This window comes from Neisseria dentiae, assembly GCF_014055005.1.
Lineage (GTDB): Bacteria > Pseudomonadota > Gammaproteobacteria > Burkholderiales > Neisseriaceae > Neisseria > Neisseria dentiae.
Genome location: NZ_CP059570.1, coordinates 2,589,829 through 2,701,418, shown reverse-complemented (window position 1 = coordinate 2,701,418; position 111,590 = coordinate 2,589,829). Strand labels below are relative to the sequence as shown.

Annotated in this window: 117 protein-coding genes and 1 pseudogene (2 of these 118 only partly in view); 36 read left to right on the top strand and 82 right to left on the bottom strand. The window is 54.8% G+C overall.

The annotated features are described in order from the left end of the window. The 9 genes from rpsC to H3L92_RS12615 form a co-directional block, all read right to left on the bottom strand. Window positions 1–662, bottom strand: the 5' portion of a protein-coding gene (gene rpsC, locus H3L92_RS12650) for a 30S ribosomal protein S3 (RefSeq protein ID WP_085365355.1). 40 nt of this gene lie to the left of the window's left edge; 662 of the gene's 702 nt are visible here — the first part of the coding sequence; it begins with the start codon at window positions 660–662; its stop codon lies off the left edge, out of view. A gap of 9 nt (window positions 663–671) precedes the next feature. Beyond that, the gene (rplV, locus tag H3L92_RS12645; protein WP_054599879.1) at window positions 672–1,001 is read right to left on the bottom strand and encodes a 50S ribosomal protein L22; all 330 of its coding nucleotides are present in this window, start codon (window positions 999–1,001) and stop codon (window positions 672–674) included. Between the two features lie 8 nt (window positions 1,002–1,009). Beyond that, a complete protein-coding gene (gene rpsS / locus H3L92_RS12640; RefSeq protein WP_009119027.1) occupies window positions 1,010–1,288 on the bottom strand; it encodes a 30S ribosomal protein S19 in 279 nt (92 codons plus the stop codon). Window positions 1,289–1,293: 5 nt separating this feature from the next. Next, window positions 1,294–2,127, bottom strand: a complete 834-nt coding sequence (gene rplB / locus H3L92_RS12635) for a 50S ribosomal protein L2 (RefSeq protein ID WP_085365354.1) — start codon at window positions 2,125–2,127, stop codon at window positions 1,294–1,296. Between the two features lie 5 nt (window positions 2,128–2,132). Next, window positions 2,133–2,447 carry a 50S ribosomal protein L23 gene (gene rplW, locus H3L92_RS12630; RefSeq protein WP_174222532.1) on the bottom strand — a complete coding sequence of 105 codons (315 nt, stop codon included), beginning with the start codon at window positions 2,445–2,447 and terminating at the stop codon, window positions 2,133–2,135. Continuing rightward, entirely contained in the window at window positions 2,444–3,064 is a 621-nt protein-coding gene (gene rplD, locus H3L92_RS12625; RefSeq protein ID WP_085365352.1) for a 50S ribosomal protein L4, read from the bottom strand. The genes rplW and rplD overlap by 4 nt, the downstream gene beginning before the upstream one ends. Continuing rightward, window positions 3,064–3,708, bottom strand: a complete 645-nt coding sequence (gene rplC / locus H3L92_RS12620) for a 50S ribosomal protein L3 (RefSeq protein ID WP_085365351.1) — start codon at window positions 3,706–3,708, stop codon at window positions 3,064–3,066. The genes rplD and rplC overlap by 1 nt, the downstream gene beginning before the upstream one ends. Before the next feature lie 264 nt (window positions 3,709–3,972). Beyond that, on the bottom strand, window positions 3,973–4,107 hold the full coding sequence (locus H3L92_RS13485) for a hypothetical protein (protein ID WP_259345787.1): 135 nt from the start codon (window positions 4,105–4,107) through the stop codon (window positions 3,973–3,975). 50 nt (window positions 4,108–4,157) lie between these two features. Further along, on the bottom strand, window positions 4,158–5,003 hold the full coding sequence (locus tag H3L92_RS12615) for a GNAT family N-acetyltransferase (protein WP_085365349.1): 846 nt from the start codon (window positions 5,001–5,003) through the stop codon (window positions 4,158–4,160). Between the two features lie 359 nt (window positions 5,004–5,362). Here H3L92_RS12615 and H3L92_RS12610 point away from each other — a divergent pair, with 359 nt between their 5' ends. After that, complete coding sequence (locus H3L92_RS12610; protein WP_085365348.1) at window positions 5,363–5,701, top strand: P-II family nitrogen regulator; 339 nt, start codon at window positions 5,363–5,365, stop codon at window positions 5,699–5,701. Window positions 5,702–5,753: 52 nt separating this feature from the next. Next, the gene (locus tag H3L92_RS12605) at window positions 5,754–7,067 is read left to right on the top strand and encodes an ammonium transporter (RefSeq protein ID WP_085365347.1); all 1,314 of its coding nucleotides are present in this window, start codon (window positions 5,754–5,756) and stop codon (window positions 7,065–7,067) included. Window positions 7,068–7,124: 57 nt separating this feature from the next. Here H3L92_RS12605 and H3L92_RS12600 read toward each other — a convergent pair whose 3' ends face one another. The 5 genes from H3L92_RS12600 to polA all read right to left on the bottom strand — a co-directional run bounded on the left by H3L92_RS12600 (window position 7,125) and on the right by polA (window position 14,145). Beyond that, complete coding sequence (locus H3L92_RS12600) at window positions 7,125–7,457, bottom strand: hypothetical protein (protein WP_143824314.1); 333 nt, start codon at window positions 7,455–7,457, stop codon at window positions 7,125–7,127. Between the two features lie 28 nt (window positions 7,458–7,485). Then, window positions 7,486–7,926, bottom strand: a complete 441-nt coding sequence (locus H3L92_RS12595) for a c-type cytochrome (RefSeq protein ID WP_245945443.1) — start codon at window positions 7,924–7,926, stop codon at window positions 7,486–7,488. 135 nt (window positions 7,927–8,061) lie between these two features. Beyond that, window positions 8,062–8,919, bottom strand: coding sequence for a bile acid:sodium symporter family protein (locus tag H3L92_RS12590; protein WP_085365345.1), 858 nt, complete (start codon window positions 8,917–8,919; stop codon window positions 8,062–8,064). Between the two features lie 450 nt (window positions 8,920–9,369). Then, window positions 9,370–11,253: a tetratricopeptide repeat protein gene (locus H3L92_RS12585; RefSeq protein WP_085365344.1), complete on the bottom strand. Its 1,884-nt coding sequence runs from the start codon at window positions 11,251–11,253 to the stop codon at window positions 9,370–9,372. Between the two features lie 93 nt (window positions 11,254–11,346). Further along, window positions 11,347–14,145 carry a DNA polymerase I gene (gene polA / locus H3L92_RS12580; RefSeq protein WP_085365343.1) on the bottom strand — a complete coding sequence of 933 codons (2,799 nt, stop codon included), beginning with the start codon at window positions 14,143–14,145 and terminating at the stop codon, window positions 11,347–11,349. A 222-nt stretch (window positions 14,146–14,367) separates the two neighbouring features. On the opposite strand from polA, the gene H3L92_RS12575 reads away from it, so the two are divergent. The 3 genes from H3L92_RS12575 to H3L92_RS12565 all read left to right on the top strand — a co-directional run bounded on the left by H3L92_RS12575 (window position 14,368) and on the right by H3L92_RS12565 (window position 16,520). Beyond that, complete coding sequence (locus tag H3L92_RS12575; RefSeq protein ID WP_085365342.1) at window positions 14,368–14,526, top strand: DUF1328 domain-containing protein; 159 nt, start codon at window positions 14,368–14,370, stop codon at window positions 14,524–14,526. Window positions 14,527–15,180: 654 nt separating this feature from the next. Continuing rightward, complete coding sequence (locus tag H3L92_RS12570; RefSeq protein ID WP_085365341.1) at window positions 15,181–15,768, top strand: TMEM165/GDT1 family protein; 588 nt, start codon at window positions 15,181–15,183, stop codon at window positions 15,766–15,768. Window positions 15,769–15,872: 104 nt separating this feature from the next. Next, a complete protein-coding gene (locus tag H3L92_RS12565; protein WP_085365340.1) occupies window positions 15,873–16,520 on the top strand; it encodes a TIGR01621 family pseudouridine synthase in 648 nt (215 codons plus the stop codon). A gap of 180 nt (window positions 16,521–16,700) precedes the next feature. Here H3L92_RS12565 and secB read toward each other — a convergent pair whose 3' ends face one another. The 5 genes from secB to pyrB all read right to left on the bottom strand — a co-directional run bounded on the left by secB (window position 16,701) and on the right by pyrB (window position 20,044). After that, window positions 16,701–17,135, bottom strand: a complete 435-nt coding sequence (secB, locus tag H3L92_RS12560; protein ID WP_085365339.1) for a protein-export chaperone SecB — start codon at window positions 17,133–17,135, stop codon at window positions 16,701–16,703. A 54-nt stretch (window positions 17,136–17,189) separates the two neighbouring features. After that, complete coding sequence (gene grxC / locus H3L92_RS12555) at window positions 17,190–17,450, bottom strand: glutaredoxin 3 (RefSeq protein WP_085365338.1); 261 nt, start codon at window positions 17,448–17,450, stop codon at window positions 17,190–17,192. 170 nt (window positions 17,451–17,620) lie between these two features. Continuing rightward, window positions 17,621–18,424, bottom strand: coding sequence for a serine O-acetyltransferase (gene cysE, locus H3L92_RS12550; protein WP_085365337.1), 804 nt, complete (start codon window positions 18,422–18,424; stop codon window positions 17,621–17,623). A 230-nt stretch (window positions 18,425–18,654) separates the two neighbouring features. Further along, entirely contained in the window at window positions 18,655–19,113 is a 459-nt protein-coding gene (gene pyrI / locus H3L92_RS12545) for an aspartate carbamoyltransferase regulatory subunit (RefSeq protein WP_085365336.1), read from the bottom strand. A gap of 10 nt (window positions 19,114–19,123) precedes the next feature. Next, window positions 19,124–20,044 (bottom strand): aspartate carbamoyltransferase, encoded by a 921-nt coding sequence (gene pyrB / locus H3L92_RS12540; protein WP_085365335.1) that lies wholly within the window; start codon window positions 20,042–20,044, stop codon window positions 19,124–19,126. A gap of 41 nt (window positions 20,045–20,085) precedes the next feature. Here pyrB and H3L92_RS12535 point away from each other — a divergent pair, with 41 nt between their 5' ends. Then, a complete protein-coding gene (locus H3L92_RS12535) occupies window positions 20,086–20,397 on the top strand; it encodes a hypothetical protein (protein ID WP_085365334.1) in 312 nt (103 codons plus the stop codon). 131 nt (window positions 20,398–20,528) lie between these two features. Here the strand turns inward: H3L92_RS12535 and rpsJ are convergent, their stop codons facing one another. The 7 genes from rpsJ to nrdG form a co-directional block, all read right to left on the bottom strand. Continuing rightward, window positions 20,529–20,840 (bottom strand): 30S ribosomal protein S10, encoded by a 312-nt coding sequence (gene rpsJ, locus H3L92_RS12530; protein WP_002642322.1) that lies wholly within the window; start codon window positions 20,838–20,840, stop codon window positions 20,529–20,531. A gap of 17 nt (window positions 20,841–20,857) precedes the next feature. After that, window positions 20,858–22,042, bottom strand: a complete 1,185-nt coding sequence (gene tuf, locus H3L92_RS12525) for an elongation factor Tu (RefSeq protein ID WP_115336235.1) — start codon at window positions 22,040–22,042, stop codon at window positions 20,858–20,860. Window positions 22,043–22,122: 80 nt separating this feature from the next. Next, on the bottom strand, window positions 22,123–24,228 hold the full coding sequence (gene fusA / locus H3L92_RS12520; protein WP_085367119.1) for an elongation factor G: 2,106 nt from the start codon (window positions 24,226–24,228) through the stop codon (window positions 22,123–22,125). Window positions 24,229–24,246: 18 nt separating this feature from the next. After that, window positions 24,247–24,717, bottom strand: coding sequence for a 30S ribosomal protein S7 (gene rpsG / locus H3L92_RS12515; RefSeq protein ID WP_085367118.1), 471 nt, complete (start codon window positions 24,715–24,717; stop codon window positions 24,247–24,249). A gap of 124 nt (window positions 24,718–24,841) precedes the next feature. Continuing rightward, window positions 24,842–25,213, bottom strand: a complete 372-nt coding sequence (rpsL, locus tag H3L92_RS12510; RefSeq protein WP_002218431.1) for a 30S ribosomal protein S12 — start codon at window positions 25,211–25,213, stop codon at window positions 24,842–24,844. A 349-nt stretch (window positions 25,214–25,562) separates the two neighbouring features. Further along, the gene (gene nrdD, locus H3L92_RS12505; protein ID WP_085367117.1) at window positions 25,563–27,344 is read right to left on the bottom strand and encodes an anaerobic ribonucleoside-triphosphate reductase; all 1,782 of its coding nucleotides are present in this window, start codon (window positions 27,342–27,344) and stop codon (window positions 25,563–25,565) included. Then, complete coding sequence (nrdG, locus tag H3L92_RS12500) at window positions 27,341–27,817, bottom strand: anaerobic ribonucleoside-triphosphate reductase activating protein (RefSeq protein ID WP_085367116.1); 477 nt, start codon at window positions 27,815–27,817, stop codon at window positions 27,341–27,343. The genes nrdD and nrdG overlap by 4 nt, the downstream gene beginning before the upstream one ends. Before the next feature lie 362 nt (window positions 27,818–28,179). Here nrdG and H3L92_RS12495 point away from each other — a divergent pair, with 362 nt between their 5' ends. Both H3L92_RS12495 and H3L92_RS12490 read left to right on the top strand, forming a co-directional pair. Further along, window positions 28,180–29,982, top strand: coding sequence for a DUF294 nucleotidyltransferase-like domain-containing protein (locus H3L92_RS12495; RefSeq protein WP_085367115.1), 1,803 nt, complete (start codon window positions 28,180–28,182; stop codon window positions 29,980–29,982). Between the two features lie 14 nt (window positions 29,983–29,996). Then, entirely contained in the window at window positions 29,997–30,605 is a 609-nt protein-coding gene (locus H3L92_RS12490; RefSeq protein ID WP_085367114.1) for a 3'-5' exonuclease, read from the top strand. A gap of 262 nt (window positions 30,606–30,867) precedes the next feature. Here H3L92_RS12490 and gluQRS read toward each other — a convergent pair whose 3' ends face one another. Both gluQRS and dxs read right to left on the bottom strand, forming a co-directional pair. Continuing rightward, on the bottom strand, window positions 30,868–31,785 hold the full coding sequence (gluQRS, locus tag H3L92_RS12485; RefSeq protein WP_115336257.1) for a tRNA glutamyl-Q(34) synthetase GluQRS: 918 nt from the start codon (window positions 31,783–31,785) through the stop codon (window positions 30,868–30,870). A gap of 232 nt (window positions 31,786–32,017) precedes the next feature. Next, window positions 32,018–33,919, bottom strand: a complete 1,902-nt coding sequence (dxs, locus tag H3L92_RS12480) for a 1-deoxy-D-xylulose-5-phosphate synthase (protein ID WP_085365872.1) — start codon at window positions 33,917–33,919, stop codon at window positions 32,018–32,020. 210 nt (window positions 33,920–34,129) lie between these two features. Between dxs and H3L92_RS12475 the strand changes: the two genes are divergently transcribed. Then, entirely contained in the window at window positions 34,130–34,648 is a 519-nt protein-coding gene (locus H3L92_RS12475) for an ACP-like domain-containing protein (protein WP_085365871.1), read from the top strand. 202 nt (window positions 34,649–34,850) lie between these two features. Here the strand turns inward: H3L92_RS12475 and rpmE are convergent, their stop codons facing one another. Further along, window positions 34,851–35,066: a 50S ribosomal protein L31 gene (gene rpmE / locus H3L92_RS12470; RefSeq protein ID WP_085365870.1), complete on the bottom strand. Its 216-nt coding sequence runs from the start codon at window positions 35,064–35,066 to the stop codon at window positions 34,851–34,853. A gap of 176 nt (window positions 35,067–35,242) precedes the next feature. On the opposite strand from rpmE, the gene prmA reads away from it, so the two are divergent. Together prmA and H3L92_RS12460 are read left to right on the top strand one after the other, a co-directional pair. Next, a complete protein-coding gene (gene prmA / locus H3L92_RS12465) occupies window positions 35,243–36,130 on the top strand; it encodes a 50S ribosomal protein L11 methyltransferase (protein ID WP_085365869.1) in 888 nt (295 codons plus the stop codon). Between the two features lie 228 nt (window positions 36,131–36,358). Further along, a complete protein-coding gene (locus tag H3L92_RS12460) occupies window positions 36,359–37,771 on the top strand; it encodes a tetratricopeptide repeat protein (protein WP_085365875.1) in 1,413 nt (470 codons plus the stop codon). Window positions 37,772–38,244: 473 nt separating this feature from the next. Here the strand turns inward: H3L92_RS12460 and nfsA are convergent, their stop codons facing one another. Next, window positions 38,245–38,976 carry an oxygen-insensitive NADPH nitroreductase gene (nfsA, locus tag H3L92_RS12455; RefSeq protein WP_085365868.1) on the bottom strand — a complete coding sequence of 244 codons (732 nt, stop codon included), beginning with the start codon at window positions 38,974–38,976 and terminating at the stop codon, window positions 38,245–38,247. Window positions 38,977–39,020: 44 nt separating this feature from the next. Next, window positions 39,021–39,626 carry an NAD(P)H:quinone oxidoreductase gene (gene wrbA / locus H3L92_RS12450; RefSeq protein WP_085365867.1) on the bottom strand — a complete coding sequence of 202 codons (606 nt, stop codon included), beginning with the start codon at window positions 39,624–39,626 and terminating at the stop codon, window positions 39,021–39,023. 331 nt (window positions 39,627–39,957) lie between these two features. Between wrbA and H3L92_RS12445 the strand changes: the two genes are divergently transcribed. From H3L92_RS12445 to H3L92_RS13480, 3 genes are all read left to right on the top strand, one after another. Continuing rightward, window positions 39,958–41,184 (top strand): YihY family inner membrane protein, encoded by a 1,227-nt coding sequence (locus tag H3L92_RS12445; RefSeq protein ID WP_085365866.1) that lies wholly within the window; start codon window positions 39,958–39,960, stop codon window positions 41,182–41,184. Window positions 41,185–41,467: 283 nt separating this feature from the next. Continuing rightward, window positions 41,468–43,330, top strand: a complete 1,863-nt coding sequence (locus tag H3L92_RS12440; protein ID WP_085365865.1) for a ribonuclease catalytic domain-containing protein — start codon at window positions 41,468–41,470, stop codon at window positions 43,328–43,330. A gap of 223 nt (window positions 43,331–43,553) precedes the next feature. After that, window positions 43,554–43,685 carry a hypothetical protein gene (locus H3L92_RS13480; RefSeq protein WP_259345786.1) on the top strand — a complete coding sequence of 44 codons (132 nt, stop codon included), beginning with the start codon at window positions 43,554–43,556 and terminating at the stop codon, window positions 43,683–43,685. A gap of 134 nt (window positions 43,686–43,819) precedes the next feature. Here H3L92_RS13480 and bioB read toward each other — a convergent pair whose 3' ends face one another. After that, entirely contained in the window at window positions 43,820–44,827 is a 1,008-nt protein-coding gene (gene bioB / locus H3L92_RS12435; protein WP_085365864.1) for a biotin synthase BioB, read from the bottom strand. Between the two features lie 294 nt (window positions 44,828–45,121). Between bioB and H3L92_RS12430 the strand changes: the two genes are divergently transcribed. From H3L92_RS12430 to H3L92_RS12410, 5 genes are all read left to right on the top strand, one after another. Further along, window positions 45,122–45,754, top strand: a complete 633-nt coding sequence (locus H3L92_RS12430) for a TetR/AcrR family transcriptional regulator (protein ID WP_085365863.1) — start codon at window positions 45,122–45,124, stop codon at window positions 45,752–45,754. Continuing rightward, window positions 45,751–46,725 carry an HlyD family secretion protein gene (locus H3L92_RS12425; protein ID WP_085365862.1) on the top strand — a complete coding sequence of 325 codons (975 nt, stop codon included), beginning with the start codon at window positions 45,751–45,753 and terminating at the stop codon, window positions 46,723–46,725. Before H3L92_RS12430 ends, H3L92_RS12425 begins: the two co-directional genes overlap by 4 nt. Window positions 46,726–46,747: 22 nt before the next feature. Beyond that, complete coding sequence (locus H3L92_RS12420) at window positions 46,748–46,984, top strand: hypothetical protein (protein WP_085365861.1); 237 nt, start codon at window positions 46,748–46,750, stop codon at window positions 46,982–46,984. 14 nt (window positions 46,985–46,998) lie between these two features. Beyond that, on the top strand, window positions 46,999–47,349 hold the full coding sequence (locus H3L92_RS12415) for a DUF4298 domain-containing protein (RefSeq protein ID WP_085365860.1): 351 nt from the start codon (window positions 46,999–47,001) through the stop codon (window positions 47,347–47,349). 68 nt (window positions 47,350–47,417) lie between these two features. Further along, window positions 47,418–47,993: an NAD(P)H-dependent oxidoreductase gene (locus tag H3L92_RS12410; RefSeq protein ID WP_085365859.1), complete on the top strand. Its 576-nt coding sequence runs from the start codon at window positions 47,418–47,420 to the stop codon at window positions 47,991–47,993. A 24-nt stretch (window positions 47,994–48,017) separates the two neighbouring features. Here H3L92_RS12410 and H3L92_RS12405 read toward each other — a convergent pair whose 3' ends face one another. Further along, window positions 48,018–48,272, bottom strand: a complete 255-nt coding sequence (locus H3L92_RS12405) for a hypothetical protein (RefSeq protein WP_085365858.1) — start codon at window positions 48,270–48,272, stop codon at window positions 48,018–48,020. A 148-nt stretch (window positions 48,273–48,420) separates the two neighbouring features. Between H3L92_RS12405 and H3L92_RS12400 the strand changes: the two genes are divergently transcribed. From H3L92_RS12400 to H3L92_RS12380, 5 genes are all read left to right on the top strand, one after another. Next, the gene (locus H3L92_RS12400; RefSeq protein WP_085365874.1) at window positions 48,421–48,927 is read left to right on the top strand and encodes a GNAT family N-acetyltransferase; all 507 of its coding nucleotides are present in this window, start codon (window positions 48,421–48,423) and stop codon (window positions 48,925–48,927) included. Window positions 48,928–49,010: 83 nt separating this feature from the next. Continuing rightward, entirely contained in the window at window positions 49,011–49,457 is a 447-nt protein-coding gene (locus H3L92_RS12395; protein ID WP_085365857.1) for a methyltransferase family protein, read from the top strand. 101 nt (window positions 49,458–49,558) lie between these two features. Further along, window positions 49,559–52,570 carry an ATP-binding cassette domain-containing protein gene (locus tag H3L92_RS12390; RefSeq protein ID WP_085365856.1) on the top strand — a complete coding sequence of 1,004 codons (3,012 nt, stop codon included), beginning with the start codon at window positions 49,559–49,561 and terminating at the stop codon, window positions 52,568–52,570. Between the two features lie 92 nt (window positions 52,571–52,662). Next, window positions 52,663–53,790 carry an ABC transporter permease gene (locus tag H3L92_RS12385; protein WP_085365855.1) on the top strand — a complete coding sequence of 376 codons (1,128 nt, stop codon included), beginning with the start codon at window positions 52,663–52,665 and terminating at the stop codon, window positions 53,788–53,790. Window positions 53,791–53,897: 107 nt separating this feature from the next. Then, complete coding sequence (locus H3L92_RS12380; protein WP_115336256.1) at window positions 53,898–55,349, top strand: efflux transporter outer membrane subunit; 1,452 nt, start codon at window positions 53,898–53,900, stop codon at window positions 55,347–55,349. A gap of 110 nt (window positions 55,350–55,459) precedes the next feature. Here H3L92_RS12380 and leuS read toward each other — a convergent pair whose 3' ends face one another. The 13 genes from leuS to H3L92_RS12315 all read right to left on the bottom strand — a co-directional run bounded on the left by leuS (window position 55,460) and on the right by H3L92_RS12315 (window position 68,345). Beyond that, window positions 55,460–58,090 (bottom strand): leucine--tRNA ligase, encoded by a 2,631-nt coding sequence (gene leuS, locus H3L92_RS12375; RefSeq protein WP_115336255.1) that lies wholly within the window; start codon window positions 58,088–58,090, stop codon window positions 55,460–55,462. A gap of 249 nt (window positions 58,091–58,339) precedes the next feature. Then, complete coding sequence (locus tag H3L92_RS12370; protein WP_085365852.1) at window positions 58,340–58,828, bottom strand: dihydrofolate reductase; 489 nt, start codon at window positions 58,826–58,828, stop codon at window positions 58,340–58,342. Between the two features lie 134 nt (window positions 58,829–58,962). After that, on the bottom strand, window positions 58,963–60,093 hold the full coding sequence (dnaJ, locus tag H3L92_RS12365; RefSeq protein WP_085365851.1) for a molecular chaperone DnaJ: 1,131 nt from the start codon (window positions 60,091–60,093) through the stop codon (window positions 58,963–58,965). Between the two features lie 144 nt (window positions 60,094–60,237). After that, window positions 60,238–60,663, bottom strand: a complete 426-nt coding sequence (locus H3L92_RS12360; protein ID WP_085365850.1) for a F0F1 ATP synthase subunit epsilon — start codon at window positions 60,661–60,663, stop codon at window positions 60,238–60,240. A gap of 10 nt (window positions 60,664–60,673) precedes the next feature. Further along, window positions 60,674–62,071, bottom strand: a complete 1,398-nt coding sequence (gene atpD, locus H3L92_RS12355; RefSeq protein WP_085365849.1) for a F0F1 ATP synthase subunit beta — start codon at window positions 62,069–62,071, stop codon at window positions 60,674–60,676. Window positions 62,072–62,107: 36 nt separating this feature from the next. After that, entirely contained in the window at window positions 62,108–62,983 is an 876-nt protein-coding gene (atpG, locus tag H3L92_RS12350) for a F0F1 ATP synthase subunit gamma (RefSeq protein ID WP_085365848.1), read from the bottom strand. A 32-nt stretch (window positions 62,984–63,015) separates the two neighbouring features. Then, window positions 63,016–64,560, bottom strand: coding sequence for a F0F1 ATP synthase subunit alpha (gene atpA, locus H3L92_RS12345; RefSeq protein WP_085365847.1), 1,545 nt, complete (start codon window positions 64,558–64,560; stop codon window positions 63,016–63,018). A 10-nt stretch (window positions 64,561–64,570) separates the two neighbouring features. Beyond that, window positions 64,571–65,104, bottom strand: a complete 534-nt coding sequence (locus tag H3L92_RS12340; RefSeq protein WP_085365846.1) for a F0F1 ATP synthase subunit delta — start codon at window positions 65,102–65,104, stop codon at window positions 64,571–64,573. A gap of 4 nt (window positions 65,105–65,108) precedes the next feature. Further along, window positions 65,109–65,579 (bottom strand): F0F1 ATP synthase subunit B, encoded by a 471-nt coding sequence (locus H3L92_RS12335; RefSeq protein WP_085365845.1) that lies wholly within the window; start codon window positions 65,577–65,579, stop codon window positions 65,109–65,111. 74 nt (window positions 65,580–65,653) lie between these two features. After that, window positions 65,654–65,887: a F0F1 ATP synthase subunit C gene (gene atpE, locus H3L92_RS12330; RefSeq protein ID WP_004284425.1), complete on the bottom strand. Its 234-nt coding sequence runs from the start codon at window positions 65,885–65,887 to the stop codon at window positions 65,654–65,656. 89 nt (window positions 65,888–65,976) lie between these two features. After that, the gene (gene atpB / locus H3L92_RS12325; protein ID WP_085365844.1) at window positions 65,977–66,843 is read right to left on the bottom strand and encodes a F0F1 ATP synthase subunit A; all 867 of its coding nucleotides are present in this window, start codon (window positions 66,841–66,843) and stop codon (window positions 65,977–65,979) included. Next, window positions 66,833–67,186 carry an ATP synthase subunit I gene (locus H3L92_RS12320; protein ID WP_085365843.1) on the bottom strand — a complete coding sequence of 118 codons (354 nt, stop codon included), beginning with the start codon at window positions 67,184–67,186 and terminating at the stop codon, window positions 66,833–66,835. Before H3L92_RS12320 ends, atpB begins: the two co-directional genes overlap by 11 nt. Before the next feature lie 298 nt (window positions 67,187–67,484). Next, window positions 67,485–68,345, bottom strand: coding sequence for a ParB/RepB/Spo0J family partition protein (locus H3L92_RS12315; RefSeq protein WP_085365842.1), 861 nt, complete (start codon window positions 68,343–68,345; stop codon window positions 67,485–67,487). A gap of 137 nt (window positions 68,346–68,482) precedes the next feature. Here H3L92_RS12315 and udk point away from each other — a divergent pair, with 137 nt between their 5' ends. Then, complete coding sequence (udk, locus tag H3L92_RS12310; RefSeq protein WP_085365841.1) at window positions 68,483–69,112, top strand: uridine kinase; 630 nt, start codon at window positions 68,483–68,485, stop codon at window positions 69,110–69,112. 211 nt (window positions 69,113–69,323) lie between these two features. Here udk and H3L92_RS12305 read toward each other — a convergent pair whose 3' ends face one another. Both H3L92_RS12305 and proB read right to left on the bottom strand, forming a co-directional pair. Beyond that, complete coding sequence (locus tag H3L92_RS12305) at window positions 69,324–69,752, bottom strand: hypothetical protein (RefSeq protein ID WP_245945442.1); 429 nt, start codon at window positions 69,750–69,752, stop codon at window positions 69,324–69,326. A gap of 679 nt (window positions 69,753–70,431) precedes the next feature. Continuing rightward, window positions 70,432–71,556 (bottom strand): glutamate 5-kinase, encoded by a 1,125-nt coding sequence (proB, locus tag H3L92_RS12300; protein ID WP_085365840.1) that lies wholly within the window; start codon window positions 71,554–71,556, stop codon window positions 70,432–70,434. A 252-nt stretch (window positions 71,557–71,808) separates the two neighbouring features. Here proB and H3L92_RS12295 point away from each other — a divergent pair, with 252 nt between their 5' ends. Continuing rightward, complete coding sequence (locus H3L92_RS12295; protein ID WP_085365839.1) at window positions 71,809–72,528, top strand: SDR family oxidoreductase; 720 nt, start codon at window positions 71,809–71,811, stop codon at window positions 72,526–72,528. 149 nt (window positions 72,529–72,677) lie between these two features. Further along, window positions 72,678–73,253, top strand: a complete 576-nt coding sequence (locus H3L92_RS12290; protein WP_085365838.1) for an NAD(P)H-dependent oxidoreductase — start codon at window positions 72,678–72,680, stop codon at window positions 73,251–73,253. A 139-nt stretch (window positions 73,254–73,392) separates the two neighbouring features. On the opposite strand, the gene H3L92_RS12285 is transcribed toward H3L92_RS12290, so the two are convergent. From H3L92_RS12285 to H3L92_RS12145, 29 genes are all read right to left on the bottom strand, one after another. Continuing rightward, window positions 73,393–73,692, bottom strand: coding sequence for a DUF2818 family protein (locus H3L92_RS12285; protein ID WP_085365837.1), 300 nt, complete (start codon window positions 73,690–73,692; stop codon window positions 73,393–73,395). A gap of 219 nt (window positions 73,693–73,911) precedes the next feature. Beyond that, on the bottom strand, window positions 73,912–75,357 hold the full coding sequence (gene nuoN / locus H3L92_RS12280) for an NADH-quinone oxidoreductase subunit NuoN (RefSeq protein WP_085365836.1): 1,446 nt from the start codon (window positions 75,355–75,357) through the stop codon (window positions 73,912–73,914). A gap of 9 nt (window positions 75,358–75,366) precedes the next feature. Further along, window positions 75,367–76,866, bottom strand: a complete 1,500-nt coding sequence (locus tag H3L92_RS12275; protein ID WP_085365835.1) for an NADH-quinone oxidoreductase subunit M — start codon at window positions 76,864–76,866, stop codon at window positions 75,367–75,369. Window positions 76,867–77,050: 184 nt separating this feature from the next. Further along, complete coding sequence (locus H3L92_RS12270; protein ID WP_085365834.1) at window positions 77,051–77,455, bottom strand: type II toxin-antitoxin system VapC family toxin; 405 nt, start codon at window positions 77,453–77,455, stop codon at window positions 77,051–77,053. After that, a complete protein-coding gene (locus tag H3L92_RS12265) occupies window positions 77,452–77,733 on the bottom strand; it encodes an AbrB/MazE/SpoVT family DNA-binding domain-containing protein (RefSeq protein WP_085365833.1) in 282 nt (93 codons plus the stop codon). Before H3L92_RS12265 ends, H3L92_RS12270 begins: the two co-directional genes overlap by 4 nt. A gap of 136 nt (window positions 77,734–77,869) precedes the next feature. After that, window positions 77,870–79,900: an NADH-quinone oxidoreductase subunit L gene (gene nuoL / locus H3L92_RS12260; protein ID WP_085365832.1), complete on the bottom strand. Its 2,031-nt coding sequence runs from the start codon at window positions 79,898–79,900 to the stop codon at window positions 77,870–77,872. A gap of 93 nt (window positions 79,901–79,993) precedes the next feature. Beyond that, window positions 79,994–80,539: a protein adenylyltransferase Fic gene (gene fic / locus H3L92_RS12255; RefSeq protein ID WP_085365831.1), complete on the bottom strand. Its 546-nt coding sequence runs from the start codon at window positions 80,537–80,539 to the stop codon at window positions 79,994–79,996. A gap of 52 nt (window positions 80,540–80,591) precedes the next feature. Beyond that, window positions 80,592–80,897: an NADH-quinone oxidoreductase subunit NuoK gene (gene nuoK, locus H3L92_RS12250; protein ID WP_085365830.1), complete on the bottom strand. Its 306-nt coding sequence runs from the start codon at window positions 80,895–80,897 to the stop codon at window positions 80,592–80,594. Then, entirely contained in the window at window positions 80,894–81,550 is a 657-nt protein-coding gene (locus H3L92_RS12245; protein WP_085365829.1) for an NADH-quinone oxidoreductase subunit J, read from the bottom strand. Before H3L92_RS12245 ends, nuoK begins: the two co-directional genes overlap by 4 nt. A gap of 79 nt (window positions 81,551–81,629) precedes the next feature. Continuing rightward, the gene (locus tag H3L92_RS12240; RefSeq protein ID WP_085365828.1) at window positions 81,630–81,974 is read right to left on the bottom strand and encodes a VOC family protein; all 345 of its coding nucleotides are present in this window, start codon (window positions 81,972–81,974) and stop codon (window positions 81,630–81,632) included. A 79-nt stretch (window positions 81,975–82,053) separates the two neighbouring features. Further along, window positions 82,054–82,533 (bottom strand): NADH-quinone oxidoreductase subunit NuoI, encoded by a 480-nt coding sequence (gene nuoI, locus H3L92_RS12235; RefSeq protein WP_085365827.1) that lies wholly within the window; start codon window positions 82,531–82,533, stop codon window positions 82,054–82,056. A 66-nt stretch (window positions 82,534–82,599) separates the two neighbouring features. After that, window positions 82,600–83,676, bottom strand: coding sequence for an NADH-quinone oxidoreductase subunit NuoH (nuoH, locus tag H3L92_RS12230; protein WP_085365826.1), 1,077 nt, complete (start codon window positions 83,674–83,676; stop codon window positions 82,600–82,602). Between the two features lie 2 nt (window positions 83,677–83,678). Next, window positions 83,679–85,937: an NADH-quinone oxidoreductase subunit NuoG gene (gene nuoG / locus H3L92_RS12225; protein ID WP_085365825.1), complete on the bottom strand. Its 2,259-nt coding sequence runs from the start codon at window positions 85,935–85,937 to the stop codon at window positions 83,679–83,681. A gap of 199 nt (window positions 85,938–86,136) precedes the next feature. Next, complete coding sequence (gene nuoF, locus H3L92_RS12220) at window positions 86,137–87,432, bottom strand: NADH-quinone oxidoreductase subunit NuoF (RefSeq protein WP_085365824.1); 1,296 nt, start codon at window positions 87,430–87,432, stop codon at window positions 86,137–86,139. A 159-nt stretch (window positions 87,433–87,591) separates the two neighbouring features. Further along, the gene (locus H3L92_RS12215; protein WP_085365823.1) at window positions 87,592–87,909 is read right to left on the bottom strand and encodes a cupin domain-containing protein; all 318 of its coding nucleotides are present in this window, start codon (window positions 87,907–87,909) and stop codon (window positions 87,592–87,594) included. A 123-nt stretch (window positions 87,910–88,032) separates the two neighbouring features. Next, window positions 88,033–88,428 carry a GFA family protein gene (locus tag H3L92_RS12210; RefSeq protein WP_085365822.1) on the bottom strand — a complete coding sequence of 132 codons (396 nt, stop codon included), beginning with the start codon at window positions 88,426–88,428 and terminating at the stop codon, window positions 88,033–88,035. A gap of 76 nt (window positions 88,429–88,504) precedes the next feature. After that, on the bottom strand, window positions 88,505–88,855 hold the full coding sequence (locus tag H3L92_RS12205; RefSeq protein ID WP_085365821.1) for a DUF1801 domain-containing protein: 351 nt from the start codon (window positions 88,853–88,855) through the stop codon (window positions 88,505–88,507). A 59-nt stretch (window positions 88,856–88,914) separates the two neighbouring features. Continuing rightward, the gene (locus H3L92_RS12200) at window positions 88,915–89,355 is read right to left on the bottom strand and encodes a VOC family protein (protein WP_085365820.1); all 441 of its coding nucleotides are present in this window, start codon (window positions 89,353–89,355) and stop codon (window positions 88,915–88,917) included. A 106-nt stretch (window positions 89,356–89,461) separates the two neighbouring features. Continuing rightward, window positions 89,462–89,935 carry an NADH-quinone oxidoreductase subunit NuoE gene (nuoE, locus tag H3L92_RS12195; RefSeq protein WP_085365819.1) on the bottom strand — a complete coding sequence of 158 codons (474 nt, stop codon included), beginning with the start codon at window positions 89,933–89,935 and terminating at the stop codon, window positions 89,462–89,464. Next, the gene (gene nuoD, locus H3L92_RS12190; protein ID WP_085365818.1) at window positions 89,935–91,191 is read right to left on the bottom strand and encodes an NADH dehydrogenase (quinone) subunit D; all 1,257 of its coding nucleotides are present in this window, start codon (window positions 91,189–91,191) and stop codon (window positions 89,935–89,937) included. The genes nuoE and nuoD overlap by 1 nt, the downstream gene beginning before the upstream one ends. Continuing rightward, a complete protein-coding gene (locus tag H3L92_RS12185; protein ID WP_085365817.1) occupies window positions 91,184–91,774 on the bottom strand; it encodes an NADH-quinone oxidoreductase subunit C in 591 nt (196 codons plus the stop codon). Before H3L92_RS12185 ends, nuoD begins: the two co-directional genes overlap by 8 nt. Before the next feature lie 9 nt (window positions 91,775–91,783). Beyond that, entirely contained in the window at window positions 91,784–92,263 is a 480-nt protein-coding gene (locus tag H3L92_RS12180; protein WP_085365816.1) for a NuoB/complex I 20 kDa subunit family protein, read from the bottom strand. Continuing rightward, the gene (ndhC, locus tag H3L92_RS12175) at window positions 92,254–92,622 is read right to left on the bottom strand and encodes an NADH-quinone oxidoreductase subunit A (RefSeq protein WP_085365815.1); all 369 of its coding nucleotides are present in this window, start codon (window positions 92,620–92,622) and stop codon (window positions 92,254–92,256) included. The genes H3L92_RS12180 and ndhC overlap by 10 nt, the downstream gene beginning before the upstream one ends. A gap of 389 nt (window positions 92,623–93,011) precedes the next feature. Further along, a protein-coding gene (locus H3L92_RS12170; protein WP_115336254.1) for an IS630 family transposase occupies window positions 93,012–93,865 on the bottom strand; the annotation gives its coding sequence in 2 pieces (ribosomal slippage) (window positions 93,012–93,550 and window positions 93,550–93,865; 855 coding nt in all). 284 nt (window positions 93,866–94,149) lie between these two features. Continuing rightward, complete coding sequence (locus tag H3L92_RS12165; protein WP_085367177.1) at window positions 94,150–95,991, bottom strand: ABC transporter ATP-binding protein; 1,842 nt, start codon at window positions 95,989–95,991, stop codon at window positions 94,150–94,152. A 95-nt stretch (window positions 95,992–96,086) separates the two neighbouring features. Beyond that, the gene (gene ruvA / locus H3L92_RS12160; protein WP_085367178.1) at window positions 96,087–96,671 is read right to left on the bottom strand and encodes a Holliday junction branch migration protein RuvA; all 585 of its coding nucleotides are present in this window, start codon (window positions 96,669–96,671) and stop codon (window positions 96,087–96,089) included. Between the two features lie 117 nt (window positions 96,672–96,788). After that, a complete protein-coding gene (locus H3L92_RS12155; RefSeq protein WP_085367179.1) occupies window positions 96,789–97,505 on the bottom strand; it encodes a septal ring lytic transglycosylase RlpA family protein in 717 nt (238 codons plus the stop codon). 103 nt (window positions 97,506–97,608) lie between these two features. Next, complete coding sequence (trmL, locus tag H3L92_RS12150; protein WP_085367182.1) at window positions 97,609–98,073, bottom strand: tRNA (uridine(34)/cytosine(34)/5-carboxymethylaminomethyluridine(34)-2'-O)-methyltransferase TrmL; 465 nt, start codon at window positions 98,071–98,073, stop codon at window positions 97,609–97,611. Between the two features lie 64 nt (window positions 98,074–98,137). Beyond that, window positions 98,138–98,851, bottom strand: a complete 714-nt coding sequence (locus H3L92_RS12145) for a ComFC family protein (RefSeq protein WP_085367180.1) — start codon at window positions 98,849–98,851, stop codon at window positions 98,138–98,140. Here H3L92_RS12145 and bioH point away from each other — a divergent pair. From bioH to H3L92_RS12135, 3 genes are all read left to right on the top strand, one after another. After that, window positions 98,850–99,593 carry a pimeloyl-ACP methyl ester esterase BioH gene (gene bioH, locus H3L92_RS12140; RefSeq protein WP_085367181.1) on the top strand — a complete coding sequence of 248 codons (744 nt, stop codon included), beginning with the start codon at window positions 98,850–98,852 and terminating at the stop codon, window positions 99,591–99,593. The two genes, H3L92_RS12145 and bioH, sit on opposite strands and share 2 nt — an antisense overlap. 235 nt (window positions 99,594–99,828) lie before the next feature. After that, window positions 99,829–100,023, top strand: a complete 195-nt coding sequence (locus H3L92_RS13730; RefSeq protein ID WP_425451623.1) for a transposase-like zinc-binding domain-containing protein — start codon at window positions 99,829–99,831, stop codon at window positions 100,021–100,023. 252 nt (window positions 100,024–100,275) lie between these two features. Continuing rightward, on the top strand, window positions 100,276–100,431 hold the full coding sequence (locus tag H3L92_RS12135; protein ID WP_158088185.1) for a hypothetical protein: 156 nt from the start codon (window positions 100,276–100,278) through the stop codon (window positions 100,429–100,431). Window positions 100,432–100,547: 116 nt separating this feature from the next. On the opposite strand, the pseudogene H3L92_RS12130 reads toward H3L92_RS12135, so the two are convergent. The 3 genes and pseudogenes from H3L92_RS12130 to H3L92_RS12120 all read right to left on the bottom strand — a co-directional run bounded on the left by H3L92_RS12130 (window position 100,548) and on the right by H3L92_RS12120 (window position 103,303). Next, window positions 100,548–101,377 (bottom strand): annotated as a pseudogene (locus tag H3L92_RS12130) (integrase core domain-containing protein). A gap of 248 nt (window positions 101,378–101,625) precedes the next feature. Beyond that, window positions 101,626–101,847: a hypothetical protein gene (locus H3L92_RS13725; RefSeq protein WP_211276404.1), complete on the bottom strand. Its 222-nt coding sequence runs from the start codon at window positions 101,845–101,847 to the stop codon at window positions 101,626–101,628. Between the two features lie 445 nt (window positions 101,848–102,292). Next, window positions 102,293–103,303, bottom strand: a complete 1,011-nt coding sequence (locus H3L92_RS12120; RefSeq protein ID WP_085365494.1) for a thiamine ABC transporter substrate-binding protein — start codon at window positions 103,301–103,303, stop codon at window positions 102,293–102,295. A 51-nt stretch (window positions 103,304–103,354) separates the two neighbouring features. Between H3L92_RS12120 and H3L92_RS12115 the strand changes: the two genes are divergently transcribed. From H3L92_RS12115 to glmS, 4 genes are all read left to right on the top strand, one after another. Next, the gene (locus H3L92_RS12115) at window positions 103,355–104,035 is read left to right on the top strand and encodes a pyrimidine 5'-nucleotidase (protein ID WP_115336252.1); all 681 of its coding nucleotides are present in this window, start codon (window positions 103,355–103,357) and stop codon (window positions 104,033–104,035) included. A 56-nt stretch (window positions 104,036–104,091) separates the two neighbouring features. Next, window positions 104,092–104,391 (top strand): spore cortex protein, encoded by a 300-nt coding sequence (locus H3L92_RS12110; protein WP_085365493.1) that lies wholly within the window; start codon window positions 104,092–104,094, stop codon window positions 104,389–104,391. 121 nt (window positions 104,392–104,512) lie between these two features. Next, entirely contained in the window at window positions 104,513–105,883 is a 1,371-nt protein-coding gene (glmU, locus tag H3L92_RS12105) for a bifunctional UDP-N-acetylglucosamine diphosphorylase/glucosamine-1-phosphate N-acetyltransferase GlmU (RefSeq protein WP_085365492.1), read from the top strand. A 194-nt stretch (window positions 105,884–106,077) separates the two neighbouring features. Then, window positions 106,078–107,916 carry a glutamine--fructose-6-phosphate transaminase (isomerizing) gene (glmS, locus tag H3L92_RS12100; RefSeq protein WP_085365491.1) on the top strand — a complete coding sequence of 613 codons (1,839 nt, stop codon included), beginning with the start codon at window positions 106,078–106,080 and terminating at the stop codon, window positions 107,914–107,916. Window positions 107,917–108,015: 99 nt separating this feature from the next. On the opposite strand, the gene purB is transcribed toward glmS, so the two are convergent. Continuing rightward, a complete protein-coding gene (gene purB, locus H3L92_RS12095) occupies window positions 108,016–109,386 on the bottom strand; it encodes an adenylosuccinate lyase (RefSeq protein ID WP_085365490.1) in 1,371 nt (456 codons plus the stop codon). A 341-nt stretch (window positions 109,387–109,727) separates the two neighbouring features. Here purB and H3L92_RS12090 point away from each other — a divergent pair, with 341 nt between their 5' ends. Next, complete coding sequence (locus tag H3L92_RS12090; RefSeq protein ID WP_085365488.1) at window positions 109,728–110,612, top strand: patatin-like phospholipase family protein; 885 nt, start codon at window positions 109,728–109,730, stop codon at window positions 110,610–110,612. A 108-nt stretch (window positions 110,613–110,720) separates the two neighbouring features. Here the strand turns inward: H3L92_RS12090 and pncC are convergent, their stop codons facing one another. Further along, complete coding sequence (pncC, locus tag H3L92_RS12085; RefSeq protein WP_085365487.1) at window positions 110,721–111,209, bottom strand: nicotinamide-nucleotide amidase; 489 nt, start codon at window positions 111,207–111,209, stop codon at window positions 110,721–110,723. A 366-nt stretch (window positions 111,210–111,575) separates the two neighbouring features. Here pncC and H3L92_RS12080 point away from each other — a divergent pair, with 366 nt between their 5' ends. Beyond that, window positions 111,576–111,590 carry the 5' end (the start) of a YdcF family protein gene (locus tag H3L92_RS12080; RefSeq protein WP_245945440.1) on the top strand. 591 nt of this gene lie beyond the right edge of the window, so only the first 15 of its 606 coding nucleotides appear in the window; the start codon lies at window positions 111,576–111,578; its stop codon lies off the right edge, out of view.

Below are 111,590 nucleotides of genomic sequence, written 5' to 3'. Positions count from 1 at the left end.
CTCTTCTCTTGTTCGGGTTTCGCTTGAGCCACTTTCTCGTTGCCCTCACCGGTATAAACCCAAACTTTCAAACCCAAAACGCCATAAGTGGTATGCGCTTCACTGGTTGCGTAGTCAACATTGGCACGCAGCGTATGCAGGGGAACACGCCCCTCGCGATACCATTCGCTACGGGCAATATCGGCACCGTTCAGACGGCCTGAAGTCATGATTTTGATACCTTTGGCACCGACGCGCATGGCATTTTGCATAGCGCGTTTCATGGCGCGGCGGAACTGAACGCGTTTTTCAAGTTGTTGAGCGATACCATCGGCGATGATTTGCGCATCCAACTCAGGCTTGCGAATCTCCTCGATGTTGACATGAACCGGCACACCCATCAGGTTTTGCAGGTCACGCTTCAACACCTCGATATCTTCGCCTTTTTTACCAATTACCACACCAGGGCGGGCCGAGTGGATGGTAATGCGGGCTGATTTTGCCGGGCGTTCAATTACAACGCGGCCGACAGAGGCATTCGCCAAGCGTTTGCGCAAATAATTGCGAACATCGATATCTTGTTTCAAAACAGTCGGGAAATCGCTGCTTTTTGCAAACCATTTGGAAGACCAGTCTTTGGTTACCGCCAAGCGAAAGCCGGTAGGATTAATCTTTTGTCCCATAGCTTTTCCTTAATTACCTACTGTCACATTGATATGACAGGTTTGTTTTTCAATGCGGTTACCACGACCTTTGGCACGCGCCTGAAAACGTTTCAGGCTCGGCCCTTTGTCAACAAAAATGGTGACCACTTTCAGCTCGTCGATATCGGCGCCTTCGTTATGCTCCGCATTGGCGATAGCAGACTCCAGCACTTTTTTCACGAGTTCAGCACCTTTTTTCGGGCTAAATGCCAAGATATTCAAAGCTTGGGCAACGTCTTTGCCGCGAATCAGATCTGCTACCAAACGGGCTTTTTGCGCAGAAATACGGGCGTTTTTATGTTGTGCACTTACTCTCATGATTCACCTTATTTCTTTTTAGCCTTTTTATCGGCCAAGTGGCCTTTAAAGGTACGGGTCAATGAGAACTCGCCCAGTTTATGGCCGACCATATTGTCGCTGATAAATACCGGCACATGGGTACGGCCGTTGTGTACAGCGATGGTCAAACCGATAAAGTCGGGCAGAATGGTAGAACGACGCGACCAGGTTTTAATAGGACGTTTGTCGTTATTTGCACGAGCCGCATCTACTTTTTTCAGCAAATGCAGGTCTACATATGGGCCTTTTTTCAATGAACGAGCCATATCAATTAACCTTTATTTGAGTAACGGCGGCGAACAATCATATTGTCCGTGCGTTTGTTGTTACGAGTACGGTAACCTTTAGAAGGCGTACCCCACGGGCTAACCGGCTCGCGTGCTTCACCGGTACGGCCTTCACCACCACCATGCGGGTGGTCAACCGGGTTCATTACCACACCGCGCACAGTCGGGCGGATACCGCGCCAGCGATTGGCACCGGCTTTACCGATTTTCTTCAGGCTTTGCTCTTCATTACCCACTTCACCGATGGTGGCGCGGCAATCGACATGGATTTTACGCACTTCGCCGGAACGCAGGCGAACTTGGGCGTAAATGCCTTCTTTAGCCAGCAATACCGCAGAAGCACCGGCAGAACGTGCAATTTGCGCACCTTTTCCCGGCTTCATCTCGATACAGTGAATGGTTGTACCCACGGGAATATTGCGGATAGGCAGGGTGTTGCCCACTTTAATCGCAGACTCGGCACCCGAAACCAACACCGCACCCGCTTTAATACCGCGCGGGGCGATAATGTAGCGGCGCTCGCCGTCTGCATAGCATAACAGGGCGATATGAGCGGTACGGTTCGGATCGTATTCGATACGTTCTACTTTCGCAGGGATACCGTCTTTATTGCGCTTGAAGTCCACTACACGGTAGTGGTGCTTATGACCGCCGCCTTTGTGGCGGGTGGTGATATGGCCGTTATTATTGCGGCCGGCGGTAGAGTTTTTCTTCTCAACCAAGGCGGCATACGGCGCACCTTTATACAAACCTTCTGTGGTTACGCGAACCATGCCGCGACGGCCAGCAGAGGTAGGCTTCATTTTTACAATAGCCATGTTACTTATTCCTTATCTGCAGTTGCCGCAGCAGCTTCCAAATCCAACTCCTGACCGGCAGCCAAGCTAACATAAGCTTTTTTCACATCGCTGCGACGGCCGATGGTGCGGCCAAAACGTTTGGTTTTGCCTTTGGTGGTAGTGGTGGTTACAGAAGCCACTTCCACACCAAACAGCAACTCGACGGCAGCTTTGATTTCCTGCTTGGTTGCATTCGGCAATACTTTGAAAGTCATCTGATTGCGTTTTTCGGCTAACAAATTGCTTTTTTCAGAAACAACAGGTGCCAAAATCACTTGAGTCAAACGTTGCTGATTCATACCCATTGCTCCTCTAACTGTGCAACCGCATCTTTGGTCATCACTACTTTTTTGTAACGCAGCAAGCTGTAAGGATCAATTTGCTGTGCTTCCAAAACCAGTACGTTAGGCAAATTGCGCGAAGCCAGATAAACATTTTCATCCAACTGCTTGGTAACAAACAAAACCTGTTCCAAACCCAGATTTTTCACCTGTTCCGCAAACACTTTGGTTTTCGGTGTTTCGGCGGTTAACGCATCAATAGCGAAAAGACGCTCGTCACGGGCCAGTTGCGACAGAATAGTCGCCATACCGGCGCGGTACATTTTGCGGTTAACTTTTTGGGTGAAGTTTTCGTCGGGTTTGTTCGGAAACGCACGGCCACCTTTACGCCACAGCGGAGAAGAAGTCATACCGGAACGAGCACGGCCGGTACCTTTCTGACGCCACGGTTTTTTAGTGGAGTGATTCACTTCCGCACGGGTTTTCTGGGCACGGTTGCCTGAACGGGCGTTTGCCAAGAAAGCAGTAACCAGCTGATGAACCAACGCTTCATTGTATTCACGGGCGAACAAAGCATCAGAAACAGCCAAGCTGCCTGAAACCTGCCCTTTAGCATCAATTACTTTTAATTCCATTACGCACCTACTTTCACGCTGGGACGTACCACAACATCGCTGTTTACCGCACCGGGAACAGCACCCTTAACCAGCAGCAGCTGGCGCTCGGCATCCACGCGCACAACTTCCAGATTTTGAACGGTTGCCTTGGTGTTGCCGTATTGGCCGGCCATACGCTTGCCCGGGAATACACGGCCGGGGTCTTGCGCCATACCGATAGAACCGGGAACGCGGTGTGAACGCGAGTTACCATGGGAGGTACGTTGCGCGCCGAAGTTGTGGCGCTTGATGGTGCCTGAGAAACCTTTACCTTTGGAGGTACCGGTTACATCGACCAATTGGCCGGCTTCAAACATGGCAACGGTAATTTCGTCACCCGCCTTCAGCTCGCCCAATTTTTCCGCAGAAACAGCAAATTCAACCAATCCGCGACCTGCTTCCACACCTGCTTTGGCAAAGTGGCCGGCTTCGGCTTTGTTGACGCGGTTTGCTTTTTTCTGACCGAAGGTAACCTGAACGGCAGTATAACCGTCGGCATCTTCGGATTTCACTTGAGTGACGCGGTTGGCAGACATATCCAACACGGTTACCGGAACAGAAGCACCCTGTTCGTTAAACACGCGGGTCATGCCCACTTTGCGCCCAACCAGACCTAAAGTCATGATTATTTTCCTTTTTAATTAAAGGGGCCGATTACGATTGATCGGCCATTGCACAAAAAACATACTTGGCACAATGCCAAGCAGCGCACTATAACACAGCTCGGAAACACCTTACAAGAAAAACTTTGTTTTCAAAGCCGAATTTCAGGCTTTATTTATTTTCGGGCCGGCTTGGTTTATTCGCTCCGAGGCCGTCTGAAAATGCGGTTCATACAACCCGGGTTTTTCAGACGGCCTCCAAGCTTAATATAACTTCCGGCAGTTTTACCTGCTGATACGGGTATGCGAGGTTTCCACACCGCCTTTTATTTCGCCGTAAATTTCGTTTTGGCCGCCGGTGCCGGGCTGCGCGCAGGCTGCCAGCAATAAAACGATAAGGGCGGAACACAGGGCTTTCATAATGTTTCCTTTATATATAAAGTTCGGCCAACCCCACCTTGGCACAGAATTCAGCCGTTGATTTTACAGGAAAAGTGAAACGCATCAATTTCAAAACCGTTTTCAAAATACAGACGGTGCGCCGGTGTACGCTCGCTGCCCACATCCGACCAAACCTGGATTTTATCTATTCCTTCTTCTGCGGCGATACGGCGCACTTCTGCCAGCAGGCGGGCGGCATAGCCTTTGCTGCGGCCGTGGGGAATGGTTACGATGTCGTCGATATGGATGTGGCGGCCGCCGGCAAGGTTGGTTTGCTCGCGGAAGCCGCAAACGGCCACGGCATTGGCCTTCCCTTCTTCAAAAATACCGAACAGGCGGTAGCCTTGCGGCCGCTGTTGCGTGTTGACCTGCTCCACGAAGCGTGCCACATCGGTGATACCCGAGCGCAATATGCTCAGGGCAGCGAAAGCAACTGCGGTGTCGTCTGCACCGATTTCTCGCAACACGCTCTCCACCGGTGCGGCCTCGACCGCTGCAGCCTGTTGTTCGGCTGCTTGTTTTTCTTGGATAGCCTGCGACAGCGACACGCGCTCCTGCACTGCGCCGGCTTCTTCTTGCGCCTGCTCGTCTATCAAGGTTTTACAGTCCATCACGCGCAAATCGTTATCGGCGGCAAAGTCCATCAGAAAACGGAACATCGGCGGGTTGATTTCTTCCAGTTTTTTATCCACCGCCACGCAGCGGACCTTATCAACCAGAATCGGACGCACCCATTCGTGGTAAGACAGGCGGTTGCCTTTATCGAACGACGACAGAATGCCGCACAAACGCTCCGCCCAGTCGCTGGGGCGGAAAACCTTGCCGTTGCCGGTGGTGCCGTGAATCACGATTTCATAGGGATTGCAAACTAACATGAACGGTTCTCCGAAGGGAGTTGTCGGACGGAAAAATGCGGATTATACCCGACAGCCGTGCCGCCCTAAAGGTTTAGAGGCCGCTCGCGCCGCCTGTGTTGCGGTATTTCAAAAACTTTCTGTAAAACGCTGCAAACATAAATTTATTTTGCTACTAACGATATACCAGGAGAGTAAAAAGCAAGAAACAAATCTACGCCCATTACACCGAGAAAAATCAATACATGTGCGAGCCAATCAAGGCCGTCTGAAAAATTTTTTGTAAAATTGTTGACAATCTATTGCACGCCGACCTTTTTTCGGTATGGTTTGGTTTGTGAGTTTTTGTTAAATTGTCAACAATGTCTCAGGGGTGTACCATGAAAAAAATTACGGCCATGATCAAACCGTTTAAATTGGACGACGTGCGCGAAGCCTTAAGCGACATAGGCATTCAGGGCATTACCGTTACCGAAGTGAAAGGCTTCGGCCGCCAAAAAGGCCATACCGAAATTTACCGCGGCGCAGAATATGCGGTGGATTTCCTTCCGAAAGTGCAATTGGATATCGTGGTGGCCGACGATGAAGTGGAACGGGTAACCGAAGCCATCATCACCACAGCCCGCACCGGCAAAGTGGGCGACGGCAAAATTTTCGTCAGCCCGGTCGAACAGGTTATCCGTATCCGCACCGGCGAAACCGGTAACGAAGCCGTGTAGTTTTATTACCCCTAACTTACGGCAACAAATATTTTGATATAGGAACTGCAAAATGAATGCGTTGAAAATCCTTCCCCTTGTCTTGCTTTACCCCGCCGCCGCCTCGGCCGCCGAAACCGACGGTTGGTGGCAGCCTTTTTCCGCAATCAACTCGGGCGACACCGCATGGGTGATGACTTCGGCCGTGTTGGTTCTGTTTATGACGCTGCCCGGCCTGGCATTGTTTTACGGCGGCATGGTGCGCAAGAAAAACCTGCTCTCCACCATGATGCACAGTTTTTCCGTCGGCGCATTGGTGAGCGTGTTGTGGATGTTAATCGGCTATTCGCTGGCCTTTACGCCCGGCAACGCCTTTATCGGCGGCTTGGAGCGCGTGCTGCTCAACGGCATGAGTTTGGATGTGGCCAAAGAAATGGTTACCGTGTCGCCCAATGCCGGCAGCGTACCCGAAGCGGTGTTTATGTTTTTTCAAATGACTTTCGCCGTGATTTCCACCGCCATTATCGCGGGCGCATTTGCCGAACGCATGAAATATTCGGCCATGATGCTGTTTTCTGGCCTGTGGATGCTGCTCGTTTATGTACCGACGGCACACTGGGTGTGGGGCGGCGGCTTTATGAGTACGGGCGGCGTGTTTGACTACGCAGGCGGCACAGTAGTGCACATCAATGCCGGCGTGGCCGGTTTGGTAGCCGCGCTGGTTTTAGGCAAACGCGTGGGTTACGGCAAAGAATCCATGCCGCCGCACAATATGGCCTTCACGCTGGTTGGCGCCGCCATGCTGTGGGTTGGCTGGTTCGGTTTCAACGCCGGCTCGGCCGTGGCCGCCAACGCTTCCGCAGGCATGGCGATGGCCGTTACCCAAATCGCCGCCGCCACCGGCGCACTGGTTTGGCTGCTGTGTGAAAAACTGGTCGGCCACAAACCCTCTGCCTTAGGCTTGGCTTCGGGCGCGGTGGCAGGCTTGGTGGGCATCACCCCCGCCGCAGGTTTTGTCGATCCAAAAGGCGCGCTGGTTATCGGCATCGTTACTGCCGCCGGCTGTTACTGGGCTTCCGTGATTCTGAAACGCAAACTCGGCTACGACGATTCGCTCGACGCCTTCGGCATCCACGGTTTCGGCGGCCTGATCGGTGCCGTGCTGACCGGCTTGGTGTTCAACAACCAGATTTTCGGCGGCGATGCGGTTATCGGCAAACAAGTGCTGATTCAACTGAAAGACGCCCTCACCACCATCGTTTACAGCGGCGTGATGAGCTTTGTGATTCTGAAAGTGGTCAGCATCGTTTGCGGCGGCCTGCGCGTGGAACGCGATATAGAACGCGAAGGCTTGGATTTGAACATCCACGGCGAACGTGTGGAATAAACAACCAAAATAATAACTCGTTGTTTTGTAGTGGGATAGGCCGTCTGAAAAGGGGTTTCAGACGGCCTCTTTTTCTTTGGTGCGAAAACCGTGGGCAAAATCCCCAAAAGTTTTTTCACCATCAATTTTGCCGGCCCCAGCGCCCTTCCCCGCAAGCCGAAACCTTAGCCAAAGCCATATGGGCAGAGACCTTTGCAAAAGCCGGTTTGCTCCTGAAAATGTTTTTATTCCGCCATGCCCGGACTTGACCCGAGTGTCTGTTATTCCTTTTGAAGCAAGAAGATGCCCGGGCCAAGCCCGAGCATGACGCAGAGGTTTTAAGATGCGGAAAGAAATTTTGCACAGGCCGCAGGCCTGTGCAAACTCCTTAAGACCGTCTGAAATGCTCAAATCTCCGGCCTGAAACTTCCGCAACACCTCAATCTTTAAAATCCTTATGGCAGGCCTTGCAGCTTTGCCCCACTTGGCCGAACGAAGCCTTAACCGCAGCATAATCCCCGCGTTGCGCCGCCTGATTCAGCGCCGCCGCCGCATCATTAAACCGCTTGATGGCCGCCTGAAACGCCTGCGGGTTTTCCCACACCGCAGCTTTCGCATCCGAACCGCTGCCGTTGCTGCCTGCGCCATAATGCTTCCACGGCTCGCCCGCCGTTTCGTTCAACTGCGCCGCCAGCGCGGCAAACTCCCTGGCCGGAAACGACTGCGCATCGCTCTTCTTAAGCATATCGCCCATTTTCTTATTCAAACCGCGCCACTCTTTCATATATTGCCGGCGCGCCTTAATATCGCCCGCATCGGCATGAACCCAGCCCGCAGCCAAAGCCATACACAACAGTGCCAAAAAACGTTTTTTCATCATTTGTGCTCCTTTAAAAAATACAGCCTCCCAACCCGAAACAAAACATCGCGCAGCCAAACCAAACCGCACCAAACCGTTTCAAAACCAACCGGCCATAATATTTATCATCGTTGTAAAACCAAGCATACCGCGCCCTTACGGCTTTGCCAACCGACACCAACCGATATAGGCCAGCAGAATCACATTCATCATCAGTGCATAAATCACCGCCGGTAGCGCAAACGCCTCATTATTTAACACAAACGGGCTGCCCGCCACCGCAATCGCCTGCGCCGAATTCTGCATACTCACCTCAATCACAATCGTACGCCGCTGCCTGTCCGGCAGCCCGAACACCGCCGCCAGCAGCGCCCCCAAAGCCATCACCGACAAAATCAGCGCCGACACCATCCACACCAAAGACATAAAATGCTGCACGATAATCTGCCGGTTAGCCGCAAAAAACACCACCACCAACACCACCAGCGCCGGAAACGCCGCCTTATCCAACCCCTTTTTCACCTTTTGCGCCCCATCGGGCCAAAAACGGCGCACCGCCATGCCCAGCAACACCGGCAGCAGCACCAGCACTACATTCTGCACCAGCAGCTGCCCCGCCGGCAGCTTCACCGCCCCCGCGCCGCCCAAACCCGCCGCATCAAACGCATACAGCAGCACCGGCGGAATGGTAAACACCGTAATGATGCTGCTCAACACCGTAAGCGTTACCGACAGCGGCACATCGCCCCGGGCAACCGAAGTAAAAATATTCGACGACGTGCCGCCCGGCGAACAGGCAATCAGCATCAGCCCCACCAACAAATAAGGCTCCGGCCCGAACAAGCCAACCAACCCCGCCGCCAGCAGCGGCAGCAGCACAACCTGCGCCGCTGTGCCCACCAACACCGCCTTCGGCTGCCGCAGCAAAACGGCAAAATCAGCCGGCTTAAACGTCAAGCCCAAACCGAACATCAACAGCAGCAAAATCGGGAGAACGATAAAAATAGGGTTCATAACATTCCGTTTAAATTAAAAACACAGCTTTTCAGGCTGTGCAGCTTGCAGAGCGGCAATTGTAACATTGCCCGAAACCGCAAAACGGCTGTTGAAACCCCGATAAAAAACCGAGACCTTGCAAAACTGCCTTCAGGCCGTCTGAAATGTTTGATTTCGTCATTCCCCCGCAGCGGACCTGCGAAGCTAATGACGGTAACTGGTAATTGGATGTTTCAGACGGCCTAAGCGACTTAAAAAGGTCTCAGGCCGTCTGAAAAATAGCTTTCAGACGGCCTGTAAGATTTAAAAAAACCGATTGAGTTTAAAAAGGTTGGTATTTGGTTATACCCGTGTTTCGCTTTGTAGGGTGCGAGCCAACGGCACGCACGCGTTGTGTTTTCTTAATTACAGCCCATCGTTACACATTCATGCCATTGGCACATACCCTACGCAGACAGGCTACGCTTGCTAGCGCCCAGCCGGATTAATCGGCAGGGATGAATGCGATACTTTGATATTCGGCTTTTTCCGTTTGAGCAAATGGCGGAACACTTCCACTTTCAGCCCATCGGGCGTGCGTTCGTAGTTGGTGCCCAAAATCACTTCGTCCAGCTTGCCGCAAATATCGCCGTATTCCAAAAAAGCGGTGTTGGTGATGTGGCAGTATTGCACTTTATCCGAGCCGGATTCTTCGATTTTCAGCAGGCGGAATTCTTCTTCATCGCGGAAGGCATAGTCTTTAAACAGATAGCGGATGTATTCCAAAACCGCTTTGTTTTCTTGCGATTTTTCTTTTTTTTGAACAGCATCTTGGAAATATTCGCGTAAATGGTTTAAGGCCGTCTGAAGCCGTTTTGCTCTGACTTTATGCCATTTTTTGTTATCACTAATCGGTTTCAAACGGATACCGAAATTTTCATCGCTGTCCATCACATCATATTCATCATGCTGCGTATATTCTTCGCTATAAAAAATATAGGCGATTTGGTATAGCGGCAGGTTTTCAGACGGCATCTGAATGTCTGCTGCTTCTTTAATATTATCGACACCCAATCCGCCAGAGTTTAATTGTCGGTAAGAAGCGGCAATATCGGGTTCCTGTATCCAGTCGCCGTTTTTATTGAATACCAAGCAGCAGCCCGATGCTTCGGTGTTGCTGACTTTTCCATACAGGCGGAACTGGTTCAAATCGTTGATGCGGGCGGAAAAGCAGGCGAAAAAGGCATTGTGGGGGCTGCATTCGGTCAGGTTTTCCAAGGCCGCTTCATGAATGCCCAGAAAATCCGACAGGCTTCGGCCTTCATACGGGTCGTTCATATAGGTGGAACTGTTCATCCGCATTTTGCTGACGGCAATCTTTGCCTGATTTTCCTGTTTCTGGCCGATACCCAATAATTTTTCGCATACCGTCGGGCTGGTGTAATGCGCCAACGGCTTGTCGAATTCAATCGGGGAAATACTTAATACCGCCAAAACAGCAGCAAGGTTTTCTTTCAGACGGCCGTCTAAATAGCGAGGCAGTTGCTCTTGGATATATTGTTGTTTGCTGTTGAAATAGTCTGCGTACTTTTCAGCTATAAAATCAAGTTCTCTAAGACGGCGTTTAATGACCGGTTCTAATTCCCTATCGAGAACTGAACTTTCTATTTTGCCTAATAATTGTAATGCTTGGTCAAAATGTTTTTTGCTTTGTGCTATTTTTTCTTTATCGGGTGAAGTTTCAAGTTTGGTTTGTTTCAAATAACAGTGTCCCAGCAAAGCTTGGACATAAACCTGCTCTTGAATGCTGTTGTTTCCGTCCAGTTGTTCAGCCAATGCCAATCGTTTTTGGAAATGTTCGCGTGCTTGGTCAAATAAGGCTGCGTCTTTGGTTTGCAGAGCCTGTTCCAAATAACAGCGTCCCAGCCAAGATTGGGCATTAATTTGCTGTTGAATGCCGTTGTTTCCAGCCAGTTGTTCGGCCAATGCCAATTGTTTTTGGAAATGTTCGCGTGCTTGGTCAAATAATGCTGCGTCTTTGGTTTGCAGAGCCTGTTCCAAAGAACAGCGTCCCAGCCCGTGTTGGGCATAAGTCTGCTCTTGAATGTTGTTGTCTCCGTCCAGTTGTTCGGCCAATGCCAATTGTTTTTGGAAATGTTCGCGTGCTTGGCCAAATAAAGTTATCTCTTTGGTTTGCAGAGCCTGTTCCAAATAACAGTGTCCCAGCCAAAATTGGACATCATTTTGTTGCTGGAGATGAGTGGCCTTATCTGAAATCGAATGCCAAGCCTTATTCAGCTTTTGAATGGCTTCGGTATATTTTTGTGCATCAAACAGCTCTGCGCCTTCTTTAATCAAATCATCTGTTGTCATGATTTATCCCTTGTAATGTCGCACGAATCAGCTTTTTCAACCCAATCTGTTTTGTCTGAAAAAGCGGTTTGCAATTTTAAAGCCAAATTTGCATTAGTGAGCGGCTTCCCAATTCTCCCCTTGCCCCACTTCGGCCACCAGCGGCACATCCAGCTGTCCTTCGGCCACGCCGGCCATAATCTCGGGCAGTTTCTGTTTCACCAAATCCAATTCGCTTTCGGCCACTTCCAACACCAATTCATCGTGCACCTGCATGACCAGCTTGCTTTGCAGGCCGTCTGAAATTAACCAATTGCGCACGGCGATCATGGCGCGTTTGATTAAATCCGAGGCCGTGCCCTGCATGGGCGCGTTGATGGCGGCGCGTTCGGCACCGGCGCGGGCGTTGCCGTTTTTGCTGTGGATGTCGGGCAGGTAGAGGCGGCGGCCGAACAGGGTTTCCACATAGCCCTGCGCGGCGGCTTGTTCTTTGGTGCGCTGCATGTAGTCGGCCACGCCGGGGTAGCGGGCGAAGTAGCGGTCGATGAAGTTTTTCGCTGACACGTTGTCGATGCCCAGCGATTTGGCCAAGCCGTATTGGCCCATGCCGTAAATCAGGCCGAAGTTGATGGTTTTGGCGTAGCGGCGCTGGTCGGCATTCACGTTTTCGGGCGGCACGCCGAACACTTCGGCGGCGGTGCGGCGGTGTACGTCTTCGCCGTTTTTAAACGCTTCGAGCAGGGTTTTGTCGCCGCTCAAGTGCGCCATAATCCGCAATTCGATTTGCGAATAGTCGGCCGATACGATGAGGCTGCCTGAAGGTGCGGTAAAGGCGCGGCGCACTTTGCGGCCTTCGGGCGTGCGGATGGGGATGTTTTGCAGGTTGGGGTTGCTGCTGGCCAAGCGGCCGGTGATGGCCACGGCCTGCGCGTAGGTGGTGTGTACGCGGCCGGTGCGTGCGTTAATCATTTCGGGCAGCTTGTCGGTGTAGGTGGACTTGAGCTTGGCCAGGCTGCGGTTTTGCAGAATGATGTTGGGCAGCGGATAGTCGGGCGCGAGCTGTTCGAGCACGGCTTCGTTGGTGGACACGCCGCCGGAGGCGGTTTTTTTCAGGCCTTTGGTGGGAATGCCCATTTTGTCGAACAGGATTTCTTGCAATTGTTTGGGCGAGTTGAGGTTGAAGGGCTGGCCGGCGATTTGGTAGGCCTGCTGCTCGAGCTGCAACAGTTCGCTGCCCAGCTCGTGGCTTTGGCGGGCGAGTTCGTTTTTGTCGATTAATACACCGTTGCGTTCCATTTCAAACAGCACTTGGGCCACGGGCAGCTCCATGTTTTGATACATTTCCAGCTGTTTGGCATCCATGCGCGCTTTGAGCCAGCTTTCGATGCGCAGGGCGAAATCGGCGTCTTGCGCGGCATATTCGGTGGCCTGCTCCAGCGCCACGTCGGCAAAGCTGATTTGTTTGGCACCTTTGCCGCACAGAGATTCGTAGGTGATGGTTGGCAGGCCGAGCCAGCGTTCGGCCAATTCGTCCAGCCCGTGCCCCAAGTGGCTTTCGAGAATATACGAGGCGAGCATGGCGTCGCCGGCAATGCCGTTTAAGGCAATATCATAATTGGCGAAAATGTGTTGGTCGTATTTGAGGTTTTGGCCGATTTTTTTGAGTTCCGCATTCTCCAAATGCGGTTTCAGACGGCCTAATACCTCGTTTAAATCAAGCTGTTCGGGCGCGGCGGTGGGGGTGTGGCCGAGCGGGATATATACGGCGTCGCCCGCGGCAAAAGCCATGCTGATGCCCACCAGCCGCGCTTCCATCGGGTTGAGCGAGGTGGTTTCGGTGTCGATGCCGATGGCTTCGGCTTGGGATAATCTGTCCAGCAGGGCGGAAAACTTCGCTTCGGTGGTAACCGCTTGGTAGTTCAATACGGCGGGCGCGGGGGCGGTTTGCGGCAGGCCGTCTGAAACATTTTCAGACAGGCTTTGTTCGGCGGCCAGCGCGGCCTGTTCGCCGATATGCGCGGCGCCGAACAAATCGCCGTTGCCTTCATTTATGCGCTCTTCGGCTTCTTTCAGCCAAGTGCGGAAATTCAGCCGTTTGAATTCCACCGCCAGTTGCGACCATTTCGGCGTGCTGCGGCGCAGGCTTTCGAGGCCGTCTGAAAGTTCTGTATGCAAATCAACATCGGTTTTGATGGTAACCAGTTGATAAGACAAGGGTAGTTGCTCCAGTGCGGCTTGCAGGTTTTCGCCCACCTTGCCTTTGATTTCGCCCGCGTGTTCCATCACCCCCTGCAAGGTGCCGTATTGTTCCAGCCATTTCACCGCGGTTTTCGGGCCGCATTTTTCCACACCGGGCACGTTGTCCACTTTGTCGCCCATCAGCGCAAGGTAGTCGATGATTTGGTCGGGGCGCACGCCGAATTTGGCTTTCACGCCTTCAATATCAAGCTTTTCGTTGCTCATGGTGTTCACGAGGGTTACGTGTTCGCTCACCAATTGCGCCATGTCTTTGTCGCCGGTGGACACCACCACGTTCCAGCCCGCCGCTTCGCCCTGTTTGGCGAGCGTGCCGATTACGTCGTCCGCCTCCACATCGGGCACCACCAACACCGGCCAGCCCATCAGTCGCACCATTTCCGGCAGCATTTCCGCCTGCGGGCGCAATTCGTCGGGCATCGGCGGGCGGGTGGCTTTATAGTCGGGAAACATTTGGTGGCGGAAGTTTTTGCCTTTGGCATCGAACACCACCGCGCAATAGTCGTGCACATAATCGGCGCGCAGGCGGCGCAGCATATTCAATACACCGTACATCGCCCCCGTGGGCGTGCCGTCGGGCGCGGTTAAGGGCGCCATGGCGTGAAAAGCGCGGTAGAGATAGGAAGAGCCGTCAACAAGGAGCAGGGTTTGGGACATAATCAGGCCGTCTGAAAAAATAATCGAAAATAAAAGGGATTATAAAGGATATGCAGCATTAGCCGAACCGCAAAACAGCAGGCGGTTACTTGAGCGATAGTTTTGAAATATATCTTATATATCAAACAACTTTGCATAATAAGTAATTTTTATGATAAGGTGAACCAAGCCCTGTTCCCGCAGCGGGCTTAACCCCACACATTAGAAGAAAAGGAGACTGTTATGTTGCGCTATTCCGTTATATTTTTTGTTATCGCCATTATTGCCGCCGTGTTGGGCTTCGGCGGAATCGCCGGCAGCGCCGCAAGCATTGCCAAAATTCTGTTTATCGCGTTTTTGATTTTGGCCGTGTTGTCGCTGATTTTCGGCCGCAAACGTTAACCGCTTCCGCATCAAAAAGCAGCCCGACGGTGTTTGCCGCCGGGCTTTTTGCTGCGCCGGCAGAACCGGTTCCGCGCTGCCGATAGTTAAACCGAGACCTTTGCAAAAAAGTCGTTTTAATCCTGAATGTATGATATTTCGTCATACTCGGGTCAAGCCCGAGCATGACGCAAGTGTTTTAGGTGCCTAAAAGAATTTTGCAAAGGTCTCAAACCGATTATTTGAGGCCTTTGCAAGTCGTTTAGGCCGTCTGAAACATCAAATCACCGCTATTCCCGCGCAGGCAGGAATGACGAAACACAAACGTTTTCAGATTTGAATTTGTTTTTTTTTGCAAAGATCTCAAGTTAATTGACTATACCCTACACAGCCTGCTGTTTCGCCGCCTTGTCTCGTTTTGCCTTGCTGCACGATAAAGCACCGTTTTCGTTGTTTTATCGAAACTGCCACTCTATAATACGCCCGTTCCCTTAAGGGAGTAGCCATCCGGCCCGTTCAAGCGGCCGGAACCGTTGTCAACACAATTGCCTTGTAGGCATGGCAGCGGTATCTCCGCCCGAAACCGGAGACAGGCAAGACTTAAGGCACGCAAACCCCCTCGCGGGCGGTGTTTGTTGTGCTTTCGGTTTGCCCGCAACGGTTTTGAGTGTCTCGATGGAAGCCTTTTTCTCTTCAACCCTCGGTGTGGCCATTGCCGAAATCGGCGATAAAACCCAATTGCTGGCCTTATTTCTCGCCGCCCGTTTCGCCCAAAAAAACGCGATTGTGGCGGGTATGTTTGCGGCAACCCTGCTCAACCACGCCGTTTCTGCCGTGTTCGGCGTGTGGCTGGCGCAGACCGTGTCGCCCGATATGATGAAATGGATTGTCGGCCTGAGCTTTATCGCCGTCGGTCTGTGGCTCCTCCTGCCCGACAAAGCCGACGGCCCCGACAGCCGCTGGCTGAAATACGGCGCGTTCGGTGCTACCGCAGTGCTGTTTTTTCTGGCCGAAATCGGCGATAAAACGCAGATTGCCACCGTGCTTTTGGCCGCCAAATACCAAGAAATGTTTTGGGTGGTGGCCGGCAGCATACTCGGCCTGATGCTTGCCAATGCGCCGGTGGTGTATCTGGGCGAAGCGCTGATAAAAAAAATCCCCGCTAAAGCCGTGCGCCTCGCCGCCTGCGCCCTCTTCTGCATTTTGGGTGCGGCAACACTGGCCGGCAACGGCATTTCCCTGCAACATAGCGGATTAACTTAACGTTCGCTACGGCGTTGCTGCGCCTTGCCGTACTACTTGTATTGTCTGCGGCTTGCTGCCTTGTATCGAAGTAATTGAATCCGCTATAAAAGGCCGTCTGAAAAATGTTTTCCGTATTATTGCGCCATCACGACTTCGCAGCCATTAACAAACCGCACGGTGTTGCCGTGCACCGCAACGGCGGTTCAGACGGCCTCACCCGCGCCCTAGCCGCCCAACTCGGCGTACCGCGCGTGTGGCTGGTGCACCGTTTGGACCAGCCCACCAGCGGCGTGCTGCTGGTGGCCTTGAATCAGAAAGCTGCCTCCGCGCTGGCACAGCAGTTCGCCGCCAAAACCATACGCAAAACCTATTTGGCTTTGAGCGACAAAAAACCGGCCAAAAAGCAGGGTTGGGTAAAAGGCTGCATGGAAAAATCACGGCGCGGCGCGTGGAGGCTCACCCGCGACACACACAACCCGGCCATTACACAATTTTACAGCCGCAGCGCCGCCCCCGGCCTGCGCCTGTTTGTGTTACAGCCACACACCGGCAAAACCCACCAATTACGCGTTGCCATGAAAAGCCTCGGCAGCCCGATTCTGGGCGATACGCTCTACGGCGGCACCGACGCGGCAAGGCTGTTTCTGCACGCTTGGAAGCTGGCGTTCGATTACGGCGGTACGCATTATGAAATCACCGCCCCCTTGGATGAAAACTGGCCGCAAAGCGTTTCAGGCCAATTTCTTCTCAACCTGCTGTCTGATAAATAACCAATAATTTCTAATATATAGTGAATTCAAATAAAAACTCCGAAATGAAATAACTGCATTCAAACTTGCAATTGGGCGATATGCTAAAGAATCGTTTTACCCTACTTCGGCATTCTTATTTTAATCCACTATAGAAAGCCGTCTGAAAAATTCAGACGGCCTCGACAGCTGCCAAACGGTTTAAGCATTGCCTTCTTGGGCTTGCTGATACATCGCCTCGAAGTTAATCGGCGCCAGCAGCACGGGCGGGAAACCTGCGCGGGTAATGGTGGTGGAAACGGTTTCGCGGGCATACGGGAAGAGAATGTTGGGGCAGGCAACGGCCAGCAAGAGTTGGACGTCTTCGTCGGGGATGTTTTCCAAACGGAAAATGCCGCTTTGCGAAACTTCGTTCAAAAACATCACGCGCTCGTCGCCGAGCTTGGCGGTTACGGTTACGGTTACGGTTACTTCGTGAAAGCCTTCTTCGAGTTTTTCACTTTCGGTTGAAACGCGCATATCCACTTCCGGCTCGCCCTGCTCCAAAAAGATGGTAGGCGCATGGGGCACTTCCAGCGACAAGTCTTTTACATAGAGTTTTTCAATGCTGAATACGGGTTGCAGTTCTTCGCTCATGGTTTTCTTTCTGTTCGTTTAAAGGATAACAATGCTGCCGGTGCAGCGGAAATTTTATTCGCCTGCCAAAAGGCTTTCCAGCCCGCCTTTCTGATGCAGGGCGTATAAATCGGTAAAGCCGCCCACATGGGTTTGGCCGATAAAAATCTGCGGCACGCTGCGCTGGCCGGTGCGTTGCTGCATTTCGGTGTAGTCGGCGGGGTTTTGGTCGACGCGGATTTCGGTAATATTGTCCACGCCCAGCGATTTGAAAAACTGCTTGGCCATGGTGCAATAGGGGCAGGATGGGCCTGTGTACATGGTGATAGGTTGCATGGTGTTCCTCTCTAATACGCTTGATGCGTATCGTGTGATGCGGGCGTGTTCCGGCACTATATGGGCGGGGCTGTATTTTTACAAGACAGGGTTGATAAATAATGCCGCCCCTTGCGGATATGCCGGCAGGCCGTCTGAACCGTTTCAGACGGCCTGCCGAACCGATAAAATCAAATCATAAAGCCTATGCTCTGATCCATTTCTACGGCGGGGTTGTGCGCCACCTTGCCGGTTGGTTTGGCGGGCACGCCCACAACGGTGGTGTGCGGCTGCACATCGGCCACTACCACGCTGCCGGCACCGATTTTGGCATTCTCGCCGATGCGGATGTTGCCGAGCACCGAGGCGTTGGCGCCTATCATCACGCCGTCGCCCACTTTCGGGTGGCGGTCGCCGCTTTCTTTGCCCGAGCCGCCCAACGTTACGCCGTGCAGAATCGAGATGTTGTTACCGAGAACGGCGGTTTCGCCCACAACGAAACCTGTGGCGTGGTCGAGCATCAGGCCGCTGCCGAAACGGGCGGCGGGGTGGATATCGACGCCGAACACTTCAGACGAGCGGTTTTGCAGAAAATACGCCAAGGTTTTGCGGCCGTTGATGTAGAGCCAGTGGTTGATTCGGTGCGCCTGAATCGCATGGAAGCCTTTGAAATACAAGAGCGGCAGCGAATATTCGTCGCAAGCGGGGTCGCGCTCGTAGCAAGCCAGCAAGTCGAGTTTGACGGCTTCGATGATGGCCAGATCGCTGCTCAGTGCCTGCACATACATTTCAAACAATGCGCGCGCGTCCATAATCGCGCTGGAAAGTTTGCTGGAAAGATGGTAGGCCAAAACCGAATCGATTGTGGCATGGCGCAAAACGGTTTGGTGCAGAAAGCTGGCCAACAGCGGTTCGGCTGCCACGGCTTCTTCGGTTTCTTCGCGGATAGCCTGCCAAACATCGAAATCGGGGGTGTTGAGATGATCTTTTTTCATGGTGAAGGCCGTCTGAAAGAGTGGGTTGAACCGGCGTTATATTATAAGTTTGGCGGTGTTGGCAAGCTTATAGTGAATTCACGCACTTCCACTGCGGATTGCTGTGCCCTGCCGTATTCCGGCCAATCAATCTCAGAAAAACCATACGCTATACCCGATCTTGGCTCGAATATCTTGAGTTTCGGCAACATGAGCTGCTCGAACCAAGCCCGGGTATGGCGAAACCGTTGCTAAGCCTCGGTAACAAACTCGCGCGAATAGGTTTTTTCGCAATAATGGCACTTCAGTTTGGTTTGGCTGCCTTTGGTTTTCACATAAAAACGGCTCTTCACCGGCTCGCCGTGGCTGGCGCAGTTGGGATTGGGGCAGCGGAACACTTCACTGATGGTTTCGGGCAGGCTCAGGTGGCGTTTTTCAACCACTTGAAAGTCTTCAATCACATTAACGGTGGCTTCGGGCGCAAACAAAGCCAGGCGGTTGGCGGCTTTTTCATCAAGATGCACGCCGGAAATTTTAATAATGTCTTTGCTGCCGTGGCTTTTGCTGGGCAGGTTGAAGCCCACGGTAACGGCATTGCCGGGGTGCAGCAGCTTGAATTGGCGCAGAATCGCCAGCCCTTTGCCGGCAGGGATGTGGTCGATAACGGTGCCGCTTTGAATGGCCTCGACGCTGTATTGCTTCTTGTTCATTATGCGCTCCTTACACTTCTTCGTTCAAAATCAACGATAAAATCGCCATGCGGGCATACACGCCGTTGGTGGCCTGCTCGAAATAATAGGCATACGGGGTGGCATCGACATCGGGGTGGATTTCGTCCACCCGCGGCAAAGGGTGCAGGATGCGCAGATTGCTTTTGGCACCGGCCAGCATAGACGCGTCCAAATTAAATTTGCCTTGGATTTTGGCAAATTCCTGCTCGTCGAAACGCTCGCGCTGCACGCGGGTCATATAAAGAATGTCTGCCCACTCCACCGCCGCTTCGAGCGACGGCAGAATCTGGTAGCGGCAGCCGGCTTCGTCCAACTCTTCGGTGATGTAGTCGGGCATGGCCAGGCTCGGCGGCGACACGAAAGCGAATTCGCACCCCCAGCGCTTGAGCGCCTGCGCCAGCGAATGCACGGTGCGGCCGTATTTCAAATCACCCTCCATCGCGATTTTCAAATTGTTCAGACGGCCTTGCGTTTCGTAAATCGTTACCAAATCCAGCAGGGTTTGGCTGGGGTGTTGGTTGGTGCCGTCTCCCGCATTAATCACCGGCACATCCGAAAACTCGGCCAGCACGCGCGCGGCGCCGTCTTTGGGGTGGCGCTGGATAATCGCATCGGTGTAGCTGGAAATGATGCGGGCGGTGTCGGCCAGCGTTTCACCTTTTTTCGCGCTGGTATTGGCACCGTCGGCAAAACCGATCACCTTGCCGCCCAAACGCTGCACGGCGGTTTCAAACGACAGCCGCGTTCTCGTCGAAGGCTCGAAAAAACAAGAGCCTATCAACTTGCCTGCCAGCAAATCGCTGCGCGGCTCGGCCTTGAGCTTGAGCGCGGTATGCAGCAGCAACTCAAGCTGCGGCGTGCTCAAATCGGAGATGGAAATCACATTTTGACGGTAAAGCAGATTAGGCATGACATTTCCTTTTTCCATAAAAAAGCCCGTGGATACGGGCATTGTCGGAAAACGGCAAAACCGCTGCGGCGGGCAGCACGGCTGAAAAGGCGGCATGGGCAAACGGAAAACATGGCGGCTTTGCGGTCGGTAAACTTTGGCCGATTATCGCACAAACCGAAGGCCGTCTGAAAGCATTGTTTCAGACGGCCTCAACAGCATTTGCGGTTTCTCAAATTTCTATGGTTAATCAACTGAAGAAAAAAGTATGCACATCATTATCGGGCTTGAGCCGAGTATCTCACTTTCTTAAAAAATTTCTGAAAACCAAAAAGATGGATACTCGGCTCAAGCCCGAGTATGACGATGGTTGAATATTTCAGACGGCTTCAAGGTATTTTTGCAAAGGTCTCGGCCTAAACAAATTTTAAAAATGCCTCAGGCCGTCTAAAAAAACCCCGCAAAGCCAAGCCTTGCGGGGTTTTGTTCAGATTGACAACCTGAATTACTGCACTTTGATTTCTACGTCCACACCTGCGGGCAGGTCGAGTTTCATCAAAGCATCGGTCGTTTTGTCGGTCCAGTCCACGATGTCCATCAGGCGCAGGTGGGTGCGGATTTCCAATTGCTCGCGTGAAGTTTTGTTCACGTGCGGCGAACGCAGAATGTTGAAACGCTCGATTTTGGTCGGCAGCGGAATCGGGCCTTTAACAACGGCACCGGTACGCTTGGCGGTTTCAACGATTTCTTGGGCCGAACGGTCGATCAGGCTGTAATCATACGCTTTCAGGCGGATACGGATTTTTTGGTTTGCCATTTATCAATATCCTTAAATTAAGCGATGATAGAAGATACCACGCCTGCACCTACGGTGCGGCCGCCTTCGCGAATCGCAAAACGCAAACCGTCTTCCATGGCGATCGGCGCAATCAGTTCTACGGTGATGGTTACGTTTTCACCCGGCATTACCATTTCTACGCCCTCTTCCAAAGTTACCGCGCCGGTAACGTCGGTGGTGCGGAAGTAGAATTGCGGACGGTAGTTTGCGAAGAACGGAGTGTGGCGGCCGCCCTCTTCTTTGCTCAACACATACACTTCTGCTTTGAACTTGGTGTGCGGGGTGATGGAACCGGGCTTGGCCAATACTTGGCCGCGCTCTACTTCTTCACGTTTGGTGCCGCGCAGCAGTACGCCTACGTTGTCGCCGGCTTGGCCTTGATCCAGCAGCTTGCGGAACATTTCCACACCGGTACAGGTGGTTTTTTGGGTGGCTTTCAGACCGACGATTTCGATCTCGTCACCTACGTTGATGATACCGCGCTCTACACGGCCGGTTACCACGGTGCCGCGGCCGGAAATTGAGAATACGTCTTCAATCGGCAGCAGGAAGGGTTTGTCTACGGCACGCTCGGGCGTGGGGATGTAGCTGTCCAAAGCGGCGGCCAGTTCGAAGATTTTTTCTTTGTAAGCGGCATCGCCTTCCAAGGCGCGCAGGGCGGAACCTTGTACGATCGGGCAGTCGTCGCCGGGGAAGTCGTAGCTTGACAGCAGGTCGCGGATTTCCATTTCAACCAGCTCCAGCAGCTCGGCATCGTCAACCATGTCGCATTTGTTCATGAATACGATGATGTAGGGTACGCCTACCTGACGGGCCAGCAGGATGTGTTCGCGGGTTTGCGGCATAGGGCCGTCGGCAGCGGATACCACCAGAATCGCGCCGTCCATTTGGGCGGCACCGGTAATCATGTTTTTAACGTAGTCGGCGTGGCCCGGGCAGTCTACGTGGGCGTAGTGGCGGCCTTCGGTTTCGTATTCTACGTGTGAGGTGTTAATGGTGATGCCGCGGGCTTTTTCTTCCGGGGCATTGTCGATTTGGTCGTAGCCTTTAGCCTGACCGCCGAATTTTTCGGCCAGAATGGTGGTCAGTGCGGCAGTCAAAGTGGTTTTACCATGGTCAACGTGACCGATGGTGCCAACGTTTACGTGCGGTTTGCTCCGCTCGAATTTCTCTTTAGCCATGAGCTAATTCCTTTATATAAAGAACGATTAAAGAACAGGGATGCGGCCGTCTGAAATTTCAGACGGCCTGTTTCAACAGTTTAGCCTTTGCGGGCTTCTGTAACTTGTGCGGCAACGTGTGCGGGAGCTTCTGCGTATTTCTTGAACTCCATCGAGTAGGTTGCACGGCCTTGGGTGGCGGAACGCAGGTCGGTCGAGTAACCGAACATTTCTGCCAGCGGCACTTCGGCGCGGACTTTCTTGCCGCCGATGCCGTCGTCGTCCATACCCAAAACGATACCGCGGCGGCGGTTCAGGTCGCCCATCACGTCGCCCATGTAGTCTTCGGGAGTTTCCACTTCAACGGCCATAATCGGCTCCAGCAACACCGGAGAGGCTTTTTTCATACCTTCTTTGAAGGCCATGGAAGCGGCCAATTCAAAGGCGATTTGAGAAGAGTCCACATCGTGGTAAGAACCGAAAATCAGGCGGATGCGCACGTCAACCACGGGGTAGCCGGCAACGATACCGTTGGGCAGGGTGTCGCGGATACCTTTGTCGACAGAGGGGATGAATTCGCGCGGAATCACGCCGCCTTTGATCTCGTCGATAAATTCGTAGCCTGCGCCGCCGGGTTCCAGCGGTTCCATTTTAATCACAACGTGACCGTATTGGCCTTTACCGCCGGATTGTTTAACGTGTTTGGCTTCGGATTCCACTTCTTTGCGGATGGTTTCGCGGTAGGCCACTTGCGGTGCGCCTACGTTGGCTTCCACGCCGAATTCGCGTTTCATGCGGTCGACGATGATTTCCAAGTGCAATTCGCCCATACCGGAAATAATGGTTTGGCCGGATTCTTCGTCGGTGCGTACGCGGAAAGACGGGTCTTCTTTAGCCAAGCGGTTCAGCGCGATACCCATTTTCTCTTGGTCGGCTTTGGTTTTCGGCTCGACGGCAACGTGAATCACCGGCTCGGGGAATTCCATGCGTTCCAAGATAATCGGCGCATCTTCGGCACACAGGGTTTCGCCGGTGGTTACGTCTTTCAAACCGATGGCGGCGGCGATGTCGCCTGCGCGCACTTCTTCGATTTCGGTACGGTCGGCGGCGGTCATCTGTACCAAACGGCCGATACGCTCGCGGGTGCCTTTAACCGAGTTGATAACGGTGTCGCCTGATTTCACCACGCCTGAATACACGCGGATGAAAGTCAGCTGGCCGACGTATTTGTCGTTCAGCATTTTGAACGCCAATGCCGAGAATTTGGCATCGTCGCTTGCCTGGCGGCTGTCGGGTTCTTCGTTGTTCGGGTTGATGCCTTGCACCGGGGGAATGTCGGTCGGCGCGGGCAGGAACTCTACCACGGCGTCGAGCATACGTTGCACGCCTTTGTTTTTGAAGGCAGAGCCGCACAACATCGGCTGGATTTCGCCGGCCAGGGTGCGGTCGCGCAATGCGGCCACGATTTCGGCTTCGGTCAGCTCTTCGCCACCCAAGTATTTGTCCATCAGCTCTTCGCTGGCTTCGGCCGCGGCTTCAATCATGTTTTGACGCCATTCTTCGGCGGTGGCAACCAAATCTGCGGGAATGTCGCCGTATTCGAATGTGGTGCCTTTGTCGGCCTCGTTCCAAATGATGGCTTTCATTTTCAGCAGGTCAACCACGCCCTCGAAGCCGTCTTCGGCACCCACGGGGATAACGATGGGAACGGGGTTGGCGCGCAGGCGGGTGCGCATTTGCTCGACCACGCGGAAGAAGTTGGCGCCTTGGCGGTCCATTTTGTTTACAAAGGCCAAACGCGGCACTTTGTATTTATTGGCTTGGCGCCATACAGTTTCCGACTGGGGCTGTACGCCGCCTACCGCGCAGTAAACCATCACCGCACCGTCGAGTACGCGCATGGAGCGCTCTACCTCTACGGTAAAGTCAACGTGTCCCGGGGTGTCGATGATGTTGAAGCGGTGCTCGGGGAACTGGCCGCCCATACCTTTCCAGTAGGAAGTTACAGCGGCGGAAGTAATGGTAATACCGCGTTCTTGCTCTTGTTCCATGTAGTCGGTGGTGGCGGCACCGTCGTGTACTTCGCCCAGTTTGTGGGTCAGGCCGGTATAGAACAGGATGCGCTCGGTAGTGGTGGTTTTACCCGCGTCGATGTGGGCGGAAATACCGATATTGCGATAAAGGTTAATCGGGGTTTTGCGAGCCATTTTATTCGCCTTTCAAAATTAGAAACGGAAGTGTGAGAAGGCTTTGTTGGCTTCGGCCATGCGGTGTACTTCTTCACGTTTTTTCATGGCGCCGCCGCGGCCTTCGGCTGCGTCGATCAATTCGCCTGCCAGGCGCAGGTCCATGGATTTTTCACCGCGTTTGCGGGCGGCGTCGCGCACCCAGCGCATTGCCAGAGCCAAGCGGCGTGAAGGGCGAACCTCAACAGGAACTTGGTAGTTGGCACCGCCGACACGGCGGCTTTTCACTTCTACAACGGGTTTGGCGTTGGCAATGGCTTCGTTGAACACTTCGATTGCTGCTTTGCCGGTTTTTTTCTCGATTTGCTCGAGGGCGCCATAAACGATGCGCTCGGCAACGGATTTTTTACCGTCAATCATCAATACGTTCATGAATTTGGTCAACTCGACGCTGCCGAATTTCGGATCGGGCAATACGTCGCGCTTGGGGACTTCTCTACGTCTTGGCATTTTAATTCCTTAAATATCTATTCAGTCGGGGCAATCCCATGAATGCCTATCTGAAGCATTCACTTACTCGGCCGCGCCTCTCTTTTTTCAGGCGGCAAGACCGACGTGCCATGGTGTTATCGGATTATTTGGGGCGTTTGGCGCCGTATTTGGAGCGTGCCTGTTTACGGTCTTTAACGCCTGCGGTATCCAGGGAACCGCGAACGGTGTGGTAGCGTACACCCGGCAAGTCTTTTACACGGCCGCCGCGGATCAGCACCACGCTGTGCTCTTGCAGGTTGTGGCCTTCGCCGCCGATGTATGAAATCACTTCGAAACCGTTGGTCAGGCGGACTTTGCATACTTTACGCAATGCAGAGTTCGGTTTTTTCGGGGTGGTGGTGTACACACGGGTGCATACGCCGCGTTTTTGCGGGCACGCTTCCAGTGCGGGCACTTTGTTTACGTACACGGGCTTTTGACGGCCTTTGCGTACCAATTGGTTGATAGTTGGCATATTTTCTCGTCCTGTTGAGTGAAATACTTGCCGGCACCATGCCGACAAGAGCGGAATTATAGTTTCGGTGCAAACACTTAGTCAAGCCGTGGGCTAAAAAAGTGTTTGGTTTGCGGTATTTGGCGGGGTTTTGCCCACAGTTTGAGGCCGTCTGAAATCCTTTCTTTCAGACGGCCTGATACCTTTTCTGAGACCTTTGCAAAATTCATTTAGGCCGTCTGAAACATCCGATTATCGTCATTCCCGCGCAGCGGACTTGCGAAGCTAATGACGGAATTTAAGTATTTCAGACGGCCTGAAGGGTATTTTTGCAAAGGTCTCTTTCTGTTTCTTTTCTATTTCCGCTGCCTCAGGCGGCGCGGCGGTGGTAATGCCTGAGCGCGTGTTCTTTGCGGCGGCCGCTGCTGAAGGCGGACACACGCTTGAGGTAACCGATGACGCGGGTGCCGTGGTCGATATGGTGCGAGCCGCAGGTGCTGCACTGGTGCAGGGTGCGTTTGTCGATATGGCCGCAGTCGTTGCAGATGGTGATGCGCACATTGACGCAGAAATAGTTGCAGCCGGTTTGGGCGGCGATGTCGAGCAGCGAGCGGTAGCCGGCCTGCGGCAGGGCTTCGTCTAAATTCAGGTGCAAGGCGGAGCCGCCGTCGAGCCATTCGGTAAGCTCGCGGCCGTGCAGCAGGAATTTGTCGAGCGCGTTGGTTGCTTCGTCTTCCACGATATAGAAATAGGAGTTGTAGCAGTCGCGGGCAACTTTGTAGCCGTCGGCCTTGTCCCATTTGGCGTTTTTCACGCCGAGGTTTTCGGCGGGCACGAATTCGGTGTTGAACTTCACGCCGTATTGTTTCGATGCGGCCTGGTTTGCCTGATAGATGGTTTTCAGACGGCCTTGTACGAAGTTGACGTAGTCTTCGTTGTAACCCACGGCAATCCCCTGCGATTCGGCGGCTTCGGCCATGCCGTTGATGCCGATGGTGAGAAACTGTTTGTCGAGCGTGATAAAGCCTGCGTCGTACACGGGCAGCATGCCGGCGGCCTGGTATTCTTCCATCAGTTTGCGGTAGGCGTATTGGTAGCGGTGGATTTTGCCCACCTCTTCCGCCAAGTCGCGCCCGTCTTGCTCCAAACGGTTCATATTGATGGTGATCACGTTAATCGAACCGGTGGCCACGCCGCCCGCGCCGAGGGTGTAGGAAAAGGTGTGGTCTTCGATTTGGTTGCGCAGGCGGCAGCATGAGGCGAGCGAATCGGGGTTGTCGGAAAGGTAAACGAAAAACGAATTGCCATCGGCCAGCTCCTGCGCCATTTGATCGGCAAACACGGTGTCTTTGCACTTGCCGTTTACGGTGAGCATGGCGGCGGTTACCACGGGGAAAGTCAGCACGGCTTTGCTGCGCTCACGGTTGAACCATTTCAGGAAAAACAATTGCAAAGCGGCCACGCTCTCCCACTCGGGCTTGCTGAAATCGGGGAACACGAAATCGGCGAACATGGCTTCGAAATAATGGCGGTCGTATACCGAAATATTCCAAAACACGCTCTGATATCCGCGCGCGGCGGCGGGCTGGTTGATGCTGTACACCACCTGCTGCATATGGTTGGCGATTTCCGCCGCGTGTGTTTGCAGGTAATCGCGGCCGTAGTCTTTGCGGGCGAAATAGTCGAAATAAGTTAAAAACTCCACCGTGGCCACCGCGCCGGCGAATTGCGCGCTGATGGCAAACACCAAATTGATAAACGAGCCGCAAAACGATGCCAGATGCTTGGGCGCTTTCGATTCGCCGCCGAGCTTGGCCAAGCCGTCGAGCAAAAACGGATACAGCGTAACCGACACGCAATAGGGCTTGAGGCTGGTTTCATCGTGCACATAAATCTCGTGCGCCTCGATTTGGCGGATATATTCATCGGCATCGGCCTTGCCGAAGATTTCTTCGATTTTGCGGGAAACCTGCGCGCGGTTGACCTGCACGAAAAAATCTTTCATCAGCTCGGCTTCCATCGTGGCGATGTTTTTTTGGGTAACGTTGGCATTGGCGTCCATTTTCGAACCGTCGGCCGCGTTTTGCGCCGAAATATAGCCGTTCATAAACGCCAGCTTGCCGTTCAGCTGCTCGGGGGTGAGCCGTATCATGCGTTTGCTCCTCTGAATAAGTGGGTTAGATTTTCACCCGAATGGATACGGATAAAGCGTTGGTTGGTGGCCGCGCTGTCCAACCCGCCCAATTCCGGCCGCCAACGGCCGGTTTTCAAAAACGTGAGATACGGCAGCAGGCCGTCTGAAAGCTCTTCGCGCTCCAAACCGGTGTATAAGCAGCTTTTCAAACCCGCCTCCTGCACCACTTCCAACATACGGCGCAGCGCATCGGGCAGCCATTCGCCGCCCATAAACAGCACGCAGGTAATCAACCCGCGATAGCGTTTCAGACGGCCTTTCAAATAATCTTCGGTCAGCTCCGAACCGGCGGCCGCACGCCAGGCATCGGTACTGTGGCAGCCTTCGCAGCGCAACGGGCAGCCCGAACACAAAAACGCCAGCGACACCTCGCCCGGCACTTCCTGCCACACGATTTGCTCGGCGGTGAATCTGAGCGTTTGCCTATCCATTTAAAACACCATATATAGTATTAAAAAAATATAAAACTACTAGATATGGTATTTTATGGATTTTCAGACGGCCTTCATTGAGATGAATCAAATTACGCCGTGCAACATGGCAAAAAGCAAACAGGCCGAGACCTTTGCAAAATTCATTTAGGCCGTCTGAAATATTCAACCATCGTCATTCCCGCGTAGGCGGGAATGACGAGGCACAAACCTTTTCAGGGTTGAATTGTTTTTTTGCAAAGGTCTCAGGCCGTCTGAAACATTGCAAACCGCAACCCCGCAAACCGCCCTGCCCCAACTTTTGCAAAACATGGCATAATCGTTTGAACAACAACACAAAACCTGCAAAGGAAGAAACCGCCATGGAACGTTTCGATTTCAACTACGCCCCTTTCAATTATTTGAGCAACCCCGAGCGGGTGATGCTGCAAAAAGCGGTGGACATCGCCTTTTTCCACAACGGCGAAAGCATCATCCGCCCCGAAGAGCCGATTGAGTTTCTTTATGTGGTGATGAAGGGACTGGTGAAGGAAATCGGTGCCGACGGCGACGTGGTGTCGCTCTACCACCCGCGCGACACGTTTGAGGCGCGCGGGCTGATTGAGGGGGTGAGCCACCATCAGTTTGTGGTGGAGGAAGAAGCGCTGGTTTACACCATTCCCAAAGACGTGGTTTTGAAGATTATCGAAAGCAACCCGCGTTTCGGCGCGTATTGCTACGCCAGCGTGGCCGACAAATTTGCCAGCCTTTCCAACAGCAAAAACGAGAGCGAGTTTGAGAGCCTGTTTACCGCCAGAGTGCGCGATGCCTACCGCGACAACCCCACCTGGCTCGAAGGCGGCGATTCGGTTTTCCGTGCGGCGGAGGTGTTGAAAGAGCGTAAAACCAAATCGGCGCTGGTGCGGCACGAAGGCAGAATCGGGGTGTTTACCGAATCGGCGTTCCGCGACATTGTGATTGCGGGCGCGCATTCAAGCGATGCCATACACAACTGGGCGGCGTTCAACCTGATTTCCATCGATATTGATGATTTCGTGTTTAACGCGCTGTTGCGCATGACCACGTTTAAAATCCAGCGTGTGGTGGTAACGGAAAACGGCCAACCCATCGGCACGCTCGAGCAGATAGACGTTTTGGCCTATTTTTCGAACCACAGCCATTTGGTCGCCCAACGTTTGGAGCGCGCCAAAACCATAGACGAGCTGGTGGACATTGCCGGCCAGATGACCGATTCCATCCGCCTGCTGCGCAACAACGGCGTGCGTGCGCCGCAACTGGCGCAGCTGATGCAGGTGCTCAACAGCAGCCTGTTTGAAAAAGCCTGGCGCATTCTCGCGCCCGCCGATTTATACGACAACTCCTGCCTGATTGTGATGGGTTCGGAAGGGCGTGGCGAGCAGATTCTGAAAACCGACCAAGACAACGCGCTGATTCTGCGCGAAAGCGTCAACCCCGAAGAAGCCGCCGAAGTAGCGGAGCAGTTTTCGGCCACACTGGCGCGCCTGGGCTATCCGCCCTGCCCCGGCAAGATTATGGTAAACAACCCCGCATGGCGGAAAACCCTGCCCGAATTCAAAAAAATGGTGAGCGGCTGGTGCCATGCGCCCGACGGCGAGGCGATGATGAATCTGGCGATTTTTATCGACGCCAAAGCGGTGGCGGGCGATGTTGCCATGCTGGCCGAAGTGAAAGAGCATCTGCAAAAACGCATGATCAACGATGCCGGCATGCTGATGGCGTTCGCCCGCGCCGTGGATCAGTTTGAAAGCCAGAGCAGGGGCTTTTTCTCGCAGCTCATCAACCGCGGCGGCAGCGAGAAAATGGATATCAAAAAAATGGGGCAGTTTCCCGTGGTGCACGGCATCCGCGCCTTAAGTTTGGAGGCGCGCATCGAAGAAACCAACACCTTCGAGCGCATCCGCCATCTGGTGCAGCTCAACGTTATCGACGAGGCGCTCGGGCAGGATGTGGCCGAAGCCCTGAGCTATATTATGGATTTGCGCTTCAGCGCCAACCTGCATATTCTCGAAAGCGGCTCGGGCACGCCGAACCAGGTGGATTTCGCCAACCTTTCCACGCTGGAGCGCGACCTGCTCAAAGACGCCCTGCAAGTGGTGAAACGCTTTAAAAACGTGATCCGCCACCATTTCCACATCACTTCGTAAGCGGGAGGCGAGCCATGTTTGAACGTTTTTTACGCAACCGCGAACGCAAAAAACTCACCGACCCGCATTATGGTTTTCTGTTTGAAGAACAGCCCGGCGAATGGGTGAGTTTCGACTGCGAAACCACCAGCCTCGATGTGAAAGAAGCCGAAATTTTATCAATCGGCGCGGTGAAAATACGCGGCAACCGCGTGCTGGCAAGCGAATCGTTTTATGTGCTGGTGAAACCCGAAAACCCGATGAAAGCCGCCAACATCACCGTGCACGGCTTGCGCCCCACCGATCTTTCAGACGGCATCCCCGTGGAAGAAGCCGTTAGGCAACTGCTCGAATTTATCGGCGGGCGCGAACTGGTGGGCTACTATCTCGAATACGACGTGGCGATGATCAACAAATTCATGAAGCCCATGCTCGGCATCAAGCTGCCCAACAAGCAAACCGACGTGTCGTCGCTGTTCCACCGCTGGCAGAGCAAGCAAAACGCCCACGACAGTTATGTGGATTTGCGCATGGACAGTATGTTTAAAAAACTCAGGCTGCCCGACCTGCCCCGCCACAACGCGCTGAACGATTCGATTAACGTGGCGCTGATGTATCTGCTGCTGAAACAACGGTTGAAATAGGGAAAGGCCGTCTGAAAGATTTGTTTTCAGACGGCCTTTGGTTTTGATGCAGTAAACAGATAAGCCACTATGGCCAACCAACTTTAAGAAAAGTACATACGTCATACTCGGGCTTGACCCGAAGTATCTTGAGTTTCAGAAAAATTTGGGATACTCGGGTCAAGCCCGAGTATGACGGAACTGTTGCTGAAGTGGTTTAACTATACCCCTTTTCCGTGCACACCGCCGCCAGAATGGCCGCTTTTTTGGCCGTATTTCAAGTTTAACTATACCCCTCTTCCGTACACACCGCCGCCTTGCCCACTTTCGCCATATCCCAATGTTTCACCGCCCAAGCCAATAATTCAGACGGCCTGTCGGTTGCGGGGGCGGGGGGCAGGTTCAGATAGCCCATCACCTGCCGCAGCAGTTGTTCGCGCTGTGCCAAATCCAGCGCGGGAGCGAGGGTTTGTTTCGACCATTTCTGGCCGTGGCGGTTGACCAACAGCGGCAGGTGGGCGTAGTGCGGGGTGGGGAAGCCCAAACAGCGTTGCAGCCAAATCTGGCGCGGGGTGGAAACCAGCAAATCCTGCCCGCGCACGATGTGGGTGATGCCTTGGTCGGCATCGTCGGCCACCACGGCCAGTTGGTAGGCCCAGAAGCCGTCGGCGCGCAACAGCACGAAGTCGCCGATGTCACGGGCGAGGTTTTGGGCATAGCGGCCGATCACGGCATCGTGAAAAGCAATGGTTTCATCGGGTACGCGTAGCCGCCAAGCGGGCTGTTTCACCGAATCTTGTTCAGACGGCCTGTAATCCGCCCGACCGCATTTGCCGTTATACACAAAGCCGTCGGCGCCCATGACGGCGGCGGCCTGCCATTCTTTGCGGCTGCAATAGCAGGGATACACCAGCCCCGCCGCTTTCAGACGGCCTAAGGCTTCGCGGTAAAGCGCGTGGCGGTGGCTCTGATACACGACTTCGCCGTCCCATTCGAAACCGAAGGCTTCGAGCGTGCGCAGGATATGGCTTGCCGCGCCTGCCGTTTCGCGCGGCGGGTCGAGGTCTTCCATGCGCACCAGCCAGCGGCCGCCGTGTGCTTTGGCGTCGGCATAAGATGCCACGGCGGTGAGCAGCGAGCCGATGTGCAGCAGGCCGGTGGGGCTGGGGGCGAAACGCCCGATGTAGGCGGGGGTGTGCATGGCGGGTTGGGGGGGAATGCTACGGACAGGGATGGTTAGAAAAGTCAAAAAATATCATAAAAAAGCGAATGATGTTAGGCAGGTGTTTTCAGACGGCCTGAAGGCAGTTTTTTGCAAAGGTCTCGGCCTGAGATTAACACTTGCTTTATACCCGGGTTTGCCCCGGGTATCTTTGTGTTTCAAAAACAGCGGCAGATACCAGGGCCAAGCCCGGGTATGGCGGGAAACCAAATTATTCCGCCGGCCCGAAACGGTTGCGGATGCGTTCGGCCAACGCCGCCGCGCTCAGGCCCAAATCGTCGAGCAGCCGTTGCGGGTCGCCGTGTTCGGTAACGGTGTCGGTCACGCCCAACAGCAGCACGGGTTTGCAGATATTGTGTTTGGCCAGCACTTCCAGCACCGCGCTGCCCGCGCCGCCCTGTTCGGCGTTTTCTTCGGCGGTTACCAGATAATCGTGGGTTTGCGCCAGCCGCACAATCAGCTCTTCGTCTATCGGTTTCACAAAACGCATATCGGCCACGGTGGCGTTCAGCGTTTCGGCGGCGGCCAAGGCGGGCTGTACCATGCTGCCGAAAGCGAAAACGGCGGTGCGGCTGCCTTCGCGTTTCACCACGCCTTTGCCCACGGGCACGGTTTCGAGGCCGTCTGAAACGGCGGTGCCGCAGCCCGAGCCGCGCGGATAGCGCACGGCCGAGGGCGCGTCTAACCGGTAGCAGGTGGAAAGCAGCAGGCGGCATTCGTTTTCGTCGCTGGGGGCGGCCACCACCATATTGGGAATGCAGCGCAGAAAGCTCAAATCATACAGGCCGGCATGGGTGGGGCCGTCGGCACCGACGATGCCGGCACGGTCGACAGCAAACAAAACGGGCAGGTTTTGCAGGGCAACGTCGTGGATAAGCTGGTCGTAGGCGCGTTGCAGAAAGGTGGAATAAATCGCCACCACGGGCTTGGCGCCTTCGCAGGCCAGGCCGCCGGCAAAGGTTACGGCGTGCTGCTCGGCGATGCCCACGTCGAAATAGCGGTCGGGGAATTTCTGTTCGTATTCCACCAGCCCGCTGCCTTCGCGCATGGCGGGGGTGATGGCGATCAGGCGCGGGTCGGCGGCGGCCTGATCGCACAGCCAGCGGCCGAAAATCTGCGTGTAGGTGGGTTTGGCTGCGGGTTTGGGCGGGAATTTTTCGGTTTCTTTGCCGCCTTCCTGCGACAAAGTGGAAACGGCGTGGTATTTCACGGGGTCGTTTTCGGCCAGTTTGTAGCCTTGGCCTTTTTTGGTGATCACGTGCAGGATTTGCGGGCCTTTTTTGCCGCGCAGCTCTTTCAAAACGTGAACCAGCTGTTCGACGTCGTGGCCGTCAACGGGGCCGGTGTAGTGGAAGCCGAAGTTTTCAAACAGCGATAACGACTGCTTGGCGTGTTCGGCTTCGCCTGCGATGGCTTTGATTTTGTGTTCGACCTTTTGGGCGATTTCGAGCGCGCCGGGCAGCTTGTCGAGCACTTTGGTCGATTGCGCTTTGATGGTGGAGAGCAGGCCGTGCATATCGCGCACCACGTTGCGCGCCAGATATTTGGGCAGCGCGCCGACATTGGGCGAAATCGACATTTCGTTGTCGTTCAGAATCACCAAGAGATCGATATCCATATCGCCGGCGCAGTTGAGGGCTTCGAAGGCTTGGCCGGCGGTCATCGCGCCATCACCGATTACCGCCACGCTGCGGCTGGTTTTGCCCGCCAGTTTGTCGGCCACCGCCATGCCCAGCGCCGCACCGATAGACGTGGAAGAGTGCCCCACGCCGAAAGCGTCGTATGCCGATTCGCCGCGTTTGGGAAAGCCTGCCAGCCCGCCGTATTTGCGCATGGTATCCATGCGGTTTTTGCGGCCGGTGAGGATTTTGTGCGGATAACTCTGGTGGCCCACGTCCCACACCAGATGGTCTTCGGGCGTGTGGTACACATAGTGCAGCGCCACGGTCAGCTCCACCGCGCCGAGGTTACTGGCGAAATGGCCGCCGGTTTTGCCTACCGATTCCAACAGAAAAGCGCGCAGTTCGGCGGCCAGTTGCGGCAACTGCTTGGTGTCGAGCCGGCGTAAATCCTGCGGCAGGTCGATGGTGTCGAGTAATGGGGTTTGGCTCATGGCGTGGCCTTTGTTTATTTATCTGAAACGGCGTGTAATGGGCGATTATAGCAAGAGATTGTGGAAACCGCCGCGCAGATTTGGCCGGCCGTGCCATCTTTTCAGACGGCCTTATCCTGCCCGGCATGAAAAATAATTGCGCCGGCCGGGGTGAAAATTCCGACGGTTTCTTTTACACTAGCGGCTGTTGGTATTTTTTGGAACATTACCATGAAATTTCGCACATTATCTTTAACGGTTGCGGCATTGCTGGCATTGTCTGCCTGTAAGCCCGAAGAAGCCGCGCAGGCTCCCGGGGCTTCGGCGGCGAGTGCCGCGCCCTCGCCAGCGTCTGCAACGGCGGAAACACCGGCGGCCGAAACGGCATCGGCGCCTGCCGATATTCCTTTGGGCGGCAATTTGGGCACGGCCAAAGATGCGGCTTGGCAGTCTTACCAATGCGACGAGGGCAAAACGCTGGATGCGCGTTATTACCGCGAAACCGACGAACCCATCGCCGAAGTGCGCTTCGACGGCCAAACGCTGACGCTGCCTTATAACGGTGAATACAGCAACGAAGATTTGACCGCATTCGGCAACGGAACCTACACTTGGACCATCGGCAATCAGTATCAAAGCGATTTTTATAAAGAAGACAACGGCTTTTTGGTGCGCCACGAACAGCAGAAAGTGGACGGCGAAACGTTGCCGGTGGATGAGATTGTGATGAAAAACTGCCTGCCCGCGTAGTTCGAGAAACAAGCGGCGAATGCAAGCGTAAGGCCGTCTGAAAGTTTTCAGACGGCCTAAATAAATTTTGCAAAGGTCTCAGCTTGCGAAGCGGATTTTAACCAAAAATACCGCCGCAACGCTCCGGTCACACGCCCAAGCGGTGCACAAACGAAAAAAAGACTGCCGTTTGCAGTCTTTTTTATTCCAAAACATCCGCCAATCAGCGTTTGAACATATTGCCGAATTTTTGGTTGAATTTGTCCACGCGGCCGGTGGTGTCGACGATTTTTTGCTGGCCGGTGTAGAACGGATGGCATTGCGAGCAAACCTCGATGTTGAAGCTCTCTTTGGCCATGGTTGATTTGGTAACGAATTTGTTGCCGCAAGAGCAAGTTACGTTAACTTCGTGGTAATCGGGGTGGATACCTTGTTTCATTTCATTTCCTTTCGGTGAGCGGGCATAGGGGTTGTGCCTATGCTTCAAAGACAAGCTGCGCAGTATTGCCGTTTGCTGCCGTTTTGTCAAGCCTATATTGCGGCTTGCGGTTTAATTTGCAACAGTTTTTTGCTAAAATCGCGCCACGCCGACACACGCAAAGAAAGCAACCCCACATGGCCTACCAACAAATCACCATTGCCGTTAACGACCACACCGCCGAGCGCCTTGCCGATGCGTTAATGGCGCACGGCGCACTTTCCGCCGCCATCGAAGACGCCTACGCAGGCACCGCCAACGAGCAGGCCATTTTCGGCGAGCCGGGTATGCCCGCCGAACAAATCTGGCAGCAAAGCAAAGTAATCGCCCTGTTCGACGAACACACCGATGCCGCGCCGGTTGTGGCCGCCGCAGCCGACGACTGCAACATCGCCGTACCCGACTACGACACCGAATACCTGCCCGAGCAGGATTGGGTGCGGCTCACGCAGGCGCAGTTCGAGCCGATTCAGATTTCGGAACGTTTGTGGATTACCCCCTCGTGGCACGAAGCGCCCGGCGGCCGTGCCGTCAACCTGCAACTCGACCCCGGCCTTGCGTTCGGCACCGGCAGCCACCCCACCACCCGCTTGTGCCTGCAATGGCTCGACCGCCATCTGCAAGGCGGCGAAGCCGTGTTGGATTACGGCTGCGGCTCCGGCATTCTCGCCATCGCTGCCCTGAAATTGGGGGCGGGCAGCGCCGCCGGCGTGGATATCGACGAACAGGCCATCCGCGCCAGCAACGATAACGCCGCCCAAAACGATGCCCCCGCCCGTTTTTATCTGCCAGACGCCCTGCCGGAAGGGCAGTTTGACGTGGTGGTGGCCAACATTCTCGCCAACCCCCTGCGCCTGCTCGGCGGCCTCTTGGCCGAACGCACCAAACAAGGCGGCCATATCGTGCTTTCGGGCATTCTCGATGAGCAGATTGAAGAAATGAGCGGCATTTACAGCGAATGGTTTGATTTGTCGCCCGCACAAACCGACGAAGGCTGGGCATGCTTGAGCGGTGTGAAGCGCTGATTGTGGTGTTTGAAGCAAAAGGCCGTCTGAACGTTCAGACGGCCTTTTATCCTGCCGCCCGTCTGCGGGCCTGAACAATAGGTTACTATAACGCGTTGCGCGGGCAGCGGAATCTTGCAAAAGGCCTGCCTGCCGCCATTCTGTATGCTGCGCGGCGCGTTCCGGTGCGCCAAACTGCTGCCGCTTTTGCGATACAATGTTCCCGTCCCCAATCTGCTACGCACGAAAATGACCCAAGCCACTCCCGAATCACTGTTCCAGCAAGGGCACGAGCTGCTGCTGAAAAACCCGAACGACTGCGCCGCCGCTGTGCCCCTGCTGTTTGAGGCCGCCCAAGCCGGGCATATCGAGGCCGCGTTCCAACTGGCCGGCTGCCTGCTCAACGGTGCGGGTGCGCGCCCCAATTACAGCGCTGCCCGCCATTGGCTGGCGGTGGCGGCGGAGGGCGGCCACCCCTATGCCCGTTATAACCTGCTGCAACTGCGCGCCGCCGACGGCGAACGTTTCGAGCAGCAGATAGGCGCCTACACCGAGCTGGCCGAAAGCGGCGTGTTGCACGCCCAGCTGCGGCTGCTCGAATATTGTGCCGACCAAAAAGACCCGCAGGCCGTGCATTGGGCCGAACTGGCGGCGGCACAAGGCAGCGGCGACGCGCAGTTTTATCTCGCCAAATATTACCAGCAGGCACCCGAGCCGGATTTGGCACGGGCGCACGAACTGTTTACGCAGGCGGCCGCGCAAGGCGTTACCGCCGCCCACTGGCTGCTCGGCAACCAATACCGCTACGGCCAGCATGTTGAAAAAAACCTGCAAAAAGCCATTGAACATTTCACCCCCGCCGCCGAGCAGGGTTTCGGGCCCGCGCAGGCCGCGTTGGGCGAGGCGCTCTTTGAGCAGAACAACGGCGAATCCATAGGCTGGCTCGAAAAAGCCGCCGCGCAAGGCGATTCCGATGCCCAGGCAACGCTGGCCGAGGCTTATCTGACCGGCAGGTTTGTGGAGCGCGACCACCAACAGGCCCGCAAACACGCTTCGGCGGCCGCCCGCCGCAACCACCCCAAAGCCCTGCGCCTGCTCGGCGATATTTTCCGCTACGGTTTGGGTGTCGAAGCCGACACCGACACCGCCCGCCGCCAATACCAGCGCGCTGCGGAATTGGGCGATATGGCGGCACACAAAAAACTGCTTGCCGATACCGCGCTCACCCATAAAGAAGATTATGAAGAAGCCAAGCAGGCGGCGCTGATGTTTCAAAAAGCCGATCAGGATTACCAGGCCGCTTTCGCCTGCCATTACGGCTTGGGACGCGATCAGGATTATTTTCTGGCACGCAAACTCTATCTTCAGGCCGCCGAGCTGCACCACCGCAAGGCGCAAACCAACCTCGGCATGATGTATTACAACGGGCAGGGCGTGGAGGCAGACCCCGATCAGGCGGCTTATTGGTTTGAGCAGGCCGCCAATCAGGGCGATCCGATGGCGCAATACAATCTGGCTTGTTTGTATTACCACGGCTTGGGTGCGCCGCAAAGCACCGCCACCGCCTGCACCTGGCTGCAAAACGCCATCGACAGCGGCCACGAGCACGCCGACCAGCTGCGGCAGCTGCTGCAACAGTGGCAGCGGGAAATACCGCGATAGGGCAGTATGGAAAAGGTGATTAAGCGAGCCGTTTAATGATGCGCTGCAAACACTATGGAGGCCGTCTGAAAGTTTTCAGACGGCCTCATGGTTTATCATTTGCTAAATAATATAGTTGAACCACTTGTTTAGTAACCGTTCCGTCATACCCGGGCTTGACCTTTGCAAAAAGACCCTTAAGGCCGTCTGAAATGCTTAAATTCCGTCATTCCCGCGTAGGCGGGAATCCAGCATTAAAATCATCAGGTGTTTTATTTCAATAACCTACGAGAAATACGGCTGGATTCCCGCCTACGCGGGAATGACGATAATCGGATGTTTCAGACGGCCTAAACGAATTTTGTAAAGGTCCCGGGCTTGACCCGAGTATCCCAAACTTTTCTGAAACTTGAGATACTCGGGTCAAGCCCGAGTATGATGTGTATATTTTTTATTAAGTTAATTGACTATAACGGTTGGTGCGGTGCGCCGGATCAGCGTTTCGCCAAGCCTTTGCGCTGCAAAAACGGCAGGATGTCGGGGCGCACTTCGTGGCAGAGCGTGTTGCGCACCTGTTTGGTAAAGTTCAAATCCAGATTGCTGCGGCGCTGGTAGTAGTCGGCCACGGTGGCGTCGTATCCGGCATAGAGCGCGTCGTCGAGCGGGGCGTAGCCGTTTTCGGACACCACGCAGGCGGCGGGCAGGCGCGGGCGCATAATCGGGTCTTGGGCGGGGTGGCCCAAGCACATGCCGAACAGCGGCACTACGTTTTCGGGCAGATTCAGAATGCGGTCGGTGGCGTTGATGTCGTCGCGCAGGCTGCCGATATACACGCCGCCCAAGCCCAGCGATTCGGCGGTGAGCAGCACGTTTTGCGCGGCGATGCCCGCGTCGATTGCGCCCATCAGCGTCATTTCCGTCCAGTCGGTTTGCGCGTCGGGGGCGATTTTTTTGTGTTTGGCCAAGTCGATGCAGAATACTAAAAACTCGGCGCAGGTTTCGATGTAGTGTTGGTTGGCGCCCACGGTGCGCAGCTGTTTGCGTTTTTCGGCATCGGTAACGCGCACGATGTGCACCAGTTGCATAAAGCTTGATGTGGAGGCGGCCTGCCCGGCGGCGAGCACGGCTTGAAGCATTTCGGGGGCAATCGGCTCGCCGGTGAATTTACGGATGGAGCGGTGGCTTAAGGCGGTTTCCAGCGCGGGTTTGCTCGGTAATACGGTCATGCGGGTTTCTCCTGTTGTGTGCGTATAAGGTAAAAAAAATTTTTTCAGACGGCCAGTTTCACTGCCAGCTCGGCCAGGCGTTTGCCTTGGGCGAATGCGATTTGCTGCTCTTCGCTGCTCAATTCGGGGCTGCCTTGCGCTCCGGCCACATGCGATGCGCCGTAGGGCGTGCCGCCGCTGCGGGTTTGGTTGAGGGCGGCTTCGCTAAACGGCACGCCGCTGATAATCATGCCGTGGTGCAGCAGGGGCAGCATCATGGTGAGCAGGGTGGATTCCTGCCCGCCGTGCTGGCTGGCTGTGCTGGTGAACACGGTGGCGGGCTTGCCGATGAGTTCGCCGCCCAGCCATTGCGGGATGGTGCCGTCGATAAAGTATTTCATGGCGGCGGCCATGTTGCCGAAGCGGGTGGGGCTGCCCAGGGCGAGGGCGGCGCAGGTTTTGAGGTCTTCGGCGCTGCAATAGGGCGCGCCTTCGGCGGGAATGCCGGCTTCGACCGCTTCGCACACGGCAGACACTTTCGGCACGGTGCGCAGCACGGCTTCGCAGCCGGCCACGCTTTCGATGCCGCGCGCAATCTGGCGGGCGAGGTTTTGCGTGCCGCCTTGTTGGGAATAGTATAAAACAAGTATTTTCAAAGGGTTTTGGCTCATTGCGGCTTTCCGTTACAATTGGGTAGGTTTCAGACGGCCTGAGACCTTTGCAAAATTCAACACCACCTGAAAAATCTGATTTCCGTCATTAGCTTCGCAAGTCAGCTGCGCTCCCCCGCGCAGGCGGGAATCCGGGTGCTTGGCATTCAAGTATTTGTTTAATCAATACTTCAATATTTCCATCTGGATTCCCGCCTGCGCGGGAATGACGGGATTTAAACATTTCAGACGGCCTTAAGGTATTTTTGCAAAGGTCTCGGCTTGTAACACTGCCAACAGGGTTGGGCCGTCTGAAAACTTTAAACCGGTAAAAAGAAGAAAGTGGAAGAATATGCCTGATTTATCTTGGTGGCAAGCCGTGCGCGCTTCGCGTTTGGGCGGGTTTGCGTGGTTTGTGTACCGCCGTTTTATGGAAATCCGCGTGCCGCAGGTGTCGGCCAGCCTCACGTTTACCACGCTTTTGGCGCTGGTGCCGGTTTTGACGGTAACGTTGGTGGTGGTGTCGGCGTTTCCGGTGTTCGACGAGCTTTCCGCTTCTTTCGTTCAGTTTGTCAACCAAACCATCGTGCCGCAAGGTGCGGACACTTTGTTTGAATATATCGATGCGTTTAAAGAGAAAGCCAGCGGGCTGACGGCCATCGGCATCATTATGCTGGGCGTTACTTCGCTGATGCTGATCCAAACCATCGACCAAACGTTCAACCGCATCTGGCGCGTGGGCACGCAGCGGCCGCTGATGATGCAGTTTCTGGTGTATTGGGCGCTGCTCACGTTCGGCCCGCTGGCGTTGGGCGTGGGTTTGTCGCTGTGGTCGTCGCTGCTCAAATACAGCCCGTTCGGCGAAAACTACCCGCTGCTGGCGGCGGCGGTGCGCATCAGCGCGTCGATATTGTTCAGCACGCTGCTGCTGTGGCTGCTCTACCGGCTGGTGCCCAACCGCTTCGTGCCCGCCCGCCATGCGCTGCTCGGGGCGGCGGTAACGGCGGTGCTGCTCGAAGCCGCGCGTTACGGTTTTGCGTGGTATATCGGCACGTTTAAGGGCTACACGCTGATTTACGGCGCGTTTGCGGCGGTGCCGTTTTTTCTGCTGTGGCTCAATTTGCTGTGGATGCTGGTGCTCTCCGGCGCGGTGTTCACCGCTTCGCTTTCCTACTGGCAGGGCGAAGCGTTCCGGCGCGGTTTCGATGCGCGCGGGCGGTTTGACGATGTGTTGAAAATCCTGCTGCTGCTCCACGAAGCCCAGCAAACCGGCGGCGCGCTCAGGGTGCAGGATTTCCGCCCGCATATCAATATGGGCTACGACGAATTGGGCGAACTGCTCGAAAAACTCGCCCGCCACGGTTATGTTTATTTGGGCAAACAGGGCTGGGTGCTGAAAACCAATGCCGAAGCCATCGGGCTGAACGATCTGTTCAGGCTGTTTGTTTACCGCCCGGTCGGCCAAAGCCGCGACGATGTCGATGCGGCCGTGGCCGAGATTATGTCGCCGTGTTTGAGCGCGCTCAACATCACGTTGGCGCAGTTCGATATCCACACGCGGCGGGAGAAGGAAAACTGAGCCGTTAACAACCATGCCGGACGCTTTGCAAAATCCGCGCAGGCCGTCTGAAATACCCAACTGCCGTCATACTCGGGCTTGACCCGAGTATCTTGGGTTTCAGCAAATTTGGGAGATACTCGGGTCAAGCCCGAGTATGACGGAACGGGTACTAGGCAAGTAGTTTGACCGCAGGCCGTCTGAAAGGCGGCGGGCTGCCGCCGAAGCGGCGCAAACCTTTCAGACGGCCTTTGCGAATCCTGTTAAAATCACGCGCTTTTCCGACTGCGCTTTTAGCTTTTATATGAACATTTTTTACGAAGAATCCGGCCAATTCAAAGTGGCCGCCGTGGTGCAGAAAAACGACGCCACCTATCAGGCCGATACCCAGCACGGCAAACGCACCAAAGTGAAAGCGGCCAACGTGTTTGTCGAATTCGACACCCCGATGGACGCATTCCTCGCCCAAGCCCAGGCCGAAGCCGCCGAAATCGACACCGACCTGTTGTGGGAAGTGTGCGGCGAAGAAGAATTCAGCGCCGAAGCCATCGCCGAAGAATACTTCGGCCACGCGCCCGCCAAAACCGAGCTGGCGGCCACGCTGATTGCGCTTTATGCCGCACCGATGTATTTCTATAAAAAAGCCAAAGGCATCTTCAAAGCCGCCCCCGAAGAAACACTCAAACAGGCGCTGGCGGCGGTGGAGCGTAAAAAACAGCAGGACGCGCAAATCGAAGCCTGGTCGGAAGCACTCAAGCAGGGCGAGATGCCGTCTGAAATCGCCGCCGACCTGAAAACCATCCTGCACGCGCCCGACAAACAGGCGCCCACCTACAAAGCCTTCACCAAAGCCGCCGACGCGCTCAAACTCGCCCCGCTGGAGCTGGCCATGCAAACCGGCGGCGTCGCCTCGATTCCGCAATACCTGCGCGACGGTTTCGAAGTCAAACACTTTCCCAAAGGCACGGCCTTTGCCAATATGCCCGTGCCCGCGCTGCCAGCACTGCCGCAGGCCGCTGTGCAGGCGTTTTCCATCGACGACGAAGACACCACCGAAGTGGACGACGCCTTAAGCGTTACCGATTTGGGCAACGGCACCAAACGCGTGGGCATCCACATCGCCGCACCCGCGCTGGCCGTTGCCTCGGGCAGCGCCATCGAAAAAACCATTATGGAGCGCCTGAGCACGGTGTATTTTCCCGGCGGCAAAATCACCATGCTGCCCGACAACTGGATTGCCGCCTTCAGCCTCGATGCCGGCGGCCACCGCCCCGCCGTGAGCATTTATTTCGACGTTGACGCCGATTTCAACATCAGCGCGCCCGTGCACAAAATCGAAGCCGTTTATATCGCCGAAAACCTGCGCATCCAAGCCATCGAGCCGCACTTCAACGCCGAAACCGGCCTCGATGCCGAAGGGCAGGCCATGTTCAACCACCATCAGGATTTAATCTGGCTGCACCGCTTCGCCATAGCCCGCCAAAAAGCGCGCGGCAAATACGAGCCGGACCGCGCCCCGCAATACGATTACGGCATCGGGTTGAACGAAGACGGCAGCGTGGCCGTTTCCCGCCGCGAGCGCGGCTCGCCCATCGACACGCTGGTGAGCGAAATGATGATACTCGCCAACAGCACATGGGCGCAGATGCTCGATGAAAACAGCCTGCCCGGCCTTTTCCGCGTGCAGCCCGGCAACAGCAAAGTGCGCATGAGCACCCAATCCGAACCGCACAGCGGCATGGGCGTGCAGCACTACGGCTGGTTCACCTCGCCGCTGCGCCGCGCCGCCGACTATATCAACCAAAAGCAGCTGCTCAGCCTGATAAACAGTGAAGCCGAGCCGCTGTTTCACAGCAACGACACCGCCCTGTTCGCCGCCCTGCGCGATTTCGACGCGGCCTACACCGCCTATGCCGATTTCCAGCGCAAAATGGAGGGCTACTGGAGCTTGGTGTATATCCGCCAGCAGGGGTTGAAAGAGCTGAAGGCCACGCTGCTGAAAGAAGATTTGGTGCGCATCGACGGCCTGCCGCTGGCCGTGCGCGCCACAGGCATTCCGTTTGACGCGCTGCCCAAATCGCAACTGCTGCTTTCGGTGGCCGAAGTGGATGCCGACAAGCAGTTTATCGCTTTGAATTATTTGAAGATGCTGCCGCCTGCGGCGTAGGCGTTGCGGGGGGGTAAGCGTGAAGAGAGGCCGTCTGAAAATGTTTTCAGACGGCCTTTTTATTGTTTGTTTTCAAATCAAAAACACAAAATACAACAGTGAAGCATGTCAGTGTATTTAAGCATTTGCGGGATGTTTTAATTCGCCTACCGCATTTGAAGTTTTTTAGATACTGAAATTTCAAATGTCTTTTGAAACCACCCTTTGAAAGGAGATATTTTTTATGAATATTCAACCGACTGATCGAATAATAATGGCGATTCTGAACTTATCGGGTAAACGGTTTTGGGTCATCGCGATTATCGGTTTGCTGGCTGCGGCAGGGTATCTGATTAATGCAGTCAAATGGTGGTAGGTAAGAGGCCGTCTGAAAATGTTCAGACGGCCTTTTTGCAAAATCCATATCAGCCTCTCAAGCAGCGTTTGCGTTCTACCCGAACCAAGTCCGGGTAGAACGGAACAGGTTTTTGGAACCGTGTCTAACGGAAATCACTCCCGCGCCTGATATTGCAGCGGGTGCAAATCCAGCTTTTCCATCAGCAGGCGGTCGCCGTCGGTTTCGGGGTTGCCGGTGGTTAAGAGTTTGTCGCCGTAGAAAATCGAATTGGCGCCGGCGAGAAAGCACATCGCCTGCATGGCTTCGGGCATGGCGGTGCGGCCTGCCGAAAGGCGCACATAGCTTTGCGGCATGGTGATGCGCGCCACGGCGATGGTGCGCACGAATTCCGTCCAATCCAAATCTTCGGCGTCGGCCAGCGGCGTGCCTTCCACTTTTACCAACTGGTTGATGGGCACGCTCTCGGGCTGCGGGTCGAGGTTGGCGAGGCTGGCTATCAGGCCGGCGCGCTGGGGGCGGGTTTCGTTCATGCCGACGATGCCGCCGCAACACACTTTCAAACCCGCACCGCGCACTTTGCCCAGCGTGTCCATGCGGTCTTCGTGTTGGCGGGTGTGGATGATGTCGTTGTAGCGTTCGGGGTCGGTGTCGAGGTTGTGGTTGTAGTAGTCCAGCCCGGCGTTTTTCAAATCTTCGGCCATGCCTTCTTCGAGCATGCCGAAGGTGCCGCAGGTTTCCAGCCCCAAACCTTTCACGGCTTTGATGATTTCGGAAACGGTTTCCACGTCTTTCGGTTTCGGCCCGCGCCAGGCCGCGCCCATGCAGAAGCGGCTGGCGCCGCGCGCTTTGGCGGTGCGGGCGATTTTGAGGATTTCTTCCACGTCCATCATTTTCGATTTTTCGAGGCCGGTGTTGTGGTGCGCCGACTGCGGGCAGTATTCGCAGTCTTCGGGGCAGCCGCCGGTTTTGATGGAAAGCAGGGTGGAAAGCTGGATTTCGCGGGGGTTGAAGTGGGCGCGGTGGACTTCGGCGGCTTTGTAAACGAGGTCGAGAAACGGCATTTCAAACAGTTCTTCAACCTGGCATTTTCGCCAATATTGGGCGGTTTGGTGCGGTTTGCGCTCGCTTTGGCGGCGCAGGGCAACGGGGGCGACGGTCATGATAGAGGGCCTTCTGTTTCGGTTTCGCAGCGGCGCAATGACGCTGACGTGCTCAAGCTGCAAGCGCAATGTTTGCAGCGGCTTCTGTTGTGTGCAGGCCGTCTGAAAAAACCGGCGGGTTTGCTGCGGTTTGCTTGGCAAAGGTTTGCGTTTTTTTCAGACGGCCTGAACGGTTGGCGAAGTTTAACGGGATTATGCCGCTGCTTCAACCGTTTGCTGCGGCTGCCTGCCGCTTGCCTTGCACTGGTTTTGAAACTATACTGGACAAATGTCCAATAACCAAATCATGCGCTTATGACCACGCAGGCTCGCACGCAGTTTTTAGAGGCCGGTATGCGCCTTTACCCGCAGCACGGCTACCGCGTGTCGGTGCGGCTGCTGGCGGCTGAAGCGGGTTTAAGCCCGGGCATGTTCCACCATTTGTTCGACAGCAAAGATGCGTTTGTGGGCGAATTGCTGCGGCAGAAATACGGCGAGGGTTTCGAGCGGCTGATACTGCATATTCCCGCCGGTGCGCCCGTGCGCGAAAAACTGCGTGCGGCGCTGGCGTTCGTGGCGTTTTTCACGCGCGACAACCTGCCGTGGGTACACCGTATTTTTGCCGACAGCAGCAGCGGTGCGGAGTGCGTGAGCGCCTTTATCAAAAACCACGGCTCGCGCCATGTGGCCGTGCTGACGGGGCTGCTGGCGGAAGGGATAGAAAACGGCGAACTGCCGCCCGCCGCTTTGTCGCAGTATTTCGGCTTTATCATGGGCGGCGTTATCGAACCGATGATTGTGGCGTCGCATTTGCAGTCGGCAGGGCTGGCGCCGCCGCTGATTGCCGCCGAATTCCCTTATTTAATCAGCAACGAGGCCGTTATCCAACGCATAGATTGGGCGCTTTGCGCCTTGTTCGGCAACCAACACCCGCAGGAAAAACCATGAAAAAACTGCTTCCCGCCGTTTTGCTTCTCGCCGCGCTGGCCGCCGGCGGTTGGTATATGTATCAGCAGCGGCACCAAAGCGGCCTGCCCGCAGGCTTCGCCCAATCCAACGGGCGTTTGGAACTCAACCGCTTGGATGTAGCCAGCCTTTACCCCGGGCGGGTGCAGAAAATGCGGGTGGACGAAGGCAACGAAGTGAAAGAAGGCGACGTGTTGGCCGAATTGTCGTCGGAAACCAGCACCAGCCGCGTGGAAGCGGCCAAAGCGCAGAAACAGCGCGCCGAAGAAAGCACCGCCCGCGCCGATGCCGAAATCAAAGCCTACGAGCAGCGGCTGAAAGTGGCGCAACTCGATTTGGATAACGCGCTGCAAATGCGGCGCGACGATTTGGTGTCCGACAGCGAAGTGAGCAAACGGCGCGCCGAACGCGACAGCGCCGCCGCATCGGTGCAGGCCGCCAAAGCCGCACGCGCCGAATCGCGGGCGGCAGTGAACGCCGCGCAGGCGCAAATCGGCGAAGCGTCGTCGGCCAACAACGATATGCTGATCCGCAGCCCGAAAGCGGGCAGGGTGGAATACAGAATCGCCGAAGAGGGCAGCGTGATCGCTTCGGGCAGCAAAGTGGTGAGTTTGCTCGATCCGGCCGATGTGTCGATGAATATCTTTCTGCCCAACGGCCAGATGAGCCGTCTGAAAGTGGGCGGCGAGGCGCGGATTGTGCTCGACGGCATTGCCGCCGTGTTTCCCGCCAAAATTGCATTTATCGCCGCCGATGCCCAGTTCACGCCGAAAAACGTGGAAACCGCCGACGAGCGCGCCAAACTGATGTTTAAAGTGAAACTGAAAATGCCCGAAGCAACCGCCCTGCAATATAAAGGGTTATTAAAAGGCGGCATGACGGGCAACGGCTATGTGCGCTTGGACGACAAAGCGCAATGGCCGTCTGAACTGGCAGTAAAGCTGCCGCAGTAAACCCTTTGCAAAGGAAGATATCATGAACAAAACCAAACTGATCGCCGCCCTGCTGGCCGCCGCCCTGATTCTGCCCGCCGCGCACAGCCAGGCGGCGCAGGCAAACAAACGCTCGGTTATCGAACGCATCAACGACAAATTCGAAAAAAGCCGCCGCGTGCGCGAAAGCAAAAAACGCCAGCGCGAGCTGGAAAAACGCCAGAAACAACAGGCCGAAAAAGAGCGCGCGGAAAAGCCCGCCAGCGCGCCCAAACCCTGATGCGGAGCAATAATATGAACACCCTGCCCGATGCCGCCGCCGCACAGGCGCGCATTAACGAAATCCAGCAGCTTTACCGCGAATGGACCGAGCTTTTGCCCAAACTCGAAGCCGCCCGGCAAGACTGGCGGCGCGGCGAAGCCATTATGCGGCAATTGGAAAAATTTTATTTCGACGGCGAATACGCCCGCTACCACCAAGCCATCGAAAACGGGCTAAACATTGATTTGCATACGGCCGGCGAATACAGCGTGATGGGCGAAGACACCTTGTGGAACGCCGGTGCCGAGCAACAGGCCCTGGCCTGGCAATGGCTGCGCGCAGCCGTGGCGGTGTTGGACAGGGGCGGCGAAGAGGCCGTCTGAAAAATACAGTTAATGCGGGGAGAAATTTTTGCTTTAAACAGTCACCTAAAGATGAAAGGAGCAGCAAAATGGCTTTAACAACCATTATTTATGCCCATCCCTACAATCAGAGTTTCAATCATGCAGTTTTGCAGGAAACACTCAGTCTGCTGGAAGCCAAAGGCGAACCCTGCCGCTTAATTGATTTGTATGCCGACGGCTTTAACCCCGTTTACACCACAGAAGAGTTGGCTTTGTTTAACAGCGGGCAGGCAACGGATCCGTTGGTGCTCTCCTACCAGCAGATTTTGCAGGAAACACAGAGGCTGATATTGATTTTTCCCGTTTGGTGGGCGGATGTGCCGGCAGTAGTTAAAGGCTTTTTTGATAAAGTGTTCCTCAAAACGCTGGCCTATACCGAAACCAAAACCGGATTGCGCGGCAAACTGACCAACATTCACGAAGCCCTGTTGCTGACAACTTCCACCGCGCCGACTTTCTATCTGAAATATTTCTGCGGCAATGTGATGGAAAAAGCCATTATCAGGCACACACTCAAAGGTGTGGGTGTAGGCAGGGGGAAATGGGTGAATTTCGGCAAAATTAACACTTCCTCCGCTGAGCAGCGGCAAAGATTTTTAAGCGGCTTAGCCAAGCATATTTAATAATGAATGCAGCCGATGCAGCGTTTACCCGCTGCCGTCTTCCCCGTCGTCTTCAAACGGCGGTTTGCCCTGTTCGCGGCGGGTGAGATAGGTGGCCAGCAGCGGGAAAAACGCCGCCAGCATACACGAACCGCCGATTACCAAGAGCGCGATGGCGCCGATGGGTTGGTCGAGCAGATCGTGCACCCAGCCGCCGAAGCCGAACAGCACCATCAGGCCGGGAATCAGCGCGGTCAAACCGCAGATCAAAACAATGATCGAACCGATATGCAAGCGCATGACACACTCCTTTCTTGCTTGGGCAAAGCAAAGGGAAGCAGAAACAGCAGGCATTTTTGAATACTCTAACACATTGTTTTTAAAAATCCTATAAAACTAATCCGCGGCCTGAGGCCGTCTGAAAACAACCCCCGTTTTGGAAACCACCATGCAACCGCACACCATCCGCCCCGCCGTGCAGGCCGACCTGCCCGCCATCGTTGCCATTTACAACAGCACCATCGCCGGCCGCCAAGCCACCGCCGATTTGCAGCCCGTCAGCACACAGAGCCGCCAAGCCTGGTTCGACGCCCACGGCGGCAACCGCCCGCTGTATGTAGTGGAGAGCACCGCCGGGCAGGTGCTGGCCTGGAGCAGCTTCAGCGACTACCATCCGCGCCACGCCTACCGCATCAGCGCCGAAATCAGCATTTATGTACACCAAGACGCACGCGGCAGCGGCTTGGGGCGGCGGCTCGCCGAATACATGTGCGCGCAGGCACCCGCCTTGGGTATCCGCAACATCATCGCCGTGATTTTCGCCCACAATACCCCCAGCATCCGCCTGTTTTCCTCGCTGGGTTTTAGCGAATGGGGGCGGTTGCCGCAGGTGTGCGATATGGAAACCTTTGTTGCCGATGTGGTGATTTTGGGTAAACGATCGGTGGAAGAGTAGGCGTCGCTTGGGTGGGCACGCCAAAAGATTTGTTGGGAGAAGATTTAACTGCAAATTTATTTGACAAAAAAAGGCATTGAAAAATGGAATTAAAAATCCCGCCCGTATTGGTGCTGATAGTCGCTGCTTTGCTGATGTGGCTGTCTGCAAAATTGCTGCCCGATACCCTTCTGCCTCGGCTGCCGTTGTTGGCATTGCTGCTGTTTTCGGCTGGAGCCGGTGTGATTGCGGCCGGTATTGCGGCTTTCAAGCGCGTCGGCACCACTGTTAATCCGCTGGAGCCCAAGCAGAGTAGCGGTATTGTTTCAGACGGCATTTACCGTTTCAGCCGCAACCCGATGTATTTGGGGATGGTGTTGATGCTGGCCGGCTGGGCATTGTGGCTGGGGCAGGCTGCCGCTTGGCTGGGTGTGGCCGGATTCGCCGCCTATATACACCGTTTTCAAATCCTGCCTGAAGAGCGGATATTGTCGGCAAAATTCGGGGCGGCATACCAAACATATTGCCGTAATACACGGCGCTGGTTGTAACCGTTGGTTTAGATTGCAAACCCAACAACCAACAGTTACCGCTTAAAAATGGTTGGGTCAAAACCCAATTTCCCACTAAAAAGGCCGTCTGAAAAAAAACCATGCAAAATAACTTCCACCCCGCCGTTTCCCTGCAAGCCGTCAGCCACCGCTACGGCAAAACCCTTGCGCTCGACGATGTGTCGCTTACTATTCCGTGCGGCGTTACCGTGGGTTTGATCGGGCCGGACGGTGTGGGCAAATCGACGCTGCTGTCGCTGGTTGCCGGCGTGCGGGTGATTCAGGCGGGCGAAGTGCGGGTGTTGGGCGGCGATATGGCCGACAAACAAACGCGGCAGGCATTATCGCACCGCATCGCCTATATGCCGCAGGGCTTGGGCAAAAACCTGTATCCCACCTTAAGCGTGTATGAAAACATTGATTTTCACGCGCGGCTGTTCGGGCTGGGGGCGGCCCAGCGCAAGGCGCGGATTGCGCGGCTCTTGGAAGCCACCGGCCTGGCACCGTTTCCCGACCGCGCGGCGAGCAAGCTCTCGGGCGGCATGAAGCAGAAGCTCAGTTTGTGCTGCGCGCTGGTGCATTCGCCCGATCTGCTGATTCTCGACGAGCCGACCACCGGTGTCGACCCGCTGTCGCGCCGCCAGTTCTGGGCGCTGGTCAACGCGCTGCGCGCCGAGCAGGCGGGCATGACGGTGCTGGTGGCCACCGCCTATATTGACGAGGCCGAGCAGTTCGAGCACCTGCTGGCGATGGACGACGGCAGGCTGCTCGCCAACCGCCCCACCCGCGAAGTGCTGGCCGCCTACGGCGCCGCCACGCTGGAAGAAGCCTATATCAAAATGCTGCCGCCCGAGAAGCAGCAGGGTTCGGGCGGACTGGAGATGACACCGTTTGTGCCCGACCCCGCCTCGCCGCCAGCGATGGAAGCGCACGGGCTGACCAAACGCTTCGGCAGTTTTACCGCAGTGGATCATGTGAGCTTCAAGATCGAAAAAGGCGAGATTTTCGGCTTTTTGGGCAGCAACGGCTGCGGCAAATCCACCACCATGAAAATGCTTACCGGCTTGCTGCCCGCCAGCGAAGGCGACGCCGAGCTGTTGGGCGCGCCCGTCGATGCGGGCGGTATGGCGGTGCGGATGCGCGTGGGTTATATGTCGCAGGCGTTTTCGCTGTATGAAGAGCTGAGCGTGCGGCAAAACCTCGAGCTGCACGCCAAGCTCTACCAAATGGGCGCAGCGGGCGCGCAGGCGGTGGCCGATGCGCTGAAAGCGTTCGATTTGGAAAACGTGGCCGATACCAAGCCCGCTTCGCTGCCCTTGGGTATCCGCCAGCGCCTGCAACTGGCCGCCGCCTGCCTGCATCACCCCGAAGTGCTGATTCTTGACGAGCCGACTTCCGGCGTCGACCCCGCCGCCCGCGATATGTTTTGGCGCACGCTCTTGAAGCTGTCGCGGCAGGACAAAATCACCATTTTCGTGTCCACCCACTTTATGAACGAAGCCGAACGCTGCGACCGCATTTCCTTTATGCACAAAGGCCGCGTGCTGGCCGTGGGCACGCCCGCCGAGCTGGTGGCGCAATACCGCGCACCGAATCTGGAAGAAGCATTTGTGCAGTATTTGGTGGAAGACGAAGCGCGGGAAGCAGCGGAACTTTCAGACGGCCTGTCTGAAAACAACAGGCCGTCTGAAAACCCAGCCTCATCAACTGCACAACAACAGCGCTTATCCCCGCACAAGCAGGAACCCGTGGCGGGCACAACGGCAACACCTGCCGCCGGCCTGACTCCCTCCCCCGTGGGGGAGGGTCGGGGAGAGGGCAAAACGGCGGAAACTGCGGCCAATGCTGTCGCAGCTCAAAGCGGCTCTCCCCCCAACCCTCTCCCGCAGGAGAGGGAACAGGCAGCCGGTGTTTCAGACGGCCTGTCTGAAAACAACAGGCCGTCTGAAAGCCCAAACAATCAAAAAACACCACACCAAACCGATACGCTGGCCTATTGGTTCGCCACGGTGTGGACCTTCGCCGCCCGCGAAGCCAAAGAGCTGCTGCGCGACAAAATCCGCCTGTTTTTTGCGGTGATGGGGCCGGTGATTATGCTCGCTTCGGTGGGCTGGAGCATTTCCTACGATGTGGACGACCTCACCTTTGCCCTGCTCGACCGCGACCAAAGCGTCGAAAGCCGCCGTTTGGCCGAATATTTCCGCGGTTCGGCCTATTTTGCCGAAGTGCCGCCGGTGCACTCGCAGGCAGAGGCCGAGCGGGCGCTGCAAAGCGAACGGGCGGTGTTGGTGGTGGATATTCCGCCCGCGTTCGGGCGCGATGTGGCGCTGGGCAGGCAGCCGGAAGTGGCGCTGTATGTGGACGGCACCGCGCCGTTCAACGGCAACACCGTTTCGGGCTATGCCGGCGCCCTGCTCGAAAGCTACAACCGCGACGTGTTGAAACGGCGCGGCATCGAGCCGCCCACGCCCGCCGCCCTCGAACCGCGCTTTATGTATAACCCCGAATTCAAGAGCTTGAACGGCATGGTGCCGAATATTCTGGTGATGGTGCTGATGATGATCCCCGCCATCATGACCGCGCTGTCGGTGGTGCGCGAGCGCGAAATCGGCTCGATTGCCAATCTGTATGCCTCGCCCGCTTCGGTGCTGCAATATCTGGCGGGCAAGCAATTGCCGTATCTGGTGTCCGGCGCGGTTAATTTCGTGATGCTGACGGCGATGGTGGTGTTTTGGTTCGGTGTGCCGCTCAAGGGTTCGTTTGTAGCGCTGCTGCTCGGCTCGCTGCTGCTGGTGGGCGCATCAACGGGTTTGGGGCTGCTGGTGTCGTCGTTTACCCGTTCGCAAACCGCCGCCTTTTTCATTGCCGCGCTGGGCACCATGATTCCCACCGTCAATTTTTCCGGCATCATCCACCCGCTTTCCAGCTTAAGCGGCGGCGCTTATGCGATGGGAATGGGCTTTCCCGCCTCATGGTTCCAGCGCATCAGCATGGGCGGCTTCAGCAAAGGGCTGGGCTTGACCGATTTTGCCCTGGAATACGCCGTGCTGGCCGCGTTTGCCTTGGGCTATCTGCTGCTGGCTTCGGTGTTGTTGAAAAAGCAGGAAAAATAAACGGCAGGCAGCCCGGATATTGGCATCCATGCGGCCTGTTGAAATGTCATAACCAAGGCTAAAGGCCGTCTGAAACCCCGCAAAGGCCCATTATGCGAAGCATCAAAAACATTTTTGCCTTAAGCCTGAAAGAGCTGCGCAGCCTGTTCGGCGACACCGTTTTGGTGGCGCTGATTGTGTTTGCGTTTACCTTTCTGGTGCACTCGGCCGCCACCGGCGTGAGCAACGATGTGAAAAACGCCGCCGTCGGCGTGATCGATGCCGACCGCTCGCCGCTTTCCCGCCAAATCACCGCCGCGCTGCTGCCGCCGCATTTCCAAACGCCGGTAGCGGTGAGCCGCGAAGAGGTGGATGCGTTGATGGATAAGGGGCAGCTGGTGTTTGTGATCGAGTTTCCGCCGAACTTCCAGCGCGATGTCGAGCAGGGGCGCGAACCGAAGGTGCAGCTGCTCACCGATGCCACCACCATCGCGCAGGCCGGTTTGGGGCAGGCCTATATCGGGCAGATTTTTCAAAACGAGCTGGTCGAATTTCTCGGCCAGAAAGATTTGATTGATCAGCTGATGCCGGTGAAACCGGTGATCAAAATGCAGTTCAACCCCAACGGCAGCGACGTGTGGCCGCTGGCGATTATGGAGGTGGATAATATGATCACCATGATTACGCTGGTGTTGGTGGGCGCGGCGGTAATTCGCGAGCGCGAGCGCGGCACCATCGAACATTTGCTGGTGATGCCGGTGGGGGCCTCGGAAATCGTGCTGTCGAAAATCCTGGCCAACGGGCTGGTGATCTGCACGGTGGCGCTGCTGTCGATGCGCTGGCTGGTCGGCGGCCTGCTCGAAGTGCCGCTGGCCGGTTCGCTGTGGCTGTTTGCGCTGGGCGCGGCGGTGTTTATGTTTTCCATCGCCTCGCTGGCGGTGATGTTGGCCACCCTCGCCCCCACCATGCCGCAATACAGCCTGCTGATGATGCCGGTGTATATCATCGCGCTGATGTTTTCCGGCTCTTCTTCGCCGCGCAACAATATGCCCGAAGCCGCGCAATGGATCAGCGAATACTGGCCGACCACGCAGTTTGTGTCGCTCGCGCAAAACGTGCTGCTGCGCGGCGCGGGCATTGATTTGGTGTGGCCGCAGCTGGCAGCGATGTCGGCCGCCGGCGCACTGTTTTTGGGCTATGCGCTGTTCCGCTTCAGAAAGATGCTGGAGCAGCAGGGATAGGCCGTCTGAAAGCCAAGCCTGCCATGCGCTTGATTGACCGTGTTTGATGTTACTGACTAACGGGTTGGTAACACAGTTGCTAACCCAACCGCAGCAAAGGATAAACCATGACCCTGCGCCAACCGACAACCGCCGTTCTGCTTTCCTTGCTTTTGGCCGCCTGCGCCGGCACCGATGTGCCGCTCAACAGCCAAATTGCCGTGCCGCAATCCTTCGACCAGGCGCAGGCGGCGAAAGGCAGTACCGACATCGCGCAATGGTGGCGGCAATGGAACGACCCCGTATTGAGCAGCCTGATCGAACAGGGCTTGTGGCAAAGCCACGATATCCGCATCGCCGAGAGCCGCCTGAACGAAGCGCGCACCGTCAGCCGGGCGGCCGAGGCCGATAAAGGCCCCGCCGTCGGCCTGAACGCCGATGCCGCCCGCTTGGATACCCGCGTGAGCAACCCCTTGAGCAGCGAAACCCGCGCAGTAATCGGCCAGATTCCGCAGGCCGCCGCCTTAAACAGCGAGCGCTACCGCCTCAAAGGCAACTCGCTCTCCGGTGGCTTTACCGCTTCGTGGGAACCCGATGTTTTCGGCCAAAAACGCAGCGACGCCGATGCCGCCCGTTATGCCGCATTGGGTGTGCAAGAGCAGGTTTACGGCGCGCAGATGCTGGTTGCGGCTGACATTGCCGATAACTATTTCAAGGCCCGCGCCGCGCAAGCGCGCCAGCAAACCGCCGGGCGCACCACCGCCACCCTGCAACGCATGGTACGCTATGTGGAAGGCCGTTTCAAAGCCGGCCAGCTTACCGCCTATGAAGTGAATCAGGCGCGCAGCCAGTTGAGTGCCGCCCAAGCCCGTGAAAGCACACTCTCAGCCGAATACGCCGCCTATGTGCGCAGCATCGCCGTGTTAACCGGCCAAGCCCCGCAGGGCTTCAGCCTGCCCGCTGGCCGCACAGACATTCTCGCCGCCCAGCCCGCCGCACCCGCCGGCCAAACCCCGCAAGGGCTGCTGGAGCGCCGACCCGACCTGCGCGCCCGCGCCGCCGAAGTGAACGCCTACGCCGCCAAACTTGCTTCGGCCAAAGCCGATCTGCTGCCGCGTTTTTCCATTGAATTTTTGGGGCAGGGCAGCATCAGCATCGACAGCGCGTCCGATTTGAAAGGCTGGGGCAGCCTGCTTCGCGCCGGCATACAGGTGCCGCTGTTTACCAACGGCCGCATCAAAGCCAATATCGCCGCCGCCGATGCCCGCCTTCAGACGGCCTTGCTGCAATACGACCAAACGCTGTTGAAAGCGCTGGGCGATGTGGACACCGCCTACCAAACCCACGCCGCGCTCACCCGCCAAAACCAACTGCTGGCCACCGCGCAGCGGCAGGCTGCCAAGCAGGCGGCGGATACGGAAAAATTGTTCAAATACGGCCACAAAACCTTAGACGAAGCTTTGAGGGCGCAGCTGAACGAGCAGGAAATGCAGGACAACCTCACCCAATCCCGCCTCGCCCGCGCGCAAACACTGATCGAGCTGTACAAAGCCTTGGGCGGCGGCTGGACGGCTGATTAGACGGGTTGGAAGCTTTGCGGAATCGTTCAGGCCGAGACCTAAAAATACCTAAAGGCCGTCTGAAAACAAATCTTTCAGACGGTCTTTGCCATGTTGGAAAAGCGCCAACGTCAAACCACGATATTCACCAAACGGCCGGGCACGACGATGATTTTTTTCGCTGCTTTGCCTTCCATAAACTTCACCGCACCTTCGGTGGCCAGCGCGGCGGCCTCGATGTCGCCCTTCGGCGCATCGGCGGCAACGGTGATTTTGCCGCGCAGCTTGCCGTTCACCTGCACCATGATTTCGATTTCCGATTTGACCAGCGCGGCTTCGTCGGTTTGCGGCCAGCCTGCGTCCCACAGGTTTTCAGACGGCCTCAGCTCGCTCCACAGGGCTTCGCAGATGTGCGGCACAATCGGCCACAGCAGGCGCACGGCGGCTTCGAGCACTTCCTGAGCCACGGCGCGGCCTTGTCCGCCGGTGGTGTCGGTTTTATCGAATTGGTTGAGCAGCTCCATCACGGCGGCGATGGCGGTGTTGAACTGCTGGCGGCGGTCGTAGTCGTCGCCCACTTTGGCGATGGTGCTGTGCAGCTTGTGGCGCAGGTCTTTCAGCTCTTTGCCCAACGCGTCTTGGTTGCCGCCAAACGCTGCCACGGCTTCACCGCTGTTTTTAAACTCATACACGGTGCGCCACAGGCGGCGCAGGAAGCGGTGCGCGCCTTCCACGCCGGCATCGCTCCATTCCAGCGATTGCTCGGGCGGGCTGGCAAACATCATAAACAGGCGGGCGGTGTCGGCGCCGTAGGCATCGATGATTTGCTGCGGATCGACGCCGTTGTTTTTCGATTTCGACATTTTTTCCACGCCGCCGATGGTAACGGGCAGACCGTCGGCGCGCAAAACAGCGGCCACGGGGCGGCCTTTTTCATCGGTTTGCACGTCCACTTCGGCGGGGTTGAACCATTGCTTTTTGCCGCCTTCCGGCTCGCGGTAATAGGTGGCCTGCAACACCATGCCCTGCGTGAGCAGGCTTTGGAACGGCTCTTTCACGCCCACAATGCCTTCTTCGTGCATCAGTTTGGTGAAGAAACGGGCATACAAAAGGTGCAGAATGGCGTGTTCGATGCCGCCGATGTATTGGTCGGCCTGCTGCCAGTAGGCCTGCGCTTCGGGCGCCACCATGCCGTCTGAAAACTTGGGCGACATATAGCGGAACTGATACCAGCTCGATTCCATAAAGGTATCCATGGTGTCGGTTTCGCGCTTGGCGGGTTTGCCGCAGCAGGGGCAGACGGTTTGGTAAAACTCGGGCATTTTCGCCAGCGGCGAGCCGGAACCGTCGGGCACGACGTTTTCGGGCAGCACCACGGGCAAGTCCTGTTCGTGCACAGGCACGTCGCCGCAGCTTTCGCAGTGGATAATCGGAATCGGGCAGCCCCAGTAGCGTTGGCGCGATACGCCCCAGTCGCGCAGGCGGTATTGGGTTTTCGGCTCGCCCGCGTTCAGGCTTTGCAGTTTGGCGCCGATTTTGTCGAAGGCCGTCTGAAAGTCCAGCCCGTCGAATTCGCCGCTGTTGATTAAACGGGTGTTTTCTTTGCTGCCATACCATTCCTGCCATTCGCGCGGATCGAAGCTTTGGCCGTCTTGCTCGATAACCTGTTTAACCGGCAGGCCGTATTTGTCGGCGAACTCGAAATCGCGCTCGTCGTGCGCGGGCACGGCCATCACCGCGCCGTCGCCGTAGCCCCACAGCACATAGTTGGCCACCCACACTTCCAAACGCCTGCCGTTGAGCGGGTTCACCACATAACGGCCGGTGGGCAAACCTTTTTTCTCCATTGTCGCCATATCGGCTTCGGCCACGCTGCCGGCCTTGCATTCGGCGATAAAGGCCTGCAATTCGGGGTTGCCGGCAGCGGCGGCGGTGGCCAGCGGGTGCTCGGCGGCCACGGCCACATAAGTGGCGCCCATCAGCGTGTCGGGGCGGGTGGTGTAAACCTGCAAAAATTCGGCATAACCGCCGCTCAAACCGGCTTTGCTGTCTTCGGCCACGGCAAAGCGCACCTGTATACCGCGCGATTTGCCGATCCAGTTGCGCTGCATGGTTTTCACCTGCTCCGGCCAGTCCAAACCTTCCAGATCGTTCAACAGCTGTTCGGCGTAATCGGTGATTTTGAAGTAATACATCGGGATTTCGCGCTTTTCCACCAACGCGCCGGAGCGCCAGCCGCGCCCGTCGATTACCTGCTCGTTGGCCAATACGGTTTGGTCGACCGGATCCCAGTTAACCGTGCCGTTTTTGCGGTAAATCACGCCTTTCTGGAACAGCTTGGTGAAAAACAATTGCTCCCAGCGATAGTATTCGGGAGTGCAGGTGGCGAATTCGCGCTCCCAGTCGATGGCGAAACCGAGGCTTTTGAGCTGGTTGCGCATATAGGCGATGTTTTCATACGTCCATTTGGCGGGGGCGACTTTGCGGTCGATGGCGGCGTTTTCGGCAGGCATGCCGAAGGCGTCCCAGCCCATGGGCTGCAACACGTTGAAACCGTTCAACAGTTTGAAGCGGCTGCGCACGTCGCCGATGGTGTAGTTGCGCACATGCCCCATATGCAGCTTGCCGCTGGGATAGGGGAACATGGAGAGGCAGTAGTATTTGGGTTTGGAAGTGTCTTCGGCCACGTTGAAAATACGGGCTTCGGCCCACTTGGTTTGCGCCGCCGGCTCGACGGCAGACGGTTGGTAGTGTTCTTGCATGATAATGGCTTTGATGTTGCGTTTGAAGAGAATATAGTGAATCCACTTACTCCGTTACGGCGTTGCTGCGCCTTGCCGTACTACCCGTACTGTCTGCGGCTTGCGGCCTTGTGCCGAAGTAATTGAATTCACCATAAAGATAAGGCGGAATTATAACAGCTTGGCTGTGAAACTTTGCGGAAATGTATGAAGGCCGTCTGAAAACCGGACGAGGCTTTTTTCAGACGGCCTTTGTGTGCAAAAACCAAACTATCGCAAACGCTCGTAATGCACAAACGCATAGCCCGTGCCATTTGCCGCCGTATGCGCTTCACGGCTTGTTTCCTGCCACCGGCTGCGGTCGATCGGGGGGAAAAACGCATCACCTTCCACATTCAACCCGACTTCGGTAATCCGCAAATCGGTAGCGGCCGGCAGGGCTTCGGTGTAAATCTGCGCACCGCCCATAATGATGATTTCGGCATCCTCGGCACAAGCCGCCAGCGCGGCCGACAAATCAGGCATAACTTCCGCCCCCTCTGCCGGATAATCCGCCCGACGGCTGACCACGATATTGCGGCGGCCCGGCAGCGGCTTTTTCGGCAGCGATTCCCATGTTTTACGGCCCATAATCACAGGCTTGCCGGTGGTATAGGCGCGGAAAAAAGCAAAATCTTCAGGCAAATGCCACGGCATGGTGTTATTGATGCCGATGCAGCCGTTTTCTGCACAAGCGGCAATTAGAGTGATTTTTTGCATACGCTGCTTTCATATTCAACGGTTTGCGGCAAGCGGCCGACAAACAACAACCCTGCTCACCTGCTCCCGATAAAGTTTCAGACGGCCTTTAGGTTTTTTCAGGCCGTCTGAAACCATAATGTACCATGCCCCCATTAATCGAAAATGTCGCGGACTTTATCGAAAAACGATTTCTGGCGGGGAGTTTGCGAACGATCCATGCCGGTAGAGATTTTTTCAAACTCTTCCAGCAATTCTTTCTGACGCTCGGTTAAGTTAACCGGCGTTTCCACCACCACATGGCAATACAAATCCCCCACCGCGCTCGAACGCAACGACTTGATGCCTTTGCCTTTCACGCGCATCCGGCGGCCGGTTTGGGTTTCTTTGGGAATGCTCAGCTTCACCTTGCCGTCGAGCGTCGGCACCTCCACCTCGCCGCCCAGTGCGGCAATGGCAAAACTGATCGGCATTTCGCAATGCAGATCCAACCCGTTGCGCTCGAATGTTTTGTGCTCTTTAACGTGCACCACAACATACAAATCGCCGCTCGGCGCGCCGTGCATACCCGGCTCGCCCTCCCCGCTCAGGCGGATGCGCTGGCCGTTGTCGATGCCCGCCGGAATATTCACTTCAACGGTTTTGCTGGTTTTCACCCGCCCTTCGCCGCGGCATTTCACGCACGGATCTTTGATTTCTTTGCCCGTGCCGTGGCAGGTGGGGCAGGTTTGCTGCATTTGAAAAATGGCCTGGCGCACATGAATGGTGCCGCTGCCGTGGCAGGTGGAACAGGTGCTGGCCGATGTGCCGGGCTTCGCTCCGCTGCCGTGGCACACATCGCATTCTTCATAAGTCGGAATGGTAATGCGCTTTTTAATGCCTTTGGCCGCTTCTTCCAACGTGATTTCTACCGCATATTGCAAATCGGCACCTTGATAGCTCTGTTGGCGGCCGCCACCGGCACCGCCTCCGAACATCTGGCTGAAAATATCTCCGAAATCAAAACCTTGCGCGCCTCCGAAACCGCCGAAACCACCAAAGCCGCCTCCGCCCATGTTCGGATCCACTCCGGCATGGCCGAATTGGTCATAAGATGCCCGCTTTTGTTTGTCCGACAAAATATCATAGGCTTTCTGCACTTCTTTAAATTTCTCTTCCGCCTCCGCATCGCCCTGATTGCGGTCGGGGTGATATTTCATGGCGAGTTTACGGTAGGCTTTTTTAATTTCGTCGTCGCTTGCGCTGCGGGCCACGCCCAGAATTTCATAAAAATCTTTATTGCTCATGATGAATGTTCGGTAATGGTATGAAAATTGGCTTTTAAAATAAGGGCAGAAAATCGAAACTCAAGAGAGTTGCTGATATTTCGGCGGCGGGCAAATAAAAAGCACAGCCTGAAGCTGTGCTTTGCCGGATTTGCAGGCAAATCCTTATTTGTTTTTTTGCGAACGGAGGTAATCCAATGTTTTGAGTTGTGCAATCGCGGCGGCCAATGCTGCTTGTGCCTTGGCCAGCGAATCATCGTCCTGGGCTTGGGAAATACGCGCCTCGGCGGCTTTTTTCGCCTCTTCGGCACGCGCCTGATCCATCTCTTCGCTGCGCACGGCCACATCGGCCAACACGGTCAGCTTGTCGGGTTGTACTTCCAGCAGGCCGCCTGAAACGGCAACCAGCAATTCCTCAGGCCCCCCCGGCACGGTCAAACGTAATGCACCGGGGCGGACCAAACTCATAATCGGCTCATGTCGCGGATAAATACCAAGTTCACCCGTCAGGGTCGGCACTACAACAAAGCTGGCCTCGCCTGAAAAGATATGCTCCTCGTTACTTACCACTTCAACTTGCATGATATTCATGCCGACCTCCTTAGTTTAAGCCTTTCGCTTTCTCTACGGCTTCTTCGATACCGCCAACCATATAGAAAGCCTGCTCGGGCAAGTGGTCGTATTCGCCGCTCAAAATGGCCTTAAAGCCGGCAATGGTGTCACGCAGAGAAACATATTTGCCCGGAGAACCGGTGAATACTTCGGCTACGTGGAAGGGCTGCGACAGGAAGCGCTGGATTTTACGTGCGCGCATTACAGTCAGCTTGTCTTCGTCAGACAACTCGTCCATACCCAGAATGGCGATGATGTCGCGCAATTCTTTGTATTTTTGCAGGGTTGACTGTACACCGCGGGCCACATCGTAGTGTTCCTGACCCAAAACCATCGGGTCGAGCTGGCGTGAAGTAGAATCCAGAGGATCCACTGCGGGGTAAATACCCAAAGAAGCAATATCGCGGCTCAATACCACGGTTGCATCCAAGTGGGCGAAAGTGGTTGCCGGAGACGGGTCGGTCAAGTCATCCGCCGGTACGTATACGGCTTGAATCGAAGTGATCGAACCGGTTTGCGTAGAGGTAATGCGCTCTTGCAAACGGCCCATTTCCTCAGCCAATGTCGGCTGGTAACCCACCGCCGAAGGCATACGGCCCAATAGTGCGGATACTTCGGTACCGGCCAAAGTGTAACGGTAGATGTTGTCCACGAAGAACAATACGTCGCGGCCTTTGCCGTTTTCGTCTTTCTCGTCGCGGAAGAATTCGGCCATGGTCAAACCGGTCAGGGCTACGCGCAAGCGGTTGCCCGGAGGTTCGTTCATCTGGCCGTAAACCATAGCCACTTTATCCAATACGTTGGAATCTTTCATCTCATGGTAGAAGTCGTTACCTTCGCGGGTACGCTCACCTACGCCGGCAAACACAGACAAACCGCTGTGCGCTTTGGCGATGTTGTTAATCAATTCCATCATGTTTACGGTTTTGCCCACGCCCGCACCGCCGAACAGACCTACTTTACCGCCTTTGGCAAACGGACACAGCAAGTCGATTACTTTGATGCCGGTTTCGAGCAATTCGGTGGTGCTTGAAAGCTCGTCGAATTTCGGGGCTTCTTGGTGAATGGCGCGTTTTTCAGCCGCACCCACGGGGCCTGCTTCGTCAACCGGATTGCCGAGCACATCCATAATACGGCCCAATGTGGCTTTGCCCACGGGCACGGTAATCGGCGAGCCGGTATTGGTTACGGCCATACCGCGTTTGAGACCGTCTGAACTGCCCATTGCAATGGTACGTACCACACCGTCGCCCAGAAGTTGTTGAACTTCCAAAGTCAAATCGGCATCGACCAATTTAAGGGCATCGTAAACGTGCGGGATAGCTTCGCGGGGAAATTCCACATCGACTACCGCACCGATAATTTGTACGATTTTGCCTTGGCTCATTATCGTATCCTATTTTAAATGCGCGACACCTCAGCCTTAAACGGCCGCAGCGCCTGCAACAATTTCTGACAACTCTGTGGTAATCGCAGCTTGGCGCGATTTGTTATACACCAAGCGCAACTCTTTAATGGCATTGCCGGCGTTATCGGTGGCGGCTTTCATCGCCACCATACGCGCAGCTTGTTCTGATGCCATATTGTCGCTCAACGCTTGATAAACCACAGACTCCAAATAGCGGCGAACCAAATACTCCAAAACAGCAACCGGGCTGGGTTCGTAACGGTAATCCCAGTTAAAATCGCTGCTTTCGCTGACACTTTCGATTGTGTTTTGGCCGATGGGCAACAAAGTCTCGATGCGAGGTTCTTGGCGCATGGTATTCACAAAACCCGAATACACCAAATGAACGGCATCAAGCTGCTTTTTGCCGTAGCGTTGGAAAATCTCGGTTAACGCGCCCAGCAGTTTTTCCATACGGGGCGTATCCCCCAAATTGGTTACGCTGGCAATCACATTCAAACCGATACGCTGGCAAGCCGCCAAACCTTTACTGCCCAAGCAAACCACATCAACTTCGATGCCCTGCTGTTGGTACTCTTGAACTTGCGCCAAAAACTTCTTCAAAACGTTGGCATTCAAACCGCCACACAAACCCTTGTCGGTGGTAATCAGAATGAAACCCGCCCGTTTTACTTCTTTATGGGGCTCCAAGAACCTGATGCCGTGATCCGCATGAGTTTGCGCCAAATGGCTCATCACCAAACGCACTTTTTCAGCGTACGGACGCGCCAAGCGCATCCGTTCTTGAGTCTTCCGCATTTTAGAGGTTGACACCATCTGCATCGCTTTAGTGATCTTTTGGGTATTTTGAACACTACGGATTTTGGTGAGAATCTCTTTTCCTACTGCCATTTCAGACTCCTTTCATCTTTCTTTTAGAATGCTTACGCGTAGCTGTAAGAAGATTTAAAGGATTTCATCGCCTGAGCCAGCACTTGCTCGTTTTCATCAGACATTGCACCTGAAGCATTAATGGCATCTAAAACAGCGGGATGCTGGGTTCTCACATAGCTCAGGAAGTCCGCTTCGAAAGCCAATGCTTTAGAAACCGGAACGTCTGCGTATGAACCGTTGTTAATCGCCCACAGGGTCAACGCCATTTCAGCGGTGTTAAGAGTGCTGAATTGTTTTTGTTTCATCAATTCAGTAACCACTTCACCGTGTTGCAGCTGTTTGCGGGTTGCTTCGTCCAAATCGGAAGCAAACTGCGAGAATGCCGCCAATTCGCGATACTGAGCCAATGCCAAACGGATACCGCCGCCCAATTTCTTAATAACTTTGGTCTGCGCCGCACCGCCTACGCGCGATACGGAAATACCGGCGTTGATCGCAGGGCGGATGCCTGAGTTAAACAAATCGGTTTCCAAGAAAATCTGGCCGTCTGTAATGGAAATAACGTTGGTCGGCACGAATGCAGATACGTCGCCCGCCTGGGTTTCGATAATCGGCAGTGCAGTCAACGAACCGGTTTTGCCTTTTACTTCACCATTGGTCAGACGCTCAACCTCATCCGCGTTGATACGTGCCGCACGCTCCAACAAGCGGCTGTGCAGGTAGAACACATCGCCGGGGTAGGCTTCGCGGCCCGGGGGGCGGCGCAGCAGCAGTGAAATCTGGCGATAGGCAACGGCCTGCTTGGACAAATCGTCATACACAATCAGCGCATCTTCACCGCGGTCGCGGAAAAATTCGCCCATCGTGCAACCGGCATACGGTGCAATAAATTGCAGAGCGGCAGCTTCAGACGCAGTTGCGGCCACAACAATTGTGTGCTCCATTGCGCCGTACTCTTCCAATTTGCGTACTACGTTGGCAATAGAAGATGCTTTTTGACCAACGGCAACATAAATACAAATAACACCTGTGCCTTTTTGGTTAACGATGGCATCCAATGCAACGGCTGTTTTGCCGGTTTGGCGGTCGCCAATAATCAGCTCACGCTGGCCACGGCCGATAGGTACCATTGAATCGATAGATTTCAAACCGGTTTGCATGGGTTGGTCTACCGATTGGCGTGCAATCACGCCCGGTGCAATTTTCTCAATCGGGGCGGTTAAAGTTGTGTTAATCGGGCCTTTGCCGTCAATGGGTTGGCCCAGCGCATTCACAACGCGGCCTACCAGTTCGCGACCGATGGGCACTTCCAAAATGCGGCCGGTACATTTAACTTCATCGCCTTCTTTAATATGCTCGTATTCACCCAACACCACGGCACCGACGGAGTCGCGCTCCAAGTTCATTGCCAGGCCGAAAGTGTTGCCGGGGAACTCAAGCATTTCACCTTGCATAACGTCTGACAAGCCGTGAATACGAACAATACCGTCGGTTACGGAAATAACGGTGCCGCGGGTGCGCACCTCTGCATTTACCGACAGATTTTCGATTTTGGCTTTAATCAAATCGCTAATTTCAGCAGGATTAAGCTGCATGAAAACTCTCCTAATTTGTCATAGCCGTATACAAGGCGTTTAATTTACCTTGTAACGACAAATCCAGTACTTGGTCACCGATTTCCACTTTAACGCCACCGATTAGTTCGGGATCCACTTTGGTAACTGCTTCCAAATTGGTGCCGAAACGTTTTTGCAAGTCGGCGGTCAAATCTTTCAACTGGGCATCGCTCAGCGGATAAGCGCTGTAAATGACGGCCCGTTTGGTGTGATTCAGTGCCAAGGTTAAGTCTTGAAATTGTGCATAAACTTCAGGGAGAATCTGTAAGCGTTTTTGCTCGGCTAGCACCGATACAAAATTTTTCAGATTAGGGTTGCTTAAACCTACCAAACCGGCCAGTGCTTCAACTTTCTCTGAAGCGCTTTTTTCGGGCTGTTCGATAAACGCCGCAACTTTTTCCTGCTGCACAACAGACGCCAGCTCTTTCAGTCCGCCCAACCAAGACTCTATTTGGTTTTTCTCTTGAGCCAAACCAAACAATGCTTTCGCATAGGGTCTGGCAATCGTTGCGAACTCAGCCATAAGATTACAGCTCCTGTTTCAGGGCGCTGAGCATTTGCGCATGCTTGTCGGCATTGACTTCGCTACGCAAAATAGATTCGGCACCTTTAACAGCCAATGCGGCAACCTGTTCGCGCAAAGCTTCACGGGCGCGGTTGGTTTCCTGTTCCACATCGGCTTTGGCCTGTGCTGTAATACGGGCAGCTTCGTGGGAAGCCTGTTCTTTGGCTTCTTCTACGATTTTGGCTGCACGTTTTTCGGCGTTGGCCACCATTTCGGCAACCTGGTTACGCCCATCGGCCAAGAGTTCTGCAACTTTCTTTTCTGCCTGTTCAAAATCGCTCTTACCGCGTTCGGCTGCTGCCAAACCTTCGGCGATTTTGTCGGCGCGCTCGTCTAACGCTTTTGCAATCGGCGGCCACACAAATTTCATGGTGAACCATACCAGACCGAAAAATACGATTAACTGCGCAAATAAGGTTGCATTGATATTCACTTTACTTAACCTTCGTATTAGGGTTAATCAAACAAACGGTGTTTCATCTGCATGAAAGCAGCTTGCCGTTAGGATTAGCCTGCAAACGGGTTAACGAAGGCAAACAGCAGGGCAATGGCCACACCGATCAGGAATGCGGCATCAATCAAACCGGCAATCAGGAACAGTTTGGTTTGCAGCGGGCCAATCAGCTCAGGCTGGCGTGCAGAAGATTCCAAATATTTAGAACCTACCATGGCGATGCCGATGGATGCACCCAAAGCGCCCAAAGCAACAATCAGACCACATGCGATAGCAATCAAACCCATTTTAAAACTCCTTAATAAAAAACAAAGGTTAAAACTACGTTGGAAAAACTACTTACTTAAAAACGGCAAACATCATTAAATTTAATTTTTTAGTGTGCGTCATGTGCCTGGCCGATATACACGAAAGCCAAAGCCATGAAGATAAATGCCTGAAGGGTAATAACCAAAATATGGAAAATAGCCCACACCATACCGGCAAGGATATGGAATACGAACATAACCGGATCCATCACACCGATACTGCCGGACACCGCCCAAGCACCGCCCAGCAATGCAATCAGCAGGAACACCAGCTCGCCGGCATACATATTGCCGAACAACCGCATACCGTGCGATACGGTTTTAGACAGGAATTCTACGATATTCAGGATAAAGTTGGCAGGAGCCAGCCAAGGACCGAAAGGTGCGGTGAACATTTCGTGCATCCAGCCGCCGAATCCTTTGATTTTGACATTATAGTAGAGACAGATCAGCAACACGCCGATAGCCAACGCCAAAGTGGTGTTCAAATCTGCAGTAGGCACGACACGCAGCAGGGCGTGGTGCTCACCGGTTGCCATCTGCCAGCCCAAGGGCAGCAAATCTACCGGCAGCAAGTCCATTGCGTTCATCAGGAAAATCCACACAAACAGCGTTAAGCCCAGCGGGGCTACGAATTTGCGTGATTGCTCGTTGTGCACGATGCTTTTACACATATCGTCCACAAATTCGAAGAGTATTTCTACGGCCGCCTGAAAACGCCCGGGAACGCCGGGAGTCGCCTTTTTGGCACCGCGCCACAGAAAGAAGCTGCCGATCACTCCCAAAACCACGGCAAAAAAGATTGCATCCAGGTTGATAAATGAAAAATCGGCGATATTTTTCAGGCCTTGCCCTTGGGTTACATCCTGCAGACTCGTCAAGCTCTGTAAGTGGTGCTTGATGTAGTCGGCAGCAGTCATCGATTCACCTGCCATAGTCTCTAACTCTCAACAATGCTAAAAAAACCAGATGGCTGACTACAAACAACCCTGCGACAAAGGGCAGGAATTTCAGCGTTTCATGCCAGATTGCGAAAACAACCAGCATCAACACCAAAGCCAGCATTACTTTTAAACCTTCTCCCAGCAGAAATATCTTTCCCGCCCATTGCGGGTATGGCCTGAAAATTTTTAGAAGTAATACCGCAGTTGCCGAGGGCAGCAAGTAACTCAACCCGCCTGCCAAGGCAGACCAAAAACCGCTACTGCCGCTTACAAGGGCGCATAACGCAGCCGTTACCGCCAATGCCGCGATTTGCGCATACACAATCTTATTCATATAACGTAAGCCGAAGGCAGATTAAGCGGGGCTACTATAATCAAGATGTGTTTAAGCGTCAAGACAATTGTTAACCTTTGTGAATCAAATATCTGACTCGGTTTTGTTTTATTTCCGCGCCGTTCGGTACACCGCCTAAAAGCCACTACATGATACTACATTATATTAAAAATTAAACAGCGGAATCTTTGCCTATTTGTGCATAATCTGCTTTTTTTCTTAGCTTTTATAAGTTGTTTATATCAAAACAAAGGCCGCCTGATTTTTTCAGACGGCCTCATCGGGCAACTACAGCGGTTTAAGCATCATATTCCACCCCGAGTTGCTGCAGCAGGTTTTCCAGCGTTTCGGGGGTATCGAAATACAAAACGATTTTGCCTTTTTTCTGGTTCCGGGTCTGCACTTCGGCATTCACGCCCAGTTTGTCGGTAATGGCATCGTTCAAACGGCGGATATCGGGGTTGATTTTTTTGATGGTTTCCGCCTTTTTGCCTTGATGCATCAACTGGCTGCGGCGTTCGACCTCGCGCACCGACCACCCGTTTTTTACGGCTTTTTGAGCCAACAGCAGTTGGTCGACCACCGGCAGGGTTAACAGGGCGCGGGCGTGGCCCATTTCCAAACGGCGCTGGTAGAGCATATCCTGCACCGGTTCGGGCAAGCCCAAAAGACGCAAGCTATTGGAAATGGCGCTGCGGCTTTTTCCCACGGCTTTGGCGATGGTTTCGTGCGTTAAGCTGAATTCGTCGGCCAAGCGTTTCAAGCCGCGCGCTTCTTCGATGGGGTTGAGGTTTTCGCGTTGCAGGTTTTCAATCAGACCCATCGCCAGGGCGGCTTCGTCGCTAATACTTTTGACCACCACGGGGATCTCGGTTAATCCGGCCAGTTGGCTGGCGCGCCAGCGGCGCTCGCCGGCAATCAGCTCGTATTGCGACAGGCCGCGTTCGCGCACGATAACGGGTTGGATAACGCCTTGGGCTTTAATGGATTCGGCCAACTCGTGCAGGGCTTCGTCGTCCATCTGCACGCGCGGCTGGTAGCGGCCGGGCTGTATGTCGGACACGGCAACCGTGGTGAGGCGGTCGTTACCGCCGTCGTCGATATTGTTGGAAATCAGTGAATCTAAGCCGCGGCCTAAGCCGCCTTTGGGTTTTGTCATGTGGTGGTTCCTTTTTTCAGACGGCCTTAATTGTATCGGATATTGCGTTCGGGCGCACAGGCAGAGGCATCTGCCCTACCTTCGGGCTGCACTGTTTTTCTTGATATAATACCGCTCATTTTCTTTCGGAACAGTTAATGATGAAAAAACCTGTGATTATCGGCGTAGCCGGCGGTTCCGGCTCCGGCAAAACCACTGTATCGCAAGCGATATACCGCCGTTTCAGCGGCCGTTCGATCACGATTATCGAGCAGGATTATTACTATGTTGACCAGCCGCACCTTTCGTTTGAAGAGCGGCAGCGGCAAAACTACGACCACCCCTGCGCCTATGACAACGACCTGCTTCACGCACACCTGACGCAGCTTTTGCAACGCAAAGCGGTGGAATTGCCGCAGCATAACTACAAAACCTATCTGCGTGCGGCGGAAACCATCCGCCAAGAGCCGGTGGACGTGATTATTTTGGAAGGGATTTTGGCCTTATATGATGAAAAAATCCGCAATCTGATGGACATCAAGCTGTTTGTCGATACCGATGCCGATTTGCGCTTTATCCGCAGAATGCTGCGCGATATTGAAGAACGCGGGCGCTCGGTGGAATCGGTGGTGGCGCAATATACCGGCCAAGTCCGCCCCATGCACAACCAGTTTGTCGAGCCGACCAAACGCTATGCACACATGATTATCCCCTGCGACGAACAGAACAATGTGGCGGTGGACGTGTTGATCGCCAAAATCGAGGCGGTGCTGCAAGAACAGCTTTAGGGAGTGTAGTCAGAATGCTTGCGAAGCGGTTTTTTGAGGAAAAATCCACAGGTGCCAGGAAAAAAGCGCAGCAAGATTGGATATCTTGCGAGCATTTTTAACGCTGCAGATGCGGATTTTAACCAAAAATACCTCCGCAACGCTTTCTGACTAAACTCCCTAATGGCTTTTCAGACGGCCTCAAGCCCTGCCCTGCTTTGTTGCCAATATGTCAATGCACCTTGAACGGCAGAAACGACAAATCCATCACATAGGCTTTGGGATTTGACCAATCCACCTTCACCTTAACGCTGCCGCCCAAATAAGGCTTGGGGTTTTGCGCCATCGGCGGGCTGACGAACGTTTGGATTTTGCCGTTGTGCGGGTTTGGCGCAACGGCGATGATTTCATATTGGTCGATATAATCACCGTCTCCCGTTTTACGGCTCCACTGCCGCACTTCCTGCACGGCGGCCTGAATCTCCACCCCGCTTTTCACGGCCTGCTGCTCGCCTTGGTATTTCGGCAGCAATATAAAGAAAAACAGGCCGCCCAATACCAGCGTTACCAGCCAGGTAACCGGGTTCGGCACCAACACAGAGGCAATCAGTGCAGCGGCCAACAATATGCCTGCTATGATTAATGTGGTCAGGGAAATCATGTTTGCTTTCCGAATTTGTTTACTCACAGCCTGAGGCCTTTGCAAGTCGTTTAGGCCGTCTGAAATGCTTGGATTCCGTCATTACCGCGCAGGCGGGAATCCAGTCGTTTTTTTGTAAGTTATTGAAATATAGTGAATTCAAATAAAAACTCCGAAATGAAATAACTGCATTCAAACTTGCAATTGGGCGATATGCTAAAGAATCGTTTTACCCTACTTCGGCATTCTTATTTTAATCCACTATAAAATACCTGATGATTTTAAGGCTGGATTCCCGCCTGCGCGGGAATGACGAGACACAAACGTTTTCAGGTTGGAATTGGCTTTTTGCAAATGTCTCAGCCTATATTAGGGCGTCTGAATTTTTCATAGCCGGCAAACTTATTTTTACTGCTCAAAACTTCTTTTTCTCTGCTGCGGTTTGCAGCTTTTTACAGCTTTAGTAACAGCCCTGTCATACTTTCAGACGGCCTTAGGGTCTGTTGACAATTAACGCAACGGCGGTATTTTTGGTCAAAATCCCCCGTCTGCGGCGTTAAAAATGCTCGCAAGGTGTTCAACCTTGCTGCGCTTTTTGCCTTGCATACGCAGTTTTTGCCTCAAAAAACCACTTCGCCGGTCACGTCGACAGACCCTAAGGTATTTTTGTAAAAGCCCCGCCCTGCCCGCTCCGCCGCTTTCAGCGGTGCAGCGCCATATTGTCGCGGTGTATCAACTCTTCTTCGTTGATATAACCGAGCTTGGCGGCAATTTGTTCAGACGGCGTTTTTAAAATTTTGCCGATTTCGCCGCTGCTGTAATTGACCAAACCACGGGCGATTTCCCTGCCTTCTGTGTTCAACACCGCCACCAGCTCGCCCCGGTGGAAATGACCGTTTACCCGCACGCAGCCCACGGGCAGCAGGCTGCGGTGGTGTGCGGTGAGCGCTTTTTCCGCCCCGTCGTCCACCACCAGGCTGCCCACCATCTGCACATGGCCGAGCAGCCATTGTTTGCGGGCGGCAACGCGGCTGTGGCCGCTGGTAAACAGTGTGCCTATGCTTTCGCCTTCCAGCAGGCGCACCAGCACATCAGGCTCCCGCCCCGAAGCAACCACGGTGGCCGCGCCGCTCAAGGCCGCGCGTTTGGCCGCCAACACTTTGGTATACATGCCGCCCGTGCCCACGCCGCTGCCCGCCCCGCCCGCCATGCGCTCCAGATCAGGGTGTTCGGCGGCGATGCGGCGGATAAACTGCGCCTGCGGGTTTTTGCGCGGGTCGCTGTCATACAGGCCTTGCTGGTCGGTGAGGATAACCAGGGCGTCGGCATCAACCAGATTGGTAACCAGTGCGCCCAAAGTGTCGTTATCGCCGAGTTTGATTTCTTCGGTGGTAACGGTGTCGTTTTCGTTAATCACCGGCACGATGCCTTTTTCGAGCAGGGTCAGCAGCGTGCTGCGCGCATTGAGATAGCGGGTGCGGTTGCTCAAGTCTTCGTGCGTGAGCAGAATCTGCGCCGTGTGGATTTGGTGGTAGGCAAAAGCGTATTCGTAAGCCTGCGCGATGCCCATCTGGCCGACGGCGGCGGCGGCCTGCAATTCGTTGATGGCAACGGGGCGTTTCGGCCAGCCGAGCCTTTTCACGCCTTCGGCAATCGCGCCGCTGGACACGAAAATCACATCCGTGCCGCGCGATTTGATTTCGGCGATCTGGGTTGCCCAGCGGTTGAGCGCGGCCTGGTCGATGCCGCGCCCTTCGGCGGTAACGAGGCTGGAGCCGACTTTAACAACAACGAGCTTGGCTTGGGAAAGGTTTTGAACAGTCATGGAAAGCTTTCTTACAGATGCGGGTTTCAGACGGCCTGTCTGCTTTTGCGCAAACAAAAATACTGCCACATAAAATCGGTAAAAGCAAAAATCAGGCAGACGCTTGCGGCCGCGGCCGCACAAAGTGCAACTTATCGCAGCATTTTCAACTCCTACCCTAAAAAAAAACCCGGCCGCACGCCCTGCCTTGGGCGGGCATACGGGCCGTCTGAAAACATACGCGCAACATTTCCGGACAAGAAAGGAAACATCATGACCCCAGACCCGCATACCGTACTCATCACCGGCGGCGCAAGCGGCATCGGCTTTGCGCTGGCGCAGAAATTCCATGCGGTGGGCAACCGCGTGATTTTGGCGGGCAGGCGCAGCGAAGCCCTGCAACAGGCCGCAGAGCGCCTGCCCGGCGCACTGGCCGAAACCGCCGACATCACCCGGGCGCAAGACCGCGCCGCGTTGGTGCAGAAATATCCCGATCTGAACATATTGGTCAACAACGCAGGCATACAGTTGAACAGCCCGTTGGCCGAACAAAGCGAAGCCGACATCACGCACGAACTCTGCGTCAACCTCACCGCCCCCATCCTGCTCACGCACGCCTTTCTGCCGATGCTGCTCAAACAGCCGCACGGCGCGGTGGTGAACGTTTCCTCAGGTCTGGCTATCGTCCCCAAAGAAGCCGCATCGGTTTATTGCGCCAGCAAAGCCGCGCTGCACAGCTTTTCGCAAACCCTGCGCTGGCAGCTGGAACACACGGGCGTGAAAGTGTTCGAGCTGATGCCGCCCTTGGTAGACACCGCCATGACCGCAGGGCGCGGCAAAGGCAAAATCAGCCCCGAGGCGCTGGCGGAAGAATTCTGGCAGGCATTTCTGGCCGACAAATACGAAATCATGGGCGGAAAAACCAAACTGCTCTACCGCATCAACCGCCTGTTTCCGAAATTGGCCGAACGCATCATGCGCAAGGGCTTGTAAATAAAACGCTTCAAGGCCGTCTGAAAACCGTTTTGGCATCCTGCCATATTTTCAGACGGCATTCGGCTTAAACCGTAACACCGTAAGACTGCGCTGCGCTGTGCGCAAGAAAACCCTGCCGTACGGTGTATTTTTCAGGAAGGAACATCATGTCTTTCACCACCGTTATCTACGCCCACCCTTATGAAAAAAGCTTCAACCACGGCATTTTGCAGCGCGTGCTGCAACTGTTGGACGCCAAAGGCGAAGCATACCGTCTGATAGATTTGTATGCCGACGGTTTCAACCCCGCCTACACCAAAGCCGAGCTTGCCCTCTTCAACCAAGGCAAAGCGCTTGACCCCCTGGTGCTGCGCTATCAGGAAATATTGCAGCAGACCGACCGCCTGATTTTCATCTTTCCCGTGTGGTGGGCAGACCTGCCTGCGATTGTGAAAGGCTTTGAAGACAAAGTGTTTCTGAAAACGCTGGCCTACGACGCCACCCCCACGGGCGTAAAAGGCCGCCTCACCCACATCAAAGAAGCCGTGGCCATCAGCACCTCCACCGCGCCCACCTGGTATCTGAAATGGGTGAGCGGCAACGGCATCGGCCGCGCCATGCTCGGCCACACCATCAAAGGCATCGGCGTGCAAAAACGCAAATGGCTGAACTTCGGCAATATCGATAACTCCACGCCCGCAACGCGGCAGGCGTTTTTGGACAAACTGGAGCGGCATGTGTAGGTCGGGCATTCATGCCCGACGGAATGAAAAAACACAAAGCAATGTCGGGCATGAGTGCCCGACCTACAAATAACGCGAAACACAAAACACCGACAGGCCGTCTGAAAAACGGTTTCCTTACCAAACCTTTTCAGACGGCCTACCCGCTGTTTCGTGCATTCCAAAAATACCGCCATACAAAAGCGGGAAAAGCAAAAACCAAATACAGGCAAACCGTTACGGCATAAAACTCCCAGTCTTGGGCGTGCACGCTTCCGGCGCGCGATTCGAGCAGATACGCCAAACCTGCCGTGATACCGAACCCGACAAACAGCTCAAGCAAATGATGGCCGAAATGTTTTTTATCCAGCGGGAAAATACCCAAAAGGCGCGGGGTGAGAAAAGGCGCGTTGGCGAAAATAAAGGCCAGCAGCAGCAAAACATACATGGATGCGGTCATATAGAAGCCCGGTTTGGTTTTCAGACGGCCCGCATAAGGGCAAATGCTTCCGAGGCCGTCTGAAAAGTGTTCAAATTACATATCCTGAAACCTTTGCAAAATACCTTGCGGTTATCAAAAACTACCTATCGCCGTCATTAGCTTTTTTTGCAAAGATCTCATCCTGCATATCAACCAAAACGGCAGCTTCCGGCTGCCGTTTCAATGATTCAAGCCGCATCAGAGCGTGCGCTCCAAGGCTTTCAGACACCAGTCCATCACACTTTGCGGCATCACGCCCCAAACCAAGAGCAGCGCAGCGTTAACCGATAAAAACACTTTCGCCGCCGCATTGCTGCCAATAGGGTGCGCGTTATCGGCGGCCGGGTCGAAATACATCACCTTCACCACGCGCAGGTAGTAGAACGCGCCTATCAGGCTCATCACCACGGCAAACACCGGCAGCCAGATATAACCTTGCGACAACAAAGCCTTAATCACGGCGAATTTGGCATAGAAACCCATCAACGGGGGAATCCCCGCCATGCTGAACATGGCCAGCAGCATCAGGAAGGCATACCAGGCATTGCGTTGGTTCAAACCCGCCAAGTCGCTGATTTCTTCACATTCTACGGCTTCGTCAGACAACAGCATCAGCACGCCGAAGCCCACCAAACCCATCACCACATAAGCGATGGCGTAATACAGGCCGGCAGTAAAGCCCAGCGCGCCGGCCATAAACGCCAGCAGGATAAAGCCCATATGCGAAATGGTGGAATAGGCAAACATGCGCTTGATGTTGGTTTGCATGATGGCCGCCAAATTACCGATAAGCAGCGAGGCTACCGCGAGAATCGCCAGCATCTGCGTCCAATCCTGCTGAGCCGTGCCCAAGCCTGTTACCAAAATGCGGAACGCAAACACCACGGCGGCGATTTTCGGCACGCTGCCCACGAAAGCGGCCACCGAAGTGGGCGCGCCGTGATACACATCGGGCACCCACATATGAAACGGCACCGCGCCCAGCTTGAACGCCACCGCCACCACGATAAACACCACGCCGAGCTTCAGCAGCCATTCCTGCGCCTGACCGTCGTAGGCCGTGGCCAGCACGGTGGCGAACTCCAGCGAACCGGTGGCGCCATATACCATGGAAATGCCGTACAGCAGCAAGCCCGAAGCAAGCGCGCCCAACACGAAATATTTCAGCGCGGCCTCGGCGGCTTTGGCCGAATCGCGGCGCAGGGCAATCATGGCATAAAGCGACAGCGACAACAGCTCCAAACCGATATAGGCGGTTAGGAAATGCCCCGCGCTCACCATCACGCTCATGCCAATGAGGGCAAACAGCGACAAGGTGTAAAACTCGCCTTTAAAAATGTTGCGCGCCTGATTATAGGGCTTGCTGTACACAAACAAGGCAAACAAGCCGGCATACATCACCATTTTCGACAGGCGCGACATACCGTCGGCAATATACATGCCGCCAAACGTGTACACGCTGTCGGGCGTCCACACCAGCCATTGCGTAACCGCCACCGCCGCCAGAGAAATCAGGCTCAGGATATGGGTGATGAAGCGGTTTTCGTCTTTCACCCACAAATCCGCCAGCAACACGATAAACAATGCCGACGCCAACACGATTTCAGGCATGGCGGGGATTAAATTCAAATCGGTCCAGTTCATTCACACACCTCAAATCTTGCTTTGCGCCACTTGGCTGATCAAATCGTTGGCAGCCTGGTGGATGACTTCGATAAACGCTACGGGATACAGGCCCATGCCCAACACCGCCACCGCCAAAACCGCCAAAACAGCGAACTCGCGGCAGTTGATGTCTTTCATTTCTTTCACTTCGGGGTTGGTGATTTCGCCGAAAATCACGCGCTTATACATCCACAAGGTATAAGAAGCACCGTAAATCAGCGTCAGCGCGGCCAGCGCGCCCACCCAGAAATTCACTTCCACCGCGCCCATAATCACCATAAATTCGCCCACGAAACCCGAAGTGGCGGGCAAACCGGCATTGGCCATGCCGAACAGCATCATAAAGGCGGCGAATTTCGGCATCACGTTTACCACGCCGCCGTAATCGGCGATATTGCGGCTGTGCAGGCGGTCGTACATCACGCCGATACACATAAACATCGCGGCAGAAACAAAACCGTGCGAAATCATCTGGATAACCGCACCTTTCAACGCCCAGTCGTTCAGATGGCCGTCAACAAACAGGAACATACCCAAAGTAACGAAACCCATGTGGCTGATAGAAGAATAAGCCACCAGCTTTTTCATATCGGTCTGCACCAACGCCACCATGCCGATATAAATCACCGCAATCAGGCTCAGCACCACAATTGCGGGCGCGAAATAGCGCGACGCGTCGGGCAGAATCGGCAGGATAAAACGCAGGAAACCGTAGGCACCCACTTTCAGCGTAATCGCCGCCAACACCATAGAGCCGCCCGTCGGCGCTTCAACGTGGGCATCGGGCAGCCAGGTGTGCACCGGCCACATCGGCACTTTCACCGCGAAAGACAGGAAAAACGCAACAAACAGCAACTGCTGCACGCCCAGCGGAATCTGCTTCAGGTTTTGGAAATCCACAATCGAAAAGCTGCCGCCGGCCTGGTAAGACAGATAAACCAAACCCACCAGCATCAGCAGCGAACCGAGCAGGGTGTAGAGAAACAGCTTTACCGAAGCATACACGCGGCGCGGGCCGCCCCACATACCGATAATCAGGTAGAGCGGAATCAGCATACCTTCGAAGAACACATAAAACAGAATCGCATCCTGCGCGGCAAACGCGCCGTTAATCAGGCCGGACATAATCAAAAAGGCCGCCATATACTGCGCGGGGCGTTTCTGAATCACTTCCCAACCCGCCAGCACCACCATCAGCGTGATAAAGGCGTTCAGAATGATGAACAGCACCGAAATACCGTCCACACCCAGCGCATAATTGATATTCAGCGCGGGAATCCACTGGTGGAATTCGGCAAACTGATAGCCGCCGTTCAAACGGTCGAAACGGGTAAACAGCGGCAGCGTGACCAAAAATCCCGCCAGCGAACCGATAAAGGCAAGAATGCGTGCCAACGGCGCACGGCGGTCCGAGCCTGTGGCCAGAACCAGCACGCCGGCGATAATCGGCACCCATATTGCCAAGCTGAGTAGGTGGTTGGAAAACATGGTTTTTTCCTGTGGGTTAATTAAAGGTTGTTATTTGGTTTTTTAGGGTTTCGGGCTGCCTGAAAGGGTTTCAGACGGCCTTGTTCGTCTTGCCGGTTACGCTATCGCCGCAGGGTGGGTTTGCACCCGCCCTGCTCTTTTTGCCAACCCGTTTCCTGTCGGAAACTTCGTTTTCAGACGGCCTCTATTTCAACAACAGGGTTTTCACGCCTGTTTCTTGCAGCAGTTTCGCGGCCTGTTTATCAAAGGTGGCAAACTGCTCCGCACCGAGCATGGCACCGTTGAAGGCGTTGATGCCGTCTGCGAAGTCGCCATTGCGTTCCATCACGGCGAAACCTGCTTCGATTTCGTTTTCCTGCACCACCAACTTAGGCACGGACGAAACGAAATCGCGCAACAGCGCCAAGATGTCGGCAAGCGGGATTTTGTAGCTTCGGTTCAATACCCACACGGTTTCAATCAAAACGGTGGTGGGGATAATCACGCTTTCGGCCTGTGCCAGCAATTCGACGGCGGCGTTTTGCTGCGCTTCGTCGTCATTCACAAACAGCCGCACCAACACGTTGGTATCAATGGCAATGCTGCTCACGGCTTACGCTCCATACCTGCGCCCGCTACGGCGGCTTCGGCAACGGCCTGATTTATCTCCTCCACGCTCAAATGTACGCCCGCCTCGTTTTTCAGACGGCCTGCGAATTCGCGGATACTTTTGGTTTGCGCAGGTTTGGCTTTGGCCCTAATCCGCAACTCACCGTTTGGCAGTTTGGACACTTCCATTTCGTCGCCCGCACTGATGCCCAAATGGTGAAGAAATTCCTGCTTGAAAGTTACTTGGCTTTTGCTGCTCAGCCGTAAGGTGGTTGCCATATCGTTACTCCTTTGGGAATCTATTAGTAAGGTTTATTTTACCTTACTAAAAGGTAGCAAAACAAGACGGAGGCCGTCTGAATTTCTGTAACGGTGGCTTTCCACCCTGCCCTCTTGCAAGCCTTTTCAGACGGCCTTATTGAAACCAAAGCCCCCAGAAAAACGCCACAATCAGCACCAGCACGCCGAACACCATGGCGGCGGCGTAGGTGTAGATAAAGCCGGTTTGCATTTTGCGCACTTGGGCGGCAATGGCGCCGACGGCTTTGGCCGAGCCGTTGACGATGCCGTTGTCGATAATGGCGGTATCGCCCACTTTCCAGAAGAAATTGCCCAATGCGCGGCTGCCTTTGGCAAACACGTTGAAGTAAATCACGTCTAAGTAGTATTTGTTGTCGAGCAGGGTGTAAACCGGCTTGAAGGCGGCGGCAATCTTGGCCGGCAGGTTTGGAGCTTTCACATACAGCAGCCATGCCGTTACCACGCCGGCGATGGCGAGATAGAGCACGGGCGTGCGCAGGCTGTGGGAAACCATGGCCAGCGGGCCGTGGAAGGCTTCGGCCATTTTTGCCATCACGGGATGGGCTTCGTGGTTTACATAAATCACGTCTTTAAAGAAATCGCCGTAGAGCATGGGTTCGATGGCGATATAGCCGATAACCACCGACGGAATGGCCAGCAAAACCAGCGGCAGGGTAACCACCCACGGGCTTTCGTGCGGGTTGTCGTTTTTGCCCAAACCGTGATGATGTCCATCGTCATGATGATCATCGTGATGTTCGGGCAATTCACGCCATTTTTCTTTGCCGTGGAACACCATGAAATATTGGCGGAAGGCATAGAAAGCGGTAACAAACACGCTGGCAAGCACGGCGAAATAGGCGAAACCGCTGCCGGGCAAATCGCTGAAATGCACGGCTTCGATAATGGAATCTTTGGAATAGAAACCGGAGAAGAATGGCGTGCCGATCAGTGCCAAGTTGCCAAGCAACATGGTCAGCCAAGTAATCGGCATGTATTTTTTCAGGTTACCCATATGGCGCATATCCTGATCGTGGTGCATACCGATAATGGCGCTGCCCGCAGCCAAGAACAGCAGGGCCTTGAAGAAGGCGTGGGTCATCACATGGAACATCGCAATCGAATAGGCCGACACGCCCAAAGCCACGGTCATGTAGCCCAATTGCGACAGGGTTGAATAAGCCACCACGCGTTTGATGTCGTTTTGAATGGTGCCCAAAAAGCCCATAAACAGTGCGGTAATCGCGCCCACCACCATAATCACGCTCAAGGCGGTGGTGGAAAGCTCGTAAATCGGCGACATGCGCGACACCATAAACAAGCCGGCGGTTACCATGGTGGCCGCGTGAATCAGAGCCGAAATCGGCGTCGGGCCTTCCATAGAGTCGGGCAGCCAAACGTGGAGCGGAAACTGTGCCGATTTACCCATCGCGCCCACAAACAACAACAGGCAGGTAACGGTAATCAGGCTCCATTCCACACCGGGGAACAGGCTGATGGTGGCGTTTTGTACGTTTGGCAGATAAGCGAACACATCTGCATAGCGCAGGCTGCCGCCGAAATAGGCCAAAATCAAACCGATGCCCAAAATAAAACCGAAATCGCCCACACGGTTCACCAAAAAGGCTTTTAAGTTGGCGAAAATCGCACTTTCGCGTTTGAAATAGAAACCGATAAGCAGGTAAGACACCAAACCCACCGCTTCCCAACCGAAGAAGAGCTGGACGAAGTTGTTGCTCATCACCAGCATCAGCATGGAGAAGGTAAACAGCGAGATATAGCTGAAGAAGCGTTGGTAGCCCACTTTTTCATCGTGCATATAGCCGATGGTGTAGATATGCACCATCAGCGACACAAACGTTACCACCACCATCATCATGGCGGTTAGGCTGTCAACTAGAAAGCCGACCGAGAAATCCAAGCCGCCCATGGTAAGCCAGGTATAAACGTTTTCGTCGAACTTGGCGCGCGAGCCGTCGATAAAGCCCCACAGCACATAGGCCGACAACACGGTGGAAACGGCCACACCTAAAATGGTAGCCGTGTGCGCGCCCGCGCGGCCTATCTGCTTGCCGAACAGGCCCGCCAGCAGGCAGCCTGCCAGGGGAGCCAACGCGATGGCGAGATATAAAGTCATATCAGTCATTTTTTAACCTTATCTGCTTGGTGGGGTTAAGGGTTCAATCGGTTTGTTTTAAATCTTGTGTTTTCAATTTGCAGGTTGTTTTCAGACGGCCTTTCAGCTCTTTTCATACCCTTCGTAATAATACGACTGCTCGATGCCTTTAAATATCATCTCGCGGTTGTCCACATCATCGGTCAGGTTGTTCTGCAATAAAAAGCGCAATTCCAAATCGTTGACGGGGCTGCGCTCCATCGCCTGCAAATAAAGGGTTTTATCAACGTTCTGCCAATCCACTACTTTTTTCAGGTTTTTCTTCAACACCAAATCCAGCCAAATACGGGTGCTTCTGCCGCTGCCTTCCAAAAACGGGTGGGCAATGTTCATTTCAACATATTTGGCGATGATTTCTTCAAAATTCCGCTCCGGCATCTGCTCGATTTTAGCCAACGCTTCTTTCAGGTAAAGGGCGTTGGCAAAACGGAAACCGCCTTTTGAAATATCGTTTTCCCTGATTTCTCCGGCAAATTCATACAGCCCGCCGAAGAGATAACGGTGAATCTGCTGCAAGCCTGCCGTCGTGCCGGCTTCGATTCGGTTTATATCGCCGCTTTCAAACAGACGGTAAGCATTTTGCAGGCTTTGCTCGTCGATGGATTTCATCTCTCATCCCGCTTGGGTTTTCAGACGGCCTTGGTTTAGGTTGCCCTGCCCGTCAGCCTTTCAAGGTATCCAAATCGGCCACGTTAATCGTATTGCGGTTGCGGAACACCAGCACCATAATCGCCAAGCCGATGGCGGATTCTGCGGCGGCCACGGTTAAGATGAAAAACACGAAAATCTGCCCTGCTGTGTCGCCCAAGTATTGCGAAAACGCGATAAAGTTGAAGTTTACCGCCAGCAGCATCAATTCGATCGACATCAGCAGAATCAGCACGTTTTTGCGGTTCATGAAGATGCCCATGGCGCTGATGCCGAACAGAAGCGCGGCCAAAACCAGATAATGCGTTAAGGTAATCATGCTTTGCCCTCCTCTTTGCCGTCCGAATCCGTTTCGCCTGCCGTTTCAGACGGCCTGACGGCTTCCATTTTCACCATACGCAAACGGCCTTCTTTGGCATTGACTTTCACCTGATCGGCAGGATTGATGGCTTTGGGGTTAAACGTTTTGCGGTGCACCAGCGCAATCGCCGCCACCATGCCCAACACCAGCAGCACGCCCGCCAACTCGAACGGCAGCAGGTAAGTGGTGTAGAGCTGGTTGCCCAAATCGCGCACGTTGCTGTAATCGGCGGGAATCTCTTTCATCGCGCCGAACGCGGCCAGATTGGTTTTCGGGTTAACCAAAATCAGAATCAGCGCCACCGACATCAGCACACCCACCAAACCGGCCACCGGCGCATGACGCCAAAAGCCCGCGCGCATTTCTTCGATGTCGATGTTCAGCATCATCACCACAAACAGGAACAGCACCATCACCGCGCCCACATACACCAACACCAGCGTGATGCCCAAGAATTCGGCCTGCATCAGCATCCACATCAGCGCGCTCACGCAGAAAGTGAGCACCAGATACAGCGCCGCATGCACAGGGTTTTTTACGGTTACGGTTTTCAGCGCGCCGAAGAGTATCATGGCAGCCAAAACGTAAAACATAATCAGGGAGAAGGTCATAAAATTGCTCTTTCTCGGTTGGTTTTTTAATCTTTATCCGGAGCTTTCAAACGGCCTTGATGCCGTCTGAAACAAGGCTTTATGCAACAATCTGCGCCAGCGAAATCCTGTTGCCGTCGGGGTCGTTCAAATCACAGGTCAGCACAACTTCCCAATCGGTTATTTCACCTGCTTCGATTCCCGCCGCAATCAGGGCATCACGGCAGGAGGCGACATTTTCTACGGTAATCACAACGGCATCCGAACCCGGGGTTTTGCTGCCGTCCAATTGCAGCCAAGCATATTCGGCAATCAGCCATTCGGCCATATTTTCCGCAGGCATTTCGTCGGGTTTGCCCAGCCATTTGCCGTACCACGCCAAAGCGGTTTGAAAATCGGATACGCCGACAACGGAAACCAAACCGGCGGTTTTAAACAGTTTCATCGCAATTAATCCTCTTCGCGTGGGCAGAAAATCCGTGGAACAGATTGTCCGGCCTACCCCATCAATTTTTCAGACGGCCTTATCGGTAAGGCGCGTCGGCCGCTTTGCGTTTGGCGATTTCGTTTTCGTATTTATCGCCGATGGCCAGCAGCATGGGTTTGGTGTAATACAGATCGCCGCGTTTTTCGCCGTGGTATTCGAGAATATGGGTTTCCACAATCGCGTCCACCGGGCAGGCTTCTTCGCAGAAGCCGCAGAAAATACACTTGGTCAAGTCGATATCGTAGCGGGTGGTGCGGCGGGTGCCGTCTTCGCGCTGCTCCGATTCGATATTGATGGCCATCGCCGGGCAAACCGCTTCACACAGTTTGCAGGCGATGCAGCGCTCTTCGCCGTTGGGATAGCGACGCTGCGCGTGCAGCCCGCGAAAGCGCACCGACTGCGGCGTTTTCTCTTCGGGGAACATAATCGTTTCTTTGCGGGCGAAGAAGTTTTTGAGCGTTACGCCCATGCCTTTCACCAATTCGCCGAGCAGAAAGGTTTTTACTAGGTTTGCCATATCGATTACCCTTTTGGATAGGGGTTTGTGTTTATTAACTGTTTGTTCGGGGTTTCAGACGGCCTGTTATTTCCACAAACTCAGCGGCGAAATCATCCACAAGCCGAGCACCACGATGCCGATAAAGCCGATGGGAATCAACACCTTCCAGCCCAAACGCATGATTTGGTCGTAGCGGTAGCGCGGGAAAGTGGCGCGTATCCACAAATAGCCGTAAAGAATAAAGGCCATTTTCACAAACATCCAGAATGCGCCCGGCGTGCCGATAAAGCCCCAGCTTTGCGGAAAAGGCGAGAGCCAGCCGCCCAAAAACATCAGCGAAGTGAGCGCGGCAATCAGAATCATGAAAATATATTCCGCCAAAAAGAAGAGCGCAAACGCGAAGCCGGAATATTCCACGTGGAAACCGGCCACGATTTCCGATTCGCCCTCGGCCACGTCGAACGGGGCGCGGTTGGTTTCGGCCACGGCGGAAATCAGGTAAACGATAAACAGCGGAAACAGCGGCAGCCAGTTCCAAGAAAAAATCGAACCGCCGGCAATGCCCTTGCTCTGCCCTTCTACGATATCGATAAAGTTCAGGCTGCCCGACACCATCACCACGCCCACCAAAGCCGCACCCATGGCGATTTCGTAGGAAATGGTTTGGGCCGAAGAACGCATCGCACCCAAAAACGAATATTTCGAGTTGGATGCCCAACCGGCGATAATCACGCCATACACCGACAGCGAAGTAATCATCAGAATAAACAGCAGGCCGGCGTTAACGTTGGTGAGCCACCATTCGCTGCTGAACGGAATCACCGCCCACGCAGCAAACGCAGGGGCAAGCGACATCATCGGGCCGATATAGAACAGGGCTTTGTTCGACAGCTTGGGGCGGGTTACTTCTTTAAACAGCAGTTTGAACACGTCGGCAAACGGCTGGATCAGGCCGAACGGGCCGGTTACGTTGGGGCCGACGCGCAGCTGCATATAGCCGATTACCTTGCGCTCGAAATAAGTGAGGTAGGCCACGGTGAGAATCAGCGGAATCAGGATAATCACGATTTTTACGATAATCGACACCACCAGGCCGACATCGTTGCCCAGCGCGCCCATTCCGAGCTGCGTGGCAAACAAGGCTTGGAACCACTCTTGCATGATTATGCCCTTTCCAATTCAATGCGGTTCATTAACGCACCCAGCGCGGCATTTGCGGTATGCAGCGGCAGATACACCACGTTTTCGGGCAGGTGCGCATCGGCCGCCACGCTCACGTCAACGCGCGCACCGCCTTGCACGGCCTGCGCACGCTCGCCGTCTTGCAGGCCGAGCTTAGCCAGCGTGTTCGGATGCACACGGGCGGCGGGGGTTTGCGCATGGCTGGTGGCTTGCAGCGGTGCCGAACGGCGCACCAGCGCATCGGTGTGGTAAATACCGACGCCGCCCACGCGCACCAGTTCAGAGGCCGTCTGAACGCTTGCGCCCTGCCAAGTGCTTTGGTTATTCAGTTTTTCAGACAGGCCTTCTTGCCCAACGGCTTCTTTCAGCACCTGTTCGCTGCTGTCGTATTCAAAACCGCTCAATTCAAACACATTGCCCAACACGCGCAATACTTTCCACAAGGGGCGGCTGTCGGCCAAACCTTTCACCACGCCGTGGAACGATTGCAGGCGGCCTTCCATATTGATAAAGCTGCCCGAAGTTTCGGCAAACGGCGCAACCGGCAGCATCACGTCGCACACTTCGCGCAAGGTTTCGCTTTCAAACGGGGTGAACGCCATCACGCTTTGCGCCTGTTTCAGCGCGGCCACAACTTTGGCGCCGCCCGCCACGTCGATTTCCGGCTCCACGTTCAAAAGCAGCACGGCTTTTTTCGGCTGTGCCAGCATTTCCTGCACGGTTTGGCCGCCGTTCACGCCCAACACATCTGCGCCCACACTGTTGGCGGCCTGCGGCAGAATACCCAACACGGCGCCGGTGGCGGCGGCCAGTTGTTGCGCGGCGGCGTAAATCGCGGCGTAGTCGGGATGGTTTTGCGCTTCCGCCCCCAAGATCACGGCGGCTTTTTCAGCCTGCTTGAGGCCGTCTGAAACGGCGCTTTGCGTGTCTTGCGCCAGTTTGCTTAAGAAATCCGCCCAATCGTTGGGGTGCAATACTTCGTGCGCGAACAGCGGCATATGCAGCTCTTCCCTGCTGCTGGCAATCACGCTCAGGGCCATATAAGACTTGGCGGCGCGGCGCAGACGGGCGGTTAGCAGCGGCTGCTCTTTGCGCAGGTGGGCGCCCACCACCAATACGGCGTCGGCATTACCCAAATCTTCGATGCTCTGGCCCAGCCATTGTGCGCCTTGCAGGCTGCCGGCAAGGCGGTTGTCCTGCTGCATCAGGCGGGTGTCGAAATGCTTGATGCCCAAGCCGTCAGCCAGTTTTTTCGCCAGATACAGCTCTTCCACGGTGTTCGCCGGATTGGCCCAGATGCCGATTTGGTCTTGGCCGTCTTCTTTGGCGATGCATTCCAGCGTTTTCTTCACATATTCCAGCGCGGTTTGCCAGTCCACTTCGTGCCATTCGCCACCGTGTTTGATTTTCGGCGTTTTCAGACGGCTTTCGTGATACAGGCCTTCATAGGCGAAACGGTCGCGGTCGGCAATCCAGCATTCGTTGATGGCTTCGTTTTCCAGCGGCAGCACGCGGCGCACGGTGTGGTCTTTGGTTTGCACGATCAGGTTGCTGCCCAGCGCGTCATGGGCGGAAATCGATTTGCGGCGGCTCAACTCCCACGAGCGCGCATCATAACGGAACGGTTTGCTGGTAAGCGCGCCGACGGGACACAAATCAATCACGTTGCCCGATAATTCGGTTTCCACCGCTTTGCCGATAAACGGCATGATTTCGGAAAACTCGCCGCGGTTGGCCATGGCGATTTCCTGCATACCGGCGATTTCTTCGGTAAAGCGCACGCAGCGGGTGCAGTGGATGCAGCGGCTCATTTCTGCGGCGGAAACCAGCGGCCCCATATCTTTGCCGGCCACCGAGCGCTTCTCTTCGGTGTAGCGGCTGGCGGAATTGCCGTAGCCCACGGCCAAATCCTGCAACTGGCATTCGCCGCCCTGGTCGCAAATGGGGCAGTCGAGCGGGTGGTTGATGAGCAGAAACTCCATCACGCCGGCCTGCGCCTGTTTGGCCTTGGCCGAATGGGTGTGCACCACCATGCCGTCGGTTACCGGCGTGGCGCAGGCAGGCAGCGGTTTGGGGGCTTTTTCCACTTCCACCAAACACATGCGGCAGTTGGCGGCGATAGACAATTTTTTGTGGTAGCAGAAGTGCGGAATATAGGTGCCCAATTCGTGCGCCGCTTCCATCACAGTCGCGCCCTGCTTGACTGCAATCTGTTTACCGTCGATTTCGATTTGTAACATGGTGTGTTTCCTAGTTACGGATTTTTAAAGGTTTTTGCTTAAGGCCGTCTGAAAACTTTTTCAGACAGGCATTTTGTTTTTTGCAGGTAGGCCAAATAATTCCAAGTAAGTTAGGTTGTCTAACCCAATATTTCAGACGGCCTTATTTTTGTTGAATTTCAACCCAATCTAAACTCTTAAACGGATGCCGTCTGAACCATCAGCACCACTTATGCTCTTTAGCCGGCTTACCATGCTCGATATAGTGCTCGAACTCATGTCTGAAATGCTTGGTAAAACTGCGCACGGGGAAAACCGCTGCGTCGGCCAGCGCGCAAATCGTGCGGCCGGCCATATTGTTGCCGATGGAGTCGAGCAATTCCAAATCTTCGGGTTTGCCTTTGCCGCTGGCGATGCGGTGCACGATGCGGTAGAGCCAGCCGGTGCCTTCGCGGCAGGGGGTGCATTGGCCGCAGGATTCTTCGTGGTAGAAATAGCTTAAGCGTTCCAGTGCTTTCACCATACACACGTCTTCGTCCATCACAATCACCGCACCGGAGCCGAGCATGGAGCCGGCTTTGGCGATGGAGTCGTAATCCATATTCAGGCCCATCATGATGTCGGCGGGCAGCACGGGGGCGGACGAGCCGCCGGGAATCACGGCTTTGAGTTTTTTACCGTCTTTCATGCCGCCGGCCATTTCCAGCAGCTTGGCAAACGGCGTACCCAGCGGCACTTCGTAGTTGCCGGGGCGGTTAACGTGGCCGGAAATGGAAAACAGTTTGGTGCCGCCGGCGTTTTCGATGCCTTGGTCGGCAAAGGTTTTGCCGCCGTCGCGGATGATAAACGGCACGGAGGCGAAGGTTTCGGTGTTGTTGATGGTGGTGGGTTTGCCGTAGAGGCCGTATGAAGCGGGAAACGGCGGTTTGAAGCGCGGCTGGCCTTTTTTGCCTTCCAAGCTTTCCAACAGCGCGGTTTCTTCGCCGCAGATGTAAGCGCCGTAGCCATGGGCGGCGAACAGCTCGAAATCGAAGCCCAAGCCCATGATGTTTTTGCCCAGATAACCGGCTTGGCGCGCTTCGGCCAGCGCGGCTTCAAAGCGTTGGTAGCCTTCGAAGATTTCGCCGTGGATATAGTTGTAGCCTGCTTCGGCGCCCATGGCGTAGCCGGCGATAATCATGCCTTCGATCAGGGCGTGCGGGTTGAAGTTGATGATGTCGCGGTCTTTAAACGTGCCGGGTTCGCCTTCGTCGGTGTTGCAGACAACGTATTTGGCGCCCGGGAACGAACGGGGCATAAAGCTCCATTTCAGGCCGGTGGGGAAGCCTGCGCCGCCGCGGCCGCGCAAGCCGGACGTTTTCACTTCGGCAATCACGTCGTCTTGCGAGATTTTTTCGCTGAGGATTTTGCGCAAGGCCTGATAGCCGCCGCGCTTAACGTATTCTTCCAGCGTCCAGCAGTTCGGGTTTTGGGTGTCCACTCGGTCAAAAATGACGCCTGATTGGTAAATAGCCATTTGTGTGCCCTGTCGGTTAACTTTTGCTTCAATCTATATTTCGGTTTTGTTCGGTTTCGTAGGTCGGGCATTGATGCCCGGCAAAATATCTCTAACCATTCGTCGGGCATCAATGCCCGACCTACGGCTGTTTTCAGACGGCCTTGCGTGAGATGCGGCTTAAACGCTGCCTTCTTTTTCAATCACTAAAATCCGCGCTTCGCCCTGCGGGTGGGCCACGTGTTCGGTGCCGATGCCGGCAAAGAAAATATCGCCCGCCTGCAAGCGCACCACTTGTTCCTGCCCGTGCTCTCGATAGTGCATTTCTACCGTGCCGCTCATCACGGCAAACACTTCTTCGCCGTCGTTAACGTGCCATTGATAAGGCTGATCCGTCCAATGCAGGCGCACGGTGGTGCCGTTCATATTGGCAATGTCCAGCGCACCCCATGCACGATCGGCGGTAAATTCGGCACTGCGGATCACTTGGTGGCTCATGCGTTTTCCTTTGGTTGTTTTCAGACAGGTCTTACTGTTTTTTGTTGGGTTATTTTAAGTAGGCTGGATTGTTAAACCCAACATTTCAGACGGCCTGCATTTGTGTTGGGTTTTCAACCCTACCTACTCTTGCCCACCTACCATCGCCAAAAATTCGCTTTCGGTCAGCTTGGGCGTATCGTTGGCCAACTCGTAATACGATGCCTTGCAATCGATAAAAATTTGGCTTTCCAACTCGAAACCGGCATTGTCGGCAAACAATCCGGCGTTGATGTAATAATCGTCGCCCACCTGCACAAACAGATGCGTGCCGCATTGTGTGCAGAAACAGCGCTCCGCCCATTCGGACGAGCGATAACGGCCGATGTGTCCGCCGCCGCTGACTTCAGGCGTTTTGGCCGTTAGGGTAAAGCCCGCACCGCCGCCCCAAGTGCGGCATTTGCCGCAATGGCAGGCATGCAGTTTGCGCTCGGCTTCGACTTTCAGCGATACGGCACCGCACAGGCATTTTGCTTCCATTGCTGCTTCCTTTCTTTATTTTCAGACGGCCTAGATTTGTGTTGGGTTTTCAACCCAACCTACTCTTGCTGGCATTTTATTCTGCTGCTTTTTGCGCCAATCGTAAGTAATCCGTCAAATGCTTATTTTCTACGTCTTCAAGCGTATGTAATTTCAAATGGCGACGGCCTTTGCCTTTTCCTTCTAATAAACCGTGTGGGTCTACTATCTCGGCGCCATGACTAAATTCCACAGATACATGTTGCTTATAAACAAAAATGCCGCAAAACGGTTCAGGTGCGGCAAACAGAATACCGCCATATTTCACTTCTTCGTCTACTGTACCTGCCAGTTGCAATATTCTCGTGCGCACACTATTGGCAATTTCATACAAGGAGGGATTACCAATTTGCCAGTCATCCAGCAGATTTTTTACTTTTTGGTTCATGGTCACTCCTTGGCATACTGTTTAAATGCTTCTCGGCTATGCCTTCCATCAATGATGTTTCAACCGGCCATATATTCGGCACACACCATCCACGGCGTGCCGAAGCGATCCACCGCCATGCCAAAACCCTTGGCCCAAAAAGTTTCGGCAAAGGGCATTTGCACCTGACCGCCTGCGGCCAGCGCGTTGAAGATGCGCTCGCCTTCGGCCGTGCTGTCCACATTGATGCAAATATGAAAGCCTTGCGCGGGCTTGAAACCCTCGCCATCGCAAAAGACGGGCAGGGTGTCGGAAGCAAACAGCAGCGGCTGGCCGTTGACGACGAGGGTGCCGTGCATCACTTTGGCCTTGTCGGCTTCCGACAGCGGCGGTGCACCTTCTGTGGGCGGCATTTGAGCGAAGGTCATGGTGTTCGCTTGCCCGCCCAGAAGCTGGGCGTAAAAGGCCATCGCCTCGTCGCAATTGCCGTTGAAGCTGAGGTAGGGAGTGTAGGTGGTCATGATGTTTCTCCTGAGTTTCGTAGGTCGGGCATTTATGCCTGACAAAATATTCTGAACTGTTATCGTCGGACATACATGCCCGACCTACGCGTTTTTCAGACGGCCTTTATCTCAATTCCGCCAGTTTCGCTTCAATCGCCTCTTCGGTCATAAAGCTGCACATTTTATGGTTGTTCACCAGCATGACCGGCGCGTCGCCGCAGGCGCCCATGCACTCGCCTTCCACCAGCGTATAGAGGCCGTCTGAAGTGGTTTCGCCGAAGCCGATGCCGAGTTTCTGTTTCAGATAATCGGCCGCGCTTACGCCGCCGCGCAGGGCGCACGGCAGGTTGGTGCAGACGGTGAGTTTGTATTTGCCCACCGGATGCAGGTCGTACATATTGTAGAAAGTGGCGACTTCATAGGCGGCGGCAGGCGCGATGCCCACATAATCGGCCACATATTCGATGGTTTCGGCGCCCAGCCAGCCTTTTTCGGTTTGGGCGATACGCAATGCGCCCATAATGGCGGAACGGCGCTGGTCGGCGGGGTATTTGGCCAGCTCGACGTCAATCAGTTTTAAAGATTCTGCGGATAACATTAGCGGTCTACCTCCCCGAATACGATGTCTTGCGTGCCGATGATGGCCACCACGTCGGCGAGCATGTGGCCGCGCGCCATTTCGTCCATGCCTTGCAGGTGGGCGAAGCCGGGGGCGCGGATTTTCAGGCGGTAGGGTTTGTTGGCGCCGTCTGAAATCATATAGATGCCGAACTCGCCTTTGGGGTGTTCGACGGCGGTGTAGGTTTCGCCTTCGGGCACGTGCATGCCTTCGGTAAACAGTTTGAAATGGTGGATCAGGTCTTCCATGCCCATTTTCATTTCGGTGCGTTTGGGCGGGGCGACTTTGTGGTTGTCGACAATCACGGGGCCGGGGTTGGCTTTGAGCCATTGCACGCATTGTTTGATGATACGGTTGGATTCGCGCATTTCGTTGATGCGGCACAGGTAGCGGTCGTAGCAGTCGCCGTTCACGCCGACGGGGATATCGAAATCTACGTTGGCATAAGCGTCATAAGGGGCTTTTTTGCGGATATCCCACTCCACACCGGAACCGCGCAGCATCACGCCGGTAAAGCCTTTTTGCAGGGCGCGCTCGGGGGAAACCACGCCGATGCCGACGGTACGCTGTTTCCAGATGCGGTTATCGGTGAGCAGGCTTTCGTATTCGTCCACGCAGCCGGGGAAGCGTTCGGTAAAGGCTTCGATGAAGTCGAGCATGGTGCCTTCGCGCGATTCGTTCAGTTTTTTCAGCACTTTGGCGTTGCGGAATTTGCTCGATTCGTATTTGGGCATAAAGTCGGGCAAATCGCGGTACACGCCGCCGGGGCGGAAATAGGCCGCGTGCATACGGGCGCCGGATACGGCTTCGTATAAATCCATCAGCTCTTCGCGCTCACGGAAGGCATACAGGAACACGGTCATCGCACCGATATCAAGCGCGTGCGAACCGATACCCATCAGGTGGTTCAGAATGCGGGTTACTTCGGCAAACATCACGCGGATATATTGGGCGCGGATAGGCACTTCAATGCCGGTTAGTTTTTCTACCGCCAGACAATAAGCCTGCTCGTTCACCATCATGGAAACGTAGTCCAAACGGTCCATATAAGGCAGGGTTTGTAGATAAGTGCGGGTTTCGGCCAGTTTTTCGGTGCCGCGGTGCAAGAGGCCGATATGCGGATCGGCGCGGACGATGGTTTCGCCGTCCAATTCCAGAATCATACGCAATACGCCGTGGGCGGCAGGGTGCTGCGGGCCGAAGTTGATGGTGTAGTTTCTTAATTTGTTAGCCACCGTAGTTCTCCTCGCGGACGATGCGCGGGGTGATTTCGCGCGGCTCGATGGTTACGGGTTGGTAGATGACGCGTTTTTCGGCTTCGTCGTAACGCATTTCGACATAGCCGGAAATCGGGAAATCTTTGCGGAAAGGATGGCCGACAAAGCCGTAATCGGTGAGAATGCGGCGCAGGTCAGGGTGGTTATTGAACAGGATGCCGTAGAGATCGAAGGCTTCGCGCTCGTACCAATCGGCGCTGTTGTAGATTTCAGTTAAGGAATCCACCACAGGGAAATCGTCGTCCTGACACCATACGCGCACACGGATGCGCTGGTTGTTTTTCACGGAAACCAGTTGGCTCACCACGGCAAAGCGCTTGCCTTCCCACGGTTCGTTTTTATAGGTGCTGTAATCCACGCCGCACAAATCAACCAACGATTCGAAATGCAAATCGGCATGATCACGCAGGGTGGTCATGATTTCCAGATAGTTTTCAGGCAGGCATTCGACGGTGATTTCGCCCAATGCGGAAATCACTTTGCTTGCTTTGCCGCCCAACACGCGGGCAACGGTTTCATGCAGGGTTTTCACATCAGCCATCACGCCCTCCTAATCCCGTGCAATCGTTGAAGTGCGTTTGATTTTCTGCTGAAGCTGAATCAAACCGTAAATCAGGGCTTCGGCGGTGGGCGGGCAGCCGGGAACATAAACGTCTACCGGCACGATGCGGTCGCAACCGCGCACCACCGAATAAGAATAATGGTAGTAGCCGCCGCCGTTGGCGCAAGAACCCATCGAAAGCACCCAGCGCGGCTCGGCCATCTGGTCGTACACTCGGCGCAGCGCGGGCGCCATTTTGTTGCACAGCGTGCCGGCCACAATCATCAGGTCCGACTGGCGCGGCGACGGGCGGAAAATAATACCGAAGCGGTCCAAGTCGTAGCGGGCGGCACCGGCCTGCATCATTTCAACCGCGCAGCAGGCCAAACCGAACGTTACCGGCCACAACGAGCCGGTACGCATATAGTTGAGCACAGTGTCTGCGCTGGTGGTTACGAAACCTTTTTTCAAAACGCCATCTATTCCCATTCCAGCGCACCTTTTTTCCATTCGTAGATAAAGCCTACCGTGAGCACCACGATAAACACGAACATCGACCAGAAAGCATATTGCCCGTGCGCGGCGGTCAGGTCTTTGAACACCACCGCCCACGGGATCATAAACGCCACTTCCAAATCAAACAGAATAAACAAAATCGCCACCAGATAATAACGCACGTCGAACTTCATGCGCGCGTTTTCAAAGGCTTCGAAGCCGCACTCGAACGGCGCGTCTTTCTCGGCATAGTGGCGCTTGGGGCCGAGCAGATTGCCCAACGCCAAGAATACGATGCCTGCTATCAGGCCGACAAGAATGAACACCAATACGGGGAAGTAGTTTGCCAACATGAGCTACACCTGGTTTCGTTAACATAAAATACCGGTAAATATCCGATAATTGTATCCAATTTAAGACACGTTTTAAAGTTAGCCTGCTAAAAAAATGCTAGAAAAAACCAATAATTTCAATCATTTTTAGATAACGATTCTCATTAATTCATATTTCTGCAAAAACATTGTTTTGTAGATATAGATAATTAATGAATTTTCTCTCAGCAATTTATTATTTATATCTAAATATTACATTGGGCTACATTGTCTGCCGCAGCGGTTTTCAGACGGCCGGAAATCTTTGCAAAAAAACCAATTAAACCCTGAAAAGGTTTGCATCTCGTCATTTCCGCGTAGGCGGGATAGCGCAGCGGACTGGCGAAGCTAATAACGACGGTTGAATATAGTCAATTAAAATAAGAACTACGTAGCAGTGCAGTCATAAAATCTCCCACGGCAGGTAAAACTTTCCGCAAATGCTTTTTAATATTCGCCCATACCTTTTCAATCGGATTAAGCTCGGGTGAATAAGGAGCAAGGGGCAATACTTTATGTCCCTGCTTCTGCGCCATTTCAGTCAAAACCGCCATACGGTGGAAACGGGCATTGTCCATAATGATGACGGATTTCTCCGTCAGTTCGGGCAGCAGCATTTGCTCAAACCATGCTTCGAACAGGCTGCCGTCCATGGTGCCGCAATAGGTCATGGGGGCAATCAGGCTGCCTTTACCTTGGATTTGTGCCGCAACCAATGAAATACGTTGGTATTTTCTGCCGCTGATTTGTGCTTTGACGGGTACGCCTTTTTTCGAGTAAGCGTAAGGGCGGTAAAAAAAGGTGTCGAACCCTGTTTCATCAAGAAAAACTGCTTGATAGTCAGTATATTGGCTCAATGCTTGTTGATAAGCGGCTACTTGTTCGGTTTTTTGTTCTTTGTATGTGGTGGTCTTTTTTTTCGTGTGATGCCCATGACTTTGAGCAGGTAGCTGACATTTGGGGCGCTGCACCCTAAATGTTCTGCGATTTCGTGCAGGTAGGCATCAGGATGCTGTTCGAGATAGTCTGAAAGCTGTTGCCTGTCTATTTTTGTGGCATTACCACCTTTGACTTGATGCGCCAGTGAACCTGTTTGTTCATAGAGTCGCAGCCAACTGCTCAGCGTTTTGTCGCTGATACCATATACACGGCAGACTTGGCTTGCATTTTGGCATTGCCGGTAATATTCGATTGCTTTTTGTCGGAGTTCTATCGGGTAGGCCATTTTTTTCTGCTGGTAAGGGGGAGTAAAGTTCGGAATTCTTATTTTAATTCACTATATTTCAGACAGCCTGAGACCTTTGCAAAATTCATTTAGGCCGTCTGAAACATCAGATTATCGTCATTCCCGCGTAGGCGGGAATCCAGTCGCTTTTTATAAGTTATTGAAATAAAATATTTGATTGCTTGAAGGCTGGATTCCCGCCTACGCGGGAATGACGGAATTTAAGCATTTCAGACGGCCTCAAGGTAGTTTTGCAAAGGTCATAGCCTGCTTGTGCCGCGCCGTCAGGCTTCGCTGTTTAAAAAGCCGCCACTCTGGTGCGCCCACAGTTTGGCATACAGGCCGTTTTTCTCCAGCAATTCGGCATGGCTGCCCTCTTCAACGATGCGTCCTTTGTCGAGCACAATCAGCCTGTCCATCGCGGCGATGGTGGAGAGGCGGTGGGCGATGGCAATCACGGTTTTGTCAGCCATCATTTTATCGAGGCTTTCCTGAATGGCGGCTTCCACTTCGGAATCCAGCGCGCTGGTGGCCTCGTCGAGCAGCAGAATCGGCGCATCTTTCAGCATCACGCGGGCGATGGCGATGCGCTGGCGCTGGCCGCCTGAAAGTTTCACGCCGCGCTCGCCCACATGGGCATCGTAGCCGCGACGGCCTTTGGCATCATATAAATCGGGAATAAACCCTGCGGCTTCGGCGCGTTCGGCGGCGTTCATCATGTCTTCTTCGGTGGCGTCGGGGCGGCCGTAAACGATGTTGTCGCGTACCGAGCGGTGCAACAGGCTGGTGTCTTGCGTAACCAGGCCGATTTGGGCGCGCAGGCTTTCTTGGGTAACGTCGTTGATGTTTTGGCCGTCGATCAGGATTTTGCCGCTCTGCGGTTCGTAAAAGCGCAACAGCAGGTTGACGATGGTGGATTTGCCCGCGCCGCTGCGGCCGATTAAGCCGACTTTTTCGCCGGGTTTGATGTGCAGGTTGAAGCCGTTGAGCAGCGGTTTGCCGGTTTCGTAGGAAAAATCGATGTGCTCGAAGCGGATGTCGCCCGCCGCCACTTTCAGCGGCAGCGCCTGCGGTTTATCGACGATGGTGTGCGGCTTCGACAGCGTGACCATGCCGTCGTTGACCGTGCCGATGTTTTCAAACAGGCGCGCCGATTCCCACATGATGTATTGCGACAGGCCGTTCACGCGCAATGCCATGGCAGTGGCGGTGGCCACCGCACCCACGCCCACCTGGCCGTTGTGCCACAGCCAAATCCCTAGGGCGGCGGTGGAAACGGTAAGCGAGGTATTCACGAAAAAGCTGCATGTTTGCAGCAAGGTCGCCAGCCGCATCTGCGCGTGCACGGTTACCATAAATTCCTGCATCGACTGCTTGGCATAGCGGGCTTCGCGCGCGCCGTGGGAAAACAGTTTGACGGTGGTGATGTTGGAATAGGCATCGGTGATGCGGCCGGTCATCAGGCTGCGGGCATCGGCCTGCCGCTGGGCGGTTTTGCCGAGCTTGGGAATCAGCAGCGCCATCACCGCGCCGAAACCGACAATCCAACCGACAAACGGCAGCAGCAGCCAGGAATCCAGCGCCACCAGTATCACACCCGAGGTGATGAAATACACCGCCACATACACCACCATATCGGCGATGGTCATCACAACGTCGCGTACCGCCAGCGCGGTCTGCATCACTTTGGCCGATACGCGGCCGGCGAATTCGTCTTGATAAAACCCCAGGCTCTGCCCCAGCATCAGGCGGTGGAAATTCCAGCGCAGGCGCATGGGGAACACGCCTTGCAGGGTTTGCAGGCGCAAATTCGAGGCGGCAAACTGCCACAACACCGCAAACAGCATCATCGCCAGCATGGCGGCCAGCGCCCAGCCTTTTTCGGCCAGCAGCGTTGCGGGCGTGTAATGCCCCAACCAATCGACGATTTTGCCCATAAACTGGAACACCAGCGCTTCCATAATGCCGATGCCGGCGGTAAACACGGCCAGCGCCAAAATCCAGCCGCGTGTGCCGTCGAGGTTGCTCCAGATAAAGCGGAACAACCCTTTTTCGGGCGTTTTCGGGGCATCGTCGGGATACGGCTCGATGCGCGATTCAAACCAGTTGAAAATTCGGTTGATCATATCGGTTTACTCTGATTTTCGGCTGCAAGGCGTTTCAGACGGCCTCATTTATTGCAAAACCGTTGCAAAATGCTTGCAGGCCGTCTGAAACGTTTTTATTTCAACAAATTCTTCAAGGCCAAGCGCACACCCTCGCCTACGTCGGTGCCGGCGGGAATGCCTTTTACCGCCGCTTTGGCTTCGCGTTCGTTATAGCCCAGCGCCAGCAGCGTGCTGACAACGTCGTCAGTTTCGCCGGCAGCAGCGGCAGGCGCAAACAAGCCGGCGGCGGTGTTTTCCGGCACCAGCTTGCCGCGCAGCTCCAACACCATGCGCTCGGCGGTTTTTTTGCCGATGCCCGGGACGGACGACAGGCGTTTCACGTCTTCCTGCGCCACCGCCTGCGCCAATTCGTCGGCGCTCATGGCCGATAAAATGCCCAGCGCGGTTTTGGCGCCGATGCCGCTCACTTTCACCAGCTGGCGGAAGGTGGCACGCTCGGCGGCGGTGGCAAAGCCGAACAACAGGTGCGCGTCTTCGCGCACCACCAGCTGTGTGTAAAGCTGCACGGTTTCACCCGGCGGCGGCAGCAGGTAGAAGGTTTGCATCGACACGTCCACCTCATACCCCACGCCGTTCACATCAATCACGATCTGCGGCGGGGCTTTTTCGACCAACTTACCGCTGAGCCTGCTAATCATGGCATTCTTTCGTTATTTTTCAGACGGCCTGCATTATAACCCTTCATCACCTTTCCCGCCCAAAACAAAACGGCCTGCACTCAGGCAGGCCGTCTGAAACAAACCGAGCGGTTTTGATCAAATGGCGGTCAGCACACGGCCTTTTACCGTATCGGCGTGTTCCTGACGCTGGAACGGCCCCATTCTCACCACATAATTGCCGTCTTGCTTCACCACCGACACTTTTTGGTCGATATCGGACGACTTCAAATGATTGCCCGTGCGTTTCAGATATTGCTGCGCCTCGGCCTTGGTGTCGAAACTTTTCAGGTTCACATAAATATTGCGGGCTTCGTTTTGAGCCTGGCTCTCGGCAGACTCGCTGCCCGGCACGATTTGCTCGACGCGCACTTTGGCCGTGCCTTTATTGATAAAGCCGAGCTTGGCAGCGGCGGCTTTCGACACATCCATCACGCGGCTGCCGTGGAAGGGGCCGCGGTCGTTGATGCGCACCACCACGCTTTTGCCGTTAGACAAATTGGTTACGCGGGCATAGCTGGGAATCGGCAGGGTTTTGTGGGCGGCGGTCATCGCGTGCATATTGTAGCGCTCGCCGCTGGCGGTTTTGCGGCCGTGGAATTGGCTGCCATACCATGAGGCGCTGCCGGTTTGGCTGAACGATGAAACTTTTTTCAAAGGGTTGTAGCGCTTGCCGGCCACCTTGTAGCTCAGGTTGGCCGAAGGGCTGAGTTTTTCGGCTTTCACTACGGCGTCGGCCTGGGCGGGCGCAGTGGCAAAGGCCAGCGCAAGGGCCGCGAAGGCGGCGGTAAAGAAATTTCGTTTGGCTTGTGTCAAAACAGGTTCCAGTTCTTGAGTGAATAAAAATACTTTTCAGACGGCCGGAACCATTTCATCGATATAAACTCACACAAACAAACAATTTATATTGATGGAACGGTTAAACACCGCCTGCATAACCGTTTTGCCGCCATGCTTCGAACAGCATCACGGCAACGGTGTTGGAAAGGTTCATGCTTCTGCTGCCGGGCAGCATGGGCAGGCGCAGTTTCTGCTCCGCCGGCAGGCTTGCCAAAATTTCCGCAGGCAGGCCGCGGGTTTCGGGGCCGAACAGAAACACATCTCCTTCCTGAAACGCCGCCTCGTCGGGGCGGGTGCTGCCTTTGGTGGTGAGCGCGAAAATGCGCCGGCCCGCCAAGGCTTTCAGGCAGTCTGCAAAGTTTTCATGCACGGCCAGTTTGGCAAATTCGTGGTAATCCAGCCCTGCCCGCTTCATTTTGCTCGAATCCAGCGGGAAACCGAGCGGTTTCACCAAGTGCAGGTCGGCTCCGGTGTTGGCGCAAAGGCGGATGATGTTGCCCGTGTTGGGGGGAATTTCGGGCTGGTATAAAACTACGGTAAACATATGGATTGTTTGCCTCAAGTTGCGCACTATGCCGCAAGCGGCGGCGCGCGTCAAAAAAATTTCGTTATTTTTTCAATTGGGTATGCGCAAGCGCCCAGCAAAAAACCGCTGAAGCGCCCGCCTGTTTTAGCGTTCGCGCCAATTCTTCAAACGTCGCCCCAGTGGTAGTAACGTCGTCAACCAATAATATCTTACGATTCTTAACATGTTGATTATTTAATACAAAAGCATTCTTTACGTTTTTGCGCCGTTCGTGCTGTTTCAGCGTGCTTTGCGGCGCATGATGCCGTCTGAAAACAGCCGTGTGCGGCAGCACGGGTAAACCGTAGCGTTTTCCCACCGCCTCGGCCAGGCCGTCGCTTTGGTTGAAGCCGCGAAACAGCCGCCGCGGCTTGCTCAGGGGCATGGCCAGCACGCAATCTGCCTGCGCGTTTTCCAGCCACGGCGGCGGGTGGTTCAGCATCACGGCGCTCAACGGCCGCAGCATGCTTCTGTCGGCACGGTGTTTGAAAGCATACAGCATATTGCTCACCGGCGCTTCGTAATATGCCGAAGCCCACAACCGCTCGAACGGCGGCGGTTTTTGCTGGCAACGGCCGCATATCGTGCCGCCCGCGCTGATTTCACCGCAACACGGGCAAACACGGTCGGCATCGGTATGCAAAACCGACAAATCGGCTGCACAGCCTGCACACAGGCCGTCTGAAACCGCAGGGCCGTGGCATAATAGGCAATCTTTTTTGCCCCGGCGTTTCCGCCACCACGAAAGCACATTCATGACGCATTCCCCGAAAAACGTTTATCTGATACACGGCTGGGCGGCCAACCGCCATATTTTCGACGATTTAACCCCGCGCCTGCCTGCAAACTGGCATATCCGCGCCCTCAACCTGCCCGGCCACGGCGATGCGCCGTTTAACGGCGGTTTCGACGTGGCCGCCGCAGCCGACGCTTTCGCCGGACAAATCAGCGAACCCGCCTATTTGGTCGGCTGGTCGCTCGGCGGGCTGGTGGCGCTTTATCTCGCACACCGCCACCCTGAAAAAGTGCGCGCACTGTGCCTGACCGCCAGCTTCGCCCGCTTTCAGGCCGCGCCCGACTACCCCGAAGGTTTGAGCAACCCCGCGCTGGCGAAAATGATTGTTTTGTTTGAGCAAGATTATCACAGATATATGAAACAGTTTCTCCAGTTGCAATTTTTGTATGCAAAAGACCAACACCCGGTTTTAGAAAAAGTGCTGCCCGACATCGTGAAACACGGCGCGCCCGCCGCCATGCAGGCCGCGCTCGATGCCGTTGCCGGCGCCGACGCCCGCGCCTTCCTGCCGCACATCCATGCCCCCGCCCTGCTGATTTTCGGTGCCAAAGATTCCATCACCCCGCCCCGTATGGGCGAATACCTGCACCGCCATCTGCCGCAAAGCGAGCTGCATATTATAGAAAAAGCCGCCCACGCGCCGTTTCTCACACAGGCCGGCGAATTTGCTCGGCTGTTGGCGGATTTCGTCGAAACGCATTAAAAAATGTTGGAAAAGATCCGTTTGTTTACATTTTATGCTAAACGGCTTTTATTTTTGCTGAAATGATTATTTTGTGTTTTTTTTAAGCATTCTTGAGAACTACGCAACTTAACCGTACCTTTCGGTATTCTTGACAACCCTTTAAAAATCGAACCAATGGGTTTTCATGCAAAAAAACGAAAAGTGTAAACTAAACAACGCTAGACAGTGTAGTCGGGTGCAAGGGGCAAAATGAGTGCTAAAAATCCTTGAAAGCCTTATCCTGAAAGGATTTCAAGGATTCAAAAGTTTTGAATACAAAACATGTCCTTTTTGTATCTCCCAAAACACCAAACGTAACGTCACCAGAAACGGCAGGCAGCGTTATCAATGCAAAATTTGTCTGAAGCGCTTTGATGGCGGCCACCGCCTCAATCCTGACGAATTATAGCGGCTCTACACCGACGGCAAACAGACCTCGCAACAACTGCCGAACACTTCCGTTGCTGCCGCAAAACCATCAGCCTCTATCTGAAAAAGCTGCCTCATAGTTCTGTATGACAGCATTAGTAACCAAGCCTTATCGGTAGACGAAGTCAAATATGAAACTAACGTGCTATATCTCGAAGCAGTTCGCAGAATAAATAGAACAGGCATAACAATACAAAGTATTACCCATGACGGCAGACAGGGTTTGATACAGATGCTTCCCAACATACCGATACAGTTTCAACTGAAAACCATCAACCACTATCAGACCCGCAAACCGAAAACAGCCGCCGCACAAGATTTGAAAGTAGTCGCATTGATGCTGAAAAGCAGTAACCACAAACAATTTCAACACGCACTAAGGTGCTAGTTTGAGCAGCATAAAAACTTCCTAAACGAGCGTATCGCCAACCCTGAAACGGGTAAATCTCATTACACGCATAAGCGGCTAAGAAGTACGTTTAACAGTCTGAAACGGAATATGGATTATCTGTAGGAAATGGTCGGGTTGTTTACACAACAGGTTGGGAATGAAGCCTGTAAAACCTCAAAAGGGGGGTCGCCTTTCAGGCTCTTGTGGGGCTTGACGGTGTTATAAAAGTTAACAAAACGACATAACTCTTTTTGCCGGTGCGCCGAATCCTTAAACGGATGCTTGTCATGCCACATTTCCATTAAGGTACGGATAACCCGCTCGGCTTTACCATTGGTTTGCGGCCGGGCAACACGGGTGAATTTTTGGCTTATGTTGTTTTGCACACAGGCAATGCCAAACGGGTGCTCCGCATTGCCACGATTTCCACACCGTTGTCGGAATAGGCGCATTCGATGGTATAGGGACAACAATCTATCACATCGCGCAAAAGAAATTTGGCTGCGCTGGCTGCTGTACGGTCCGGCAATATTGCAGCATACAGCTCGCGGGAAAAATCATCAATGGCAACAAACAGATAATCCCGAGGGTCGGTTGCTTTTTGGTTTTGTAGCAAAGGCAGCCGTTTGGTATCGAAATGAACCATTTCGCCGGGATAGGATTGGTTGTAACGCTTTGCCTGTTTTTTGAGTTTCTCTTCGATTTCCCGCTCAACTTTAGCCAGGCGTTTCATGCCGTATTTGGCTTGTTTAAAGCGGTTGTTGGTGCTTTTTTGCGGGGTGAGCAGCCGCAACCGGGCTGCTTTGAGTATGCGGTAAATCGTTACTCTGCTGACACGGTATTGTTGTGCCAACGAAGTTACACTGATTTTGTCTTGTGTATAAGCGCGCCAAATGGCCTGGCGGTTATGCGGGGTTAGCCGGGTATTTTTATGGATGTTCATGCAGTATTGTCTTTCAAATACTGTAAACAACGCTAGCTTTTCCTACAGACACTGTTCACTTTTGAGCGGTTGGCCGAGCTAAATACCCCCAAATCAGCAATTTGCTCGAAGGTCGCTTTAGTGATATGACGCAGAAATTACGGTGCCGTCAAGGCATGAGTAAAGATAATAAGGTTTAGGTTTATTAAAGATTATTTTTCTGTTCGGTAGCCTGAATAGCACCCCCAAACGCCCCCTTACGACTGTAGTCACAATATTTTCAACCGCATCGCAATAATCCGGATTTCTATTGCCGTCACAAATGAAGCCAATCTCTTCGTATAATGCGTGGCAATGCTCCACCAACGTTTAAGATCCAAAAAGCGGTTTTCTGCCAAATGGCGGTAACGGTACAGATAGCGGTCAAAAGGCAGTTGCTCCTTACGGTTAGCCTTTGGCGGGATAAGGGTGCCCCCCAGAGCAGCTGCCAAGTTCCCGATCGCATTAGTATCTCATAGGCCTTATCGGCCAACAGCTTGTCAGCTCCGTATCGGCAAAAGGATAAGCATCAATTTCGCCCAAATGCTTTTGTTGCACCAACGGATGGAGTGGCGATGGATATTGCTTCAGCCGACGTAATCGGGAGGCAGGTTACGCCAGTGCGCAGTATTCAGAAAACGGCATTGATGAATCGCCTGTTATCTACTACCTGACCGGCCCCGGCTTCCTTTGTGCCCGGGTAAGTGGTTTTCAATCAATAAGACGGCCATGATGGTCGGTGAGGTTATGGTGAGCAGGTTATTTCATGGGGCTCGTTTAGGGTGATGAGGACAGGATAGTCTCATGTTTTGCGGATTGTAACTACACTATGCTAAGAATATCTAAGGCCGTCTGAAAGTTTTTTCAGACAGTCTTGTTATCAAATATCTACCCGTTTTATTTCAACACCACTTTCATCCAGCGGCTAACCCATTGTTTCTGCTTTTCCGCCATTTGCTTGGCGCTTGGTGCATCATGCTTGGGCGGGGTTTGGGCAAACTCAAACACTTTCGGCAGCGGCGTGCCTTTCACCGCCGGATAAACCCACATTTCGATCGGCAGGGCTTGCTGCACGTCGGCGCTTTGCAGGTAAGACACCAGCTTCATTGCCAGCGCGGGCTGTTTCGCACCTTTGAGTACCGCCGCGCCTTCCACTTGGCGGAACACGCCGCCTTTGAGAAACAAGTTGCCGGTGGGCGGCTCGGTGTATTTGCCTTTGCCGTAATGCACTTCGGCGGCGGGGCTGGTGGCGTAGCTCACAATCAGCGGGCGAGAGCCGCCGTTTTGGGTGAAATCGGTGTTGTAGGCGTCGCTCCAGCTTTTCGCCACTTTCACGCCGTTGCGGCGCATTTCGCCCCACCATTTAAAGGCGGCCTCTTCGCCCAACCCGCCGATGTTGGCCATTAAAAACGACAAACCGGGGCTGGACGTGCCGGGGTTGGGCGTAACCAGCAGGTTTTTATAGGCAGGCTTGGCCAAATCTTGCAGCGACTGCGGCAACGGCAGCTTGTTTTGCTCAAACCATTTTTTATCGTAGTTCAGCACCACATAGCCGTAATCTACCGCCAGCGCGCCGGGCAGCGAGGCGTTTACCGGCGCCGAAGCAGGCTGTTTGTCGGCCAGTATGCCGTTTTGCACGGCTTTGGCGATGTTGGCGTTGTCCAACCCGTACACCGCGTCGGCAATCGGCTTGGCGCGGCTCAAAATCAGCTTGTTGAGCATTTCGTTGCCGCTGCCCGCCTTGATAACGGACACTTTGGCATTGTTTTCCTGCTCGAATTTGGCGATGGTTTCCTTGGGCAGGCTGAACGAGCCGTGCACCGCCAGCCGCACTTCGGTTTGCGCGAAAGCCTGCGCGCCCAAAAGCCAAATACCCAAAGCCGTTAAGATCTGCCGTTGTCTGTTCATTCTGCAATATCCGTATAATGTAGTATGTGCCTGTAAAATATTTTAAATACTATGAATTGTCAAACCGTTTGGTTGTTCGATCTCGACAACACCCTGCATCACGCCGATGCAGGCATTTTTACCTTAATTAACCGCCACATGACTGCCTACCTCGCCGAGCGGCTGAACCTCGGCGAAAAAGCCGCCTCCGATTTGCGGCAGGATTATTGGCACCGCTACGGCGCCACGCTGGCAGGGCTGCGGCTGCACCACCCCGAAGTGTGTGTAAACGAGTTTTTACAACGCAGCCATCCGTTAAACGAAATCCTGCCCGCGCTGGTGCCGGTGGCGGGGGCGGCAGAAACTTTAGGCCGTCTGAACGGTCAAAAAGCAATATTCTCCAACGCGCCTTCGTTTTATGTGCGCGCGCTGGCCGAAGCCATGGCCATCGCGCCCTATTTCGACGCCTTGTTCGGCACCGACGATTTCGGTTTGCTCTACAAACCCCACCCGCAGTCTTATTTAACCGTTTGCGGCAAACTCGGCGCCGACCCCAAGCACTGTATTATGGTGGACGACAGCGCCGACAACCTGCAAGCCGCCAAAAACCTGGGCATGAAAACCGTTTGGTTCGGCACCGACGCCTACCCCCTGCCTTTTGTGGACTGCGCCGCCCCCGATATGGCCGCGCTGCGGCAATGGGCAGCGGCGGCAACGGTGAATCCTGCCACTATGAATGAGGCAACAATTTGATTAAAATAGCATCCGTCTTACCCGCCCGATGCTTTCAAAAATTTTAAGGATAAATCATGCGCTATATCGCTCTTTTGGCCGCCCTCGCCGCACTGGCGGGCTGCTCTTGGGAAACCTACCAAAACGCCGAAGGCCGCACCGCGCTGCGCCAGAAATACGAACCCGGCACCCCCGTGGTGTATCAGGACGGCACTTATTCGCGCAATATGCGCTACAACCAGTTCCGCCCCGAGCAGCGTGCCGTTACTTCGGGCAACGGCGGGCACGATGTGCGCGGCACCCACTGGCAGAAACCCGGCAGCGGGCAGCCCGAAGCCGAGCCGGTAAACGGTGCAACACCCGATACGGCGCAATAAATAAACGCCCGCCCGTTCCCCACCCCACGGCAGGCCGTCTGAAACCGCAAACGCAAACGCGGGTTTCAGACGGCCTGCATGAATACATTCAAACCAACATTATGAAAGACAAGGCCGTATCATGAGCCAATCACCTCTTCACGTTGTTATCCTCGCCGCGGGCAAAGGCACGCGCATGTATTCCAAACTGCCCAAAGTGCTGCACGAAATCGGCGGCGAACCGATGATGGCGCGCGTTATCGACACCGCCCGCAGCCTCAACCCCGCAGGCATTCATGTGGTTATCGGCCACGGCAAAGAAATGGTGCGCGAAAGAGTAAAGCGCGACGTGAACTGGGTGGAGCAAACCGAACAGCTCGGCACCGGCCACGCCGTGAAAATGGCCTTGCCGCACCTGCCCCCGGAAGGCCGCACGCTGGTGCTCTACGGCGACGTGCCGCTCACCGACACCGCCACGCTTGAAGCCCTGCTCGAAGCCGCGGGCAGCGAAGTCGGCCTGCTTACCGATGTGCTCGACAACCCCGCAGGCTACGGCCGCATCATCCGCGAAGGCGGCAAAGTGGTGGCGATTGTCGAAGAAAAAGATGCCAACCCCGAACAAAAAGCCGTGAAAGAAACCAACACCGGCATTTTGGTGCTGCCCAACGCCAAGCTCGAAAGCTGGCTGAACAGCCTCTCCAGCAACAACGCGCAGGGCGAATATTATTTAACCGACCTGATTGCGCTGGCCAACGCCGACGGCATCGCCGTGCGCCCCGTGCAGGTGGCCGCCTCTTATCTGGCCGCCGGCGTCAACAACAAAGTGCAGCTCGCAGAGCTGGAACGCATTTTCCAAACCAATCAGGCGCAAGCGCTGCTCACCGCCGGCGTAACCCTGCGCGATCCCGCCCGCTTCGATTTGAGAGGCCGTCTGAAACACGGCCAAGATGTGGTGATTGATGTGAACGTGGTGCTCGAAGGCGAAGTGGAGCTGGGCGACAACGTGGAAATCGGCGCCAACTGTGTGATTAAAAACGCCAAAATCGGCGCCGGAACCAAAATCGCCCCGTTTTCCAGCCTGGAAAACTGCGAAATCGGCACCGCCGCCGCCATCGGCCCCTATGCCCGCCTGCGCCCCGGCGCGAAACTGGCCGACGAAGTACACATCGGCAACTTCGTTGAGGTGAAAAACACCGTGATGGGCAAAGGCAGCAAAGCCAACCACCTCACTTATCTGGGCGATGCCGAAATCGGCAGCCAAACCAATATCGGCGCCGGCACCATCACCGCCAACTACGACGGCGTGAACAAACACAAAACCGTAATCGGCGACGACGTGCGCATCGGCTCGAACGTGGTGCTGGTCGCCCCCGTGTCGCTGGGCAACAAAGTAACCATCGGCGGCGGCAGCACCATCACCAAAAACTGCGAAGACAACACCCTCGTACTCGCCCGCGCCCGCCAAACCATCATCGAAGGCTGGATACGGCCCGAGAAAGAAAGCAAGAAATAAACCGCATTGTTTGCTGCCGTTTTCAGACGGCCTGTCGGGCAATCCAACAATACAGGCCGTCTGAAAAATCAGAAGAGTAAGAAACAAATCATACAAACCTACGGCTTATATCTAAAAAACAGTAACCTTTCTCCCCATGCCGTCTGAAAGTCAGCGGTATGGATTTTTCACCAACCTGATACTAAGGAACTTTTATGTGCGGTATCGTAGGCGCCATCCGCGCCAACCACAACGTTGTGGATTTTTTAACAGACGGCCTCAAACGCTTGGAATACCGGGGCTATGATTCATCAGGCATCGCCGTGTTCGACGGCGAAAAAATCAAGCGCGTGCGCCGTGTCGGCCGCGTGCAGTTGATGGAAGACGCGGCCAAAGAAAAAGGTCTGTTCGGCCACATCGGCATCGGCCACACCCGCTGGGCCACCCACGGCGGCGTAACCGAACCCAACGCCCACCCGCATATTTCGGGCGGCCTGATTGCCGTGGTGCACAACGGCATCATCGAAAACTTTGAAGACGAGCGCACCCGCCTGCAAGGCTTGGGCTACGAATTCGAATCGCAAACCGACACCGAAGTGATCGCCCACAGCGTCAAACACGAATATAGCCTAAACGGCGGCAACCTGTTTGAAGCCGTTAAGTCGGCCACCAAAAATTTCCACGGCGCCTACGCCATCGCCGTGATTGCGCAAGACAACCCCGACGAAATGGTGGTTGCCCGCATGGGCTGCCCGCTGCTGATTGCGCTGGGCGACAACGAAACCTTTATCGCCTCCGACGTTTCCGCCGTAATTGCCTTCACCCGCAACATCGCCTACCTTGAAGACGGCGACATCGCCGTGTTGCGCGCCGGCGGCATCGAAAAACTGATCGACAAAACCGGCAACCCCGCCCAGCGCAAAGTGAAAGTATCCGAACTTTCACTCGCCTCGCTCGAACTCGGCCCCTACAGCCACTTCATGCAGAAAGAAATCCACGAGCAGCCCCGCGCCATCGCCGACACCGCCGAAGTGTTTCTCGACGGCGGCTTCGAGCCGGAAAACTTCGGCAAAAACGCCCGCGAAGTGTTCAACGATATCGACAGCATCAAAATCCTCGCCTGCGGCACATCTTATTATTCCGCCCTCACCAGCAAATACTGGCTGGAGAGCATCGCCAAAGTGCCGACCGACGTGGAAATCGCCAGCGAATACCGCTACCGCGACGTGATCGCCAACCCCAAACAGCTGATTATCACCATTTCCCAGTCCGGCGAAACGCTCGACACCATGGAAGCGCTGAAATACGCCCAATCGCTCGGCCACAAACACAGCCTTTCCATCTGCAACGTGATGGAATCCGCCCTGCCGCGCGAAAGCGAACTAGTGCTCTACACCCGCGCCGGCGCCGAAATCGGCGTGGCCTCCACCAAAGCCTTCACCACCCAGCTGGTCGTATTGTTCGGCCTGGCCGTTACCCTCGGCAAAATGCGCGGTTTGGTGAGCAGCGGGCAGGCCCGCGCCTATCTCGAAGAATTGCGCCAGCTGCCCGGCAGCATCCAACACGTGATGAACCTCGAGCCGCAAATCGCCGCTTGGGCGCAAAAGTTCGCCAAGAAAACCAGCGCATTGTTCTTAGGCCGCGGCATCCACTACCCGATTGCCCTCGAAGGCGCGCTGAAGCTGAAAGAAATCACCTACATCCACGCCGAAGCCTACCCCGCGGGCGAGCTGAAACACGGCCCGCTGGCGCTGGTGGACGAAAATATGCCCGTGGTGGTGATCGCCCCCAACGACAGCCTGTTGGATAAAGTGAAAGCCAATATGCAGGAAGTGGGCGCGCGCGGCGGCGAGCTGTTTGTGTTTACCGACCTCGACAGCCACTTCAACGAAGGCGAAGGCGTACACGTTATCCGCACCCCGCGCCATGTAGGCGTGTTGTCGCCCATCGTGCACACCATTCCCGTGCAGTTATTGTCGTACCACGCCGCCCTCGCGCGCGGCACCGATGTCGACAAACCGCGCAATCTGGCCAAATCGGTAACGGTGGAATAACGCCTGTTTGGTGGTTTGATAGATGTTTTGATTAAAAGCAAAGGCCGTCTGAAAACGTTTTCAGACGGCCTTTTTGCCTTACTGCCAACCAACCGGTTTTCAAATCCGCTTCGCCAATTCCTCGGCCTTGCCCACATACAGCGCGGGCGTGAGTGCGAGCAGCTGCTGTTTGGCTTCGGCGGGGATTTCCAGCGATTCCACAAACACTTTCAGCACTTCGGGGGTAATGCCGTCTTTGCCGCGGGTGAGGTCTTTCAGTTTTTCATACGGGTTGGCCACGCCGTAGCGGCGCATCACGGTTTGGATAGGCTCGGCCAACAATTCCCAGGTGGCGTCCAAATCGGCGGCCAGCGCGGCGGGGTTGGCTTCGAGCTTGTTGAGGCCGCGCAGGTGCGCCACCCAGCCCAACACGGTGTAGCCCGCGCCCACGCCCATATTGCGCAGCACGGTGCTGTCGGTCAGGTCGCGCTGCCAGCGCGAAACAGGCAGTTTTTCGGCCAAAAAGCCTAACACGGCGTTGGCCATGCCCAGGTTGCCTTCGGAGTTTTCAAAATCAATCGGGTTGACCTTATGCGGCATGGTCGAAGAACCGACTTCGCCTGCCTTCACTTTCTGCTTGAAATAGCCGAGCGAAATATAACCCCAAACGTCGCGGTTGAAGTCGATCAATATGGTGTTGATGCGGCTGATGGTTTGGAAAAACTCGGCCATGTAGTCGTGCGGCTCGATTTGGATGGTGTAGGGGTTGAAGGTCAAACCCAGCGATTCTTCAACGAATTTGCGGCAGTGCGTTTCCCAATCCACATCGGGATAGGCCACCATATGGGCGTTGTAGTTGCCCACGGCGCCGTTGATTTTGCCTAAAAACTGCTGCGATTCGAGCTGTTTGGTTTGGCGTTGCAGGCGGTAAACCACATTGGCGGTTTCTTTGCCCAGCGTGGTGGGGGTGGCGGGTTGGCCGTGGGTGCGGCTCATCATCGGCACGGCGGCCAGATTGTGCGCCATTTCGGTGAGCTTGGCGGTGATTTCGGCCAGTTTGGGCAGCAGCACGGTTTCGCGTGCTTCAGCCAGCATCAGCGCGTGGGAAAGGTTGTTGATGTCTTCGCTGGTGCAGGCGAAGTGGATAAACTCGCTGGCGGCGGCCACTTCGGGCACGCCGGCGAAGCGCTCTTTCAACCAATATTCGATGGCTTTCACATCGTGGTTGGTGGTGGCTTCGATGGCTTTCACCGCTGCGGCGTCTTCCAGCGAAAAATCTTCGATCACGCGGTCGATTTCGGCAACGGTAAAGCTGCTGAACGCGGGCACTTCGGTGATTTTCGGCTCGGCAGCCAATGCTTTGAGCCAGTTGAGTTCGACTTTCACACGCGCCCTCATCAGGCCGTATTCTGAAAAAATCGGGCGCAGCGCCTCAACGGATCGGGCGTAGCGGCCGTCGAGCGGGGAAAGGGCGGAAATGGGGTTGATCATAATCGGGCATCCTGTAAACAGCAGAAAATTTAAGACGGTGATTATACATCAATGTGCGGCGGCCTTTGTTTTTTATGGGAAAGCAAACACGTCTTTTATAGTAAATCAACTTAAGAAAAAGTATGCGCGTCATACCCGGGCTTGGCCCAAGTATGACGGAGCGGTTACTAAGTAGTTCAGCCTTCGCCAAATCCGCAGCAGGCCGTCTGAAAGCAGACCGCTCGGCATTTCCGCCCTGCCCGTTTTCAGACGGCCCGATTTATCCAACCCCAACGTTTTTATTACATTTTTATACGCATAAACCGTTATAATCATGCGTCTTTTAATAACTGCCAACTGCCATGAACATCCGTCTCTCCCTGCCCGTTTTTGCCGCCGTGCTGCTTGCCGCCTGCGGCACGTCGAAACAACCCGCACCGCCCGCCCAACCGCCCGTGCAGGCCAAACCCAAAGCCGTGGTCGGCCTGGCGCTCGGCGGCGGCGCATCGAAAGGCTTTGCCCATATCGGTGTGATTAAGGTTTTGAAAGCCAACAACATTCCCGTCAACCTGGTTACCGGCACCAGCGCAGGCTCGATTGTGGGCAGCCTTTACGCTTCAGGCATGTCGCCCGACCGGCTCGAATTGGAAGCAGAAGTGTTGGGCAAAACCGATTTGGTCGATTTAACCCTTTCCACCACCGGCTTTATCCGCGGGCAAAAGCTGCAAGACTACATCAACCGCAAAGTCGGCAACCGCCCCTTGCAGAGCCTGCCACTTAAATTCGCCGCCGTCGCCACCGATTTGGAAAGCGGCAAGATGGTGGCCTTCAACCGTGGCAACACCGGCCAGGCCGTGCGCGCCTCGGTGAGCATTCCCAATGTGTTCCAACCCGCCTTAATCGGCGGCAGACGTTATGTCGACGGCGGCCTCTCCGCCCCCGTACCGGTGAGCGCGGCCAAAAACATGGGCGCCAATCTGGTGATTGCGGTGGATATTTCCGCCAAACCCGCGAAACTGTCGGAAGCGGGCTTTTTCTCTTACCTCGACCAAAGCCTCAATATCATGAGCACCGCCGCGCTGCGCAACGAGCTGGCCAAAGCCGACATCGTGATCAAGCCGCAGGTGCAGCACTTGGGCGCGGTGGGCGGTTTCGACCAGAAAACGCAGGCCATCAAACTCGGCGAACAGGCGGCACTGGCCGCGCTGCCCGAAATCAAGCGCAAATTGCGGGCTTACCGGTATTGATGCCGGCTGCCGCAGTTTAACTATAACGAAAGGCCGTCTGAAAACTTTTCAGACGGCCTAATCTTTAATATCGCCTGCACAACCGGCGACTTTGTAAAACCGGCAAGCTTATTTTCCGCCGCCCGCTCCTTCCATTTTTCCGTTTAAAAACGCCAGCGCAAACTGCACGGCCTGCCCGCGTATGCTGTCGCGGTCGCCCTCGAAAAACGCGCGCTGCGCCCAAATGCGCTGCTTGGTGGCCAGCCCGAACCACACCGTGCCGACGGGTTTGGCCTCGCTGCCGCCTTCCGGCCCGGCAATGCCGGAAATACTCAAGGCATAGTCGGCCTTGGCGGCAATCAGCGCACCGAGCGCCATTTCGCGCACGGTTTCCTCGCTCACCGCGCCGTAAAAATCCAACGTGTTGCTTTTCACGCCCAAAAGCTGCTGCTTGGCTTCGTTGCTGTATGTGATAAAGCCTGTGTGAAACCATGCCGAGCTGCCCGGCAGGCGGGTGAGTTCGGCAGCCAGCAGGCCGCCGGTGCACGATTCGGCGCAGGTTACGGTTTGCCCGCGCTCGTTGAGGCGGGCGGTTAAAGCGGATAAGGTGGGATTCATGAGCGGATAACTTTCATTGAGCCATATTTTATTCATATGGTATAACCAAACGAAATAAAAAGAAACTTAAAAGCCGTGCGGCGGCGCGGCCGGGCGGGTTGGCGCCGTGGCGTTTTTATTTTGTTTGGTTATATTTTAAACCGTTTTATCAACCGCGCATTCCTTATTTTATTCCGCTCGGCAATTTTATTGCCCGTTTGTTGCGCTTTCAGATTATTTTTTACATAGATTTTTGTTTGTTGCCTTTATACCGCAGTAACTTGCGGTAAAGTGCGGCTTGCCGGGTATACCTGCGGCCATCTGAAAAAAACTCACGCGGCGCGCACTCCTACATCACAAACCCTGCCACACAACCATCTGAACAATATGAATAAAAAACGC

What these genes read in the sequence shown, in the direction of transcription:
- rplV (WP_054599879.1), bottom strand. Translation starts at nt 1,001, where the DNA reads ATGAGAGTAAGTGCACAACATAAAAACGCCCGTATTTCTGCGCAAAAA.
- rpsS (WP_009119027.1), bottom strand. Translation starts at nt 1,288, where the DNA reads ATGGCTCGTTCATTGAAAAAAGGCCCATATGTAGACCTGCATTTGCTG.
- rplB (WP_085365354.1), bottom strand. Translation starts at nt 2,127, where the DNA reads ATGGCTATTGTAAAAATGAAGCCTACCTCTGCTGGCCGTCGCGGCATG.
- rplW (WP_174222532.1), bottom strand. Translation starts at nt 2,447, where the DNA reads ATGAATCAGCAACGTTTGACTCAAGTGATTTTGGCACCTGTTGTTTCT.
- rplD (WP_085365352.1), bottom strand. Translation starts at nt 3,064, where the DNA reads ATGGAATTAAAAGTAATTGATGCTAAAGGGCAGGTTTCAGGCAGCTTG.
- rplC (WP_085365351.1), bottom strand. Translation starts at nt 3,708, where the DNA reads ATGACTTTAGGTCTGGTTGGGCGCAAAGTGGGCATGACCCGCGTGTTT.
- H3L92_RS13485 (WP_259345787.1), bottom strand. Translation starts at nt 4,107, where the DNA reads ATGAAAGCCCTGTGTTCCGCCCTTATCGTTTTATTGCTGGCAGCCTGC.
- H3L92_RS12615 (WP_085365349.1), bottom strand. Translation starts at nt 5,003, where the DNA reads ATGTTAGTTTGCAATCCCTATGAAATCGTGATTCACGGCACCACCGGC.
- H3L92_RS12610 (WP_085365348.1), top strand. Translation starts at nt 5,363, where the DNA reads ATGAAAAAAATTACGGCCATGATCAAACCGTTTAAATTGGACGACGTG.
- H3L92_RS12605 (WP_085365347.1), top strand. Translation starts at nt 5,754, where the DNA reads ATGAATGCGTTGAAAATCCTTCCCCTTGTCTTGCTTTACCCCGCCGCC.
- H3L92_RS12595 (WP_245945443.1), bottom strand. Translation starts at nt 7,926, where the DNA reads ATGATGAAAAAACGTTTTTTGGCACTGTTGTGTATGGCTTTGGCTGCG.
- H3L92_RS12590 (WP_085365345.1), bottom strand. Translation starts at nt 8,919, where the DNA reads ATGAACCCTATTTTTATCGTTCTCCCGATTTTGCTGCTGTTGATGTTC.
- H3L92_RS12585 (WP_085365344.1), bottom strand. Translation starts at nt 11,253, where the DNA reads ATGACAACAGATGATTTGATTAAAGAAGGCGCAGAGCTGTTTGATGCA.
- polA (WP_085365343.1), bottom strand. Translation starts at nt 14,145, where the DNA reads ATGTCCCAAACCCTGCTCCTTGTTGACGGCTCTTCCTATCTCTACCGC.
- H3L92_RS12575 (WP_085365342.1), top strand. Translation starts at nt 14,368, where the DNA reads ATGTTGCGCTATTCCGTTATATTTTTTGTTATCGCCATTATTGCCGCC.
- H3L92_RS12570 (WP_085365341.1), top strand. Translation starts at nt 15,181, where the DNA reads ATGGAAGCCTTTTTCTCTTCAACCCTCGGTGTGGCCATTGCCGAAATC.
- H3L92_RS12565 (WP_085365340.1), top strand. Translation starts at nt 15,873, where the DNA reads ATGTTTTCCGTATTATTGCGCCATCACGACTTCGCAGCCATTAACAAA.
- secB (WP_085365339.1), bottom strand. Translation starts at nt 17,135, where the DNA reads ATGAGCGAAGAACTGCAACCCGTATTCAGCATTGAAAAACTCTATGTA.
- grxC (WP_085365338.1), bottom strand. Translation starts at nt 17,450, where the DNA reads ATGCAACCTATCACCATGTACACAGGCCCATCCTGCCCCTATTGCACC.
- cysE (WP_085365337.1), bottom strand. Translation starts at nt 18,424, where the DNA reads ATGAAAAAAGATCATCTCAACACCCCCGATTTCGATGTTTGGCAGGCT.
- pyrI (WP_085365336.1), bottom strand. Translation starts at nt 19,113, where the DNA reads ATGAACAAGAAGCAATACAGCGTCGAGGCCATTCAAAGCGGCACCGTT.
- pyrB (WP_085365335.1), bottom strand. Translation starts at nt 20,044, where the DNA reads ATGCCTAATCTGCTTTACCGTCAAAATGTGATTTCCATCTCCGATTTG.
- rpsJ (WP_002642322.1), bottom strand. Translation starts at nt 20,840, where the DNA reads ATGGCAAACCAAAAAATCCGTATCCGCCTGAAAGCGTATGATTACAGC.
- tuf (WP_115336235.1), bottom strand. Translation starts at nt 22,042, where the DNA reads ATGGCTAAAGAGAAATTCGAGCGGAGCAAACCGCACGTAAACGTTGGC.
- fusA (WP_085367119.1), bottom strand. Translation starts at nt 24,228, where the DNA reads ATGGCTCGCAAAACCCCGATTAACCTTTATCGCAATATCGGTATTTCC.
- rpsG (WP_085367118.1), bottom strand. Translation starts at nt 24,717, where the DNA reads ATGCCAAGACGTAGAGAAGTCCCCAAGCGCGACGTATTGCCCGATCCG.
- rpsL (WP_002218431.1), bottom strand. Translation starts at nt 25,213, where the DNA reads ATGCCAACTATCAACCAATTGGTACGCAAAGGCCGTCAAAAGCCCGTG.
- nrdD (WP_085367117.1), bottom strand. Translation starts at nt 27,344, where the DNA reads ATGATACGGCTCACCCCCGAGCAGCTGAACGGCAAGCTGGCGTTTATG.
- nrdG (WP_085367116.1), bottom strand. Translation starts at nt 27,817, where the DNA reads ATGGATAGGCAAACGCTCAGATTCACCGCCGAGCAAATCGTGTGGCAG.
- H3L92_RS12495 (WP_085367115.1), top strand. Translation starts at nt 28,180, where the DNA reads ATGGAACGTTTCGATTTCAACTACGCCCCTTTCAATTATTTGAGCAAC.
- H3L92_RS12490 (WP_085367114.1), top strand. Translation starts at nt 29,997, where the DNA reads ATGTTTGAACGTTTTTTACGCAACCGCGAACGCAAAAAACTCACCGAC.
- gluQRS (WP_115336257.1), bottom strand. Translation starts at nt 31,785, where the DNA reads ATGCACACCCCCGCCTACATCGGGCGTTTCGCCCCCAGCCCCACCGGC.
- dxs (WP_085365872.1), bottom strand. Translation starts at nt 33,919, where the DNA reads ATGAGCCAAACCCCATTACTCGACACCATCGACCTGCCGCAGGATTTA.
- H3L92_RS12475 (WP_085365871.1), top strand. Translation starts at nt 34,130, where the DNA reads ATGAAATTTCGCACATTATCTTTAACGGTTGCGGCATTGCTGGCATTG.
- rpmE (WP_085365870.1), bottom strand. Translation starts at nt 35,066, where the DNA reads ATGAAACAAGGTATCCACCCCGATTACCACGAAGTTAACGTAACTTGC.
- prmA (WP_085365869.1), top strand. Translation starts at nt 35,243, where the DNA reads ATGGCCTACCAACAAATCACCATTGCCGTTAACGACCACACCGCCGAG.
- H3L92_RS12460 (WP_085365875.1), top strand. Translation starts at nt 36,359, where the DNA reads ATGACCCAAGCCACTCCCGAATCACTGTTCCAGCAAGGGCACGAGCTG.
- nfsA (WP_085365868.1), bottom strand. Translation starts at nt 38,976, where the DNA reads ATGACCGTATTACCGAGCAAACCCGCGCTGGAAACCGCCTTAAGCCAC.
- wrbA (WP_085365867.1), bottom strand. Translation starts at nt 39,626, where the DNA reads ATGAGCCAAAACCCTTTGAAAATACTTGTTTTATACTATTCCCAACAA.
- H3L92_RS12445 (WP_085365866.1), top strand. Translation starts at nt 39,958, where the DNA reads ATGCCTGATTTATCTTGGTGGCAAGCCGTGCGCGCTTCGCGTTTGGGC.
- H3L92_RS12440 (WP_085365865.1), top strand. Translation starts at nt 41,468, where the DNA reads ATGAACATTTTTTACGAAGAATCCGGCCAATTCAAAGTGGCCGCCGTG.
- H3L92_RS13480 (WP_259345786.1), top strand. Translation starts at nt 43,554, where the DNA reads ATGAATATTCAACCGACTGATCGAATAATAATGGCGATTCTGAACTTA.
- bioB (WP_085365864.1), bottom strand. Translation starts at nt 44,827, where the DNA reads ATGACCGTCGCCCCCGTTGCCCTGCGCCGCCAAAGCGAGCGCAAACCG.
- H3L92_RS12430 (WP_085365863.1), top strand. Translation starts at nt 45,122, where the DNA reads ATGACCACGCAGGCTCGCACGCAGTTTTTAGAGGCCGGTATGCGCCTT.
- H3L92_RS12425 (WP_085365862.1), top strand. Translation starts at nt 45,751, where the DNA reads ATGAAAAAACTGCTTCCCGCCGTTTTGCTTCTCGCCGCGCTGGCCGCC.
- H3L92_RS12420 (WP_085365861.1), top strand. Translation starts at nt 46,748, where the DNA reads ATGAACAAAACCAAACTGATCGCCGCCCTGCTGGCCGCCGCCCTGATT.
- H3L92_RS12415 (WP_085365860.1), top strand. Translation starts at nt 46,999, where the DNA reads ATGAACACCCTGCCCGATGCCGCCGCCGCACAGGCGCGCATTAACGAA.
- H3L92_RS12410 (WP_085365859.1), top strand. Translation starts at nt 47,418, where the DNA reads ATGGCTTTAACAACCATTATTTATGCCCATCCCTACAATCAGAGTTTC.
- H3L92_RS12405 (WP_085365858.1), bottom strand. Translation starts at nt 48,272, where the DNA reads ATGCGCTTGCATATCGGTTCGATCATTGTTTTGATCTGCGGTTTGACC.
- H3L92_RS12400 (WP_085365874.1), top strand. Translation starts at nt 48,421, where the DNA reads ATGCAACCGCACACCATCCGCCCCGCCGTGCAGGCCGACCTGCCCGCC.
- H3L92_RS12395 (WP_085365857.1), top strand. Translation starts at nt 49,011, where the DNA reads ATGGAATTAAAAATCCCGCCCGTATTGGTGCTGATAGTCGCTGCTTTG.
- H3L92_RS12390 (WP_085365856.1), top strand. Translation starts at nt 49,559, where the DNA reads ATGCAAAATAACTTCCACCCCGCCGTTTCCCTGCAAGCCGTCAGCCAC.
- H3L92_RS12385 (WP_085365855.1), top strand. Translation starts at nt 52,663, where the DNA reads ATGCGAAGCATCAAAAACATTTTTGCCTTAAGCCTGAAAGAGCTGCGC.
- H3L92_RS12380 (WP_115336256.1), top strand. Translation starts at nt 53,898, where the DNA reads ATGACCCTGCGCCAACCGACAACCGCCGTTCTGCTTTCCTTGCTTTTG.
- leuS (WP_115336255.1), bottom strand. Translation starts at nt 58,090, where the DNA reads ATGCAAGAACACTACCAACCGTCTGCCGTCGAGCCGGCGGCGCAAACC.
- H3L92_RS12370 (WP_085365852.1), bottom strand. Translation starts at nt 58,828, where the DNA reads ATGCAAAAAATCACTCTAATTGCCGCTTGTGCAGAAAACGGCTGCATC.
- dnaJ (WP_085365851.1), bottom strand. Translation starts at nt 60,093, where the DNA reads ATGAGCAATAAAGATTTTTATGAAATTCTGGGCGTGGCCCGCAGCGCA.
- H3L92_RS12360 (WP_085365850.1), bottom strand. Translation starts at nt 60,663, where the DNA reads ATGAATATCATGCAAGTTGAAGTGGTAAGTAACGAGGAGCATATCTTT.
- atpD (WP_085365849.1), bottom strand. Translation starts at nt 62,071, where the DNA reads ATGAGCCAAGGCAAAATCGTACAAATTATCGGTGCGGTAGTCGATGTG.
- atpG (WP_085365848.1), bottom strand. Translation starts at nt 62,983, where the DNA reads ATGGCAGTAGGAAAAGAGATTCTCACCAAAATCCGTAGTGTTCAAAAT.
- atpA (WP_085365847.1), bottom strand. Translation starts at nt 64,560, where the DNA reads ATGCAGCTTAATCCTGCTGAAATTAGCGATTTGATTAAAGCCAAAATC.
- H3L92_RS12340 (WP_085365846.1), bottom strand. Translation starts at nt 65,104, where the DNA reads ATGGCTGAGTTCGCAACGATTGCCAGACCCTATGCGAAAGCATTGTTT.
- atpE (WP_004284425.1), bottom strand. Translation starts at nt 65,887, where the DNA reads ATGGGTTTGATTGCTATCGCATGTGGTCTGATTGTTGCTTTGGGCGCT.
- atpB (WP_085365844.1), bottom strand. Translation starts at nt 66,843, where the DNA reads ATGGCAGGTGAATCGATGACTGCTGCCGACTACATCAAGCACCACTTA.
- H3L92_RS12320 (WP_085365843.1), bottom strand. Translation starts at nt 67,186, where the DNA reads ATGAATAAGATTGTGTATGCGCAAATCGCGGCATTGGCGGTAACGGCT.
- H3L92_RS12315 (WP_085365842.1), bottom strand. Translation starts at nt 68,345, where the DNA reads ATGACAAAACCCAAAGGCGGCTTAGGCCGCGGCTTAGATTCACTGATT.
- udk (WP_085365841.1), top strand. Translation starts at nt 68,483, where the DNA reads ATGATGAAAAAACCTGTGATTATCGGCGTAGCCGGCGGTTCCGGCTCC.
- H3L92_RS12305 (WP_245945442.1), bottom strand. Translation starts at nt 69,752, where the DNA reads ATGATTTCCCTGACCACATTAATCATAGCAGGCATATTGTTGGCCGCT.
- proB (WP_085365840.1), bottom strand. Translation starts at nt 71,556, where the DNA reads ATGACTGTTCAAAACCTTTCCCAAGCCAAGCTCGTTGTTGTTAAAGTC.
- H3L92_RS12295 (WP_085365839.1), top strand. Translation starts at nt 71,809, where the DNA reads ATGACCCCAGACCCGCATACCGTACTCATCACCGGCGGCGCAAGCGGC.
- H3L92_RS12290 (WP_085365838.1), top strand. Translation starts at nt 72,678, where the DNA reads ATGTCTTTCACCACCGTTATCTACGCCCACCCTTATGAAAAAAGCTTC.
- H3L92_RS12285 (WP_085365837.1), bottom strand. Translation starts at nt 73,692, where the DNA reads ATGACCGCATCCATGTATGTTTTGCTGCTGCTGGCCTTTATTTTCGCC.
- nuoN (WP_085365836.1), bottom strand. Translation starts at nt 75,357, where the DNA reads ATGAACTGGACCGATTTGAATTTAATCCCCGCCATGCCTGAAATCGTG.
- H3L92_RS12275 (WP_085365835.1), bottom strand. Translation starts at nt 76,866, where the DNA reads ATGTTTTCCAACCACCTACTCAGCTTGGCAATATGGGTGCCGATTATC.
- H3L92_RS12265 (WP_085365833.1), bottom strand. Translation starts at nt 77,733, where the DNA reads ATGGCAACCACCTTACGGCTGAGCAGCAAAAGCCAAGTAACTTTCAAG.
- nuoL (WP_085365832.1), bottom strand. Translation starts at nt 79,900, where the DNA reads ATGACTGATATGACTTTATATCTCGCCATCGCGTTGGCTCCCCTGGCA.
- fic (WP_085365831.1), bottom strand. Translation starts at nt 80,539, where the DNA reads ATGAAATCCATCGACGAGCAAAGCCTGCAAAATGCTTACCGTCTGTTT.
- nuoK (WP_085365830.1), bottom strand. Translation starts at nt 80,897, where the DNA reads ATGATTACCTTAACGCATTATCTGGTTTTGGCCGCGCTTCTGTTCGGC.
- H3L92_RS12245 (WP_085365829.1), bottom strand. Translation starts at nt 81,550, where the DNA reads ATGACCTTCTCCCTGATTATGTTTTACGTTTTGGCTGCCATGATACTC.
- H3L92_RS12240 (WP_085365828.1), bottom strand. Translation starts at nt 81,974, where the DNA reads ATGAAACTGTTTAAAACCGCCGGTTTGGTTTCCGTTGTCGGCGTATCC.
- nuoI (WP_085365827.1), bottom strand. Translation starts at nt 82,533, where the DNA reads ATGGCAAACCTAGTAAAAACCTTTCTGCTCGGCGAATTGGTGAAAGGC.
- nuoH (WP_085365826.1), bottom strand. Translation starts at nt 83,676, where the DNA reads ATGCAAGAGTGGTTCCAAGCCTTGTTTGCCACGCAGCTCGGAATGGGC.
- nuoG (WP_085365825.1), bottom strand. Translation starts at nt 85,937, where the DNA reads ATGTTACAAATCGAAATCGACGGTAAACAGATTGCAGTCAAGCAGGGC.
- nuoF (WP_085365824.1), bottom strand. Translation starts at nt 87,432, where the DNA reads ATGGCTATTTACCAATCAGGCGTCATTTTTGACCGAGTGGACACCCAA.
- H3L92_RS12215 (WP_085365823.1), bottom strand. Translation starts at nt 87,909, where the DNA reads ATGAGCCACCAAGTGATCCGCAGTGCCGAATTTACCGCCGATCGTGCA.
- H3L92_RS12210 (WP_085365822.1), bottom strand. Translation starts at nt 88,428, where the DNA reads ATGGAAGCAAAATGCCTGTGCGGTGCCGTATCGCTGAAAGTCGAAGCC.
- H3L92_RS12205 (WP_085365821.1), bottom strand. Translation starts at nt 88,855, where the DNA reads ATGAACCAAAAAGTAAAAAATCTGCTGGATGACTGGCAAATTGGTAAT.
- H3L92_RS12200 (WP_085365820.1), bottom strand. Translation starts at nt 89,355, where the DNA reads ATGACCACCTACACTCCCTACCTCAGCTTCAACGGCAATTGCGACGAG.
- nuoE (WP_085365819.1), bottom strand. Translation starts at nt 89,935, where the DNA reads ATGTTATCCGCAGAATCTTTAAAACTGATTGACGTCGAGCTGGCCAAA.
- H3L92_RS12185 (WP_085365817.1), bottom strand. Translation starts at nt 91,774, where the DNA reads ATGGCTGATGTGAAAACCCTGCATGAAACCGTTGCCCGCGTGTTGGGC.
- H3L92_RS12180 (WP_085365816.1), bottom strand. Translation starts at nt 92,263, where the DNA reads ATGGGAATAGATGGCGTTTTGAAAAAAGGTTTCGTAACCACCAGCGCA.
- ndhC (WP_085365815.1), bottom strand. Translation starts at nt 92,622, where the DNA reads ATGTTGGCAAACTACTTCCCCGTATTGGTGTTCATTCTTGTCGGCCTG.
- H3L92_RS12165 (WP_085367177.1), bottom strand. Translation starts at nt 95,991, where the DNA reads ATGATCAACCGAATTTTCAACTGGTTTGAATCGCGCATCGAGCCGTAT.
- ruvA (WP_085367178.1), bottom strand. Translation starts at nt 96,671, where the DNA reads ATGATTAGCAGGCTCAGCGGTAAGTTGGTCGAAAAAGCCCCGCCGCAG.
- trmL (WP_085367182.1), bottom strand. Translation starts at nt 98,073, where the DNA reads ATGTTTACCGTAGTTTTATACCAGCCCGAAATTCCCCCCAACACGGGC.
- bioH (WP_085367181.1), top strand. Translation starts at nt 98,850, where the DNA reads ATGACGCATTCCCCGAAAAACGTTTATCTGATACACGGCTGGGCGGCC.
- H3L92_RS12145 (WP_085367180.1), bottom strand. Translation starts at nt 98,851, where the DNA reads ATGAATGTGCTTTCGTGGTGGCGGAAACGCCGGGGCAAAAAAGATTGC.
- H3L92_RS12135 (WP_158088185.1), top strand. Translation starts at nt 100,276, where the DNA reads ATGCTTCCCAACATACCGATACAGTTTCAACTGAAAACCATCAACCAC.
- H3L92_RS12120 (WP_085365494.1), bottom strand. Translation starts at nt 103,303, where the DNA reads ATGAACAGACAACGGCAGATCTTAACGGCTTTGGGTATTTGGCTTTTG.
- H3L92_RS12115 (WP_115336252.1), top strand. Translation starts at nt 103,355, where the DNA reads ATGAATTGTCAAACCGTTTGGTTGTTCGATCTCGACAACACCCTGCAT.
- H3L92_RS12110 (WP_085365493.1), top strand. Translation starts at nt 104,092, where the DNA reads ATGCGCTATATCGCTCTTTTGGCCGCCCTCGCCGCACTGGCGGGCTGC.
- glmU (WP_085365492.1), top strand. Translation starts at nt 104,513, where the DNA reads ATGAGCCAATCACCTCTTCACGTTGTTATCCTCGCCGCGGGCAAAGGC.
- glmS (WP_085365491.1), top strand. Translation starts at nt 106,078, where the DNA reads ATGTGCGGTATCGTAGGCGCCATCCGCGCCAACCACAACGTTGTGGAT.
- purB (WP_085365490.1), bottom strand. Translation starts at nt 109,386, where the DNA reads ATGATCAACCCCATTTCCGCCCTTTCCCCGCTCGACGGCCGCTACGCC.
- H3L92_RS12090 (WP_085365488.1), top strand. Translation starts at nt 109,728, where the DNA reads ATGAACATCCGTCTCTCCCTGCCCGTTTTTGCCGCCGTGCTGCTTGCC.
- pncC (WP_085365487.1), bottom strand. Translation starts at nt 111,209, where the DNA reads ATGAATCCCACCTTATCCGCTTTAACCGCCCGCCTCAACGAGCGCGGG.